Source organism: Stenotrophomonas sp. SY1 (assembly GCF_021202945.1).
Taxonomy (GTDB): Bacteria; Pseudomonadota; Gammaproteobacteria; order Xanthomonadales; family Xanthomonadaceae; genus Stenotrophomonas.
Genome location: NZ_JAJOYR010000002.1, coordinates 360,112 through 475,454, shown reverse-complemented (window position 1 = coordinate 475,454; position 115,343 = coordinate 360,112). Strand labels below are relative to the sequence as shown.

At 63.6% G+C, this 115,343-nt stretch carries 96 protein-coding genes and 3 pseudogenes (1 of these 99 running past the window's edge); 44 read left to right on the top strand and 55 right to left on the bottom strand.

The annotated features are described in order from the left end of the window. Both LR961_RS13580 and hda read left to right on the top strand, forming a co-directional pair. On the top strand, positions 1-1,066 hold the 3' portion of the coding sequence (locus LR961_RS13580; RefSeq protein WP_232150329.1) for an AI-2E family transporter. 107 nt of this gene lie to the left of the window's left edge; only the last 1,066 of its 1,173 coding nucleotides appear in the window; the start codon falls outside the window, past its left edge; it ends in the stop codon at positions 1,064-1,066. Continuing rightward, on the top strand, positions 1,063-1,767 hold the full coding sequence (gene hda, locus LR961_RS13575) for a DnaA regulatory inactivator Hda (RefSeq protein ID WP_232150320.1): 705 nt from the start codon (positions 1,063-1,065) through the stop codon (positions 1,765-1,767). The genes LR961_RS13580 and hda overlap by 4 nt, the downstream gene beginning before the upstream one ends. Positions 1,768-1,977: 210 nt before the next feature. On the opposite strand, the gene murU is transcribed toward hda, so the two are convergent. The 4 genes from murU to LR961_RS13555 all read right to left on the bottom strand — a co-directional run bounded on the left by murU (position 1,978) and on the right by LR961_RS13555 (position 5,638). Further along, positions 1,978-2,691 carry an N-acetylmuramate alpha-1-phosphate uridylyltransferase MurU gene (murU, locus tag LR961_RS13570; RefSeq protein WP_232150318.1) on the bottom strand — a complete coding sequence of 238 codons (714 nt, stop codon included), beginning with the start codon at positions 2,689-2,691 and terminating at the stop codon, positions 1,978-1,980. After that, positions 2,688-3,701, bottom strand: coding sequence for a phosphotransferase (locus LR961_RS13565; protein WP_232150316.1), 1,014 nt, complete (start codon positions 3,699-3,701; stop codon positions 2,688-2,690). Before LR961_RS13565 ends, murU begins: the two co-directional genes overlap by 4 nt. Positions 3,702-3,753: 52 nt before the next feature. Continuing rightward, the gene (locus LR961_RS13560; RefSeq protein ID WP_232150314.1) at positions 3,754-4,026 is read right to left on the bottom strand and encodes a GlsB/YeaQ/YmgE family stress response membrane protein; all 273 of its coding nucleotides are present in this window, start codon (positions 4,024-4,026) and stop codon (positions 3,754-3,756) included. A gap of 118 nt (positions 4,027-4,144) precedes the next feature. Beyond that, on the bottom strand, positions 4,145-5,638 hold the full coding sequence (locus LR961_RS13555; RefSeq protein WP_232150304.1) for a M20 family metallopeptidase: 1,494 nt from the start codon (positions 5,636-5,638) through the stop codon (positions 4,145-4,147). Positions 5,639-5,846: 208 nt separating this feature from the next. Between LR961_RS13555 and LR961_RS13550 the strand changes: the two genes are divergently transcribed. After that, positions 5,847-6,179 (top strand): ComEA family DNA-binding protein, encoded by a 333-nt coding sequence (locus LR961_RS13550; protein ID WP_232150302.1) that lies wholly within the window; start codon positions 5,847-5,849, stop codon positions 6,177-6,179. 302 nt (positions 6,180-6,481) lie between these two features. Here the strand turns inward: LR961_RS13550 and LR961_RS13545 are convergent, their stop codons facing one another. After that, on the bottom strand, positions 6,482-7,888 hold the full coding sequence (locus LR961_RS13545) for a GntP family permease (protein WP_232150300.1): 1,407 nt from the start codon (positions 7,886-7,888) through the stop codon (positions 6,482-6,484). Positions 7,889-8,049: 161 nt separating this feature from the next. Here LR961_RS13545 and LR961_RS13540 point away from each other — a divergent pair, with 161 nt between their 5' ends. Both LR961_RS13540 and LR961_RS13535 read left to right on the top strand, forming a co-directional pair. Beyond that, positions 8,050-10,263 carry a TonB-dependent receptor gene (locus LR961_RS13540; protein WP_232150298.1) on the top strand — a complete coding sequence of 738 codons (2,214 nt, stop codon included), beginning with the start codon at positions 8,050-8,052 and terminating at the stop codon, positions 10,261-10,263. Between the two features lie 577 nt (positions 10,264-10,840). Further along, complete coding sequence (locus tag LR961_RS13535) at positions 10,841-14,182, top strand: PAS-domain containing protein (RefSeq protein ID WP_232150296.1); 3,342 nt, start codon at positions 10,841-10,843, stop codon at positions 14,180-14,182. A gap of 159 nt (positions 14,183-14,341) precedes the next feature. Here LR961_RS13535 and LR961_RS13530 read toward each other — a convergent pair whose 3' ends face one another. Continuing rightward, positions 14,342-14,680 carry a metalloregulator ArsR/SmtB family transcription factor gene (locus LR961_RS13530; RefSeq protein WP_232150294.1) on the bottom strand — a complete coding sequence of 113 codons (339 nt, stop codon included), beginning with the start codon at positions 14,678-14,680 and terminating at the stop codon, positions 14,342-14,344. Between the two features lie 83 nt (positions 14,681-14,763). On the opposite strand from LR961_RS13530, the gene LR961_RS13525 reads away from it, so the two are divergent. The 3 genes from LR961_RS13525 to LR961_RS13515 are packed head-to-tail and all read left to right on the top strand — an operon-like array spanning position 14,764 to position 16,483. Further along, positions 14,764-15,654, top strand: coding sequence for an MBL fold metallo-hydrolase (locus LR961_RS13525; RefSeq protein WP_232150292.1), 891 nt, complete (start codon positions 14,764-14,766; stop codon positions 15,652-15,654). Continuing rightward, entirely contained in the window at positions 15,651-16,064 is a 414-nt protein-coding gene (locus LR961_RS13520; RefSeq protein ID WP_232150290.1) for a YeeE/YedE thiosulfate transporter family protein, read from the top strand. The genes LR961_RS13525 and LR961_RS13520 overlap by 4 nt, the downstream gene beginning before the upstream one ends. Further along, a complete protein-coding gene (locus LR961_RS13515; protein WP_232150288.1) occupies positions 16,061-16,483 on the top strand; it encodes a DUF6691 family protein in 423 nt (140 codons plus the stop codon). Before LR961_RS13520 ends, LR961_RS13515 begins: the two co-directional genes overlap by 4 nt. A gap of 199 nt (positions 16,484-16,682) precedes the next feature. Here LR961_RS13515 and LR961_RS13510 read toward each other — a convergent pair whose 3' ends face one another. Both LR961_RS13510 and LR961_RS13505 read right to left on the bottom strand, forming a co-directional pair. Next, positions 16,683-17,345, bottom strand: coding sequence for a response regulator transcription factor (locus tag LR961_RS13510; RefSeq protein WP_232150286.1), 663 nt, complete (start codon positions 17,343-17,345; stop codon positions 16,683-16,685). Positions 17,346-17,514: 169 nt separating this feature from the next. Next, entirely contained in the window at positions 17,515-18,312 is a 798-nt protein-coding gene (locus LR961_RS13505) for a 3-hydroxybutyrate dehydrogenase (RefSeq protein ID WP_232150284.1), read from the bottom strand. Between the two features lie 115 nt (positions 18,313-18,427). On the opposite strand from LR961_RS13505, the gene LR961_RS13500 reads away from it, so the two are divergent. The 3 genes from LR961_RS13500 (at position 18,428) to LR961_RS13490 (ending at position 21,682) form a co-directional block, all read left to right on the top strand. After that, positions 18,428-20,260: a 3-hydroxybutyrate oligomer hydrolase family protein gene (locus LR961_RS13500; protein ID WP_269670728.1), complete on the top strand. Its 1,833-nt coding sequence runs from the start codon at positions 18,428-18,430 to the stop codon at positions 20,258-20,260. Between the two features lie 323 nt (positions 20,261-20,583). Continuing rightward, positions 20,584-21,180 (top strand): HutD family protein, encoded by a 597-nt coding sequence (locus tag LR961_RS13495; RefSeq protein WP_232150279.1) that lies wholly within the window; start codon positions 20,584-20,586, stop codon positions 21,178-21,180. Between the two features lie 118 nt (positions 21,181-21,298). After that, a complete protein-coding gene (locus LR961_RS13490; RefSeq protein WP_232150277.1) occupies positions 21,299-21,682 on the top strand; it encodes a DUF1801 domain-containing protein in 384 nt (127 codons plus the stop codon). A gap of 31 nt (positions 21,683-21,713) precedes the next feature. Here LR961_RS13490 and LR961_RS13485 read toward each other — a convergent pair whose 3' ends face one another. The 19 genes from LR961_RS13485 to LR961_RS13395 all read right to left on the bottom strand — a co-directional run bounded on the left by LR961_RS13485 (position 21,714) and on the right by LR961_RS13395 (position 43,180). Beyond that, the gene (locus LR961_RS13485; protein ID WP_232150275.1) at positions 21,714-23,324 is read right to left on the bottom strand and encodes a sulfite reductase flavoprotein subunit alpha; all 1,611 of its coding nucleotides are present in this window, start codon (positions 23,322-23,324) and stop codon (positions 21,714-21,716) included. After that, positions 23,321-24,295, bottom strand: coding sequence for an FAD:protein FMN transferase (locus LR961_RS13480; RefSeq protein ID WP_232150273.1), 975 nt, complete (start codon positions 24,293-24,295; stop codon positions 23,321-23,323). The genes LR961_RS13485 and LR961_RS13480 overlap by 4 nt, the downstream gene beginning before the upstream one ends. A gap of 160 nt (positions 24,296-24,455) precedes the next feature. Beyond that, on the bottom strand, positions 24,456-25,262 hold the full coding sequence (locus LR961_RS13475; protein ID WP_232150271.1) for a DUF4198 domain-containing protein: 807 nt from the start codon (positions 25,260-25,262) through the stop codon (positions 24,456-24,458). 27 nt (positions 25,263-25,289) lie between these two features. Further along, complete coding sequence (locus LR961_RS13470; protein ID WP_232150265.1) at positions 25,290-25,811, bottom strand: DUF2271 domain-containing protein; 522 nt, start codon at positions 25,809-25,811, stop codon at positions 25,290-25,292. 25 nt (positions 25,812-25,836) lie between these two features. Further along, positions 25,837-26,451, bottom strand: a complete 615-nt coding sequence (locus LR961_RS13465) for a PepSY-associated TM helix domain-containing protein (protein WP_232151153.1) — start codon at positions 26,449-26,451, stop codon at positions 25,837-25,839. A 384-nt stretch (positions 26,452-26,835) separates the two neighbouring features. Beyond that, the gene (locus LR961_RS13460; protein ID WP_232150262.1) at positions 26,836-29,220 is read right to left on the bottom strand and encodes a TonB-dependent receptor; all 2,385 of its coding nucleotides are present in this window, start codon (positions 29,218-29,220) and stop codon (positions 26,836-26,838) included. 119 nt (positions 29,221-29,339) lie between these two features. Further along, positions 29,340-29,744 (bottom strand): hypothetical protein, encoded by a 405-nt coding sequence (locus tag LR961_RS13455; RefSeq protein ID WP_232150260.1) that lies wholly within the window; start codon positions 29,742-29,744, stop codon positions 29,340-29,342. Between the two features lie 178 nt (positions 29,745-29,922). Continuing rightward, positions 29,923-30,609, bottom strand: a complete 687-nt coding sequence (locus tag LR961_RS13450) for a Fe2+-dependent dioxygenase (RefSeq protein WP_232150250.1) — start codon at positions 30,607-30,609, stop codon at positions 29,923-29,925. 48 nt (positions 30,610-30,657) lie between these two features. Continuing rightward, a complete protein-coding gene (locus LR961_RS13445) occupies positions 30,658-32,964 on the bottom strand; it encodes a catecholate siderophore receptor Fiu (protein WP_232150248.1) in 2,307 nt (768 codons plus the stop codon). Between the two features lie 213 nt (positions 32,965-33,177). Beyond that, positions 33,178-33,609 (bottom strand): hypothetical protein, encoded by a 432-nt coding sequence (locus tag LR961_RS13440; RefSeq protein ID WP_232150238.1) that lies wholly within the window; start codon positions 33,607-33,609, stop codon positions 33,178-33,180. 413 nt (positions 33,610-34,022) lie between these two features. Further along, on the bottom strand, positions 34,023-34,355 hold the full coding sequence (locus LR961_RS13435) for a non-heme iron oxygenase ferredoxin subunit (RefSeq protein WP_232150236.1): 333 nt from the start codon (positions 34,353-34,355) through the stop codon (positions 34,023-34,025). Next, the gene (locus LR961_RS13430; RefSeq protein WP_232151152.1) at positions 34,352-34,888 is read right to left on the bottom strand and encodes a GNAT family N-acetyltransferase; all 537 of its coding nucleotides are present in this window, start codon (positions 34,886-34,888) and stop codon (positions 34,352-34,354) included. Before LR961_RS13430 ends, LR961_RS13435 begins: the two co-directional genes overlap by 4 nt. 5 nt (positions 34,889-34,893) lie before the next feature. Beyond that, positions 34,894-37,437: a prolyl oligopeptidase family serine peptidase gene (locus LR961_RS13425; RefSeq protein ID WP_232150234.1), complete on the bottom strand. Its 2,544-nt coding sequence runs from the start codon at positions 37,435-37,437 to the stop codon at positions 34,894-34,896. Positions 37,438-37,513: 76 nt separating this feature from the next. Then, entirely contained in the window at positions 37,514-38,770 is a 1,257-nt protein-coding gene (locus LR961_RS13420) for a cysteine desulfurase (RefSeq protein ID WP_232150225.1), read from the bottom strand. Next, positions 38,767-40,029: a Fe-S cluster assembly protein SufD gene (gene sufD, locus LR961_RS13415; RefSeq protein WP_232150216.1), complete on the bottom strand. Its 1,263-nt coding sequence runs from the start codon at positions 40,027-40,029 to the stop codon at positions 38,767-38,769. The genes LR961_RS13420 and sufD overlap by 4 nt, the downstream gene beginning before the upstream one ends. Further along, positions 40,029-40,793 (bottom strand): Fe-S cluster assembly ATPase SufC, encoded by a 765-nt coding sequence (sufC, locus tag LR961_RS13410; protein WP_232150206.1) that lies wholly within the window; start codon positions 40,791-40,793, stop codon positions 40,029-40,031. Before sufC ends, sufD begins: the two co-directional genes overlap by 1 nt. A 36-nt stretch (positions 40,794-40,829) precedes the next feature. Next, positions 40,830-41,240 carry a lysozyme inhibitor LprI family protein gene (locus LR961_RS13405; protein WP_232150204.1) on the bottom strand — a complete coding sequence of 137 codons (411 nt, stop codon included), beginning with the start codon at positions 41,238-41,240 and terminating at the stop codon, positions 40,830-40,832. Continuing rightward, positions 41,237-42,712 carry a Fe-S cluster assembly protein SufB gene (gene sufB, locus LR961_RS13400; protein WP_232150202.1) on the bottom strand — a complete coding sequence of 492 codons (1,476 nt, stop codon included), beginning with the start codon at positions 42,710-42,712 and terminating at the stop codon, positions 41,237-41,239. The genes LR961_RS13405 and sufB overlap by 4 nt, the downstream gene beginning before the upstream one ends. An 18-nt stretch (positions 42,713-42,730) precedes the next feature. Continuing rightward, positions 42,731-43,180 carry an SUF system Fe-S cluster assembly regulator gene (locus LR961_RS13395; protein ID WP_232150199.1) on the bottom strand — a complete coding sequence of 150 codons (450 nt, stop codon included), beginning with the start codon at positions 43,178-43,180 and terminating at the stop codon, positions 42,731-42,733. Positions 43,181-43,473: 293 nt separating this feature from the next. Here LR961_RS13395 and LR961_RS13390 point away from each other — a divergent pair, with 293 nt between their 5' ends. Continuing rightward, on the top strand, positions 43,474-43,941 hold the full coding sequence (locus LR961_RS13390) for an SET domain-containing protein-lysine N-methyltransferase (RefSeq protein WP_232150189.1): 468 nt from the start codon (positions 43,474-43,476) through the stop codon (positions 43,939-43,941). Between the two features lie 138 nt (positions 43,942-44,079). Here the strand turns inward: LR961_RS13390 and LR961_RS13385 are convergent, their stop codons facing one another. The 4 genes from LR961_RS13385 to LR961_RS13370 form a co-directional block, all read right to left on the bottom strand. Then, positions 44,080-44,664: a DUF1439 domain-containing protein gene (locus LR961_RS13385; protein WP_232150187.1), complete on the bottom strand. Its 585-nt coding sequence runs from the start codon at positions 44,662-44,664 to the stop codon at positions 44,080-44,082. 84 nt (positions 44,665-44,748) lie between these two features. After that, positions 44,749-45,054: a DUF3861 family protein gene (locus LR961_RS13380; RefSeq protein ID WP_232150178.1), complete on the bottom strand. Its 306-nt coding sequence runs from the start codon at positions 45,052-45,054 to the stop codon at positions 44,749-44,751. Positions 45,055-45,355: 301 nt separating this feature from the next. Then, positions 45,356-45,754, bottom strand: a complete 399-nt coding sequence (locus tag LR961_RS13375; protein WP_232150176.1) for an HU family DNA-binding protein — start codon at positions 45,752-45,754, stop codon at positions 45,356-45,358. Next, the gene (locus LR961_RS13370; protein ID WP_232150174.1) at positions 45,738-46,034 is read right to left on the bottom strand and encodes a hypothetical protein; all 297 of its coding nucleotides are present in this window, start codon (positions 46,032-46,034) and stop codon (positions 45,738-45,740) included. Before LR961_RS13370 ends, LR961_RS13375 begins: the two co-directional genes overlap by 17 nt. Positions 46,035-46,058: 24 nt before the next feature. Between LR961_RS13370 and LR961_RS13365 the strand changes: the two genes are divergently transcribed. The 4 genes from LR961_RS13365 (at position 46,059) to LR961_RS13350 (ending at position 49,590) form a co-directional block, all read left to right on the top strand. Beyond that, positions 46,059-46,493, top strand: a complete 435-nt coding sequence (locus tag LR961_RS13365) for an OsmC family protein (RefSeq protein ID WP_232150172.1) — start codon at positions 46,059-46,061, stop codon at positions 46,491-46,493. Between the two features lie 107 nt (positions 46,494-46,600). Further along, the gene (locus tag LR961_RS13360) at positions 46,601-47,278 is read left to right on the top strand and encodes a glycine zipper 2TM domain-containing protein (protein WP_232150171.1); all 678 of its coding nucleotides are present in this window, start codon (positions 46,601-46,603) and stop codon (positions 47,276-47,278) included. Positions 47,279-47,371: 93 nt separating this feature from the next. Then, positions 47,372-49,057, top strand: a complete 1,686-nt coding sequence (locus LR961_RS13355) for an amidohydrolase (RefSeq protein WP_232150161.1) — start codon at positions 47,372-47,374, stop codon at positions 49,055-49,057. Between the two features lie 47 nt (positions 49,058-49,104). Beyond that, positions 49,105-49,590: a hypothetical protein gene (locus LR961_RS13350; protein ID WP_232150159.1), complete on the top strand. Its 486-nt coding sequence runs from the start codon at positions 49,105-49,107 to the stop codon at positions 49,588-49,590. Between the two features lie 212 nt (positions 49,591-49,802). On the opposite strand, the gene LR961_RS13345 is transcribed toward LR961_RS13350, so the two are convergent. Together LR961_RS13345 and LR961_RS13340 are read right to left on the bottom strand one after the other, a co-directional pair. Then, a complete protein-coding gene (locus LR961_RS13345) occupies positions 49,803-51,485 on the bottom strand; it encodes a fatty acid--CoA ligase (protein ID WP_232150156.1) in 1,683 nt (560 codons plus the stop codon). A gap of 34 nt (positions 51,486-51,519) precedes the next feature. After that, a complete protein-coding gene (locus LR961_RS13340) occupies positions 51,520-53,364 on the bottom strand; it encodes a D-(-)-3-hydroxybutyrate oligomer hydrolase (protein WP_232150154.1) in 1,845 nt (614 codons plus the stop codon). 89 nt (positions 53,365-53,453) lie between these two features. Here LR961_RS13340 and LR961_RS13335 point away from each other — a divergent pair, with 89 nt between their 5' ends. Then, positions 53,454-54,155, top strand: coding sequence for a response regulator transcription factor (locus tag LR961_RS13335; RefSeq protein WP_232150152.1), 702 nt, complete (start codon positions 53,454-53,456; stop codon positions 54,153-54,155). A 46-nt stretch (positions 54,156-54,201) separates the two neighbouring features. On the opposite strand, the gene LR961_RS13330 is transcribed toward LR961_RS13335, so the two are convergent. The 4 genes from LR961_RS13330 to LR961_RS13315 all read right to left on the bottom strand — a co-directional run bounded on the left by LR961_RS13330 (position 54,202) and on the right by LR961_RS13315 (position 61,167). Then, positions 54,202-57,525 carry a PAS-domain containing protein gene (locus LR961_RS13330; RefSeq protein WP_232150150.1) on the bottom strand — a complete coding sequence of 1,108 codons (3,324 nt, stop codon included), beginning with the start codon at positions 57,523-57,525 and terminating at the stop codon, positions 54,202-54,204. Between the two features lie 78 nt (positions 57,526-57,603). Next, positions 57,604-58,083: a MaoC family dehydratase gene (locus LR961_RS13325; protein WP_232150149.1), complete on the bottom strand. Its 480-nt coding sequence runs from the start codon at positions 58,081-58,083 to the stop codon at positions 57,604-57,606. Continuing rightward, positions 58,080-58,958, bottom strand: coding sequence for an alpha/beta hydrolase (locus LR961_RS13320; protein WP_232150140.1), 879 nt, complete (start codon positions 58,956-58,958; stop codon positions 58,080-58,082). The genes LR961_RS13325 and LR961_RS13320 overlap by 4 nt, the downstream gene beginning before the upstream one ends. Positions 58,959-58,968: 10 nt before the next feature. Further along, complete coding sequence (locus LR961_RS13315) at positions 58,969-61,167, bottom strand: TonB-dependent receptor (protein ID WP_232150138.1); 2,199 nt, start codon at positions 61,165-61,167, stop codon at positions 58,969-58,971. Between the two features lie 157 nt (positions 61,168-61,324). Here LR961_RS13315 and LR961_RS13310 point away from each other — a divergent pair, with 157 nt between their 5' ends. The 4 genes from LR961_RS13310 (at position 61,325) to LR961_RS13295 (ending at position 67,904) form a co-directional block, all read left to right on the top strand. After that, positions 61,325-62,728, top strand: a complete 1,404-nt coding sequence (locus tag LR961_RS13310; protein ID WP_232150137.1) for a GntP family permease — start codon at positions 61,325-61,327, stop codon at positions 62,726-62,728. Positions 62,729-62,815: 87 nt separating this feature from the next. Continuing rightward, complete coding sequence (locus LR961_RS13305; protein ID WP_232150135.1) at positions 62,816-63,820, top strand: PHB depolymerase family esterase; 1,005 nt, start codon at positions 62,816-62,818, stop codon at positions 63,818-63,820. A 523-nt stretch (positions 63,821-64,343) separates the two neighbouring features. Beyond that, on the top strand, positions 64,344-66,689 hold the full coding sequence (locus LR961_RS13300; protein ID WP_232150134.1) for a TonB-dependent receptor: 2,346 nt from the start codon (positions 64,344-64,346) through the stop codon (positions 66,687-66,689). Between the two features lie 792 nt (positions 66,690-67,481). Then, positions 67,482-67,904 (top strand): hypothetical protein, encoded by a 423-nt coding sequence (locus tag LR961_RS13295; protein WP_232150126.1) that lies wholly within the window; start codon positions 67,482-67,484, stop codon positions 67,902-67,904. Positions 67,905-68,088: 184 nt separating this feature from the next. Here LR961_RS13295 and LR961_RS13290 read toward each other — a convergent pair whose 3' ends face one another. Next, positions 68,089-68,472, bottom strand: a complete 384-nt coding sequence (locus LR961_RS13290) for a VOC family protein (protein WP_232150124.1) — start codon at positions 68,470-68,472, stop codon at positions 68,089-68,091. A gap of 116 nt (positions 68,473-68,588) precedes the next feature. Between LR961_RS13290 and LR961_RS13285 the strand changes: the two genes are divergently transcribed. Beyond that, positions 68,589-69,149 (top strand): hypothetical protein, encoded by a 561-nt coding sequence (locus LR961_RS13285; protein ID WP_232150122.1) that lies wholly within the window; start codon positions 68,589-68,591, stop codon positions 69,147-69,149. Between the two features lie 23 nt (positions 69,150-69,172). Here the strand turns inward: LR961_RS13285 and LR961_RS13280 are convergent, their stop codons facing one another. From LR961_RS13280 to LR961_RS13255, 6 genes are all read right to left on the bottom strand, one after another. Further along, positions 69,173-69,781: a hypothetical protein gene (locus tag LR961_RS13280; protein WP_232150119.1), complete on the bottom strand. Its 609-nt coding sequence runs from the start codon at positions 69,779-69,781 to the stop codon at positions 69,173-69,175. Positions 69,782-69,821: 40 nt separating this feature from the next. Next, positions 69,822-70,181, bottom strand: coding sequence for a 5-carboxymethyl-2-hydroxymuconate Delta-isomerase (locus tag LR961_RS13275; RefSeq protein WP_232150103.1), 360 nt, complete (start codon positions 70,179-70,181; stop codon positions 69,822-69,824). A 17-nt stretch (positions 70,182-70,198) separates the two neighbouring features. After that, positions 70,199-70,996: a hypothetical protein gene (locus tag LR961_RS13270; RefSeq protein ID WP_232150090.1), complete on the bottom strand. Its 798-nt coding sequence runs from the start codon at positions 70,994-70,996 to the stop codon at positions 70,199-70,201. A gap of 48 nt (positions 70,997-71,044) precedes the next feature. Beyond that, positions 71,045-71,920 carry a PhzF family phenazine biosynthesis protein gene (locus LR961_RS13265; protein ID WP_232150089.1) on the bottom strand — a complete coding sequence of 292 codons (876 nt, stop codon included), beginning with the start codon at positions 71,918-71,920 and terminating at the stop codon, positions 71,045-71,047. Between the two features lie 233 nt (positions 71,921-72,153). Further along, positions 72,154-73,014, bottom strand: coding sequence for a PhzF family phenazine biosynthesis protein (locus LR961_RS13260; RefSeq protein WP_232150080.1), 861 nt, complete (start codon positions 73,012-73,014; stop codon positions 72,154-72,156). A 32-nt stretch (positions 73,015-73,046) separates the two neighbouring features. Then, complete coding sequence (locus tag LR961_RS13255; protein WP_232150078.1) at positions 73,047-73,916, bottom strand: PhzF family phenazine biosynthesis protein; 870 nt, start codon at positions 73,914-73,916, stop codon at positions 73,047-73,049. Between the two features lie 344 nt (positions 73,917-74,260). On the opposite strand from LR961_RS13255, the gene LR961_RS13250 reads away from it, so the two are divergent. From LR961_RS13250 to LR961_RS13235, 4 genes are all read left to right on the top strand, one after another. Continuing rightward, complete coding sequence (locus LR961_RS13250; RefSeq protein WP_232150076.1) at positions 74,261-76,864, top strand: bifunctional aspartate kinase/diaminopimelate decarboxylase; 2,604 nt, start codon at positions 74,261-74,263, stop codon at positions 76,862-76,864. Between the two features lie 81 nt (positions 76,865-76,945). Continuing rightward, positions 76,946-78,364, top strand: a complete 1,419-nt coding sequence (gene murL / locus LR961_RS13245) for a UDP-N-acetyl-alpha-D-muramoyl-L-alanyl-L-glutamate epimerase (RefSeq protein ID WP_232150074.1) — start codon at positions 76,946-76,948, stop codon at positions 78,362-78,364. After that, a complete protein-coding gene (gene murD / locus LR961_RS13240; RefSeq protein WP_232150072.1) occupies positions 78,345-79,751 on the top strand; it encodes a UDP-N-acetylmuramoyl-L-alanine--D-glutamate ligase in 1,407 nt (468 codons plus the stop codon). The genes murL and murD overlap by 20 nt, the downstream gene beginning before the upstream one ends. 271 nt (positions 79,752-80,022) lie before the next feature. Beyond that, positions 80,023-80,820: a dienelactone hydrolase family protein gene (locus LR961_RS13235; protein WP_232150061.1), complete on the top strand. Its 798-nt coding sequence runs from the start codon at positions 80,023-80,025 to the stop codon at positions 80,818-80,820. A 136-nt stretch (positions 80,821-80,956) separates the two neighbouring features. Here LR961_RS13235 and LR961_RS13230 read toward each other — a convergent pair whose 3' ends face one another. Then, complete coding sequence (locus LR961_RS13230) at positions 80,957-81,205, bottom strand: helix-hairpin-helix domain-containing protein (RefSeq protein WP_232150059.1); 249 nt, start codon at positions 81,203-81,205, stop codon at positions 80,957-80,959. A gap of 4 nt (positions 81,206-81,209) precedes the next feature. After that, positions 81,210-82,208, bottom strand: a complete 999-nt coding sequence (locus LR961_RS13225; RefSeq protein WP_232150056.1) for a polyprenyl synthetase family protein — start codon at positions 82,206-82,208, stop codon at positions 81,210-81,212. Between the two features lie 191 nt (positions 82,209-82,399). Between LR961_RS13225 and LR961_RS13220 the strand changes: the two genes are divergently transcribed. After that, on the top strand, positions 82,400-84,013 hold the full coding sequence (locus LR961_RS13220; protein WP_232150054.1) for an alpha-glucosidase: 1,614 nt from the start codon (positions 82,400-82,402) through the stop codon (positions 84,011-84,013). A gap of 725 nt (positions 84,014-84,738) precedes the next feature. Here LR961_RS13220 and LR961_RS13215 read toward each other — a convergent pair. Continuing rightward, positions 84,739-87,507: a TonB-dependent receptor gene (locus LR961_RS13215; RefSeq protein WP_232150052.1), complete on the bottom strand. Its 2,769-nt coding sequence runs from the start codon at positions 87,505-87,507 to the stop codon at positions 84,739-84,741. 525 nt (positions 87,508-88,032) lie between these two features. Next, positions 88,033-90,168 (bottom strand): glycoside hydrolase family 97 protein, encoded by a 2,136-nt coding sequence (locus LR961_RS13210; RefSeq protein ID WP_232150050.1) that lies wholly within the window; start codon positions 90,166-90,168, stop codon positions 88,033-88,035. A gap of 124 nt (positions 90,169-90,292) precedes the next feature. Here LR961_RS13210 and LR961_RS13205 point away from each other — a divergent pair, with 124 nt between their 5' ends. The 3 genes from LR961_RS13205 (at position 90,293) to LR961_RS13195 (ending at position 94,158) form a co-directional block, all read left to right on the top strand. After that, complete coding sequence (locus LR961_RS13205) at positions 90,293-91,774, top strand: MFS transporter (protein ID WP_232150048.1); 1,482 nt, start codon at positions 90,293-90,295, stop codon at positions 91,772-91,774. After that, positions 91,774-93,486, top strand: a complete 1,713-nt coding sequence (locus LR961_RS13200) for an alpha-amylase family glycosyl hydrolase (protein WP_232150046.1) — start codon at positions 91,774-91,776, stop codon at positions 93,484-93,486. The genes LR961_RS13205 and LR961_RS13200 overlap by 1 nt, the downstream gene beginning before the upstream one ends. Positions 93,487-93,777: 291 nt before the next feature. Then, complete coding sequence (locus LR961_RS13195) at positions 93,778-94,158, top strand: SseB family protein (RefSeq protein WP_232150044.1); 381 nt, start codon at positions 93,778-93,780, stop codon at positions 94,156-94,158. Positions 94,159-94,290: 132 nt separating this feature from the next. Here LR961_RS13195 and LR961_RS13190 read toward each other — a convergent pair whose 3' ends face one another. Continuing rightward, entirely contained in the window at positions 94,291-95,328 is a 1,038-nt protein-coding gene (locus LR961_RS13190; RefSeq protein WP_232151151.1) for a LacI family DNA-binding transcriptional regulator, read from the bottom strand. A 231-nt stretch (positions 95,329-95,559) separates the two neighbouring features. Here LR961_RS13190 and LR961_RS13185 point away from each other — a divergent pair, with 231 nt between their 5' ends. From LR961_RS13185 to LR961_RS13170, 4 genes are all read left to right on the top strand, one after another. Next, complete coding sequence (locus tag LR961_RS13185) at positions 95,560-96,123, top strand: single-stranded DNA-binding protein (protein WP_232150041.1); 564 nt, start codon at positions 95,560-95,562, stop codon at positions 96,121-96,123. 127 nt (positions 96,124-96,250) lie between these two features. Further along, a complete protein-coding gene (locus LR961_RS13180) occupies positions 96,251-97,513 on the top strand; it encodes a site-specific integrase (RefSeq protein WP_232150039.1) in 1,263 nt (420 codons plus the stop codon). Continuing rightward, complete coding sequence (locus LR961_RS13175; RefSeq protein WP_232150037.1) at positions 97,506-98,159, top strand: hypothetical protein; 654 nt, start codon at positions 97,506-97,508, stop codon at positions 98,157-98,159. The genes LR961_RS13180 and LR961_RS13175 overlap by 8 nt, the downstream gene beginning before the upstream one ends. A gap of 29 nt (positions 98,160-98,188) precedes the next feature. Further along, complete coding sequence (locus LR961_RS13170) at positions 98,189-98,602, top strand: hypothetical protein (RefSeq protein WP_232150034.1); 414 nt, start codon at positions 98,189-98,191, stop codon at positions 98,600-98,602. Positions 98,603-98,786: 184 nt separating this feature from the next. Here LR961_RS13170 and LR961_RS13165 read toward each other — a convergent pair whose 3' ends face one another. From LR961_RS13165 to LR961_RS13150, 4 genes are all read right to left on the bottom strand, one after another. Next, on the bottom strand, positions 98,787-99,275 hold the full coding sequence (locus LR961_RS13165; RefSeq protein ID WP_232150032.1) for an HAD domain-containing protein: 489 nt from the start codon (positions 99,273-99,275) through the stop codon (positions 98,787-98,789). 222 nt (positions 99,276-99,497) lie between these two features. Then, complete coding sequence (locus LR961_RS13160; RefSeq protein ID WP_232150030.1) at positions 99,498-100,079, bottom strand: HAD family hydrolase; 582 nt, start codon at positions 100,077-100,079, stop codon at positions 99,498-99,500. A gap of 135 nt (positions 100,080-100,214) precedes the next feature. Beyond that, complete coding sequence (locus tag LR961_RS13155; RefSeq protein WP_232150021.1) at positions 100,215-101,024, bottom strand: metallophosphoesterase; 810 nt, start codon at positions 101,022-101,024, stop codon at positions 100,215-100,217. An 84-nt stretch (positions 101,025-101,108) separates the two neighbouring features. After that, positions 101,109-101,483: a hypothetical protein gene (locus LR961_RS13150; protein WP_232150019.1), complete on the bottom strand. Its 375-nt coding sequence runs from the start codon at positions 101,481-101,483 to the stop codon at positions 101,109-101,111. A 655-nt stretch (positions 101,484-102,138) separates the two neighbouring features. Here LR961_RS13150 and LR961_RS13145 point away from each other — a divergent pair. Both LR961_RS13145 and LR961_RS13140 read left to right on the top strand, forming a co-directional pair. Beyond that, positions 102,139-102,723 (top strand): cyclin-dependent kinase inhibitor 3 family protein, encoded by a 585-nt coding sequence (locus LR961_RS13145; RefSeq protein WP_332311041.1) that lies wholly within the window; start codon positions 102,139-102,141, stop codon positions 102,721-102,723. A 193-nt stretch (positions 102,724-102,916) separates the two neighbouring features. Then, entirely contained in the window at positions 102,917-103,156 is a 240-nt protein-coding gene (locus tag LR961_RS13140; RefSeq protein WP_232150017.1) for a helix-turn-helix transcriptional regulator, read from the top strand. 224 nt (positions 103,157-103,380) lie between these two features. Here the strand turns inward: LR961_RS13140 and LR961_RS13135 are convergent, their stop codons facing one another. Further along, positions 103,381-103,734, bottom strand: coding sequence for a hypothetical protein (locus LR961_RS13135; RefSeq protein WP_232150015.1), 354 nt, complete (start codon positions 103,732-103,734; stop codon positions 103,381-103,383). 715 nt (positions 103,735-104,449) lie between these two features. Here LR961_RS13135 and LR961_RS13130 point away from each other — a divergent pair. The 8 genes and pseudogenes from LR961_RS13130 (at position 104,450) to LR961_RS13100 (ending at position 114,737) form a co-directional block, all read left to right on the top strand. After that, a pseudogene (locus LR961_RS13130) lies at positions 104,450-105,550 on the top strand (IS5 family transposase). Between the two features lie 429 nt (positions 105,551-105,979). Continuing rightward, positions 105,980-107,017, top strand: a complete 1,038-nt coding sequence (locus LR961_RS13125; RefSeq protein WP_232150014.1) for a hypothetical protein — start codon at positions 105,980-105,982, stop codon at positions 107,015-107,017. Next, complete coding sequence (locus LR961_RS13120) at positions 107,007-108,026, top strand: hypothetical protein (RefSeq protein ID WP_232150012.1); 1,020 nt, start codon at positions 107,007-107,009, stop codon at positions 108,024-108,026. The genes LR961_RS13125 and LR961_RS13120 overlap by 11 nt, the downstream gene beginning before the upstream one ends. 3 nt (positions 108,027-108,029) lie before the next feature. Then, a complete protein-coding gene (locus LR961_RS13115) occupies positions 108,030-108,545 on the top strand; it encodes a PH domain-containing protein (RefSeq protein WP_232150010.1) in 516 nt (171 codons plus the stop codon). A 206-nt stretch (positions 108,546-108,751) separates the two neighbouring features. Then, positions 108,752-108,904 (top strand): annotated as a pseudogene (locus LR961_RS13110) (transposase); the annotation flags it as partial. A 2,255-nt stretch (positions 108,905-111,159) separates the two neighbouring features. Continuing rightward, positions 111,160-111,333, top strand: a pseudogene (locus tag LR961_RS19275) (hemagglutinin repeat-containing protein); the annotation flags it as partial. 126 nt (positions 111,334-111,459) lie between these two features. Beyond that, entirely contained in the window at positions 111,460-114,288 is a 2,829-nt protein-coding gene (locus tag LR961_RS13105) for a hemagglutinin repeat-containing protein (RefSeq protein ID WP_332311040.1), read from the top strand. Beyond that, positions 114,288-114,737, top strand: coding sequence for a hypothetical protein (locus LR961_RS13100; protein ID WP_232150001.1), 450 nt, complete (start codon positions 114,288-114,290; stop codon positions 114,735-114,737). The genes LR961_RS13105 and LR961_RS13100 overlap by 1 nt, the downstream gene beginning before the upstream one ends. A 67-nt stretch (positions 114,738-114,804) precedes the next feature. On the opposite strand, the gene LR961_RS13095 is transcribed toward LR961_RS13100, so the two are convergent. Continuing rightward, positions 114,805-115,158 carry an integrase core domain-containing protein gene (locus tag LR961_RS13095; RefSeq protein ID WP_232149999.1) on the bottom strand — a complete coding sequence of 118 codons (354 nt, stop codon included), beginning with the start codon at positions 115,156-115,158 and terminating at the stop codon, positions 114,805-114,807. Positions 115,159-115,343: the final 185 nt, after the last annotated feature.

The window sequence follows — 115,343 nt, the reverse complement described above, 5'->3', positions numbered from 1 at the left end:
CCTGACGCCGTTCGTGATCGCGCTGGCCTTGGCATGGCTGGGCGATCCGCTGGTGGACTGGCTCGAAGCACGTGGCCGTTCGCGCAACACCGCAGTGGTGCTGGTGTTCGTGGCGATGGTGCTGCTGCTGACCTTGGCGCTGTTGATCCTGGTGCCGCTGATCCAGCGTCAGATCGTCACCCTGGCCGCAGCGTGGCCGCAGGCGCAGCAATGGCTGCTGGGCACGGCGCTGCCGTGGATCGAGCAGAAATCCGGTTTCGAGCTGATGAGCTGGCTGGAGCCCGAGCGCCTGATCGAATGGGTGCGCAGCCACTGGCAGCAGGCCGGCGGAGCCGCCAGCGCGCTGTTTGGCTACGTGTCGCGTTCGGGTTTTGCGATGGTGGCGCTGGTGGTCAACCTGGCGCTGCTGCCGATCCTGACCTACTACTTCCTGCGTGACTGGGACAAGCTGGTCGAGCGTGTCGCCTCGCTGATCCCGCGCAACCATATCGAGATCGTGTCGCGGCTGGCGCGGGAATCCAACGACGTGCTTGGCGCCTTCATCCGCGGCCAGATCGTGGTGATGATCGCGCTGGGCGTGGTCTATGCGGCCGGCCTGACGATGGCCGGGTTGAACCTGGGCCTGCTGATCGGCCTGGTCGCTGGCCTGATCAGCTTCATCCCGTACCTCGGAGCGACCACCGGCGTGGTGCTGGCGGTGCTGGCTGCATTGGTACAGGCGCAGGGCTTCGACCTGCAGTTGCTGGTGTTGGTTGGCGTGGTGTTTACCGTCGGCCAGCTATTGGAAAGTTACGTGCTGACCCCACGTATCGTGGGCGACAAGATCGGCCTGCACCCGGTGGCGGTGATTTTCGCGGTGATGGCCGGTGGTCAGTTGTTTGGCTTCCTGGGCATGCTGCTGGCGTTGCCGGCGGCGGCGGTGATCAACGTGCTGCTGCGCTATGCGCATGAGCGCTACCGCCAGAGTGAGCTGTATGCCGGCCATGGGTCGGCAATCGTGCTGGATGCGCGCGGAGAACCGTCCGTGGGTCCGGCCATCCTATCCAAGGACGCTGAACCGAAGTGAGTGTGCCGCAGTTGCCGTTGGCCTTGCGTTATCCGCCAGACCAACGATTCGAGACCTTCATCGGCGCGCCGGACGGCGCGCTGGCCCAGTTGCGCGCGCTCGCCGTAGGCAGCAGCCACGACTGGATTTTCCTTGCCGGCGCCGGTGGCACCGGCAAGACGCACCTGTCGCTGGCCACCTGCGCGGCAGCGCTGCAGGCCGGGCGCAGGCCTGCCTATCTGCCCCTGCAGGCCGCCGGCAAACGCCTGGACGAAGCGCTCGAAGCGCTGGAAGGTCATGACATGGTGGCGTTGGACGGGCTGGAGTACGTAGCCGGCCGGCGTGAGCAGGAAGTGACCCTGTTTGAATTCCACAATCGTGCGCGTGCGGCCGACGTGACCCTGCTCTACACGGCGCGTTGTACGCCCGATGCGTTGGGGCTGGTACTGCCGGACCTGCGTTCGCGATTGTCGCAGTGCGGCCGGATCATGCTTGACCCGCTCGACGACGAAGGCCGTGGCGCGGTGCTGCGCGAGCGCGCGGTACGTCGTGGCCTGGTGATGGACGAGGCCACGCTGGAATGGTTGTTGACCCGCACCGGCCGTGACCTGAGCGGCTTGGTGGCATTGCTGGAAAAGCTCGACCGCGAATCACTGGCGGCCAAGCGTCGCATCACCGTGCCGTTCCTCAAGCGCGTGCTTGAAGCGGGGAACGGGGAGTAGCGGATTCGCTGGCGGCGTGTGTTGTCCGTTCGCTGCGAAAAGCACTCCTCCCAAATTCTCCCCTTTGCTGCGCAAAAGAGAGGGGCTGGTCATGCACAATCTGTCGGGCTGCTGCGAAGCCCGCTTCTGCTCCCTCCCTTTGCCGTAGGCAAGGGGAGGGCTGGGGAGGGGTAAGGCTTCTAGCGCTGATCGGCTTCACCGACGCAGCAATCAGCTCCGCATCCCGTGCAACTGCGCATCCAGCTGGTCAAGTCGTTGCGGCGTCCCCACATCGGTCCAGCGGCCATGGTGATGCTGGCCACTCACCGCATCGCGCAACATCGCCGCACGCAGCAACGGCGCAAGTTTGAAACGCGGCGGTGTCTGCGTGCTGCCCTCGGCCTCGCCGATCACCGCCTGCCAGCCTTGCAGCAGCGCTGGTTGATAGACGCCAATGCCGGCGAAGGTCAGGCGCGGCGCATCACCGTCATCGTGCAACCTGCCATCGCGGCCCAGGACGAAGTCGCCACCGGGGTGGTGCTCCGGATTGTCGACCATCACCAGATGCGCCAGCCCGTCCAGGCTGCCTGGCAGAAGGGCGAAATCGAAATCGCTCCAGATGTCGCCATTGACCGCGATGAACGGCGCATCGCCCAGCAATGAAAGTGCATTGAACATGCCGCCGCCGGTTTCCAGCGGCACCGGGCCTTCGTGGACGAAGTGCAGGCGCAGGCCCCAGCGGCTTCCGTCGCCCAGTTGCCGCGGGAACTGCTCGGCCAGCCAGCTGGTGTTGATCACCACATCGGCAACGCCGAGCGCAGCCAGTCGTTGCAGGTGCCATTCGATCAGCGGCTTGCCGGCCACCTGCAGCAGCGGCTTGGGCGTGTGATCGGTCAGCGGGCGCATGCGCTCGCCGAGGCCAGCTGCAAAAATCAGCGCTTTCATGCGGCCGCCTTGGCAGCCATCGCCGGCTTGATGCGCTGTTCAAGCAGATCAAGCAACGGCGCCAGTTCCGGATAACGCGGCAACACTTCGTCCAGATAGCGGATGAAGCGCGGCGCATCCTCGAAGTAATGGCGCTTGCCATCGCGATCACGCAGGCGCACGAACAGGCCGAGAATCTTGAGATGACGCTGCACGCCCATCCAGTCGGCATCGCGCAGGAACTGCGGCCACGGCCGCACCGGCAGCCCGGCTTCCAGCGCACGCGCGTGGTAACGCGCCAGCCAGCCATCGACACGCTGCAACGGCCAGCTCAGGAACGCATCCTTGAACAGGCTCACCGGGTCATAGGCAATCGGGCCACGCACCAGATCCTGGAAATCCAGTACCGCGGGGCCACCGTGTTCGATCGGCATCAGGTTGCGCGGCATGAAGTCGCGGTGGGTGAGTACCTGCGGCTGGTTGAGTGCGTTGTCCATCAGGCGCCGATGCACAAGCTGCAACTGCTCCACTTCACCGCAATCCAGCGACACGCCCAGGTGGTGTTGCAGGAACCACTCATCGAACAAGCCCGCATCACGCTGCAGCAACGCTTCGCCGAAGGCGCCCATGCCGTCGGGCACCGGGATCGACTGCAGCGTGATCAGCTGTGTGAACGCTGCATCGAACCAGGCATCGGCATTGTCATCGTTGATGTGCCGGGCCAGGGTCGGGCCGCCAAGGTCCTCCAGCAGCAGGAAACCGTTATCGACATCGCGAGCCAGTACCTGCGGCACCCGCACGCCGTTGGGTTCGAGCAGGTCGTGCATGCGCAACCACGGCCGGACATCTTCCAGTGCCGGCGGGGAGTCCATCACGATGTGGCTGCCGCGCGCGCTGGTGGCCCGCCAATAGCTGCGGAAACCTGCATCGACCGAGGCGCGGTCGAGTCGGGTGGCCGGGTCGCCAAGTGCGGCGCAGGTCCACTGCTGGCGTTGTTCGGCGCGCAGCGGATCGGAAGCAGGATCATTCATGGACGGGTACGTCGAAACCGCGCCGACCGGCGCACAGGAAAAAGAAAGAGACTCAGCGCTTGCCGCCGCTGACCAGCCGCAACAGCGCGAGGATGACGATCGCACCGACGATGGCGCCGATGAAGCCAGCCGGTTCACCTGCCGAGTACCAGCCCATTTCGCGGCCGAACCAACCGGCAAACACCGCGCCGGCAATACCCAGCACGATGGTCAGCAGGCAGCCCATGCGGTTGTTGCCGGGCATGAAGAAGCGGCCCAGCAGGCCGACGAAGAAGCCGATCAGGATGATGTACAGCCAGCTGTCGCTGCCAAACAGTCCGCTCATGTGCCTGTCCGCCAAATGGAAAGACGCAGCCTAGCAAGGCCAGGCTGCGTCCGTCATCAAACCCTCATCCGCTGGCCGCGACCGGCTGCGCAGGCAGCACGATCGCGGGCCGGCCGGATCAGCAGCAGCCGTGGCCGCCGTGACGGGTGCCGCTGTCGGCAGCCACCGGCGAACCGCTGGTCTCGCCGCGCAGGCTGGCCGCGTGGTGGTCGAACAGCACCTTGGACACGCACGAGGTAACGCGCTTGCCCATCGGGATGTGCAGGAACTCGTTCGGGCCGTGCGCGTTGGAGTGCGGGCCCAGCACGCCGGTGATCATGAACTGCGCACCCGGGAACTTCTCGCCCAGCATGCCCATGAACGGGATCGAGCCGCCTTCGCCCATGTACATCGCCGGCTTGCCGAAGAACGCCTGGCTGGCGTCGTCGATGGACTTTTCCAGCCACGGTGCCATGGCCGGGGCGTTCCAACCGGTGGAGGCCTTTTCCAGATCCAGGCTGACGTGAGCGCCATTCGGCGGATCGCGCAGCAGGGCTTCCTTGAGCAGCTCCCCGCAGACCTTGCCGTTGGCGGTCGGCGGCAGGCGCAGCGACAGCTTCACCGAGGTTTCCGGGCGCAGCACGTTGCCGGCCGATTCCAGCGGCGGCATGCCACCAATGCCAGTAACCGACAGCGCCGGGCGCCAGGTGCGGTTGAGGACCAGTTCGGTCAGCTCATCGCTCATCGGCTTGAGGCCATCAACCAGCGGGAACTTGTCGAAAATGGCGGTATCGACCACGTCGGCAGCGCGCTTGGCCTGCTCCAGACGCTCGGCCGGCACTTCCACGTGCAGACCGTCGAGCAGGATGCGGCCGGTCTTTTCGTCTTCGATGCGCGACAGCAGCTGGCGCAGCAGGCGGAAGCTGGACGGCACCACGCCGGACGCATCACCGGAGTGCACGCCCTCGTTGAGCACCTTCACAGTGAAGTTGCCACCGGTCAGGCCGCGCAGCGAGGTGGTGCACCACAGCTGGTCGTAGTTGGCGCAGCCCGAATCCAGGCACACCACCAGCGATGGCTGGCCGATGCGGTCGGCCAGATGGTCGACATAGGCCGGCAGGTCGTAGGAGCCGGACTCTTCACAGGCTTCGATCAGGATCACGCAGCGGGCGTGCGGCAGGCCCTGCTCCTGCAGCGCAAGCACGGCGGCCAGCGAGCCGAAGATGGCGTAACCGTCATCGGCGCCACCGCGGCCGTACAGCTTCTCGCCACGCAGCACCGGCTTCCACGGGCCCAGGTCATCATCCCAGCCGGTCATTTCCGGCTGCTTGTCCAGGTGGCCATAGAGCAGCACGGTGTCATCACCGGTTTCCGGGCCAGTGGCCGGGATTTCCAGGAAAATCAGCGGAGTACGGCCTTCCAGACGAACCACTTCGACCTGCAGGCCGGGGATGTTCTGCGCCTTGGACCAGTTCTCCATCAGGCTCACTGCCTGGTCCATGTAGCCGTTGGCGACCCAGTTGGCGTCGAACATCGGCGACTTGTTGGGGATACGGATGTAATCGACCAGTTGCGGGACGATGTCCTTGTCCCACTTGTCGCTGAGAAATTGGCCGATCTTGGCGCTGTCCATCTGGATCTCCAGTAGCAATGTCAGGTGTAACCATTCTACGCCGCCTCCCCTGGAATCGGACCTTGTAGGAATTTTCCTACAAGCGCTCGGGGTATTCGCCGGCTGTGTGAGCGACGTGTGACGGATAGTCTGTGTTCATGTGGCGCGGAACACTGGTTCGACCGGCGGGAATGCCGGCAGACCAGCCCAAGTCACAAGGAGTGTAGCGATGCAGCTTTTTGCCGTGATGCTGAAGTCACTGGTTCTGGCGTTGTTGTTGACCGTATCGGCGCAAGCCACGGACAAGGTCGACATCAACACCGCCTCTGCGGCGGAGCTGGGCCGGGTGATGGTGAATGTTGGCCCTTCCAAGGCGCAGGCAATCATCGATCACCGACAGGCGAACGGGCCTTTCAGGAGCGTCGAGGAACTGGCGCTGGTGAAAGGGATCGGATTGAAAACGGTCGAACGGAATCGTGACCTGATCGAAGTGAGGGCCGGAGTTGCCCCCGCCAAGAAGCCCGCCGGGACGGCGGTGCCCAGACCGATAGAAAGGCGTTGAGCGGAAAGGACGCGAAATTGTGGACCACCCGGATGGCGGAACACCAGGAACCCAAACAGGGCAGGAAGCTGGGGAAGGCAGGACGCCAACAAGGATGTGAGATCGTCCGGTGTTGCACAGTGACGTGCAGCCGGGCGATTGTTTCCTGTTATGGAAACTGGAAAGGCCCGAGCTTGCTCGGGCCTTTTTCATTTGGCGGCCGGTGATTGATTTGCCGTTTGCCTGCGTCCGGCGCCGCCGAGCCAAGCCAGCCCAAGCTGAGCTGAGCTGAGTCAAGCTGAGCCAAGCCCCATCCTCAAAACTCAAACCAGCCCGGTGGCGTAGTACACGCCGATGATTGCGAATACCGCCAGGGTCTTGATGATGGTGATGGCGAAGATGTCCTTGTAGGACTGGCGATGGGTCAGGCCGGTGACGGCCAGGACAGTGATCACCGCGCCGTTGTGCGGCAGGGTGTCCATGCCGCCGGAGGCCATCGATGCCACGCGGTGCAGGACTTCCATCGGAATGCCGGCAGCCTGCGCGTTGGCGATGAAGCTGTCGGCCATCGCGGCCAGCGCGATGCTCATGCCGCCGGACGCCGAGCCGGTGATGCCGGCCATGGCGGTGACTGAAACGGCTTCGTTGATCAGCGGGTTGGGGATCGATCCCAGCGCATCGGCCACGACCAGGAAGCCCGGCAGGGCGGCGATGACCGCACCGAAACCGTATTCCGACGCGGTGTTCATCGAGGCCAGCATGGCGCCACCGATGGCGGACTTGGTGCCTTCTGCGAAGGCGCTGACCACTGGCTTCCAGGCGAAGGCGATGACGCTGAGGATGCCCAGCAGCAGGGCACCCTGCACGGCCCAGATGGCGGCCATCTTGGAGACTTCCTGCACCACCGGCGCCGGGTTGCCGATCACCGCCGGCACGAACGACTGGGTTTGCCCGTAGAAGCCGGGAATCCAGCGGGTCAGCAGGAAGTTGGATACGCCGACCAGCAGCAGCGGCAGGATCGCCACCAGCGGATGCGCCAACGTGTCGCCGTGGAAGGGTTCCGGTTCGTTGCGCAGTTCCTCGCCAGTGCCGGCGTAGCCTTCGCCCTTGGCGATGGCCGCGCGCCGGCGCCATTCCAGGTAGCTCATGCCCAGCACCAGGATCACCACGGTGCCGATCACGCCCAGCCACGGGGCGGCCCAGCCGGTGGTGCCGAAGAACGAGGACGGAATGATGTTCTGGATCTGTGGCGTGCCCGGCAGCGCGTCCATGGTGAAGGTGAAAGCGCCAAGCGCGATGGTGCCGGGAATCAAGCGCTTTGGGATATTGCTCTGGCGGAACAACTCGGCCGCGAACGGGTAGACCGCAAACACCACCACGAACAGCGACACGCCGCCGTAGGTGAGCAGCGCGCAGACCAGCACGATGGAGAGCATCGCGCGCTGGGCACCGACCAGCTTGATGGTGGCGCTGACGATGGACTTGGAGAAACCGGAGATCTCGATCAGCTTGCCGAACACCGCGCCCAGTACGAATACCGGGAAGTACAGCTTCAGGAAGCCGACCATCTTGTCCATGAACAAGCCGGTGAACATCGGCTGGACCAGGGTTGGGTCGGTCAGCAGCACCGCGCCCAATGCCGCCACCGGGGCGAACAGGATCACGCTGTAGCCGCGGTAGGCCACGAACATCAGGAAGCACAGGGCCGCCAATACGATCAGAAACGACATCCACGGCTCCCCGGCCAATACGTTGCCGGCGAGTATCAGGATGCGGAGGCGTGCGGCCCACTGTACGAACGGACGATACGCGCCGAGCTAACGCCTCGTTAACGTGCGCAGCATGGCGGCATCCGTGTGCCGTTACGTCATACCCGGGAGGAGGGAGACCAATGAAGCGCAAGTATCTGAGCATGGCCATCGGCGGCATTCTGCTGGCGCCGGCCGCATTCGTGCAGGCCCAGGAGCAGCAGGCGGCAGCGGGGAATCAGGCCGCCACGACGCTGGATTCGATCAAGGTTACCGCACGCAAGCGTGAGGAAACTTTGCAGGATGTGCCGGTAGCGGTGACGGCGTTTACGCCCGAGACGCTGGACAAACTCAACATCAAGGACCTGAGCGACCTGGATGGGCAGGTGCCCAACCTGACCATCTACGCCGCACGTGGTTCCACCAGCACGGCCACCGTGTATATCCGTGGCGTCGGCCAGGCCGATCCGCTGTGGGGCGTGGACCCGGGCGTGGGTATCTATCTGGATGACGTCTACATCGCCCGTCCGCAGGGTGCGCTGCTGGATGTGTTCGACGTGGAGCGCATCGAAGTGCTGCGCGGCCCGCAGGGCACGTTGTATGGCAAGAACACCATTGGCGGTGCCATCAAGTACATCTCGCGCGGGCTGCCGCAGGAAACCAGCGGCTTTGCTTCGGTGACGGTGGGCAACTACAACCAGCTCGACGTGAAGGCCGGGCTGGGTGGTGAGATCGGTGGCAAGGACAGCGGGCTGCGTGCCCGGGTGGCCGTGGCCAGCATGAACCGCGACGGTTTCGGCGAGAACAAGTACACCGGGCAGGATGTCAGCGACAAGGAAATCAATGCGGCGCGTCTGCAGCTTGGCGCGTACTCGCAGGATGATTTCGACGTCCAGTTTGCGTTCGATTACATGGACGACAAGTCCGGCATGCGCGGCTCGCAGATGCTGGCGCCGAACCCGCTGGCACCGGCTTATCCGCCGTTGTCTGACCGCTACGACATCCGCAGCGGCATGAAGAATGTCAACAACACCGAGATGAAGGGGGCTTCGGCAACGGTGAACTGGCGCCCGAGTGAGGACTGGGCGTTCAAGTACATCGTGGCCAAGCGCGAATCCGATACCGAGACCAACATCGATTTCGACACCACGCCGCTGCCGCTGGTGGACGTGCGTGCGTTCTACAGCGACAGCCAGGTCAGCCAGGAACTGCAGGCCAACTTCGACGCAGGTGGCCGCGCACGCGGCGTGATGGGCCTGTACTGGTTCAATGGTGATGCCGGTGGCCAGGTGCTCAACCACTTCTGGAACCCCAAGCTGCCCACGGCCCTGGCCAATCCGCTGTTCGGTGATACGCAGGGTGTAGTCAACACCAAGAGCATCGCCGTGTATGCGGACTGGACGTTCGACCTGACCGATCGCCTGAAGCTGGACGTGGGCGCGCGTTACACCGACGAAGACAAGAATGCGGTGGCGTTGAACCGCTTCTACACCAACAACCAGTACGAAACCTCGTGGGGTACGGCGGCCAATTTCGACAAGACCGTCAACTTCAAGAACACCTCGCCCAAGGTGTCGCTGGATTACGAGTTCACGCCGGACATCATGGCGTACATCTCCGGCTCACGTGGTTTCAAGTCCGGTGGCTTCAACATCCGCGCCAACACCACGTCGATTCCGCGCTCGGGTGAGCCGTTCCAGGATGAAGTGGTGGACAGCTACGAGATCGGCAGCAAGATGTCGTTCCTGGACCAGCGTGCGTTCCTGAACCTTGCGTACTTCCACAACAAGTACAAGGACATCCAGCTGTCGGTGTTCACGTCGTACACGCTGCCCGGCGGCGGGCAGAGCTTCTTCGGCGACTTCACCAATGCCGGCAAGGGCACGGTGCAGGGCGTGGAAGTGGAGTACCAGTTCCTGCCGACCCGCAACTGGATGATCAACGGCAACCTGGCGTGGCTGGATGCCAAGTACGACGAGTTCATGAGTGGCGGCGTCAACATCGCCGACACGCAGTACTTCACCAATGCGCCGGAGTTCTCCGGTGCGCTGAACGTGGAATACCGCACCGATCTGGCCAACGGCGGCAATCTGTCGGCGCGGGTGGGCTATTCGTATCAGTCGGAAGTGTGGCCGACCACCGACCTGAGCCCGGCGATCAAGCAGGACGGTTATGGCCTGCTGGGCGCAGGCGTGATCTGGAAGCTGGACGACGCGTGGACCTTCTCGTTGCAGGGCACCAACCTGTCCGATACCAAGTACCGCACCACCGGTTACAACATCGCTGCCTATGGCGTGTTGACCGGTTTCTACGGTGCGCCGCGCCAGTACACGCTGACCGCGCGTTACGAGTTCTGATGGTTGAATCGGGCGGGGGTTCTTTCCCTGCCTGATTGAAGGAATGAGAGCCCTTCCCGTGTGATGCGGGGAGGGCTTTCTTTTTTCAGCCGCCCTCACCCCAACCCCCGCTCCGCGCCCTGGCCCTTGCGGGCGCGCAAGGGCAGGGGCGCGGGAGAGGGGCTCGGAGCGCTGTGGACTGTCACGCTTCAGTCCCTATCCGACGAGAGGATCTTGGAGCACTGCGGACCGTTGCGCTTCAAGCCGCTCTCCCACGAGCGGGCTCTGGGAGCCGCAGATCGTCACGCTTCAAGTCCCTCTCCCACGCACGGGCTCTGGCAGCTGCGAATCGTCACGCTTCATGCCCCTCTCCCGCCTGCGGGAGAGGGGTTGGGGTGAGGGCAGGCCTTTTGCCGCCGACTTCCTTGGCCGACAGCGCAACGGATTGTCCCGACGATCACTGCGGCTTCCGCCGCGGCCCACGCGGGCGCGTTCTGGAACCCGTTTTCTGCGGGGCAGCGGGGCAGGATGTCCGACCCTTCATCGCCGCCTGCTTACTCCGTATCCTGCAAGGGAGCATTCGGGGGAAGCTGCACACATGTTGAGTCTGGTGACGGTTGCGCTGGCGGGGCTTGCCTGGCTGGCGCTGATGTTCGGCGCGGCGCTGTATGGCGAGCGTCGGCCGACGGCGTTCGCGCGGCACTGGCGGCATGTGTATGCGTTGTCGCTGGCGGTGCATTGCACCTCTTGGACGTTCTACGGCACCGTCACCCAGGCCGCGCGCCATGGCTGGCCGCTGCCGCCGACTTTTGTCGGCGCGATCCTGTTCTACGCGTTGGCGGTGGGTGTGATGGTGCGGCTGGTGCGTCTTGCGCGTGAAACCAACGCAACCTCGCTGGCCGACCTGATCGCCGCACGCCTCGGTCGCGATGCGTGGCTGGCGGCAACGGTCACGCTGGTCGCCGCGCTTGGCCTGATTCCGTACATCGCACTGCAACTCAAGGCGGTGGCGATGAGCTTCGGCATGATCACCTCGCGTGCGGTGGATGCCGGGCAGAGCGGGTCGCCGTGGCATGACAGCGCGTTGTATGTGGCATTGGCGATGGCGCTGTTCGCCATGCTGTTCGGTGCGCGTCGTGCCGACGTGTCCGAACACAACCGCGGGCTGGTGCTCGCGATGGCGGTGGAGTCGGTGTTCAAGCTGTGCGCGATGCTGGCGCTCGGGCTGTTCGTCTGGTTTGGACTGGAAGGGTTGCCGACGGTGCCGGCCGCGCCGATGGAAGCGCCGGCTGGCGGCTTCGTGCCGCTGGTGCTGCTGGGCGGGTTGGCGATGTTCCTGCTGCCGCATCAGTTCCATGTCGGTGTGGTCGAGTGCCGAGATCCTGCCGACGTGCGTACCGCGCGCTGGTTGTTTCCGCTCTATCTGCTGTTGATCGCCTTGCCTATCCTGCCGCTGGCCAAAGCCGGCACCGCATTGCTTGGCAACAGCGTGCCTTCGGACATGTACACGTTGGCGTTGCCGTTCTCGGCAGGGCATGAGGGCATTGCGTTGTTTGCCTTCCTCGGTGGCCTGAGTGCGGCCACCGGCATGGTGGTGGTCAGCACGCTGACGCTGAGCCTGATGATCGGCAACCACTGGTTCGCGCCGGGCCTGCTGCGCGGTGCCTGGGCACGTGCCGGTGGTGGCGATCATCGGCGTGAACTGGTGTGGCTGCGGCGTGTTGGCATCTGCGTGATCATGCTGCTGGCCTGGGGCTACAGCCGCCTGATCGGCGGCGGCAATGTGCTGGCCGATATCGGCGCGGTGTCGTTCTCGGCGCTGGCCACGCTGGTGCCGGTGCTGGCCTTCGCCATCTGGCGCCCGCAGACGCCTCCGCGTGCGGCGATCGCCGGTGTGCTTGCCGGCTTTCTCACCTGGGCCTGGGTGCTGTTGCTGCCCTCGCTGCTGGAAAGCGGCGGACACATGCCGGCGTGGGTGGCCGAGGGGCCGTTTGGCTGGCGCTGGTTGGCGCCGCAGGCATTGTTCGGGCTGACCGGCTGGACGCCGCTGGGGCGTGCGGTGGGTGCAAGCCTGTTCGCAGGCACGGCGGTGACGCTGCTGGCGATGGCATGGCGACGCGATGCGCCCGATCGCGCGCGGCGCAATCTGGACGCTGATGCGCTGCGTGATGCCGGCCGCCGCTTCCTGCCGTTCGAGCAGGTGCAGCGTCTGCTGGCCGATGCGCCGCGCAATGGCCCGGTGCCGGCGTTGATCGAAGCGCAGGTGGAACGTGAACTCTCCGCCGTGCTCGGTGCGGCGTCGGCGCGCCTGCTGCTGGATGCGGCGCGGCGCGAAAGCAGCGAGCTGGCGACGGTGGCCGCCATCGTCAGTGAAGCCTCGCAGGATCTGCGCTTCAGCCAGCAGGTGTTGCAGGCGGCGTTGCAGAACATGAGCCAGGGCATCAGCGTGATCGACCGTGAGCAGCGGCTGGTGGCATGGAACCGGCCGTATGCACGGATGTTCGGCTTCCCCGACGAGTTGCTGCAGGTGGGACGGCCCATCGTTGATCTCACCCGCTGGGCGTTGCAGGCGATGCCGCAGCGTGGTGGCGATGAGCGCGCAGTGGACCGGCGGTTGGCCTTCATGCGCGCCGGTACGCCGCATCTGACCGAGCGCGTGTTCCCGGATGGAAAGATCGTGGAGATTCGCGGCAACCCCATGCCCGGCGGCGGCTTCGTTGCCACCTTCACCGATGTCACCGAATTCCGGCGCAGCGAGCGCGCGCTCAAGCGCAGCAACGAGACGCTGGAGCAGCGCGTCAGTGAGCGGACCGCATTGCTGGAATCGGCCAAACGCGAGGCTGAGCGTGCCAACGATGCCAAGAGTCGCTTCCTGGCGGCAGTGGGGCATGACCTGCTGCAGCCGCTGCACGCCGCGCACCTGTTCACCGACACGCTGGTCGAGCAGGTGGGAGCCGAGCAGCAGCGGGTGGTGGTGCAGATACGCGGCGCGCTGGATTCGACTACCGATCTTCTGACCGGCCTGTTCGACATGTCACGGTTGGAGGCGGGCGGGCTGGTGCCGCAACCACGCGACATGCCACTTGCCGAAGTGCTGGACCCGCTTGCCTCGGAGTTCCGGGCGCTGGCCGCCGCGCGTGGCCTGGCGTTCCACTACGTGCCGTCTGCGGTCTGGGTGAACAGCGATCCGCAACTGCTGCGGCGCGTACTGCAGAATTTCCTTGCCAACGCGGTGCGCTACACCGTTCAGGGCGGCGTGCTGCTGGGCATCCGCCGCGAAGGCACGCAGGTGCGCATCGAAGTGCACGACACCGGTCCGGGTATCGCCAAGAGCGAGCAGCGCAGGATCTTCGAGGAGTTCCGTCGTGGCGAAGACAGCAGCGGCCAGGGGCTCGGGCTGGGCCTGGCCATCGCCGATCGCATTGCCGGCTTGTTGCACGCACCGTTGCGGCTGCGCAGCCAGAAGGGGCGTGGGACCGTGTTCTCCGTGTCGGTGGCTGCCGCGCTGGTGCCATCGCTTGCGGCGGTGCCGGCGACAGAACGCGCCGAGTCCGCCGGCGATGCAATCGGCGTGCTGGTGGTGGACAACGACCCGGCCGCGTTGCACGCGCTGGCGGGCCTGCTGCGCGGCTGGGGATACACCGTGGCCGAGGCGTCGGGCCGCGCGCAGGCAATCGCGGTGATGGAGGCACAGCCCATCGCGCTGTGGTTGTTTGACTACAACCTGGACGATGGCGATACCGGCACCGCCTTGCAGTGGAGCCTCGCCGAGCGGTTTGGTGCGCGGCCAACGCTGATTCTCAGTGCCGACGACAGCCTGGCCACGCGCCGCGAGGTGCTGGAGCAGGGGCTGACCCTGTTGCAGAAGCCGGTGCGGCCGCTGGCACTGAAATCGATATTGGACCGATTGTTGGCCGCGCGGACTGTCGCGCAGGTTTAGGGACAGCTGTAGGAACAATGCAAATGTAGGAGTGGCGTAAGCCGCGAAGCCAGACGCGCCGCCGCAACCTGGATTGATGCAAATGCAGCAATCACAGTAGGTGAAATCATCACCAGCTTCGCGGCTTACGCCGTTCCTACAGCTCGGGCTGTTCGTGCGCTATGCAATCCGCCTGCGTTTGTCTTTTTCTTTCCCGCAATACGCTTCATGCAGTGCATGCATCACGCCCAGCGCCGGGCTGTCGGCCAGTGCGTAGTAGATGCTTTGCGCTTCGCGTCGGGTGGTGACCAGCTCGGCATCGCGCAGCACCGCCAGGTGTTGTGACAGTGCCGACATCGACAGCCCAGATTTGGCCTGCAGTTCACTGACCGAAGCTTCACCTTCAACCAACTGGCACAGCACCCGCAGCCGCGCCGGATGGGCGAGCGACTTGAGCAGCTGCGCGGCCTGTTCGGCGTGTGCCTGCATCTGTTCGAGGTCGAGGTTGGACGCATTCATATGCGGGTGGGAACCGGTGCTTGTACTTTTGTCGCGACGAGCTTAGTTTAGAAACATCTAAATTACAAAACCGAGGCTTCCCCATGGGCCAGACCCCGTACCCGCAACCCTTGGTTGAAGCCTTCTTCGACCGGGACACCGGCACCTTCAGCTACGTCGTTTACGACGAAGTGGAGGGCGCGGCGGCGATCATCGATCCGGTGCTGGACTACGAGCCGAACGGTGCACGTATCGGCACGACATCGGCCGATGCGATGCTGGACTTCGTGCGTGAGCGACGCTTGAAGGTTGAATGGATCCTGGAAACCCACGCGCATGCTGACCACCTGAGCGCCGCCGGCTACCTGGCCGACATCCTGCATGCGCGCATCGCCATCGGTCGCGGCATCGTGCAGGTGCAACAGCGCTTCAAGACGATGTTCGGGCTGGGCGAGGAATTTGTCGCCGATGGCCACCAGTTCGACCGCCTGTTCGTCGATGGCGACCGCTTCAACATTGGCAGCGTGCAGGCGCAGGTGATCGCAACGCCGGGGCATACCGACGACAGCCTGACGTATGTGATTGGGGATGCGGCCTTCATCGGCGACACCGTGTTTGCTGCCGACACCGGCACCGCGCGTGCCGACTTCCCTGGAGGGGATGCGCATCGCCTGTACGCTTCGATCCAGAAGATTCTTGCGCTGCCGGAAGACACGCGCATCTTCCTGTGCCACGACTATCCGGGCAACAAGCGCGATGCACAGCCGCAGACCAGCATTGCCGAACAGCGTGAACAGAACGTCCATCTGAAGGACGGCACCGATGAGGCCGCCTTCGTGGCGCTGCGGCACAAGCGTGATGCAACGTTGCCGGTGCCGCGGCTGATCCTGCCGGCGTTGCAGGTCAATATCCGCGGCGGGCGCCTGCCCGAGCCGGATGCAAACGGCATCCGTTACTTCCGTTTGCCGCTGGATCAGATGGGAATTGCGTCATGAGCAGCTGGATGAGCGCGCTTGCCGGTGGTGTGCTGATCGGATTGGCCGCAACGCTGTTGTTGTGGCTGACCGGACGCATTGCCGGCATCAGCGGCATCCTGGGTGGCGTAATCATGCCGAGCAAGGGCGAGTGGGGTTGGCGTGTTGCCTTTCTTGTCGGTTTGATCGGCGCCGGCGCGGCGTGGTTGTGGTGGGTGCCCGGCGCGTTCGTGCCGAGGCAGGGATTCCCGCCGCTGTTGCTGGTCGTTGCTGGCCTGCTGGTCGGCTTTGGCACGCGGATGAGCAATGGCTGCACCAGCGGTCACGGGGTGTGCGGATTGGGGCGGCTGTCGCCGCGTTCGATGGTCGCGGTGATGGTGTTCATGGCCACGGCGATCGCAACCACCTACATCGTGAGGCACGTGGCATGAGCAGCCTGCGGATCACCCTGGCGGCATTGTTGTCCGGTGCGTTGTTCGGTCTGGGCCTGGCGTTGTCGGGCATGACCGACCCGTTGCGCATCCTCGGTTTTCTGGACGTGTTCGGGGACTTCGACCCGGCGCTCCTGTTCGTGTTGGGCGGCGCAGTAGGTACGACGATGCTGCTGTTTCGCTTCGTGCTGCGCCGACCGGCACCGTTGTGGGACGAGCGCTTCCGGATATCGGATCTGCGCGGCGTTGATCGCCCGCTGCTGATCGGCGCAGCGTTGTTCGGCATCGGCTGGGGGCTGGCGGGTTACTGCCCGGGCCCGGCGTTGGTCGGGCTGGGCGTGCTGTCGCCGGAGACGCTGTGGTTCGTGCCGGCGATGATCGCGGGCATGGTGCTGCACCGGCTCGTTCGCGGGAAATGAATCCGTTGTAGGAGCGGCGTAAGCCGCGAAGCTCGTAGCGCCTGGAGTGAAGATATTCGTGCAATTGCATGACGTTCCGGCGATGACGTGATGCGAGCTTCGCGGCTTACGCCGCTCCTGTAGTGGCTTGGCGCACGGCTTCCCGCCGCTGATCGGGCCTTGTCAGCATCGCGGCCGAGGCCGCTCCTGGGTTGGTGGTTCAGAGCACCTGACGCGCGGGGTCGCTCAGTTCCAGTTCGCGCAGCACCACGCTGGCCTGGGTGCGGTTGCGCACGCCCAGCCGCTCGAAGATGGCCGAAAGATGTGCCTTGACCGTGCGTTCCTGTACGTCCAGGCGGTCGGCGATCTGCTTGTTGAGCAGGCCCTCGGCCACCAGTGCCAGGACGCGGAACTGCTGCGGCGAGAGGCTGGCCAGGCGTGCAGCCAGTTCGCTGTCGTGGCTGGAGGACTGGGCGCGTGTCACTGCCGAGCGCAGCGAGGCAGGCAGCCATTGCTCGCAGGCCATCACGCTGTGGATGGCCTCGCGCAGTTCGTTCAAGCCCGAACTCTTGGGCAGGTAGCCGGCGGCGCCGTGGTCCAACGCGCGTCGCACCACGCGTGGGTCGTCATTGGCCGACACCACGATCACTGCGACGCCCGGATGTTGCGCGCGGATGGCGGCCAACCCGGCCAGGCCGTGATTGCCCGGCATATGCAGGTCGAGCAGGATCAGGTCGGTATCCGGCGCGGCGTCCAGCATTGCCAGCACACCGTCCAGCGATTCGGCCTCGCGCACCTGCAGGTCGCCGATGGCCTCGCTGGCGGCCTGGCGCAACGCGGCGCGGAACAGAGGATGGTCGTCGGCGATCAGCAGGCTTGGCATGGGAAGCCGGTGGTGAATGACAGGTGGGTGCAAGGTAGCAGAGCGGGGAGTGAGGGGGAGGGGGCGAGACGCGAGGAGTGAGGAAGGAGAAGTGAGAAACGAGAGAGCCCGGTGTTGGCTTTGGCGTTTGCCCTTACTCACTCCTCACTTCTCCTCACTCACTTCCTGCTCATTGCGCCGTCCACGCGCCGTCCATCGGCATGGCCGCGCCGGTGATGTTGTGGGCCTCGCGACGGCATAGCCACACCACCATCGCCGCGATGTCCTCCGGCAGCGACATGCGCAGGCTTGGCTGCTTTTCCTCGAGCAGGGCGCGTACGCCGTCGTCGCGGCGGCCGCCGTTGCGGTGCGCCTGGATCTGCGGCTCGATCAGCGGGGTTTCCACCCAGCCGGGGCAGATGCAGTTGACGGTGACGCCACCGCTGTCACGGCTGCCTGCCGCAGCGTATTCCAACGCGGCGACCTTGCTCAGGCCGACGATGCCGAACTTGCTGGCCACGTACGGCGCCTTGTTCTTGGAGGCGACCAGCCCATGCACCGAGGCGATGTTGAGCACGCGCCCGTAGCCGCGTTCGGCCATGCCCGGCAGCGCGTGCTGCATGGTGTGGAAGGCGGCGCTGAGGTTGATGGCGATGATGTCGTCCCACTTCTGCGCGGGTTGTTCGGCCAGCGGCGCGGCGTGCTGGATGCCGGCGCAGTTCACCAGGATGTCGATCTGGCCCCAGGCCTGCACCGCTTCGAGCAGCGTGGTGATTTCGGCGGGCTTGCGCAGGTCGGCAGCGAAATGACGCGTCTCGCTGCCGGCATTGGTCACGCTTTGAAGTGCGTCGCCAATCTGCTCCGGCGTACCCAGGCCGTTGATGGCCACGCGAGCGCCGGCGGCGGAAAGCGCCTGGGCGATGGCCAGGCCGATGCCGGAAGTGCTGCCGGTTACCAGCGCGGTGCGGCCTTGCAGAAAGCGGTCCATGTGGGGGACTCCATAAAACGTGGGAAAGTGCGGGAAACGTAGCAGCCGCCGCGCTAAAAGCGTGTGGTACCAAAGTACGATGAGCCGGGCTGGGGGGCTCTGCTAGGGTGCGCCCATGAGCCAATCCCTATTGCGTGCCGCCTGCGGCCTATTCGTCGGACTGAGCCTGGCGTCCTGTGCCAGTGGCCCAGCTTCCAAGTCCGTGGAGCCTTCCATGTTTAGCAACGAACTGCGCAGCGAACACCGCGGCACGGATGACCTGCTCACCGCCGGCCTGGGCCTGGCGGGCCTGCGCAGCATGGCGCCGCCGGCCTTTGCCGACGCCAACGCACCGACAGTCGAAGAGCTGCGCCGCCGAGCGTTGTGGGGCAGCTGGCGTGGCATCGCCGATCTTGCACCGGGTGGTGGTTATGGCGAACTGTTCGGCAGCTTGGCCGGTGTGCCGGGACGTGAGTACTCGGCCTACGCGCGCCTGCCCGATGCCAAACAGCCGCACCGCGTACTGGCGCAGGTGCCGGACAGTTTCGATCTTGCCAAGCGCTGCGTGCTGGTGGCCCCGGCGTCGGGATCGCGTGGCATCTACGGTGCGGTATCGGTGGCCGCGGCGTGGGGCCTGCCCAAGGGCTGCGCGGTGGTCTACACCGACAAGGGCGCCGGCAGCGATTACTACGACCTCGATGCGCAGATGGGCGTACGTGCCAATGGCACGGTAGGGACGCTGGGCGAGGTTGCCGATCTGGCCTTCGTGCCCGATGCACCGATCAATGCATCGGGCGTGGCGTTCAAGCACGCCCATTCCAAGGACAACCCGGAGGCGGATTGGGGCCGCCATGTGAAGCAGGCGGCCGAGTTCGCGCTGCTGGCGCTGGATCAGGCGTATCCGCAGGCGGCGCCGTTTACCTTCGACAACACCCGCATCATCGCCGTCGGCATTTCCAACGGCGGCGGCGCGGTGCTGCGCGCGGCGGAACTGGAAGGCGATTGGTTGGATGCGGTGGTTGCGGGCGAACCGAGCGTGTTGTCCGACGGCCCGGGCGCACGCGCGCTTTACGACTACGGCACCGAAGCCGCGCTGCTGATGCCGTGCGCGCAGCTGCACATGAGCAACCTGCCGCAGCCGCCGTTGACCGCAGCATTGCAGGCGGGCGCGGCGGTGCGCTGCGGCACGCTGGCGGCGGAAGGTGTGATCAGCGGTAGCACGCCGGCCGCGCAGGCCAAGTCGGCGTACGAATTGATGTTGAGCAAGGGCTGGACCGACGAAGCGCTGCGTGCAGGTGCCTTGTCCACAGGGTTTGATCTGTGGCGAGCGGTCGCTGCAACGTACGCATCGGCGTACGGCCGCTATGGCGTGGGTGAGCATCCGTGCGGCTTCAGCTTTGCCGCGCAGAACCCGGATTTCTCGCCACGTCCGGTGACGGTTGCCGAGCGCGCTGCCTGGATCTCCGATGGCAGTGGCATCCCGCCGGGCGCCGGCGTCGGCCTGCTGGACAGCAAAGTGCAGTTGCCTGACCTGACCTACGCCGGCCTGAAATGCCTGCGTGGCCTTTGGGACGGGCAGGGCGAGGATGCAAGGCGCGTGCGGGCCGGTATCGAGGCTACCCGCGCCGGGCTGCCACGCGAGGGCCTGCCGGTGATGGTGGTGCACGGCACTGACGACGGCCTCATCCCGCCGGCGTTCAGCAGCAGGCCGTATGCCGCTGCGGCCAAGGCAGCAGGCCGTGAGGTGAGCTACTGGCAGGTCAAGCACGTGCAGCACTTCGACGGCTTCCTCGGCCTGCCTGACTACGCCGCGCGCTACCTGCCGTTGCTGCCTTACGTGTATGCCGCGCTGGATCGCGTGCAGGCGCGTCTGGACAACGGCACGGCGCTGCCGGCCGATGCGGTGATCACCACCACGCCGCGAGCGGGCAAGCCGCTGACCGCCGAGCATCTGGCGGTGCCGAGGTAATCGGAGTTTCCCGTAGGAGCGGCTTCAGCCGCGAAGCACGTGTAGTTGCGGCTCTCATGCTGCTGGCCATCCGGTGATGCGTGGGTGCGGTCGTTCCGGCGGTAGGGGTGTTTCCAGTTTCGCGGCTGAAGCCGCTCCTATAGGAATGGCGGGGCGTCGTAGGAGCGGCTTCAGCCGCGAAGCACATGAAGTTGCGGCTCTCATGTTGCTCGCCATCCGGGAATGCGTGGGTGCGGTTGTTCCGGTGGTGGAGATGTTTCCAGCTTCGCGGCTGAAGCCGCTCCTGCATGGGCGTTGTCTCGCGGCAATGGCATCATGCGCCGATGGAACTCTTGAACTCTCCTTCCCGCGTCATCCCTTCAGCCGACTACCACCGCGAGCGCTGGCGCAACGGTCTGGGTTGGACCCGCGAAATCCTGCGCCTGCCCGAACAGAGCGACTGGCAGCTGCGGCTCTCGATTGCCGAGATAGAACAGGATGCGGCCTTCTCCGCTTTCCCCGGCGTCGAACGTGAACTGGTACTACTGCAGGGCGAAGGCCTGCGCCTGCGCTTCGCCGATGGCCGCTGCGAAACCCTGTTGCCGCCGTACCAGCGCCTGCGTTTTGCCGGTGAAGCCGAAATCACCGGCGAACTGGTCGATGGCTACACCCAGGACTTCAACCTGATGTGGCGGCGCGATGCCTTGCAGGCAGAACTGCTGCACCGGCCGCTGGTCGGCAACATGCTGTTCTTCACCGAGCCGCAGGCGGCCTGGGCGATTCATTTGCTGGCCGGGCAGGCCGTGTTTGAAGGTGATGTGCTGCCAGCAATGGCTGCGGGCGATACGGCGTGGCTGGCGGCGGGCGAGCGCACGCGGTTTGCGTTGAACGGCGGCGGTGAGCTGCTGGCGATCCGGGTAACGCCGGTCGCTGCCGCATAAGGCGGAGCGGCATGCCATCGCAGGTCTCACCGAGCGGTGCTGGCGCCTTGCCAAGGGCGGCAGAATGGCAGTATGCACGGCAACCTGCCAATGGCTGGCAGCACACAGGGGCGTGAGCATGGCGCGGACAGACGCGGTATCCGTGGAGACGTTCATCGCGGCACTGGATCATCCGCTGAAGCAGGAGATACTGGCCCTGCGCAGGTTGTTGCTGGCGGTTGATCCGTCCATCGGCGAGCAGGTCAAGTGGAATGCCCCCAGCTTTCACACGGGCGAGCACTTCGCCACGATGCAGCTACGCAAACCCGATGCAGTGCGGTTGATCCTGCATCTGGGCGCAAAGGCGCGAAAGCAGCCCGCCCTGGTGATCGTTGATCCGGAAGGGCTGCTGACCTGGCTGGGCCCGGACCGCGCGTTGCTTGAGTTCCATGACGCAGCGGAGCTGGCCGGTGGCAGTGAGGCGCTGACGGCCATCGTGAGGCAATGGATCGCCCACGTTTGAGGTCTGTCTGGATTGGCCGGACCTGCCGGGTTCAGTAAACGTCGCGCCGATAGCGCCCGGCGATGCGCAGGGCTTCGTGGGCTTCGCTGCCCAGGGCGCCGATGATCACCGCATCCACTGCGGGAGCCATTCCCTGCAGGCTGCCGCAGACCAGGATGGTGGCGCCTTGTTCCACCCATTCGCGCAACCGCAGCGCATGCACGGCGAGCGCGTCCTGCACGTAATGGAACGGACCATCGTCACGGCTGAACACCGTATCCAGATGCTCGATCCAACCTTCGCGCTGCCACTTCTGCAACTCGTCGCCGAAGTGGAAATCGTGGGCGGCGTTGCGCTCGCCGAACAACAGCCAGTTGCGACGTGCGCCGATATCGATGCGCGCGCGCAGATGGGCGCGCAGGCCGGCGATGCCGGTGCCGTTGCCGATCAGGATCAGCGGGGCATCGCCCGCCGGCGGATGGAAGTTGCGGTTGCTGCGCAGGCGCAGGTCGATCATGTCGCCGCTTGCGGTGTAGTCGCACAGCCAACCGCTGGCCAGGCCCGGGCTACCGTCCGGGCGCAGTTGTCGGCGCAGCATCAGCTGCAAGCTGCCTTCCGATGGCATCGAAGCGATGGAGTATTCGCGATGCGGCAACGGCTTGAGCGTGTTGACCAACCCAGCCACGTCAACGCTGTTGGTCTGTTCGGGCAACTGCGAGGCGGCAAGCAGGTCACGCAGCGGGCGACCATCGGGCAAGGCGGTGGCCGCATCAATGCCATGTGCCTGCATCCAGTCCAGCACCGCGTCCGGCGACTGGCGCGGACCAATCTCGGCGATGTCGCCGGCCTGCCAGGACGGCAGGGCGCCAATGGCGGGTTGCAAGGCGAGGTGGAACACCTTGCCGCCGACGCTGCCCGGGTTGAGCACCTGCCGTGCCTGCAACCGCCACGGCTGGTAGTCGGGCGTGCTCCAGTCCGGCACGTTGGCCACATTGCCTCCCAGCTGGCCCAGCAGCTGCTGCCAATGGCGCAGCGCGTCCGGATCGGCGTTGTCGACTTCGACGATATCGAACAGCGCCTGCGCAGCGTGTTCGCGCAGCCAGTCATCGAGCTGGTGGCCGAAGGCGCAGTAATGGTCGTAGGTGCGGTCGCCCAGCGCGAGCACGGCGTATTGCAGCTGCGGCAGAGCTGCCGGTTGCGGCATCACCCGGCTGAGGAAGGCAAGGGCGTGGTCGGGCGGGTCGCCTTCGCCGGTGGTGCTGACGATGAACAGGGCTTTGCGCGTGTTCTGCAGCAGGGCCGTGTCCACCTGGTCCAGCGCACGCAGGCGGGTGCTGTGGCCGGCGGCACGCAGGCTTTCCGCGCTGCGTTCGGCCAGCTGCTGAGCAAAGCCGGTCTGGCTGGCCCAGACCACCAGCAACGGTGGTTCACCATCCTTGGTGGCCTCTTCCTTGCGCGGGCGCACGCGCCACCACAAGGCAAAGCAGGCAGCGGCGTAAATGGCGAATGCGACCAATGCGCTCCACCATTGCGCCGGCAGCGGCGAGGCCAGCCACCAGCTCTCGCCCAGATGCAGGCGCAGCAACAGGAAAGCGATGAGCGCCAGTGCGGCGATCATGCCGAGATTGCCGAGCAGGGCACGTGTGGAGCGGTTGGAGCTCATTGCGGGTTTGCGTCCAGGTACTGCTGGAAGGTGGGTGTCATCATTTCCTGCAGGCCGTCCGGGCCGCGTGAGACGAAGCGTGCGGCCAGCCCATGTCGCGTGGCGAATGCCAGGCCCTGTTCGGCGCCCATCACGGTCAGTGCGGTGGCCCAGGCATCGGCGCGCATCGCTTGGCGATCAATCACCGTGACTGCGGCGGCGGCGCGCGTTACCGGCGCCTGCGTGCGTGGGTCCAGGGTGTGGCTGTAGGAAACACCATCATGTTCGTAGTGATGCCAGCGGTCGCCGGAGGTGGCCACCGCGAGGTCATCCAGTGCAAGCACACGCGGCGGGTACTCGGCGCCGGCATCTTCTTCCGGTGCGGATTCAACCAGCACGCGCCACGGCTGGCCATCGGGCTTGAGCCCGTAGCCGTGCAGTTCGCCGCCGACTTCGACCAGCGCGGCCTCGATGCCGCTGCGGCGCAGCCAGCGGCTGACCAGGTCGACGCCATAACCCTTGGCGATGGCCGACAGATCCAGCTGCAAATCGCCGGGTTGCAAAGCCGACTGTGCCTGTTGATCCAACTGCAGCTTCTGCCAGCCGCAGTGGCTGGCGACCTCTGTTCTTTCTGCAGAATCGGGTACGCGCTGCGCGCCGGCCTGCGCACCGAAGCCCCACAACGCGACCAACGGGCCGATGCTGGGATCGAATGCACCGTCGCTGCGCTCGGCGATGTCATGCGCGGCGGTGAGCACGTTCCAGAAGTCATCGGGAAGCGTCTGCCAGTGGCCGGCAACGGCACGGTTGTAGCGACTGATGTCCGAGTCCGATTCCCAGGTGCTCATCTGCGCGACCACGCGATCGAGTTCACCCTGGATGCCCGCGTGCAGCGCATGCAGGTCACGGCTGCGCGGCGCGACCAGCTTGACGCTCCAGGTGGTGCCCATGGTGTGGCCGCCAAGGGCGGCGATGTCGGAGTTGGGGGACATCAGTGTCGGGAATCGGGCAGGAGCCTTTTGTCCTTCTCCCGTGTGCGGGGGAAGGTGCCCCGAAGGGGCGGATGGGGGAAGCGTTTGCTGAAGTTGGTCAACAACAGGGTGCCCTCACCCCAACCCCTCACCCGCGTGCGGGAGAGGGGCTTTCGGCACATTACTGCGGCAGCACTTCCAGCGTGGCGACGTAGGTCAGGCGACGCACGTTGGCCTGCGGTACCGAGGTCTTGTTGTCCTCGGTGCCGGTTTCCAGCCAGTACATGCCAGCTTCCGGCCAGGTCACAGAGAACTCGCCCTTGGCGTCGCTGGTGACCTTGATCTCTTCCTGCGCGTTGCGGTAACGGGTGCCACCGCGGGTGATTTCCACTTCCAGGCCTGCGTGCGGCTTGCCGTCCACCAGCAGGCGGAAGGTGGCCTGCTCACCGGCGACCAGATCGTTCGGGTGCGCCAGCGCAACCATTTCCAGGCCCTTGCCGGTCGGCTTGAGCGCGGTGTCGTTCGGAGCACCGTTGGTGACGAAGGTTTCGATGCGGCCGGCGGTCTCGGAGACCTTCAGTTCCGGCGCGTTCTTCGGCACTTCGGTGGCGAAGCTCGCAGCGTTGCCGCGCCAGCGCTTGGGCTTGCCGTCTTCCTGCCAGTTGGCCGACAGGCCGGCATTGACGTTGGCCAGGCGGTAGGTGCCCTGCTGGGTGAGTTCGACGTCGAACACGCTGCGGTACTTGCCGGTGGCCACGTTCTGCGGCTGCACGGTGCTGCCGTCAGGCGCGGTGATGACCAGGTTGTCGATGCGCAGCGGCACATGGTTGAAGTAGAACAGGTCGTTGGAAACGGCCGCGTCCACCGTGATCCACGGGTTGGTACCGGAAATGACAGTCTGCGACGGCTGCAGCCAGGCCTTGTGGGCGGAGGCGGCGAACGGGAGTGCCGCGGCAATGGCGGCGGCAATCAGGAGGGAACGCTTCATTCGGTGAGCTCCAGTGCGTGGTGCGGATCAGGGCTTGACGGACAGGGTGACGGCGCCGAGTTCGGACGTGCCCTGGGCACTGCCGTTCTGGACGCTGCGCGCCGGCCAGGTGAAGGGAATCTTGACCAGTTCGCGGCCACCGACTTCGCGTGCGGCTTCCACCACCAGCGTGTACTGGCCGGCGGCCAGGCCGCGCAGCTGCGGCTGGCGGTCGCTGAAGCTGAGCTGGTGCTTGCCGACCGGACGGGTCGGCCCGGTGACGCCGTCAACCGGTACCTGCAGGGTGCGGCCGCTCTTGCGCCACCACTGACGCAGGTCCGGCAGCCACTTGGTGCCATGGCCTTCGGCGGTGTCCTTGAGCTGATACCAGACCGACAGGTTGGCGGCGACCTTCTGGTCAGCGCCTTCGATCCACACCGCGACATACGGGCGGTGGTATTCGGCCACGTTGAGCTTGGGCACTTCGACGTTGACGTCGAGGCTGGCGGCGTAGGCGGCCGGGGCGGTGGCGATCAGGCCGCTCAGGGCGATGGTCAGGGTGACGCGCATGGTGCGACTCCGGAAGGAATGACGATCAATGGATGAGAAGCAGGGCGATCAGCAGCGGGATAAGCAGGCCCAGGCCGACCAGCGGCCAGGTCATGCGCCGCTGCCGCGCATGCAGATGCAGCAGGAACAGGCCGGTGATGCAGAACACCAGGCAGGCCACGGCGAACAGGTCCAGGAACCAGCCCCAACCCGGTCCGGCATTGCGGCCCTTGTGCAGATCGTTGAAGTAGGAGACCCAACCGCGGCGGGTCTTCTCGAACTCCACCGCGCCGGTTTCACGGTCGATGCTCAGCCACGCATCGCTGCCGGGGCCAGGCATGGACAGATAGATTTCCTCCGGTGACCACTCGGCCGGGCGCTTGCCGATGGAGACATCCAGCTCGCGCGAGAGCCAGTCCGACACCCTGGTCGGCAGCGGTGCGTTGCCGTCTTCCCGATCACCCAGTGCCTTGAGCACGGGAGCGGGCAGTTCGATCTGCTGGTTCTGCACCTGCGGCGTGGCTTCGATCTTGGATGCGTGGTTGAGCGTGATGCCGGTGATGGAGAACAGCAGCATGCCGATCAGACAGACCGCCGAGCTGATCCAGTGCCATTGATGCAGCGTGCGCAGCCAAAAGCCGCGGCTGGCCTGTTGCTGCACGAGATTGGCGGAAGTGCGGTCTGCTGACACGGGGAAGGGGGAAATGGGAGGCCCGAAATTAGACCATTAATGAGAATGATTCGCAATTTGTAACGTTTTGTATCGTTTGGATCCATACGAAGGCGGGTGGAGCAGCCACAACAGCCACAGCAGCCGTAGGAGCGGCGTCAGCCGCGAAGCTGGCGATGCAGCAGCGGCGGAGAGACGCGCAATTGCAGGCTTCTGCGTATTCGGAGCCGTTGTCAGCTTCGCGGCTGACGCCGCTCCTACGGCCTGCTGCCTGCCTTCATGCAGCTTCCGCAAAAAAGCTCCCCCGCAACGCCGATACAACAACGCCCCGACCTGACCGCCGAAGCGGCCCGGCCGGGGCGTTTCCCCGAACCGTCAGAAGCGGGCGTTGAGGCTCAGCCAGAAGCTGCGTGCCTTGTCCTTGTTGTTGTAGTCGTCGAAGTACAGGACTTCATTGGTGTTGTCGGCATAGGCGCCGTCACCGTTGAGATCGGTGAAGGTGGTCTGGTAGGTGGTGAAGTCACGATCGAACAGGTTGTTGATGCGTGCGTTGACGGTCAACCATTGCGTGGCCTCGAACGAAGCACCCAGGTGGAACACGGTGTAGTTCTTGTAGTACAGCGGCTCACCGGTGACGGCGCTGATGTCGTTGAAACGCTTGGAGCGCGCTTCGCCGGTCAGGAACAGGCTGAAGCGATCATTGGCCTGCCAGTTGAAGGTGGCATTGGCCATGTGCTTGGCGCTGTTGCCCAGCGGCAAGCCCTTGCGGGCACCGCTCTTCTGCTCGCTGTCGGTGTAGGTGTAGTTGGCGCGGAGGCTGAAGGCGTCGTTGATTTCCCAGCGGCCGGCGACTTCGGCGCCCTGGATCACCACCTCATCGATGTTCACCGTCTTGCTGCTGCTGGCGTAGCCGAGGTCGGCATACTCGCCGGTGCTGCTGCAGGCCAGGGTCAGGCCGGCGCCGCACGGCTGGGAGGAGATCTTGTCGTCGAACTTGTTGTGGAAGAGGGTGGCGTTGAAGTTGTGGCCATCCGGGTGCTGCCAGTAGACCGCCAGCTCGGTGCTGGTGCTGGTTTCCGGCTTCAGGTCCGGGTTGCCGAACATCGGCGAGGTGCCCTGGCCACCGAAGCCGGTGACGCCGTCATACAACTGCGTGGTCTTGGGGGTCTTGAAGCCGGTGCTGACACCGCCCTTGACCGTCCACTGCTCGTTGACGGTGTACACGCCGTACAGGCGCGGGCTCAGGTGGTCACCAAACACTTCGTGATCATCGAAACGCAGGCCGTAGGTGATGGCCAGCGGTGCGATGACGGTCCAGGTGTCCTCGGCGAACAGCGAGTACATGTTGTGCTCCTGCTTGCGGCCCGGGTTGCCGACTTCCATGCCGAACACGCCGTCGGTCAGTTCGCCGCGGATCACCTGCGTACCAAACACCGCGACGTGGTCACCGGCGGCCTGGAACGGGACGTCGAGCTTGGCATCCAGCGTGTACTGCGCGCTTTCCAGCGTGCGCTGCGGGCGCGGCAGGAAGGTCTGCTCGGCGGCAGCGCGGCGCTGCGCTTCGCTCAGGCCGGCGTACGCACCGGTGGCGTTGAGCATCTGCAGCAGCTCACGGCGCTCGGCCACGGTGAACGGCATGGTGCGGCCGTCGTTGTTGGTGGCCACGTGCGAGAGCGAGACAAAGCTGTTGCCGAAGTCCCACTTGCCGTCATGGGTCAGTGCCCAGGCGTCACGGGTGAACTCCTGCGTCGGACCATAGCCCACGCGGGGATCGGCACGCGTGCAGTTGCGGCGGGCGATGCAGCTGGTGGAGTTGCCACGCCAGATCGAGGCGATGCCGTCGACCGTGCCGACCGGGTATTCCTCGACGCCCTGGTCGTTGATCTTGATCGAGTTGTCGTATTCCTGACGCGAGGTGTCGTAGTCCAGGGTGACGGTCTGCGACTCGGTCGGCGTCCAGGCCAGGCTGATGCCACCGGCCTTGTTGGTGTTGTCCACGGTCTTGCCGCCGCCGCCGAAGCCAAGTGCGCGGTTGTGCTCGACCCCGGCCGGGTCGGTGACCGAGGAGTACACCGGGTTGGAAGCCTTGCGGTCGTACCAGCTGGCGCGCGCGCTCACGTTCAGCACGCCCGGCACGAGCGGGCCGGTGACGAACAGGTCGGCGGTGCTGTCATCGCCGAACTCGTCGTTGGTTTCGAAGGTACGCGCGACGGTGACCGAGCCGTGCCAGCTGTCCAGCGTGCGCTTGGTGATGATGTTGATGACGCCGCCCATCGCATCGGCACCGTACAGGGTGGACGCAGGACCGCGGATCACTTCGATGCGTTCGATCGCATCCAGCGGCGGGATGTGGTTGAACTGGTTGCCGCCGAAGTTGTTCGGGTAGATGTCGCCGTGATTGTTCTGGCGACGGCCGTCGACCAGGATCAGCGTGTAGTCCGAACCCATGCCGCGCATGGAGATGGTGCCCTGGCCGGTCTTGTCGCGGGTTTCGCCCACGTCCACGCCTTCCAGGTCACGCACCGCATCGAGCAGCGTCATGTAGGGGCGCTTGGTCAGCTCTTCCTGGGTGATGACCGAGATGCTGGCTGGTGCATCGGCGATCTTCTGCTCGAAGCCGCTGGCGGTGACGACCACCTTGTCCAGCGTGGTGGGTGCGCCACTGCCGCTCGCGTGGGCGGTGGTGGACAGCACGCCGAGTACAGCGGCGGCAAGCAGGTGGCGGGAAACGGACGCACGACGACGATGGCGCAGGGCCATGGGGTTACCTCGGATAGGCATAGAAAAGAAGGGGGTGCGCCAGTGCTGCCGGCGAAGGCGCCGGTGCGGTGGCGGTTGTACGGAGAGCTGACGCCGTGGGGGCGTCGGAGACGGCTGGATCAGACCAGCGGTGGCGCTTGCCCGCGCTGTTGGCGCAGGCCGGGTGCTGTGTGGCGCACCTTGTGTGGGCTGTCGACCATCAGCGGGCCGGCCGTGATCACGCCGTGCGCCAGATGACGGGTGTCCAGCGCCGGTTGCGGCTGTGCAACGCGCGGTGCGTTCAGGCTGGCTACCCGGCGCAGCTTGGCCGGAGATTCTTCTTCAAGATGCCGTTCGCCGCCGCGTTCTTCCGCAGGAACGGAGTTGCCGGCGTGCGTGAGGCCATGGCGGAGTGAAGCTGGCCCGGCGTGGGCCAGGGACGCCAGCAATGACAACAGCAGCACAAAACACATGGCCAGCGAACGAACGGCATGGACGCCGCGCGCTGCGTTGGTCAGGTGTTGCGCTTGCCGTGGTTGCTGCACGTGATGCCCCTGGATGCGCACGCGGCGGTTGGCCGGGTGCCTGCGGGGCGGAATTGTAGATGGGATTCGTTAGCCTGTGCAAATGAGAATTGATATCGATTGACATAAATCAGTCGATATTGGCAGGCGCGGATGCCGACGGTCGCTGTGCGGCATCGGTGCGCCACGCTTTCCTGGCTCAGGTTTCAGCCCATTGGCGCAGCAGGTTGTGATAAACGCCAGTGAGGCTGACCAAGGAAGCATGCTGCGGCACGTCGCCGGTCAGTTGCTGGATGGACAGGTCCAGCTCCCACAACAGGCGCCGCCGGGCGTCGTCACGGACCATGCTCTGCACCCAGAAGAACGAGGCGAGCCGCGCACCGCGGGTCACCGGTTCGACCTTGTGCAGGCTGCTGGACGGATACACCACCATGTCGCCGGCCGGCAATTTCACTTCGTGCTCGCCGTAGGTGTCGCTGATCACCAGTTCGCCGCCGTCGTAGTCCTCCGGCTCGCACAGGAACAGTGTGCAGGACACGTCCGAGCGGATGTGGCTGCGTTGTTCGCCATGGCCGACGGTCATCACCGAGCCGTCGACATGGAAGCCGTATTCGCCACCGCCCTGGTAGCGGTTGAAGCGCGGGGGCAGGATCCGCAGCGGCAATGCAGCGGCGAAGAACTGGGGGTTGCGCTCCAGCGCGGCCAGTACCGCAGTGCCCAGCGAGGCTTTGAGTGGGGAGCTGTCGGGCAGCTGCTGGTTGCGTTTGACCTGTGCGCCGCGATGGCCGACGGTCTCGCGACCGTCGGTCCAGTCGGCACCATCCAGTGCCTGGCGGATGGCCGCCAGCTCCTGGGCCGTCAATACATTCGGGATGTGCAGCAACATGGGCGTTTCCGATGGTGGCGCGGGGAGGATATCCCCGCGCCGCCCGGCTCAGAAGCGGAAGTCCGCGCTGAACACGAAGGTACGCGGGGTACCCGGGGTGTAACGGTAGCCGCTCTTGTTGATCGCCGCGACATACTGCTTGTCGAACAGGTTGTAGGCGTTCAAGCGCAGCACCAGGTGGTCGTTGATCGCATAGGACGCCACGGCGTCATAGACGGTGTAGGACTTGGTGAAGGCCGGAGTGCCACGGGCACCGTCGGTGCCGCGGTGCATTTCACCCGAGTAACGGGCACCGCCGCCGATGGTCAGGCCAAACGGGAAGTCGTAGCTGGTCCAGGCGGTGAATGCCTCGTCCGGGGTGTAGGTCAGGTTGTTGGTACCGTCGGCGGTGACCAGGCTGCCGGTGTCGACCTGGGTGTTCATGTGGGTGTAGCCGGCCGAGACCGACCAGCTGTCGGTGATGCGGCCAACCGCGGAGACTTCCACGCCTTCCACGGTCTTCTGGCCGTTCTGGAAGTAACCCTCGGCAGCGCTGCCGGTGATCTCGTTGGTCACTTCGGTGCGGAACAGGGCGACGTTCAGTGCCAGCGCGTCATCCATGAAGTTCCACTTGGTGCCCACTTCGATGGTGGCCGCTTCCTGCGGGTCCATGTTGATGTTGTTGACGTTGCCGGCGGTTTCGTTCAACTGGAAGTTGCTGCCGCCGGGAGGCTGCTGCGACACGGCGTAGTTGGCGTACACGCTGACCGCGTCGCTGGGCTTGTAGAGCGCGCCCAGCTTCCAGCTGACCAGGGTGTCCGAATCTTCCTGCGAAGGCAGGTTGATCAGCGTGCCCAGCGGCTTGCCGGCGCAGTTGGCGGCCGTACACAGGGCAGCGGCGTCGTACTCGGTCTTGTAGTGGTCGGCACGCACGCCTGCGGTGACCATGAAGCTCTCGGTGAACTTCAGGGTGTCAAACACGTACAGCGAGGAGGTGGTGGTCTTGCCCTCGGTGTTGGCGCCGGTGCGGCGGGTGGTCAGGCCGCTGACATTCCAGTTGGGGTCGTACAGATTGGCCGGGCCCCAGCCTGCGCCGACGGTGCCGGCCTTGCCCCAGCTCTTCTGTTCTTCCCGGGTGAATTCCAGGCCGGCGTTCAAGTTGTGCTGCACGGCACCGGTGGCGAAGTCCACGCGCAGGTTCAGCTGGTCGGTCAGGATGGAGTTTTCCTGATCCTTGTAGGTGAGGTTGCTGCGATTCATCGTGTAGGTGGACAGATCGTTGATGTCCGTCCACTTGATGTTGCCGCCCTGCGGGTTGGCAGCGGTACCGCCGGTGGACATGAACGCGGTCAGCAGATAGTCCTGCTCGGTCTTGCCCCAGCGTGCGGTGTTGGTGAGCTTGAAGGTGTCCGAGAAATCATGCTCGAAACGGAACGTGGCCTGCTGCGTGGTCACATCGTCGTGGTCATAGACGGTGCCGTAGAAGTTCTCCGGATTCACCGGATGGCCGGCCAGATGCTCCAGACCCGGCTGCGGGGTCCAGCCCGGCAGGCCGATGGTCGGCACGAAACCGTCCGGGATGTTGTCCTGCTTGAGGTACTGCAGGTTCAGGAAGTAACGCGTCGCGGTGCCCAGGCCGAAGGCGAACGACGGTGCGAGGCCCCAGCGCTTGTTGTTGACGTGGTCGCGGCCGGCGACATCGCTGTCCTGCCACATCGCGTTCAGGCGCAGCGCAGAGGTGGCGCCCAGGGTCTGGTTCCAGTCGGCGGTGGCGCGCTGCTGGCCGTCCACGCCGGCGGAGAGGCTGCCGGAGACCGCATCACGCAGGTTGGCCTGCTTGGTGATCATGTTGATCGCGCCGGTCGGCGCGGTGCGGCCGATGTCGGTGCCGGCCGGGCCCTTGAGCACTTCCACCTGCTCGGTGTTGAACACGTCGCGGGAGATCGAACCCAGGTCGCGGATGCCGTCCACGAGGATGCTGCTGGAGCTGTCGAAGCCGCGCATGTACACCGTGTCACCGGTGCTGGTGTTGCCGTTCTCGCCCGCGTAGAAGGTGCCGACGCCAGCGCTGTTGCGCAGGGCTTCGGTCAGGGTGGTGGCGCCCTGCTGGTTGAACAGGTCACCGGTGATGACCTGGATGGTCTGCGGGGTGTTCTGCAGCGACTGGCTGTACTTGTTGTTGGCCGACTTCTCACTCTTGAAGCCGGTGGTGGCATGCACCTCGACCTGGTCCAGGGTGCGGGCGTCGCGCTCGGCGGACTGCGCCAGGGCCAATGAAGGGAATGCGACCAGGCCGGTGATCAGGCCGGCGGTCGAGGCCAGGGTGCCGACGCTGCGGGTCGGGGAAGCATGCTTGCGGCTCTTGATATGCGTCATGGGTAATCGGCAGGTAGGGAAAGGGGATGGAGGCAACGCGCCCGATGGCGTTGAAACGACGCTGGGGGCGGACGCGCAGCAGAGGACGGATCGATATCGACGGCTGGCGGGCAACGACAGGGCAGGAACAGCCCGGTTTCGGTGGCTTGCAGGCGTCTTGAAGGGAACTGGATTGCGGTTGAAGCGCTGGCGCGAGGCCAGGGACGAACGCGATCAGGCCAGCGGCGGGGCGTGGCCGGGGTTCAACAGCAGATAAGGTGCCGCCGGATAGTGGTGCGAGCGCTCAAGCGCATGCCGCAGCCGGGTGTCGGTTGCGGCAGCCAGGAACATGCGGCTCGGTACGACGCCGATCATCAATGAAGTGAGCAGGTCGGCCGGGGTCGGGCGCGGACGTGCAGTGCGTGAGGATTCGGCGCCGGATTCGGAAATGGCAACCATGTCCGGCAGGTCTGCCGGATGACCGCCGCCAGGAACGGCACTGACCTGGTCGAAGCCCGTGCTCGGCAACGCATCTGGTGCCGCGCTGGGGTGTCCTGCCAGCATCGTCCAGGCCAACAGCAACCCGAATGCCAGCATCAACCACGGCAGGCGCTGCAGCACGAAGGCGGCAGGTCGCTGAAGAGCCGTGGAGGGAGGGTGGGGCATGGGTTCGTTGTGTTAAAAAATCATTGCAAAGTGCAATGGATGCGCATCTTATTGAGAATTGTTTGCGTTATCAATATTGGGTGGCCGGCTGAAGGTGTTCCCGGGACAGTGGGCTGGCATGTTGGGCCGCTTGTTTCCCAAGCGCCGCCAGCTCTGAAACCGTTGCCGACCGGGCTGTGGCGACGGCGACCTGGACCGAAGTGGGACAGCCGGTATTGCGGGGCCGCCGGCGCTGTCGTGCCTGCCGAGCCCATGACGGCGAGATGGGCGTAACGTCTGTCGAAGCCGGTTTTGCGCGGGGCAAGGGGCACGGCTGACGCCCGCCATGGGCCGGAAGCCGGAGGCGGGCATTGCGGGAGGATCAGGAGAGGGGCGCGGCGCGGGTTTCGCGCCCGGGTGGTGCCGTGGGGTGGTCAGTCGCGGTCGTCGCGCGACCAGATGCCGCCGTGCTCGCGCTTGACCGGGAACTTGGGCACCGGCGTATAGGCCGGTGCGCACAGGGCGTTGCCACTGCGGATATCGAAGCGGGCGCTGTGCAGGATGCACTCGATGCTGCCTTCGGCCGGGTCGATCACACCCGAGGACAGTTCGAATTCCTCATGGCTGCACTGGTCTTCCAATGCATACAGTTCGCCATCGAGGTTGAACACGACCAACGGGGTGCCGGTTACCTCGTCGAAGGCGGTCTTCATTTCGCCGGGCAGCAGTTCCTCGCTGGCACAGATGAAGGTCCAGGTCTCGCTCATGCGGTGGCTCCCAGCGGCTTCTCCAATACCTCGAACTGCAGGTCATCGCGCTTGGGAATGCCGAAGCGCTCATCGCCGTACGGGAATGGCTTCTTGATGCCGGTGCGGACATAGCCACGACGTTCGTAGAAAGCGATGAGCTCGTCGCGGCAGTCGATCACCGTCATCTGGATCAGCGGCAGTTGCCACTGCTCCAGCACATGGCGTTCGGCCTGCAACATCATCTGCTTGCCGACACCGCCGCCCTGTGCCTTGGGGTTGACCGCGAACATGCCGAAATAGCCATGGCCATTTTCGTCAGCGACATGGCAGCAGGCCATCAGTTGGCCGGCCTGTTCGGCCAGCAGAATCACGCTGCGCGGACGCTCCAGGTCAGCCTGGATGCCTTCGGCATCAATGCGCTGCCCATCAAGGATGTCTGCTTCGGTGGTCCAGCCCACGCGCGAGGCGTCGCCACGGTAGGCGGAGGTGACCAGTTCGATCAGGGCCGGGATGTCGGCGGTGGTAGCGGTGCGGTAGGTGATGGCGTCCATGGTGCTCATTCTAGCCCGGCTGTTTCCTGCGGGCCTTTGCCGGCGCCGGTTTGTGCAGAGCCGGTTGCGGCCGCGGCTTGCTGCTTGTGCATTGCCCTGTCGAGAAAGCTGGCGATCTGCTCCCATGCCCTGGTCTTGTTGGCCGGCGAGTCGAAGCCATGCCCTTCATCATCAAAGTAGAGTTCGCTGGCCGGCCTGCCCGCCAGTGACAGCATCCGCGCCATGCGTCGGCTGTGTTCAAAATCCACGCGTGCGTCCTGTTTGCCATGTACCAGCATGACCGGGGTGGTCAGCACCTGGTACTGGTACAACGGCGAGGTGCTGCGCATGGCGGCCAGATCCTCATTGGGGTTGCCCATCAGCTTCTCGGCCAGTTGGCGGCCTTTCTCACTTCGCGCGGTGTCGCTGGCGGTAAAGAAAAGCAGACGATCACTGACCCCGGAAATGGAGACGGCACAGCGAAACCGCTCAGGCCAGCGCACCGCCGATACCAGCGCAGAGTAGCCGCCGTAACTGGTACCCACCACGCACATGCGTTGTTCATCGATCGGATACCGGGCGAGTGCGAATTTGATCGCGGCATCAATGTCATTCTCGATGCCGCTGCCGTAATTGCGGTGCCCGGCCTCGCGGAACGCTCGGCCGTAGCCTTCAGAGCCACGGAAATTCACCCGCAATACCGCGTAGCCGCGCGAGGCGAAGAACTGCACTTCGGGATCGAAGTGCAGGCTGTCGGCCACGCCGATCGGGCCGCCATGCGGAAACACCACAAGCGGCCTGGGCGCGGCGCCCGCCGGAAGGGTCAGGAATGCATCGACCTTGAGGTCATCTGCGGCGGTGAACTGCAGGGTATGCGTGGGAGCGAACGTGCGTTCGGCCAGCCACGGAAACGACTCGCCCACCTGTGCTGCCACGCCTTTTGTCACGTCCAGGTGGTAGAGCTGCGGCGGCATGTCGGCCGCGTCCACGCGCAGGATCAGGCTGTGAGCGTCACGGCTTCGTTCCACCAGCTCGACCGTGCGACCGGGAAAGGCCGCAGCGACCTGCGCGGCGACCTTCGCATCGGCCTCCTGGAAGTAATGCGTCAGCAACTGCCCGCTGCGGTAATACTCCACGCCGATGACATTGCGTTGTTCGTCGAACAGTGCCGTGTGCACATCGGTACCGGGTTGCGTATACAGGGTTCGGGTGATGGTTCGGGTCGCGACGTCGAACTCCACGAGATCGCGCTGGGCGCGATCCTTGTCGGTCAACGCGTAGATCCTGGAGGCGTCCGGAGAAATGCCGATGGGATCGAAATCGTTCTCTTCGGACAGGTTCATCACGTCCTCATGAAGCCCCAGGTTGCGGCGGACCAGGAAGTGGTCCTCGCCGCGACGGACAATGCCCATGCGCAGGGCACCATCACCGTCGGCCAACCACCAGACGTCATCGGACAGCCCGCTGTTCAAGCGCTCGCGAAACTGAGGGCGGAAGGCTTCAACCGCCGCCTTGTTGCCCACCTCCAGCGTATGCACCATCAGCTCGCCTTTGCGGCTGTAGCTGGCAAACAGGATGTGGTCCGGCTGCTTGGGCAGCAGGTCCAGCACCGAGCCGTTGATCGGAATCTGATACGTTGAAAAGGAGCGCTTGCCCTGCGCATCGCTTTGCATGCGCACCACCGAAACGCGATGGGTGCCGTCGGACAAGCGGGTTGAAACCAGCAGCGTCTGGTCACTGGCCCAGCGCAAGCTCGCCAATGGCATGTCGGCCGAGGCCAGGCGGATGACGGTGCTGTTGCGCAGGTCGATCAGGTCCAGGTCCCATTTTCCGGGTGCCTGGCGGACCTGTTGCACCAACAGCGTGCCGGCCGGATTGAGGCTGGTAGCGATGATCCTGGAATGGCGCCACCACGGATCGGCTGCGGCTTCCTGCTTGGCCAGCTCCTCATCCTTCTGCGTATCGGCGCCACCGGTCCCGGCAGGAGTCGGATCCGGCGGCGGTGGCGTCTGCGACGCGGCAATGTCCTTGTAGAACGCAGGGAACGGATCCGGGTAATGGCCCGAGTAGTTCAGGGCGTACTGGCTGTAGATCGCCGGATGGTTGCGCTGCAGCCAGTTGATCGCTGCAAGGCCCCGGTTCGAGCGACGGATATCGGCACGCCAGAACGAGGTGGGGCGAAAAACCAGATCGCCGGGGTAGGCAATGGCGCCGGCGGCAACGTCGAACTCAAATTCCTTGTCGTTGCCCAGTTGGTAGCGGAACCCGTAGGCCAGCGACAGTTCACGCCATTTGTAGCGGCCCACCGGGGCGACGTACAGGCGGTAGCTCTGGCCGCTTTTCAGGTCGGTCATGGTGCCGCTGCCCCAGACCTTGCCGTCGCGATTGACGCGCACCTGGTACAGGTCGACGTTGCTGTCCACGGCGACCAGCACAAAGCCTTCGTCCGGCTTGAGCGCCGGGAGCTGTCCCGGCTTCACCACATCCATCGCGGCCCATGCCAGGCAGGGCCAGAGCACCGTTGTCATCAACCATGCCAGCGCCCAGTACCGTTCCTTGTTTACGCTCATGCGCTTCCCCCGAGGCTCGGTCGGGAGGCTGGCACAGTTGCGAAGGGGCGACAAGATGGTCGCCCGGTACCGCCGTTCAACCCAGCAGGGCGCGGACCTTCTTCAATGCTGCCATGAACGATTCGATCTCTTCATGCGTGTTGTAGAACGCGAGCGAGGCGCGGCAGGTGGCGGCGACGCCGTAGTACTGCAGCAGCGGGTGCGCGCAGTGCTGGCCGGAGCGGACTGCCACGCCCTGCAGGTCGAGCAGGGTGGCCAGGTCGTGCGAGTGCGCGCCTTCGACCAGGAACGACACCACCGCGGCCTTGTGCGGCGTGGTGCCGAAGATGCGCACGCCATCGACGCGCTGCAGTTCCTCGGTGAAGTGGGCCAGCAGTTCCTGCTCGCGTGTTTCGATGTGGCTGCGTCCCAGTTCTTCCAGGTAGTCCACCGCCACGCCCAGGCCGATGAAGCCGGCGATGTTCGGGGTGCCGGCTTCGAACTTGTGCGGGGCATCGTTGAACACGGTGCCGTCGAAGCTGACTTCCTTGATCATCTCGCCGCCACCGATGAACGGCGGCATTTCCTGCAGCAGCTCGCGGCGTGCCCACAGTGCGCCGGTGCCGGTCGGGCCGCACATCTTGTGGCCGGTGATCGCATAGAAATCACAACCGATGGCCGCCACGTCCACGCTCAGGTGCGGGGCGGCCTGCGAACCGTCGATGACGGTGACGATGCCGCGCTTGTGCGCTTCACGGCAGATTTCGCGCACCGGGTTGATGGTGCCCAGCACGTTGGAAACGTGGGTCAGCGCCAGCAGTTTCACTTCCGGGGTCATTGCCGCGTGCAGCGCGTCCATGTCCAGGCTGCCATCGGGGCTGATCTCGGCCACACGGATGGTCGCGCCGGTACGCTGTGCCACCAGCTGCCACGGCACGATGTTGGCGTGGTGCTCCATGCGCGAGACCAGGATCACGTCACCGGCCTTCAGCCGCGGCAACGCCCACGAGTACGCCACCAGGTTGATGGCGAAAGTGGTGCCGCTGCACAGCACCAGCTCATCGCTGCGTACGTTGAGGAAGCGCGCCAGCTTGGTGCGTGCGCCTTCGTAGGCGTCGGTGGCCTCGGTGCCCAGCGCATGCACCGCGCGGCTGACGTTGGCGTTGTAGCGGCGGTAGAACTCGTCCACCGCGCCGATCACCTGCAGCGGCTTCTGCGCGGTGTTGGCGTTGTCGAAATACACCAGCGGCTTGCCGTTGACCTCACGCATCAACAGCGGGAAATCGGCGCGCACGCGCTCCCAGTCGGGGGCGGTGGCCGGGGGATGGATCGGACGCGGGGAGGAGAGGTTCATGCCATGCCAGCCTGTTGCAGTGCCTGGTCCAGGTGACGGGCCAGCTTCTCGGTGAGGACCCCGTCCACGGCTGCCAGCGGCTCATGGCAGAACGCGGCGCTGAGCATGGCGCGGGCCTGTTCGGCCGGCACGCCGCGCGAGCGCAGGTAGAACAGCGCATTGGCGTCGAGCTGGCCCACGGTCGCGCCATGCGCGGCCTTGACCTCGTCGGCGTCGATGACCAGCGTCGGCTGGGTATCGATCTCGGCGTCGGCGGACAGCAGCAGGTTCTTGTTGGACAGGTTGGCGTCGGTACCGTCGGCGCCTTCGCGGATGTTGATGCCGCCATGGAACACCACGCGGCTGCGGTTGGCCGCAACGCCACGCCACAGCAGCTCGGCGCTGGTGTCGCGGGCGATATGCTCGATGCCCAGGCGGGTATCGATGTGGCGGCGGCCGGTGCCCAGCAGCACGCCGTTGGCGACCAGCTTTGCGTTGTCGCCTTCCAGCCGCACGTTCAGCTCATGGCGGCTCAAGCCCGCGCCCAGTTCCAGATCGATGCGGCGGTACTGCGCATCGCGCGCCAGCACAGCGTCGGTGCGCAGCAGCGAGGTGACGCGGGCGCTGTCGGCCTGCACGCGGGCATGCGAGAGCACCGCGTCCTGCGCCAGGTGGACGTGCACCAGGGTGTTGTCCAGGTGCGCGCTGTCGCCGGCCTGCAGGTGGTGCTCGACCAGGCCCAGCGTGGCGCCGCGGCGCAGCTCGATGAAATGACGGTGGTGCCAGGCGCGGTCGCTTTCGTCCGGGGCGCTGACGAACACCAGGTGCAGCGGCGTGGTGCTGCCGGTGCCGGCCTCCACCTGCACCAGCACGCCCTCGTCGGCGAGTGCGGCGTTGAGCTGGGCGAAGACTTCCTCGGCACGGTTGAAACGGCGGCCGAGGAAACGGGTGGCTTCCGGCTCGCTTTCCTTCACCGCCGACAGCGTGCGTACCTGCACGCCGGCATCCAGCCCGGACAGGTCGCTGTGGGCGTCGCTGGGGCGGCCATTGACGAACACCAGGCGCGGGGCCGGAATGTCGGCCAGCAGCGCGGCGTCGATGGACGGTGCCTGCAGCGGCGCGGCGGTGAAGCGGCGGCGTTCGAGCTGACGCAGCGAGGTGTACTTCCACGCTTCGTTGCGCGCGGCGGGCAGGCCGGTCTTCAGCGCGGCCTCGAGCAGCTCGGCGCGCTCGTTGCTGCCGCAGAAGCCGGCGGCCAGTGAGTCGAGCAGGGCATTCATTACTTGGCCGCCTCGCGCACCACGCGGTCCTTCAGGAAGTCATAGCCGTGCGCTTCCAGTTCCAGGGCCAGCTCCGGGCCGCCGCTCTTGACGATGCGGCCCTCGGCCAGCACGTGCACCACGTCCGGCTTGATGTAGTCGAGCAGGCGCTGGTAGTGGGTGATGACCAGGAACGAGCGCTCCGGCGAGCGCAGTGCGTTGACGCCGTCGGCCACGCTCTTGAGCGCGTCGATGTCCAGACCCGAGTCGGTTTCGTCCAGGATCGCCAGCTTCGGCTCCAGCACGGCCAGCTGGAAGATCTCGTTGCGCTTCTTCTCACCGCCGGAGAAGCCTTCGTTGACACCACGGTGCAGCAGCTCGTCCTTCAGGTGCAGCACGGCCAGCTTCTGCCGGACCAGCTTGAGGAACTGCATCGAATCCAGTTCTTCCTGGCCACGTGCCTTGCGCTGTGCGTTGAGCGCGGCGCGCAGGAAGTAGGTGTTGTTCACGCCGGGGATTTCCACCGGGTACTGGAAGGCCAGGAACAGGCCGGCAGCAGCGCGTTCTTCCGGCGCCAGCTCCAGCAGGTCGCCGTCTTCAAACTGCACGCTGCCTTCGGTGACGTCATAGCCTTCGCGACCGGCGAGCACGTTGCCCAGCGTGGACTTGCCGGCGCCGTTGGGGCCCATGATGGCGTGTACTTCACCGGGCTTCACTTGCAGCGACAGGCCCTTGAGGATTTCCTTGTCGCCGATGCTTGCGTGGAGGTTTTCGATCTTCAGCATGAGGGTGCGGTCTTCAATAAGTAGGGAGCGGGGCGATCAGAGGTCGCCTTCGGCGCGATCGATGAAGGTGGCGCGTAGCCACTGGGTGCGCTGCCGGGTGAGGTCGGCCTTGGCGGCGGAGTACAGCATCGGGTACATCGAGCCGTACAACACACGCGGGTTCTCATCCTTGCCAACCGGGTAGCGCGCGGCGATATCGGCATCGCGCAGTGGAATCCACAGGCGCTGGGCGGCGCGCAGCTTTTCCACGGCCACCGGCTGGCCCTGCAGCTGCTGCATCACCTGCCGGTACACCGCGTTGAGCTCGGCATCGGCGGCGCTGGCTTCCTGGGCGGCGCACTCGTTGATTTCCAGCTGGGTGCGGGCGTTGTCGCAGGCCTTGCCGGGTGAGGCGGCGGAGGCCGCAAGCGGCAGCAGCGCCAGCAGGAGCAGGGGCAGGCGGCTCATCCGACCGACCCTTCCAGCGAGACTTCCAGCAGCTTCTTGGCTTCTACCGCAAATTCCATCGGCAGTTCCTTGAACACCTGCTTGCAGAAGCCGTCCACGATCATCGACACCGCGTTTTCCTGGTCGATGCCGCGCGAGCGGCAATAGAACATCTGGTCGTCGGAAATCTTGGAGGTGGTGGCCTCGTGCTCGACGGTGGCGCTGGGGTTCTTCACCTCGATGTAGGGGAAGGTGTGGGCGCCGCACTTCTTGCCGATCAGCAGCGAGTCGCACTGGGTGTAGTTGCGCGCGCCATCGGCACCGGCGGCCACCTTGACCAGACCGCGGTAGGTGTTCTGGCCACGGCCGGCGCTGATGCCCTTGGAAATGATCTTGCTCTTGGTGCGCTTGCCGACGTGGATCATCTTGGTGCCGGTGTCGGCCTGCTGGCGGTGGTGGGTCAGCGCCACCGAGTGGAACTCGCCCACCGAGTCATCGCCCAGCAGCACGCAGGACGGGTACTTCCAGGTGATGGCCGAACCTGTTTCCACCTGGGTCCAGGTCACCTTGGAGCGTGCACCACGGCATTCGGCACGCTTGGTGACGAAGTTGTAGATGCCACCGACGCCGTTCTCGTCGCCCGGGTACCAGTTCTGCACGGTGGAGTACTTGATCTCGGCATCTTCCAGCGCCACCAGCTCGACCACCGCGGCGTGCAGCTGGTTCTCATCGCGCATCGGCGCGGTGCAGCCTTCCAGATAGGAGACGTGGCCACGGTCCTCGCAGATGATCAGGGTGCGCTCGAACTGGCCGGTGTTGTTGGCGTTGATGCGGAAGTAGGTGCTCAGCTCCATCGGGCAGCGCACGCCGGCCGGGATGAACACGAAGCTGCCGTCGGAGAACACCGCCGAGTTGAGCGCGGCGAAGTAGTTGTCGCCGACCGGCACTACCGTACCCAGGTACTTCTGGACCAGCTCCGGATATTCGCGGATGGCTTCGGAGATCGAGCAGAAGATCACGCCCTTCTCGGCCAGCTCCTTGCGGAAGGTGGTACCGACGGACACCGAGTCGAACACGGCATCCACCGCCACGCCGGCCAGCTTGGCCCGTTCATGCAGCGGCACGCCGAGCTTGTCGTAGGTGTCCAGCAGTTCCTTGGGCACCTCATCCAGCGACTTGTATTTCGGGCCCTTCGGCGCGGAGTAGTAGCTCAGCGCCTGCAGGTCGATCGGGGCGATCTCCAGCTTGGCCCAGTCCGGCTGGTGCATGGTCAGGAAGTGACGGTAGGCATCCAGGCGCCACTGGGTCATCCATTCGGGCTCTTCCTTCTTGGCCGAGAGCGCACGGATGACGTCCTCGTTCAGGCCCGGCAGGAACGAATCGGATTCGATATCCGTGACGAAGCCGGCGTCGTACTTGCGACCCAGCTGTTCGTGGATCTCACGGTTCGGGGTGTCGGTGGTGCCGACGTTCTCAATGATTTCGGTGGCCATCGGGCTGCCTACGTTTGTTCAGGACACGACGTCGACGCTGATGCGCCGGCGTTCGCTTGCAAGGGGAAGGGGGTGCAGCATCTGGGCAAGGGTGACGCCGCGCAGGGCATCGGCGACCACGTCGTTGATCAGCCGCCAGTTCGCGCGCACGCCGCATTGGCTGGCGATGCCGCAATGGCTCTGGCCCTGGCTGCATTCGGTGATCGCCAGCGGGCCTTCCATTGCCTCGACGATCTCGATCAGGGTGATCTCGTTGGCCGGGCGGGTCAGGCGGTAGCCGCCGCGCACGCCGCGCAGGCCTTCCACCAGTCCGGCCTGTGCCAGCGGCTTGAGCAGCTTGCTGACGGTGGGCGGCTCGAGCCCGGCGGCCTCGGCCAGCTCGGTCGCGCTCAGCACTTCGGCTGGCCGTGCGGCAAGCACGGTCATGACGACGGTGGCGTAATCGGTGAGCTTGGTGACGCGGAGCATCTCGGCGGCTGGCGATCAAAGGGGACCAAAATTGTACGCTTTGATCGCCTCCGGTCCAAGTTTTGCTGTTCAGGAAACGGCGGGATCGGGCGTGAACGAATGACGGGCGAGGAGGAGCGGGCTACCACGAAGCGCATCGGAGGCGGCCTGCGTCGTTGTCCTTGCGCATTTCTCATACCAATTAATTGGAGCCTGCCGGCCCCGCGGGGGATCTTCCAATCCTCATGTCCTGTTCCATGTTTCCCGCGCTATGGGCGAGAATCACTGACTTCCCTCAAGTTCCGGCCAGATACATGCCCAAGAAGATCCAGGCGCGCAAATCCAGCATCCACGGCAACGGCGTCTTTGCCGTGGCAGACATCAAGAAAGGTGCGCGCGTCATCGAGTACAAGGGCAAGCGTCGTACCCACGCCGAAGTGGATGCCGACGACACCGGCGATGTGGAAAGCGGGCATACCTTCCTGTTCACCCTGAATGACGATTACGTCATCGATGCCAACCACAAGGGCAATGACGCGCGCTGGATCAACCACAGCTGCGACCCGAACTGCGAGGCGGTGATCGCCGAGGCCGAAGGCGATGATCGCGCTGCCGACAAGGTGCTCATCGAAGCCCTGCGTGACATCAAGCCGGGCGAGGAACTGACCTACAACTACGGCATCACCCTGGCCGAGCGCCACACCGCGCGCCTGAAGAAGATCTGGGAATGCCGCTGCGGCTCGCCCAAGTGCACCGGCACAATGCTCCAGCCCAAGCGCTGAGCCTGGGCGGGGATCGGGGAACTGTGGTCTCCGCCGCTCGCTGATGGGCGCGCCATCGGCAGGGATTCCATCCCGGCCTGCACATACAACGAAGGCCGCTTGCGCGGCCTTCGCTCCGTTTACGGTGGGCCGATTGCTTCAGTTGCCGAGCAGGCCCTGGGGCACGAAGCTGCCCAGGTTCTTGTTGAAGTTGACTGCGATGCGGCCGTTCTCGATGCCCACCGACTCCACCTGCAACGCGCCCATCACCTGGGCGATGGCCGGGTCGATCTTGTAGATCGGCTCGCGTCGGGCGTAGTCGGCCAGCCAGCTGTTGAGCAGGCTGCGGGTGCTGGAATCCAGCTCGCCGCCGGCCATCGCCGGCTGGAACTCGTCCACGGTGGGCTGCTCCAGGTGGAAGCCCTGCGTCTGCGGGTTGTAGCGCAGGCCGCTGCTGATCTGGACGTTGCCCACCGGCATCGACGAACCACCGGCGGCCATGGCCAGGCTGAAAGCCAGGTCCAGGCGGCTGCCCTGCGGAAGGGTCAGCCGTGGTTGGCTGACGGTCAGTGCCAACAAGCCGCCCAGGGCTTTCTGCGTGCGCGGGAAGCTGCCATCCAGATACTGCTGCACGTCGGCAGCACCGACCGTGAGCTGCTGCCCTTTGACCTGTGGCGCGGCGTGGGCGGTGGTAGCCATCGCCACGCAGGCGATGACGGGCAGGAGCAGGTGGCGCAGGTTCATCGGAGGGCTCGCGGCAGTTGCATCAAGGATGGAGTACGCACGATAACCGCACCGGGTGAACGGTCAATTAGCGCCGCACCGGTATCAGTCAGTGACCTGCAGTTGCTGCAGCTTGTGCAGGAGCTGGTCCAGTTCCGGCTGCAGCGTGGCCAGCGGGCTGTCCGGCCTGGCGGTGGATTCAGCCAGGGTTTCCAGCAGCCCGGTGACGACGACCACGCTGGCGTCATCGTTGCAGGAAAGCCGGCGTTGGCTCTGCGCGGACTCGAGTTGACGCATCCAGTTGTACTGGCTGCGCTGTTCAAATTCGATGGTGCAACGACCGCTGCACTGTTTGCCGTCGGTTTCGATGGGCGTAACGGTGATGCGGTAGCGATGCTTGCTGTATGACATGTTGGCGGCATCGGTAGGGAGGGGGATGGGTGCCACCATAGGCCGGGTCCCGCCCCGGGACGAGGCGTTGAGCCAACACGCTGTGTTCCAGTGCAAAACTGGCTTCGCACATGGAACGCTGAGGCCCATGCAGCGCTTTCTGCCTGATGGCAGTGGCTGTCGGGTTCCGGCCGGCGATGTGTTCCAGCGCGGGCCCATCCGGAAAAGTGACGACCAAGTTGAGCGCTGCCGCACATCGCACGGGCAAAAAAAACGGGACGGCAGCGCCGTCCCGTTCTGGTCCGTCAAAGGCGGGCGCTGATTACAGCGCGGCGTCCTTGAGCTTCTTGAGCGGACGAACCTTCAGCTTGGTGGTAGCCGGCTTGGCGGCGAACCACTGCTCTTCCTTGGTGAACGGGTTGATGCCCTTGCGCTTCGGCTTGGCAGGCACGCTCACGGTGGTGATCTTGAGCAGGCCCGGCAGGGTGAAGCTGCCAGCGCCCTTCTTGTTGACCGAAGCGGCCACGGCGCCTTCCAGGGCGGCGAACACGGCGCGCACGTCCTTGGCAGCAACGCTGGTGGCTTCGGCGATGTGAGCAACCAGACCCGACTTGGTCAGAGCTTCCTTGATCGGCTTGGGAGCGGCCGGCTTGGCTGCAGCCTTGGTGGCGACTTTCTTCACTGCCTTCTTCGGGGCAGCCTTTTTAGCGGTCTTTGCCATGATTTCCTGTTCCATTGAACGGTTGGTTGTTGGTCGTGCCGACCCCGTCGGCAAGCGAAATGTAGGGCATCAATTGCACGCCGCCAATAGGCAATCGACAAAAAAGCCCATAAAAATTGCTTCTGAGCACCTTTGAGCCGCTCATCGATGGCAGAAGTGGCTGGAAAACAGCGCTCGACTGCATGCGTTGCGCGGCCTGCCATGGTTCGCCGGTCGGCAGCGCAGGTCCTGGTCGCCGCGCCGCACAATGCGCTAACAGTTCCTGTTCTACGCTGGCCACGCATCCACCAACAGGAGTCGCTCCATGGGTATCTCGCGCCATGCAACCGCACATTGGGAAGGTGATCTGAAGACCGGACAGGGCCGGCTGAGTACGCCACAAAGTGGCTTGATGGAGAACACCCGCTACGCCTTCAACAGCCGCTTCGGCGATGAGAAGGGCACCAATCCGGAGGAGCTGGTCGCCGCCGCGCATGCCGGCTGCTTCACCATGGCACTGTCGGCCAAGCTCAGCGAAGCCGGCTTCCCGCCCAAATCGTTGGACACCCGCGCCGATGTCGATCTGTCGATGGAAGGCGGGCCGCAGTTCTCGCAGATCCGGCTGAAGGTCAAGGCGGTGGTGCCGGGCCTGGATGAGGTGAAGTTCCGCGCGATTGCCGATGACGCCAAGCAGAACTGCCCGGTTTCCAAGGCGCTCAGCGCAGTGCCGATTACGCTGGAAACCGAGTTTTCCGCCTGATCGCGAAGCGGACGGGCAGGGCCATCGAGGCCTTGCCCGTCCGGTTCAGGGGCGTTTCACCCTGCGCGGCTGAGCATCGCGCTATTCCACCCGGGTGCGCCTTCGCCATGCTTCGTTCGCTGTCTCTTGCCGGTGTTCTGACCCTGGGCGGCCTGGCCGCCTTCACTGCATCGGCCCAGCGTTACGACGACGGCCAATATCGTCCTGATCCGCGTTACGACGATGGCCAGTACCGGCCTGCGGGCTACCCGAATGACAACAGCCCCGCCTACGACTACGCGCGCGTGGTGCGGGTGGACCCGATCATCGTTGGTCACAGCCAGGGCCAGAGCGAGCGTTGCTACCAGCGCAGCGAGGGCGACTACGTCTACGGCGGCGATGACGGCGCATACCGCAACGATGGCCGCTACGACGGTGGCTATGACAAAGGCGCTTACCGCCAGGGCACTGACTCGGGACGGCAGGTCGCCATGGTGATCGGTGGCCTGGCCGGCGCTGTGCTTGGCAGCCGCGTTGGTGGCGGTGATGGCCGTTACCTGGGCACCGCCGTCGGTACGATTGCCGGTGGCGCCGCAGGCCGGGCCATCTATGACGCCAACAGCCGCAGCCAGGACTATCGCCGTGGCGACGTGCGCGTGTGTGAGCCAAGCGGATACGGCAGTGAGCAAGAGCGTGTCGATGGCTACGACGTCACCTACGAATATGCCGGCAGGCAGTACCACACGCGGCGCGACTATCACCCCGGTGAGCGCATCCGGGTGCGCGTGGACGTGAGCGCCGACTGATTGCAGGCCCGCCAGGCGGCCCTGGACAAGTCCGGTTTGTAAGCCCAACAGGATGTCGGCATAGTCGCCGGGTCCTGTTCGGGAGTGTCCGCAATGCGCCGTGCTGCCTGTCTTGCCCTGTTGCTTCCCTGTCTGCAGTTGAGCCCGGCCCACGCCGAAGTGCGGGTGCTTGTCGCCGATACCATCCGCACCGGTGATCCGGCCCAGCCGTCGGCCGGCGCCTTGGCATGGGATACCGAAAGCGGTCGTCTGCTGGACGTGGGCAGCGCCGAGGCCATGTTGCAGTTGTATCCGCAGGCGCCGCGCATCGATGCCGGCGATGCGGTGGTGGTGCCGGGTTTGATCGATGCGCATGCGCACCTGGTCTACCTGGGCAACACGCTGGCGCAGGCCGACCTCACCGGTGCGCGCAGCCGCGCTGAAGTGGTGGAGCGGCTGAAGGCGTTCGAGAAAACGTTGGCCCCGGGCGAATGGCTGCTGGGCGCGGGTTGGGACCAGAACCGCTGGGACAACACCGCATTCCCGACCGTGGCCGACCTGGATGCGGCGTTCCCTGAGCGGCCGTTGTACTTGGATCGCGTCGATGGCCATGCCGGTTGGGTCAACAGCGCGGCGCTGCGCATCGCCGAAAAGGCGGGCAAACCATTTGCGGGTGACTGGCAGCCGGAAGGCGGGCGCATCCTGCGTGATGCCGCTGGCAAGCCGACCGGCGTTTTGATCGATGGGGCTGCGGCGCTGGTCAGCGCACACATTCCTGCACCGGATGACGCGGTACGCGAGAAGCGCCTGCTGGCCGCGTTGCAGGCGGCTGTGCGCAACGGCCTGACCGGTGTGCACGACATGGGCGTGTCGCGCGAAGACCTGGCCCTGATGAAGCGCCTGGCCGACCAGGGCAAGCTGCCGCTGCGCATCGACGCGTACGCCGACGGCAACCAGGGTGCGTTGGACGACCTGTGCCGCAACGGGCTTTACGCGCATCCGGGCGGTCGCCTGCAGATGTGGGGCGTCAAGTTGTTCATGGACGGCGCACTGGGCAGCCGTGGTGCCGCGTTGCTGGCCGACTACAGCGACGATCCGCACAACCGTGGCCTGCTGATGACCTCGCCGGTGGACTACGAAGTGGCCGTGCGCAAGGCCGACGGCTGCAAGGTGCAGGTCGCCACGCATGCCATTGGTGATCGCGGCAACCGCATCGTGCTGGACACCTACGAGAAGGTGCTGGGCACGCACAAGGACAATGACCATCGCTGGCGCGTGGAGCACGCACAGGTGGTGTCGCTGGAGGACATTCCGCGCTTCGCCAAGCTCGGCGTGATCGCCTCGATGCAGCCGACGCACGCGACCTCGGACATGGGCTGGGCCGAGCAGCGGGTGGGGCCGGAGCGGGTCAAGGGCGCCTACGCGTGGCAGCGCTATCTGCACAGCGGCGCGCGACTGGCGTTGGGTTCGGACTTCCCGGTCGAGCAGGTGGACCCGCGGCTGGGCCTGTATGCAGCGGTGACCCGCCAGGATCGCGAAGGTCAGCCGCCCGGCGGTTGGCAGCCGGAGCAACGCCTGAGTGCGGCCGAGGCACTACGCGGTTTTACCAGTGACGCGGCGTGGGCCGGCCATGACCAGAGCGAAGTCGGCACGCTGGCGCGTGGACTGCGCGCCGATTTCGTGGTGCTGGACCGCGACCCGTTGACGATGCCCGCCGAACAACTGGATGAGTTGAAGGTGCTGTCGACCTGGGTGGATGGCGAGCTGGTTTACAAGATGGTCGCTACGCCTGAGGGCTGAAAGCTGCCGCACCTGCAGGAGCCCAACCAGAGTGGTGAGGATCGCCCATGGCCAGCGCCAGATTGCCAACCGCGTTGACAGCTAACTTCGACAAACTCATCGATTCCGATGATTTTCCCGCTGCGCGTGCGCTGATACAGCCTCTGCTTTCCTCCGGTGATGCTGAAGCACTGTTCTTGTCTTCAACAATCTCTCTTTCAGGTGAAGATCAAGATGGTTTTGAGATTCGCAGTTTGATGGACTTGAGACGTGCAGCAGCCAAGGGCTATGCGCCTGCTGTTTACAGACTTGGTTGCTATTACAGGTTCGGGGATTTTGTTCAACGCGATGACGGCGTTGCAGCGGGCTATTTCAGGGAGGCTGCGGATGCTGGCCTTCCTGCCGCGCAGTATGAATATGGTCTTTGCCTCCTTCGGGGGAAAGGGGTGGCAAGCGATCAGGAAGCAGCATTGCGTTTGGTGCGAATGGCCGCGTTTGGTGGTGATGAGCTCGCCTTGCACTTCCTGCTGAACGAGAGCAGTGATACCGGCTAGTTTCGAATGTCGTTCGGGAAATTCCAGGAATGCTGCTGTGCCGCTTTCGCCTTTGGAGCGCGTTGCCGAAACTGGAGAGTTCGAATTTGGGGCCAAGTCATAAGAGATGCGGCTTGCCCCTTATCCCGAGACGATCGCCCGAGGTCAGATGTAAGCGCTCAGCGCCTGCAGGACGGAACGCCCGTCCTGCAGCGAGGGGTTCCCCTGCTGGCCTACTGTTTTCCAGCGCTGACGACGGCACCTTGATCTGCCGGAAGGTCGTGCAGATCACGTAGCTTGCGCTTGTTGATCTTGCCCACGCTGGTGCGTGCTATCGCATCGACAAACCGGATCCGTTCCGGGATCGCGTAGCGGGAGATGTCGCCGGAGCGGCTGCGCGCGGCGACCAGTTCGATGATTTCGGCTTCGGTCAGTACGCTGCCTTCGCGCTTGACCACCAGCGGCAGTGGGCGCTCGCCCCATTTGGGGTCGGCGATGCCGATGACCGCGACCTCGCTGACCTCAGGGTGCATCGCGATGATGTCTTCCAGCGCGAGCGAGGAGATCCATTCGCCGCCGGTCTTGATGACGTCCTTGATGCGATCGGTCACGCGCAGGTAGCCGCCGGCATCGATGTTGCCGATGTCGCCGGTGTGCAGGTAGCCGCCGGCCCATAGCGTGGCCGATGCCGCCGGGTCGTGCAGATAGCCTTGCGTCAGCCACGGCGTGCGCACGACCACTTCACCGGTTGCATGGCCATCGTGGGCGACGTCGTTCATGTCCTCATCGACGATGCGCAGGTCCACCAGTGGCACCGGGATGCCCGCCTTGGTCCGCAGCGACAGTTGCTCGTCCTCGGAACCGGCCAGTGCCTCGGTATCGAGCTGGGCGAGGGTCAGCAGCGGGCAGGTCTCGGACATGCCGTAACCGCCGAAGATGTCGATGCCGCGCGCCAGTGCCTGCTGCGCCAGTGCGCGTGGCAGCGCCGCGCCGCCGATGACGACTTTCCAGTTGCGCAGGTCGGTCTGTGCGGAGGCGGGATCGGCGAGCAGCATGTGCAGGATGGTCGGCACGCAGTGCGAGAAGGTCACCTTCTCCCGGCGGATCAGTTCCAGCAGGCGACCCGGCAGGTAGCGGCCCGGATAGACCTGTTTGATGCCCATCAGTGTGGCCACGTAGGGCAGCCCCCAGGCATGGACATGGAACATGGGCGTGATCGGCATGTAGACGTCGTCGCGATGCAGGCGACCTTGCTGGTGCGCGCTGCCCAGTGCCGCCATCGCCGCCAACGAGTGCAGCACGAGCTGGCGGTGGCTGAAGTAAACGCCCTTCGGCAGGCCGGTAGTGCCGGTGGTGTAGAACGTGGTGGCGCGGGTGTTCTCGTCGAAGTCGGGGAAGCTGATGACCGGTTCGGCCTGGCGCAGGCCCGCTTCGTATTCCGTCGCAAAGCCGTCGGGCAGCGGGCCGCCTTCGTCGTCCAGCAGGACGCGTGTGCGCAGGTCCGGCAGTTGCTCGGCGATGCCGTCGAGCACCGGCAGGAACTCGCGGTTGGCCAGGATCACCCGGGCGCCGCTGTGGTTGAGCGTGTAGGCGATCTGTTCCGGCGCCAGGCGAATGTTCACCATCATCAGCACCGCGCCGATCATCGGTACGGCGAAATAGCTTTCCAGATAGCGATGGCTGTCCCAGTCCATCACCGCCACCGTATCGCCGGGTTTCACCCCCAACGATTGCAGCAGGCCGGCCAACTGGCCGATGCGCGCATGCAGGGTGCGGTAGTCATGGCGCACGTTGTCGCCATAGACGATTTCCTGCCCGGGGCAGGTCGCCAGGGGCGTGTGCAGCAATTGCTTGATCAGCAGCGGATAGGCGTAAGCACCCGCATCGGACGGGTTTGACGGCGGTGTGGAGGGCATCGGGAGTTCCTGGGGGAGCAACGCGGTGGCCGTGTCAGCGGCCGGATGCGGAGGGAATCGAAAGCTGCGCGGGCTGCAACGGGGCTTCCGCGCGCGGTGTGGTCTGGATCAGCGCATCCTGCGGAAGGCCGCGTGCCGGGTCCTCAAGGTGATTCCACACCTGGTCCATCGCCGCGAACAGGTAGGGCAGCAGCGGCACATAGCGCTTGCGGTAATCCGGGAAGGCCAGCAGCGAGTCGAAATGCTGTGCATTGGTCAGGCGCCAGTAGGCGATCTGCGCGCCGGCCGCACGCGCCAGCGGTACGTAGCGGTCGCTGGTCAGGCTGATCGGCACCAGCCCATCATCGATGCCGTGGATGACCACGATGGGAAGCCCGGTGCGGGGCGCCTTGGCGGCGGCGCGGGCGATGCCGGCGCGTACCCGCTTGGCATCGGCGCTGTCGCCGGTGGAGAGCGAACGCAGGCAGCTGAGCCCGCGCAGCGGATCATTCGGTGCCTGCGCCGCATTGCCGTCCACCAGCATCACGCCGCTGCCCGGCGGGATGCCACCGGCTTCGCCCCACCAGCTCGCGCGCAGTTCGGCGCTCGCAGTGCCCGGTTTGCCATCGGCAGCGGTGGCCGAGAACGTGTAGCCGCAGGGATGTTGGCCAGCGGCGTAACCGCCGTAGGCCGATGCGTAGGTGACTGCGATGGCGCGCCACAGGTCGAAGCCGGTGGAGAATGCACCGGCGCGCAAGGCGCCTTCGCTCAGGCCTGCCTTGGCAAGTTGCTCACGGGCCGAGTGCGCTTGTGCCTGGGTGTCCTCGCCCTGCACCAGCCCGGCCGTGCGCAGTGCCGCGCATTGCTGTGTCCATACCGGCCGTGCCTGTGCCTGCACCGGCGGCTGCGGCAGATCATCGACCGCCAGCAGGGCGCAGGGCATCAGCAGCGCGGCCTGGGTCACGAAGTCGTAGAGCGGCGCTGCGCCGGCGACCGACACATTGGGTTCGCCGGCCACCATCGCGTCAAACCAGTTGCCTTCGATCTCGGCAGCGCGCAGCACCGCACCACCGCCGTTGGATACGCCCACGCCCAGCGTGCGTGTGTTGGCCGGAGTGAAGGGCGCCGACTGCGGATAGGCGCGATCGAGGGCCTGCAGGCCGAACTGCACGGCTTGTACCAGGTGCTGGCCCCAATCGGCTTCCGGGTTGTCGCCCGAATGTGCGTGTTTGAACGCGACGCCGTGCGCGGCCGTTCCCTTGGCGGGGGCGAACGCCAGCGCGCCATCGGCAGCCGGGGTGCCATCGGCCTGGAAGCCAGTACCCGCGTCCAGATCGTAGTAATCGCTGCCGGCGCCCTTGTCCGTGTAGGCAACGGCGCAACCGTGGGCCAGGCCCCAGCTGCCGGCCACGGAAATCGCGCCGTAGATGCCGCGCGAACCGGAGGACGCCGTCGCTACCAGGCAGCGGCGTGCGGGATCGAAGTTGTCCGGTATCTGCACCAGGACACGATGCGGCTGGCTGGCGCCAGGGATGCGGCCGTAGGCGGAGAACTCGCGGCCCGGTGCGGACTGGAGCGTGCCGTAGATTTCGCCGAAGCCGCCACCCGGGGTCAGGTCGGCGATGCCCCGCCAGCTGCTCCAGATCGCACGCCGCCTGGCCTCCCCGGCCGTAGGCGAGGCGGGGTTGGCGAATGCGGGAGCTACGCTGGCGCGCAGCCCTGCAAGCCCAAGCCCGGCCGTCATCAGGTCATCGCCGCCGCGATGTGGCGTCTCGCGCCATTGTTCGAACACCGGCGCGGCGGCCGGCGCGCGGGGATCGGCGGCATCCGCGACGGAGATGCTGCCCGCGAAGATCGGCAACATGGCGCAAAGCAGGGAAGCACGGCGGGAAGTATTCATCGCTGCACACTATCAATCCGGTCTGGAGATACCAGCGTACCTAGGTACCCGTGCTCAGCCGCGATGGGATTTGCTAACCTCGGCCCGAGATGCCAACCCTGCTCATCGCCGATGACCACCCCTTGTTCAGAGCCGCGCTGCATCGCGCGGCCGACGAGGCGGTGGTCGATCTGCAGATCAGCGAAGCCGATTCGCTCGATGGCGTGCTTGAGGCACTGGAGAACCAGCAGATCGACCTGATGCTGCTGGACCTGCACATGCCGGGCAATCACGGCCTTGCCGGCCTGGCGACGATCCGCGCATTGCAGCCGGGGCTGGCGATCATCATCGTTTCGGCCAACGAAGAGCCGCAGGTGATCCGCCGCGCCATCGACCTGGGTGCGGCTGGCTACCTGCCCAAGAGTTCAGGGCTGGTGGATCTGCAACAGGCGTTGCAGACCGTTCTCGATGGCGAGCGCTGGATACCGGCGATGCTGCGCGAAACCGTCGCGCGGGTGGCGCCCTTCAGCAAGGACGCCGACCTGGCCGCACGCCTGTCCAGCCTGTCGGCGCACCAGTACAAGGTGCTGAGCCTGGTGGCCGAGGGGCTGCTCAACAAGCAGATCGCCGACCGCCTGGGCGTGCAGTTGCGGACGGTCAAGGCGCATATGACGCGCATCATGGGCCGGCTCGGTGTGCGCAACCGCGCACAGGCCATCCGCGTCCTGCACGAGCTGGGCCTGACCGATGCCTCGCGGCAGATCGACGATGTCCAGGAACTGCGGCTGCGCGAACAACCCGAAGACGCCTGAGTTGACTGCCTGCCGTTGTTGATCAACGGCAGGCAGCTGCGCCTGCCTACGTGCCTGCCGTGGCCGCGCCACGTGTGGCGAGCAGGTGGTTGATCGCCCAGCGCAGCGCCAGTGGTTTGAACGGCTTGTTCAACAACGACAGGCCGGCCTCACGCACCGCTTCACGGGTCTGGCTGCCGGTATCGGCGCTGAGGATCACGGTAGGGCGCTGCCCATGCGCGGCAGCCAGCCGGGTCCACAGCTGGACGCCGGTATCGCCATCGTCCAGGTGGTAGTCGAACAACCACAGGTCCGCGTCGCGGGCCGACGCCTCGACGGCATCGCCGTTGGGCACCGCGGTCACCTCGCAGCCCCAGGCCAACAGCATCTGGCGCATGGCTTCCAGCGCGTCGGGATCATTGTCGATCACCAGCACCCGCGTCCCCTTGATGGTGCTGGTGGTGGCCTGCGGTTCGCTGCGCGAAGGCTGGACCGGATAGGCGCGCGATACCGCGATGGCGAATGCCGAGCCATGGCCGATCACGCTGTGCAGGGACAGCGGTGCGTGCAGCAGGCCGGCGATCCGGTGGGCGATGGCCAGCCCCAGGCCCAGCCCCTGGCCGTTGCTGCGATCGCCGCGCTGGAACTCCTCGAACACGACCGTCTGCTGTTCGGGCGCGATGCCCGGGCCGCTGTCGTGTACGCCGATGGACAGCGTGTCGCCTTGGCGACGGACGCCCAGCAGCACGCCGCCGCTGCGGGTGTAGCGGATGGCATTGGCCAGGAAGTTCTGCAGTACGCGGCGCAGCAGCAGCGGGTCGCTGTGCACCCAGGCGCGCGTAGGGACGTAGCGGAACTGCAGGCCGCGTGCGGCGGCCAGCACGGAGAACTCCTGTGCCAGCGGGTCGAGCACGTTCGACAACGCGAACGGACGCGGATCGGCGACCAGACCGCCGGCCTCCAGTCGTGAGATGTCGAGCAGGCCCGAGAGCAGGTCATCGGTGGAGTCCAGTGCGCCACGGATCTGGCGCAGGAAGCTGTCGAGGAACTCGGACTCGATGTGCTGTGACATCGCATCGGTGAGCAACTGCGCGGCGTGCAGGGGCTGGATCAGGTCGTGGCCAACGGCGGTCAGGAACCGGGTCTTGGCCACGTTGGCGCGCTCGGCCTCGTGTACGGCCAGCTCCAGGCGCGCGGTGCGATCCTGCACGCGGCGCTCCAGGGTTTCATTGCTGCGCTTGAGGGCGTCCTCGGCGCGCCGGAACGCGGTGACGTCGGTGAAGGTGGCGACATAACCGCCGCCGGGCATCGGGTTGCCGCGGATCTCGACGATGGTGTCGTCGGGGAATATGCGCTCGGAAAGATGCGGTGTACCGCGGCGCATGTGTGTTACCCGCCGGTTCAGTGCCTTGGCCGGTGTGTCGCCCGGTGTGCTGCCGATCTTCAGCTGCCCCAACGCCCATGCGGTGAGATTGGCCACCGGCTGACCGACCTGCAGCAGTTCGGGTGGAAATTTGAACAAGGCCGCGTAGCGGCTGTTCCACGCAACAAGCTGGAGCTGGGCATCGACTACGCTGATGCCCTGGCTCATGTTTTCCAGTGCTGCTTCCAGCAGCCGCTGGTTGAAGCGTAGTACCTGGGTGGCCTCGCCGACGGCGCGGGTGACCGCTTCCAACGGCGCCGCGCCGCCATCGCGTGCGGCCTCGACCAGCAGCCGTGCCATGCCCGCGCCCACCACGGCGGTCAGTTCGCGCTCGATGGCGGTGACGCGTTGGTCATCGAGCATCTGCCCGGCATGCCCGGCCATCAGTTGCCGTGCGCGTTCCTGGCCGAGGAAACGTCCGGCGGTCTTGCGCATCGACGCTGCAGCCACGCCTTCGCGCCGCTGCGGCAGCGAGGGCCGCACCGCGCGTGCCGTGACCGCGATGGTGAGCAGGTTCACCAGCAGGCTGGTGCCCATGCCGATGGCGATGTGCCCGGTCTGTATCCGCAACGGGAAGAACAGCATCCAGTGCAGTCCGTCCGAGGCCGGCGGCGGCGACATGATCATCGGCAGCAGCACCAGCCACAGCCATACCAGCGAACCGGTCACGATGCCGGCGATGATCGCCGGCGACGGCGTACGCGGGCGATACACCGCCAGCAGCACGGCCGGCGCCAACTGGGCCAACGCCGTGAACGACATCAGGCCGAAGTCGCTGAGCGCTTCTGTTCCGCTCATCGCGCGGCTGTACAGCCACGACATCAGGAACACGGCAAGGATGCCGCCACGTCGGAATGCCAGCACGCGGGGCCGCAGGTCGGCGCCGGCATCGCCATGCATGCCGCCCAGCAGGCGCGAGCCAAAGCCGTGGTTGCCGAGCATGATCGACAGGGTCAGCCCCGACAGGATCATCATGCCGGTGGCGGCGCTCAGACTGCCGAGGTAGGCAAGCAGGGCCAGTACATGGTGGCCGGCGGCCTGCGGCAGCATCAGCACGTACACGTCGGGCGAAACCGACTGGCCCAGCTGGGCGGCTCCGGAGAGCGCCATCGGCACCGAGGGCAGGCCGATCAGCAGCAGGTAGAGAGGAAACAGCCAGCGGGCGGTCTTCAGGTCGGAGGATTGGCGCAGTTCCACCACACCGACGTGGAACTGGTGGGGCAGGGTGAAGGCAGCCATCGCCCCCAGCGCGACCATCGTGATGAAGTCCGGCACCACCGCAGGCGGCGCCAGCTGCAGCATCTTGTCCAGCAGCGGAGCGTCCGCGCGTATCGACAGCGCCGCATACAGGCCGATGGCGAGTAGCGCCGCCAGTTTGAGCAGCGACTCCAGGCCCAGCGCCACCACGATGCCGCGATTGTGCTCGGTTGCCGACGCCTTGCGCGCCCCGAACAACATGGTGAACGCCGCCATCGTCAACGCGAACCAGAACGATACGTCCGGCTGGCTGCCGCCGGCCGTGACCTGGTCGCCGAGCAGCGCGCCCAGGCCCTGGCTGATCGCTGTCAACTGAAGTGCGATGTAGGGAATGATGCCGAACAGGGCGACCAGGGTGATGGTCATGCCCAGTCCCTGGTCAGTGCGCAGCCGTGCCACCACCAGGTCGGCGATGGTTGCACTGTTGTGTTGCTTGGCCAGCCGTCCCAGTTGTGCCAGGAACGGCAGGCCGAAGGCGAAGATCAGGGCCATGCCGATCAGCGTCGGCGGGATCGCAAAGCCCCATTGCGCGCCTTGCGAGGCGGCCCCGTAGTAGGTCCATGCGGTGCAATGCACGGCCAGCGACAGCGAGTAGATGACCGGCCAGGCACGCGAAAGACGGTGACCCTGGCGCTCGCCCCACAGCGCGACACCGAACAGCAGCACGGTCCAGGCAAGGCAGGCCAACAGCACGATGGAGGGCGTCAACATCGCTCCAGTGTAGAGAGAACAGCCATGCTCATGCGCGGGGTCCGGCGCGGGAACCCGTCGTGCAGCCGGCGATGGACGTCAGGGCTCGACCACGATCAGCGACAGGTGTTCGGCGACCAGGGCCACCTCGCCAGCGGGCAGCAGTTCAACCGTCTTGTGCTGGGTCAGCAGCCATTGCCCAGGTTGCCGGCATTCCAGCGAGGCCAGCCGCGAGCGCACCCGGATAGCCGAACCGCTGGGCACCGGGGCAAGGAAGCGCACCTTGTTCAGACCGTAGTTGAGCACGCGGGCGATGCCGGGGAAGCCGACCAGCGCCGCCACGTCTTCCTCCACGGTGAGTGAAAGCAGCAGGAAACCATGGGCGATGGTCTGCCCACCCGGCAGTTCGGTAGCTGCGCGCTCCGGATCGACGTGGATCCAGTTGTGGTCACCGGTGGCGTCGGCGAAGGCATCGATGCGCGACTGCGCCACCTGCACGCTCGCGCCCAGCCGTTCGGTCGCAGCCCATTGTCGCAGTGCTTCCAGTGCGGGTGGGATGTCGGTGTTGGTGGTGCTCATTTCACGCGCTCCAGAAGGGCGAGGATCGCGTCCTTGGCCACAGGCTCGGACAGCGTCGGGGCGTGGCCCACATCGGGTACTTCGACCAGGCTCGCGTTCGGCGAGGTTGCGGCCATCTGCCGTGCGACCTCCGCCGGCAGTATGTCCGACAGCGCACCGCGCACGACCAGTACTGGCGCACGGCTGGTCAGCGAGCGTACCGCGCGCCACAGCACCGGCCGCAGCAACCACAGCACCCAGGGCCGGGTGGTGCGGATGATGGCCGGGTCGTAGTCCAGCTCCAGCAGGCCGTCGTCGCGCTTGCGGAACATGCGCGAGGCCATTGCCCGCCAGTCGTCACTGGTGAAGCGCGGGAAGGAGGCCTTGCCGATCGATTCGGCGTAGGCAGCTGCCTGCTCCAGATCCATCGGTGGCAGGGTCTTGCCGGCGTACTTGCCGATCCGCGTCAGGGCTTGGCGCGGCACCTTGGGCCCGGCATCGTTGAGCACCGCCGCGGCGATCAGCCCGGGCGTGCGCGAGGCAACGGTGATGGTGACCAGCACGCCGAGCGAGGTGCCGATGAACACAGCCTTGTCCACGCCCTGGGAGTGCAGCAGCGCGGCCATGTCGTCGGCGTAGACCCGCGCGTTGTAGCTGGTCGGGTCGGTCGCGCGGGCCGAGCCGGCCCGTCCACGCAGGTCAACGGCAAGCACGCGCCAGCCGCCAGCCGACAACAGCTGCGCGAGCGCATCGAAGTCGGCGGCGTTGCGGGTCAAGCCCGGGATGCAGACCACCGTGCCGCGCGGGGATGTCCCCGCGTCGGCCGGATAGTCGCGCGCATGCAGACGCAATCCATCGTTGCTGTTCCAGTACAGATCATCGTAAGGCTGCGTCATGCGGTGGTTCCTAGAAGTCGTAACGAGCGCTGAGGCTGTACTGGCGTGGCGGGCCGTAGAAGCCGATCAGCGTGCCGACCGCCGGGATGTTGTAACCGGTGGTCCGGTACTCCTTGTCGGCCAGGTTGCTGCCTTGCAGGGAGAACGTCCAGGCGTCGTTGAGCTTCCAGATCACGCCGGCATTGACCAGGCCGTAACCATCCTGCTTGATCACCGGGCTGAGGTCGGTGGTCGGCCAGACTTCGCTCTGGTAGCTGTAGCCGACCCGGGCCGAGAGATTGCTGCCGTTGGACAGCTCGGTACGGTACTCCACGTTCAGGGCGCCCGAGAATTCCGGCGCATTGGTGAACTTCATCTGGTCGGCGACGTTGACGCCGCGATCCATGTACTCGTCGTACTTGGTATCCAGCCAGGCAAGGTTGCCGGAGAAGAGCCAGTTGCGCGTCGGCAGGAACTGATACTCGACTTCCACGCCGTTGACCGTACCGGCACCGGCGTTGGTGAAGTCACCGAAGAAGGCGTCGTTCACGCCATCGCCATTGGTATCGATGCCGGTGAACACCGACAGCTGGATGTCCTCGTACTTGTTGTGGAAGGCCGACAGGTTCAGGAACAGGCGCTGGTCGAGAAAGCCCATCTTGCTGCCGATCTCGAAGCTGTCCACGGTCTCGTCATCGAACGGCTCGGCCGAGCGGGGTACCGCCACGGCATTGGCGCGGATGTTGTAGCCACCGGACTTGAAGCCGCGTGTTGCCAGGCCGTAGATCATGATCTCCGGGGTGATCTCGTAATCCAACGACACCTTCGGCGAGACGTTCTTGAAGTTGGTGGTCTTGTCGAAATCGGCCGCGACCGCGATCGGCCGGGTGAAGCTGGCATCGGAATAGAAGCGGTTCAGCACGATCGCGCGCTTGTCCTCGTCCGTGTAGCGGGCGCCGACGTCGAGCTTGAGCTTGTCGGTCAGGTCGAAGGTCCAGTCCGCATACAGCGCGATGCTGTCGGTCAGAACCTTGCCACGCGTGTCGCCGAACTGCAGGTTGAAGAAGTTGTTGCGGATCTGCCCGCCTGCTTCACCGCTGAACTGGTACAAGCCCACCACGCCGCGCGCGCGTCCGCCGGCATCGTAGTTGACCTGCACTTCATTGCTGACCTGGCTGTCCTCGTAGAAGCCGCCGACGTCGGCCAGCTTGACCGGCGTGGTATCGAAGTCGATGTTGGAATGGCTGTCCGATTCGCGCTTGGCGACCACGTACTTCAGTGCCCAGTCTTCGTTGGGCCGCCAGTTCACCGTGGCCGAGGCACCCTTGGTCTCGACGCTGTTGAGGTTGCGCATGCCCGAGCGGATGTCATAGCGGTCATCCATCGGCGGATAGGCCGGCGTGAACCGGTTGGGTTCCAGCATCTTCGAGCCGCGCATGCCGGATTGGTCATCGGCCCAATCCAGTGCGAACTGCACGTCGAAATCATCACCGGCGTAAGCGCCCAGATTCAGTCGCGCCGAGTTGACCTGCTTGTCGCTGACAGGCTGGTTGGTGAAGGTGTTTTCGCCAAAACCGTCGTGGTTCATGCTGGCCACCGCGATGCGTGCGCGCAGGCCGCTGTCGGGTCCGCCGAGCGGGCCGCCGATGGCCGCCTTGGCGTCGAGCTGGCTGTAGTTGCCCACGGTGATCTGGGCGAAGCCCTCGGTCGTGGTCGGCAGGCCGCGCGAGATGTACTTGATCGCGCCACCAATGGTGTTCTTGCCGTACAGCGTGCCCTGCGGGCCGCGCAGTACTTCGATGCGCGAGACGTCGAACACATCCAGCAGGGCGCCCTGCGGACGTGCGATGTAGACGTCGTCCAGGTAGATGCCAACGCCCGGGTCCGCGCCCCAGGTGGGATCGGACTGGCCGATGCCGCGGATGTAGGCGGTGACGGTGCTGCTGGCGCCGCGCGCTGCGTAGATGGTCAGGTTCGGGACCTGTCCATCCAGGTCGCTCAGATCCTGCACATTCAACTTGTCCAGGGCCTCGGCAGTGAACGCCGTGACCGCCACGGGAACTTCCTGCAGGGTTTCCTCGCGCTTGCGCGCGGTCACCACGATGGTGTCCAGGTTGGTAGCCGAAGCGCCCCTGTCCGCCGATGGCGCCGGTTGCGGCGCCTCCTGTGCCAGTGCCGGCCCGGAGGCCAGCAGTGTGCCAATCATCAGGCTCAAACAGTTCCGCTTCATTCGGTCCTCCCCCAGGCAATGTGCGTTGCAGATGGCCCATTGCCACCCGTGGAGCCTAGGCTAGCGGCGTGCCTGCACTCCAGCGAGTGGACCTAGGTCCAGTCGGCATCGGCCACCAGATCCGGATACTTGGCGCCTTCTCAACTGGAAGCGCCGTATGTCGTTACTGATCGTACTTGCAGCGCTGGGCTTCCTCATGTTGGTGGCCTACCGTGGCTACAGCGTGATCCTGTTCGCGCCCATCGCAGCGCTCGGGGCGGTGCTGCTGACCGACCCGTCGCTGGTGGCGCCGATGTTCACCGGCCTGTTCATGGACAAGATGGTCGGCTTCCTGAAGCTGTATTTCCCGGTGTTCCTGCTGGGTGCGGTGTTCGGCAAGCTGATCGAGCTCTCCGGTTTCTCCAAGTCGATCGTCGGTGCGGCGATCCGGCTGTTTGGTCCGCAACGGGCGATGTTGTCGATCGTGCTGGTGTCGGGCCTGCTGACCTACGGTGGCGTCTCGCTGTTCGTGGTGGTGTTCGCGGTGTATCCGTTCGCTGCCGAGATGTTCCGTCAGAGCGATATTCCCAAGCGTCTGATTCCGGCCACGCTGGCGGTGGGTGGTTTCAGCTTCACCATGGATGCGCTGCCCGGTACGCCGCAGATCCAGAACATCATTCCAACCACGTTCTTCGGCACCGATACCTGGGCCGCACCGGTGCTGGGCATTCTTGGCAGTGTGTTCGTGCTCGCGGTGGGCATGGGCTACCTGGAATGGCGCCGTCGCTCGGCCGTGGCCAACGGCGAGGGCTATGGCGACCCGGCGACGCTGGTCAACGAGCCTGCACCGTTCGGCGGCACAACGCTGGCCAATGCCGGTGTGGCGATCCTGCCGTTGGTGCTGGTGTTTGTATCCAACAAGCTGCTGACGCTGGGCATCCCGCACTGGTACGGCGCCGAGCACAGTTTTGTTCCGGCGGTGCTGGGCAAGGCCGCGCCGGTCGTGCAGGAAGTGCCGAAGATCGCGGCGATCTGGGCGGTGGAAGGCGCGCTGCTGGTCGGCATCGCCTCGGTGCTGGTGCTGGCCTGGCGCCCGGTGGTCAGCCAGTTTGCCGAAGGCACCAAGACCGCCATCAGTGGCGCATTGCTGGCGGCCATGAACACCGCTTCGGAGTACGGCTTCGGTGCCGTGATCGCGGCTTTGCCGGGTTTCATGGTGGTGGCTGACGCGTTGGGTTCGATCAAGGACCCGCTGCTGCATGAGGCGGTCACTGTCACTGGCCTGGCCGGTGTTACCGGCTCGGCATCGGGCGGAATGAGCATCGCCCTGGCGGCGATGTCGGAAACCTTCATCGCCAACGCGCAGGCGGCGGGCATCCCGATGGAAGTACTGCACCGCGTCGCGTCGATGGCCTCCGGCGGCATGGACAGCCTGCCGCACAACGGCGCGGTGATCACCCTGTTGATGGTGACCGGGCTGACCCACCGGCAGGCCTACAAGGACATTTTTGCCGTGACGATCATCAAGACCCTCGCGGTGTTTGTGGTGATCGGCATCTATTACGCCACCGGTTGGGTTTGACCACAGCGTTTCAACACCTGCTGGACGCTTCGTCCAACGGGCACTTCGGTACGACTTCATCCACGACTCACGCATGAGGATATGGTTATGAAATCTGGCATCGATACGATCAAGGCGGGCATTGCGTTTCTTTTCGCATGGATTGCGCTGGCCGGTAGCGCGCATGCACAAACGGCGGCCGGGCACTGGGATATTGGCCTGTACGGGAATCTCTACGGCAGTCGCGAGTACCAGGTATGGGTGCCTGCCGGCTACGACCAGACGCGGCCGCTGCCGTTGTTGCTGGTGCTGCACGGTTGCGTCAACGGGCCGAACCTGATGGGAGAAGCCTCGGGCTTCAATGACGTTGCCGACACCGAGGGCTTCATCGTGGTTTACCCAAGGCAGAACGTTACCGCCAACCCGGCGCGTTGCTGGAACTGGCAACTGCCAATCAACCAGGCGCGTGGCAGCGGTGAGGCATCGATCCTGGCCGGCATCGTGGATGCGGTGAAGGCCGGTTACGCGATCGATCCGCGCCGGGTCTATGTCACCGGCATTTCGGCAGGTGGTGCGATGACCTCGATCATGCTGGCCTGCTATTCGGATGTGTTTGCAGCCGGTGCGGTGCATTCCGGCGGCATGTACAAGGGGGCGACCACGGTATCGGGCAGCGCCTACGCACTGCTGGCCGGCAGCATCTACTCGCCCGACAGCAACGGGCGGCTGGCCTGGCAGTGCTCGGGTTCGCCATCGCCGCGCCCGCTGCCGGTGCTGGTGTTCCATGGCAGCGTCGATGCCACGGTCAATCCGGTGAATGGGCAGCAGGCCGTGCGGCAGTTCCTGCAGACCAACGATCTGGCCGATGACGGCGTCGACAACGACTCGGTCAAGTACGTACCGACCAGCACCATCAATGCCCAGGTGCCGGGCGGACGCGCCTACACCATCGACAACTACAACTACGGCGGGAAACTGCTGGCCCAGCACTACGTCGTACACGGCATGGGCCACGCCTGGAGCGGCAGTGATTCCGGCCTGCCTTTCACCGATCCGCAAGGGCCGGATGCGACGTTGATCACCTGGTTGTTCGTGAAGGGCTATACGCGGTGATTGGCTGAAGCGGGTTGCTTTCCGAGCGACGTTGGTTCCCGGCCATGCTGCCGGGATAGCCGGGAACGCACATCGCAGTACCTTCTCCCGCGAGCGGGAGAAGGTGCCCCGCAGGGGCGGATGAGGGCGCTGTTTTTTTTTGGAGATCACTCGCACCGGGCTGTTCCCACTTCGGACGCTGTCCGCAACTTGGTTACTTCATCTGTTCCCCATGCGCGCTCACGCCAACCCCCGCTCCGCGCCCCGGCCCTTGCGCTGACGCAAGGGCGTTCGATGGACCGCGAACCGATGGTTCGCAAGCGGCCCCTCTCACCCCGCCAGCGGGAGAGGGGCTTTGGTCAGTCGGGTAGCGGGCATGCATGTGGTGAGCATTGGGCATCGGTCGCAACGATCGTGGCCCGCCCGCGATGGAAGTGCCATCGAAATGCAACCTTGTGCAGTGATGATCTGCGCGCTTTCGTGCCGCGCCATCGGTGCTGTCTGGGCCGAACGGACTCATTACCTGCCAACCAAGGCCAACTCCATGCAGCTTCACCCTGTTTCACGTGTTTTCAATCGTTCCATCCGCACGCTGCCGCGCCGTTCGCTGCTGGCGCAGGCCTGCGCACTGCTGGTCCTGCCGCTGGCCGCACAGTCCGCGCTGGCCCAGGACGCCGTGCCGGCCACCGAGCGCAGCGCCGCCACCGCGCTGGACACCATCACCGTCACCGCCGAGCGCCGCGAGCAGAACCTGCAGGACGTGCCGGTCTCGGTGGGCGTGGTGCAGGGCGAGGCGCTGCGCAGCTACACCGAAGGTGCGGACGACACCTTGCTGGCCTTGTCCGGCCGCGTGCCCAGCTTCTACGCCGAAACCACCACCGGACGCATCTTCCCGCGCTTCTATATCCGCGGGCTGGGCAACATCGACTTCTATCTGGGCGCCTCGCAACCGGTGTCGATCATCCAGGACGACGTAGTCCTGGAGCACGTGGTGCTCAAGTCCAACCCGGTCTATGACGTGGACCAGGTGGAAGTGCTGCGCGGCCCGCAGGGCTCGCTGTTTGGCCGCAACACCACCGCCGGCATCGTCAAGTTCGACACCGTCAAGCCGAGCCAGGAAGGCAGCGGCCGGGTGAATGTCAGTTACGGCAGCTACAACACCGTCTCCATCGACGGCGGCATGGGCGGGGCGATCAACGATGTGCTGTCCTACCGCATCTCCACCCTGTACCAGCACCGCGACGATTGGGTGGACAACACCTACAGCGGGCCCAGTGCCGACGGCACGGTGACGCCGAAGAAGGACACGATGGGCGGTTACGACGACCGCAACCTGCGCCTGCAGCTGCTGTTGCAGCCCAACGAGCAGTTCTCGCTGCTGGCATCGGCCCACACCCGCGACTACGACGGCACTTCCACGCTGTTCCTGCGCAATGCGCTGAGCAAGGGCAGCAACCGCGTGGATGTGGCGCGCGACAAGGTCGCCTACGACGAAGCCGAGAACAACCCGCAGGCGTACAGGACCCACGGTGGTTCGATCAAGGCGACCTACGATTTCGGCAACACCACGCTGACCTCGATCAGCGCCTACGAGACCACCTCCGGCTACAGCCGTGGCGATACCGACGGCGGCGCCGCGGCGGACTTCCCGGTAAACGGCATGCCGAATGGTTACGGCCAGTCGATGGGCCAGGTGCGTGACCTGGACCAGTTCACCCAGGAAGTGCGTCTGGCCTCCAACACCGTTGACCCGTGGTCGTGGCAGGTGGGCGCGTTCTACTTCGATGGCCGTGACACCACCGATTTCTACCAGCGTGCCTGGTTCCTCAATACGGCCGCGCACAACCCGAACAACTGGGTGCGCCTGCGCAACATCAATACTTCGTGGGCGGGCTTCGGCCAGGTGAGCTGGAAGGCGACCGACGCGCTGACCCTGACCGCCGGCATCCGCGGCACCAAGGACGAGAAGAGCACGCGCCTGCTCAAGACCGCCGACACCGCCGCTGGCGCGGTGACCTACAAGGGCCGCCACAACGTCGAGATGTCCGATACCCAGCCCAGCTGGGACCTGAGCGCGATGTATGAAGTCAGCCCCGAGTTGAGCGTGTACGCACGTGTGGCAAGCGGCTTCCGTGGCCCGACCATACAGGGCCGCTCGGCGGTGTTCAACGCCGACTTCACCACCGCCGACTCGGAGACCATCCTGTCCTGGGAAGCAGGCATCAAGAGCAGCCTGTTCGACAACCGCCTGCGCCTGAATGTCAGTGGCTTCACCTACGTGGTGGACGACATCCAGCTCAACGGCAACGACTCCAACGGCAACGGCGTGCTGTTCAATGCCGACAAGGCGCGTGCCTATGGCCTGGAAGCCGATCTGGACTGGCGCCCGATCCCGAACCTGTCGCTGACCGCCGGCCTGAGCCTGTTGCACAGCGAGATCGAGGACAAGCGCGTGTACGCGCAGGTCTGCGCGCTCAATGGCGTGGTGGTGTGCACGGTCAACGACCCGACCATCAAGATCGGCAGCAACGTCTACGCGCAGATCGACGGCAACCCGTTGCCGAACGCACCCAAGTACAACCTCAGTCTGGCCGCCCGCTACGACATCCCGATGGGCGACGACGGCGCACTGTTCTTCGCCACCGACTGGAACAAGCAGGGCGAGACCCAGTTCGTGCTGTACAGCAGCGACGAGTTCTATTCCAAGGGCAACTTCGAAGGCGGCCTGCGCGTGGGTTACACGGGCGGCTACGGTGCCTGGGAAGTGGCGGCGTTCGCGCGCAACATCACCAACGAGAAGAACCTCAAGGGCGTGATCGAGAACTACATGGCGGCGGTGTACAACGAACCGCGCATCATCGGTGTGTCGTTCAACTACAACTGGCACTGAGCGCGTCGGAGCCCACTTGAGCCCGCTTGAGCCCCTCTCCCGCGTGCGGGAGAGGGGTTGGGGTGAGGGCGCTCTGGCTTGTGCCGGATTGAACTGAGCACGGAAACATGTGGTTGCTTCGCACCGGCCCTCATCCGCCCTGCGGGCACCTTCTCCCGCTCGCGGGAGAAGGGAGCGGCATCGCCACATCAGCGGGCCAAACCTGAGCCCCTTCTATCGCCAGCGGGAAGGGCCGCATCGCCGCATCAGCGGGTCAAGCTTGAGCCCCTCTCCCGCGTGCGGGAGAGGGGTTGGGGTGAGGGTGCTCTGGCTTGTGCCGGATTGAACTGAGCACGGAAACATGTGGATGCTTCGCACCGGCCCTCATCCGCCCTGCGGGCACCTTCTCCCGCTCGCGGGAGAAGGGAGCGGCATCGCCACATCAGCGGGCCAAACCTGAGCCCCTTCTATCGCCAGCGGGAAGGGCCGCATCGCCGCATCAGCGGGCCAAACCCGAGCCCCTTCTCTCGTCAGCGGGAGGGGCCGCGTCACCGCATCAGCGGGTCAAGCTTGAGCCCCTCTCCCGCGCGCGGGAGAGGGGTTGGGGTGAGGGTGTTCTGGTTTGTGCAGGATCGCTACGGGCATGGGGACGCCTCGTCCTCGCCCCATCCACCCTTCGGCCATGTTCGCGACGACAGCTCAGCAAGGAAAAGGGCACGCAAGGGGCCTTGCAGATCATGTTGCGCACGGACGTGCCCGGCGCCGGGGACCGGATCATACTGGCCCCTCATCGGGCGTAACGGGAGCGGGGCGATGCGCGCATTTCTGAAAGGGCTGCTGGCGGTGGTGCTTGGTTTCATCGCGGGCAGCGCGGTGAACATGGGGCTGATCCTGCTCGGTGCCCGCATGGTGCCGGCACCGCCGGGCATGGACACGACCACCACCGAAGGGCTGACGGCAGCCATGCCGTTGCTGGGGCCGGTGCATTTTGTGTTTCCGTTCCTGGCGCACGGGCTGGGGACGTTGGCCGGCGCGTTTGTCGCTACGTGGGTGGTCGGGCGCAAGGGCTGGATACCGGCCGCAGTGATCGGGCTGCTGTTCCTGGCCGGTGGCGTGGCCAGCTGCTTCATGCTGCCGGCGCCGCGTTGGTTCGAGGTGCTGGACGTGCTGGTGGCCTACCTGCCGTTTGCCTGGCTGGGCTACATGCTGGCACGCAGGCACGAAGTCAGCCGATGACAGTTGCGGCCGTAGCTGCGACGTGGGCAGCGGGCTGACGAACCATGGCCGTTGCGGCCCTGCATGCACGTGCCGGCATTCCTGCGGCGATTGCTTTGCCGGCTTCGTGGCTCAGGCCACTGTTGCGACAGCACGTTGTTTCAACAGGATCGGGCCGGGACTTCCTTCCGGCCTTTCTCGTGTTTCAGCAGCACGGTTGCGGCTGCGGTAGCGGCTGGCCGAAGGTCAGCACGTTGCCGTCCGGATCGGCAAGGCTGAAATCACGCATGCCATAGGGACGGTCGCCGATGGCGACGCTGATCGGCACGCCGGTGCGTTGCAGGTGTGCGTGGTAATCATCAATCGCATCGATGCCGATGTAGATCCGGCTGATGCCGCCGGGCCTGGCATCGCTGCGGCAGGTGAGGGTGATCTCCACCTGGTCACGGCACACCGCTGCCACTTCCAGCGGGCTGCCCCATTCCCAGGCAAGGTCGAACCCGAGTTTTCCCTGGTAGAACGCCAGCGCGGCAGGCAGATCGTCGGTGCCGAGAAACGGGGAAATCGACTGGAAGCGGGACGGGATCACGGTCTTCTCCGGGGTGCGATGACGGCCGGATAGTGGCACGATGCCAGCCGCAAGGACACATCGCCTGGGCGAGCAGCTCGTTGCAGGCATCACCCAAGGATCATGGAGGTGCCCTGGTGCGATCTTCTGTGGCTTTTTTGCGGTTGCTTGCCGTTGCCTGTCTGCTTGTTCTGTCTGCCTGCGCCTCCATCCCCCTGTCCACTGCGCTGCGGCTGTCCTCGTTGGATGAGAAGGCGGTGCATCAACTGGATCCAGCCGGAATAGGTGTCCGGGTATCGGTCCCGCGCGGCAATGAAGTGGACGTGGCCGGCACCCGCCTGAAGCTGGAGTTGCAACCCGAGGGAGCGCCGGCGCTGGTGGCAGACATGCAGTTGAGACTGTTGGGGACGACCGAAGAAGAACGCAGCGTCGGGCTGTTCAGTGCCAACGTTCCCGTTACTACCTACGAACTTGCGCTGACGCAGGAGGGCGTACGACAACTGCGGCAAGTGCAGGCGCAGATGCTCAAGGGAACAGGGCCGGTCAAGTTCGGCTTCAGTGTCAACACTCCGTTTTCGAAGATGGTGCCGGGCATCCAGGAGATAACGTTCTGGAGTGACCTCAAGCTTCGGTCAAACGATGCATACATGCCGTTGATCGACGGGGCGAAACTGAAGTTCACGTTCAAGGACAGCTGACCCTGCCCATGGGCAGGAAGCGCCTACTCGTATGTCCGCGCGACATTGCCGCGGTTGTCGTGCAATTCGCGTATCCACCATTGATGCGGCGTGGTGTTGCTGATGAAACGCAGATGGGTGGCGATCACCAGCAGCGCGCTGTCATCCAGATCCAGTTGTTTCCACGCGTAGCTGATGATGTCCGGGGCCTGTTCGATGAAGTCGAAGCCATCGTGGTCGAACAGGAACACGTGCCCGGCCTGCTCGCCGGTGGTGGGTATCAGCAGGTAGTTGCCGGTCCCGGGTTCTTCGCCGATGACCAGCGCCGCATCGACCCATTCGGGCAGATATTCCTCGCGCTCGGCTGGGCCCATGGCTTCCGTCCAACCATCGAAATGCCGGCGTAGATGCGTCCAGTCCGAAGGCGAAGCCAGCAGGACGGCAGCCTCGCCACTGTCGTCATCGACGTAGAACAGCACGCTGCCGAATTGGCTGTAGAAGGCACGCAGCCCGGGGAGCTCGGGGACGTCTGCAGTGTCGTGTGCCGGCGTGATGCGGTGGGAAAAGCCGATGCTGCGGGTGATGGCGGCATCGGACAGCGCTTCGCAATGGAAGGTGCCGGAGTGGTTGGCGATTGCGTGTTGCAGTTCCATCGGTAGTCCGGGCTTCCAGTGGCGAGGGGCAGATGGCGTATCAGCCGTGGCGATGGGATTTTGCGTAACTGTCACGGTCGATGTCGAGGATCTCGACACTGGTCTGCAGCTCCAGTCCGTCGGCGGCGATGGCGGCCTCCAGCGCGACCAGCAGCGCCTGCGCGATCTCGCGTTTGGTCTGGGCCGTGCGCCCGCTGAGGATGGACAGCTTTGCCGCGACAAAGGCACGCGCGGTATCGGTGCTGCCGATGGCGAAGTCGTCAAAGGCAATCGCGCGACTCTTGATGTCGGCCTCCTGGAACTGGCCGGTGCGCATCAGCGCCCCATTGGCTGCATGGAGCAATGCAGGTGCAAGGGCGTTGCCCAGGTTGCTGCTGTATTCGATGGTGAGATGGGGCATGGCGATGGGGTTCCCGGTTATCGCGGTGTGGCTTGCAGCATTGCGGTGATGCGCTGGACCTCGGCATCGGAATACGTGATGCGGGTCGGCGTGTCGCTCAGCGGCGCGGGTGCATTGGCGTCCCGCAGGGTGGCGTCCAGGCCACTTTTTGTGCCGTAGATGGGGGCGTCAACGGTGAAGCCACGTTCCGGATAGCGGCCGTGGACGGCCCGGTGAAGTTGGACTGCATCCAGCAGCGTAAGCGCGGGGCCGGGATGCATGCCGTCGGTGGCAAACCACGGTAGCTCCGGGGCAGCGGTCGATGCGCTGCGCAGCACTTCGGATATTTCCACGTAAGGGATGCCTGCCTGCGCTGCCGCCGCTGCCTCCTGCTTGACCAGCTCGGCCGATGCGCGTGGATGACTCTGGTAGCTGCCGAGCAGGAATACCCGGGTGCCGCTGTCACGACCGGCTTGGGCCAAGGCTTTCAATGCTGCCTGTGATTGCACGCAGGCTTGCTTGTCGGGCCAGCACAGCAGCGCGCCGCCTTGTTCCTGCAATACCAGTATCGCCGGACGCTCGGTGTTCAGCGCACCATGCACGGCGCCATCGGCCAGGCGTTCGTTCAACCTGGCACCACCTTTGACGATCATCTGGCTGTGAACCGGCTGGCCATTGGCCTGACTCATCGCTGCAAAGGTGGCGGGCAGGTTGCCGACGTAGACCAGGCTGTTGCCGACGAACAACGCCCGCTCCGGTTCCTGCGTGACATTGCTGGCGGCTGCGCTGGTTGCCAGCGCGAACAACATCGCCACCTGCACTATCCATCTGCGCATTGCCTGCTTCCTTCAACCGGGCGGGTAAGAGACGGCCTGTGACCCGGCTTACCAGTCGATGGTTCCCTGGATGACCGTCTGCACCTGTCCGCCCGACCAGACATCGCCATGCTCATCAATGCTCAGTTGCAGCAGTGCGTCGTGACCGACCTCGCGGCCCTGGCTGGCGGTGTAGCGCTTGCCGGTGCCGGGTAGTGCATCGCGTTCGTCCAGCCATGCGGCAAGCACGGCATTGGCAGCACCGGACGCGGCATCTTCGAAGCGCCGGCCGTTGCCGACGAAGGCGCGTACCACCAGTTGATAGTCATCGCCTTCACTGCGCGCATAGGCAAACACGCCCATCGCTCCGGTGGCTTCGGCCAGCGTGGCGATGGCGTCCCAGTCCGGGCTGAGCGCGCGCAAAGAGGCTTCGCTGGTGACTTCAACCACCCACCAACGGCGGCCGCCGTCCATCAGTGCCGGTGGCAGTTCGCCCAGCGGCCAACCGTTGATGGCCGGCTGCAGGCGCGCGTCATCGGCAGCGACCACTTCGGCCACGGAAGCGCGCGGTGTACGAATGGCGATGGTGCGCACGCCGTTGTGCTCGCTGATGCGTAGCGGCAACTGGCCGGCGATACCGTCCTGGATGAACTGGCCATCGACCGGTGCGGCGACGCCGGCCTCAAGCACGGCATGTGCGCTGCCAACGCTGGGGTGGCCGGCGAACGGCACTTCCTTCTGCGGCGCGAACATGCGGATGCGGTAGCTGGCGCCCGGCGCGGTGGGCGCGCTGATGAAGGTGGTTTCGGGCAGGCGCGTCCAGCGGGCGATGGCCTGCATGGCGGCATCGTCCAGGCCCTCGGCATCGAGCACCACGGCAAGCGGATTGCCGGTGCCGGGGCGGGGGGCGAAGACGTCGAGTTGCATGAAGCGGCGGGTGGTCATGGGCAATCCGTGGAAAGCTGATTTTCATGGCCCCTCTCACGCGCGCGGGAGAAGGGGTGGTATGAGGGAGGTCGAAGTTCAATAGCCGAAAAGTGGATGGGGTCTTCCCTGGGTCAAAGACGATGGGGTGTGCCTTGCACAGCGCCCCTCATCCGCCCCTTTGGGGCACCTTCTCCCGCAGGCGGGAGAAGGAAATGTCCCGCTATCTGATCGACCCGCTCCAAGAGCGTGCCTCACCACTCGATCTGCCCGGAAATCACCTGCTGCACTTCGCCACCGATCCAGATCTGCGCGTCCGCATCGACCTGCACGCGCACTTCGCCATTGCGGCCCAGCTCGCGGCCCTGGCTGGCGAGGTACTGCTCGCCCGGCTTCAAGCGGCCTTCGAGAAGCAGGTGCGCGGCGACCAGTGCATTGGCGCTGCCGGTCACCGGGTCTTCGTTGACACCGACACCCGGGGCGAAGGCGCGCACCGCGTACTGGTAGCCCACATCCGGGCGGTCGGCCGGGGCGAACACGGCCAGCTTGCCGCGGCCGGGCAGGGCGCCGATGGCGGTAAGTTCCGGCTTGTAGCGACGCAGGGCGGCTTCACTGCCGGCCTCCAGCAACCACCAGTCCGGGCCGTTGTTCCATAGCGCCGGGGATTGGCCGGGGCGAGCCAGTGCGGCCAGGCCTTCGGGCAGCTCGACCGGCGCCATTTCGCGGCGTTCGGCCTTGGGGCTGCGCACGCGGATCTGGCGGAACCAACGCCCGCCCTGGACATGCACCGGCAACAGGCCGGCAGCGCACTGCTGGACCAGCCGACCCTCGTCGTCCGGCGTGGCAAGGCCCAACTCAACGGCGGCCCATGCCGCGCCGACGCTGGGATGGCCGGCAAACGGCAGCTCACCCTTCGGGGTGAAGATGCGGATGTGGTAACTGGCGCCTTCATCGGCTGGCAGGAAGAAGATCGTTTCGGAGAGATTCAACCAGGCGGCAATGGCCTGCATGCCCTGGCTGTCGAGGCCATCGCTGTCGACGATGACACCCAGCGCGTTGCCGGCGCCGGCGCGGGCGGAAAACACATCCAACTGCAGGTAACGACGTGTGGGCATTGCAAGCGTGTTCCAGACGGGGGTTGGGCAGCTTACCAGCGCACCTGTCCGTCGATTACCCGTTGCACCTGACCGCCGATCCACACCGTGCCCTGCGCATCCACCGACACCTGCACGCGGCCGTCCCGGCCGACTTCACGCCCCTGGCTGACCACATAGCGGCCCCCGGTGCCGGGCAATTGCCCGTGCCGATGCAGCCAGGCGCCGATCAAGGCGTTGGCGCTGCCGGTTACCGGGTCCTCGGGCACGCTCCCGGCATCAGCGGGGCAGAAGGCGCGCACCACCAGGTTGTGGTCGGTACCGGCTTCCGGTGCGAACACTGCCACACCCGTTGCGTGGGTGGCATTGGTCCAATCAGCCAGGGCGTTCATGTCCGGCAGCAGGGCGCGCACGCTGCTGGCATCACGCGCCGGCACCAGCCACCAACGTGGTCCGTTGTCCCACAGTTCCGGGACGTGCCCGCTGGCGGCCAGTGCCTGGATCTGCGCTGGCACAGCGCCGGGCAGGGTTGGTAACCGCCCGGCAGCGGGGCTGGCCAACTGGATGGTGGGAGCGTCGGCCGGTCCGGTGACACGCACCGACAGCCTGCCCGCAGCGCATTGCTGCACCAATGCGCCTGCGTGGGGCTCGGCAATACCGCAGGTCACCGCTGCCCAGGCCGCGCCGACGCTGGGATGGCCGGCGAAGGGCAACTCGCTGCTGGGCGTGAAGATGCGGATGCGGTAGCTGGCGCCCTCATCGGGGGGAAGGAAGAAGACGGTTTCGGACAGGTCCAACCAGGCCGCGATGGCCTGCATGGCCGATGTGTCCAGACCTTGGCTGTCGAGAATGACGCCCAGTGGATTGCCGGCACCGGCATGGGCGGCAAAGACATCCAGTTGCAGGTAGCGGCGCGCGGTCATGGCGGTGATGTGGAGCGGGGTGTGCCAGCTTAGGCATGCTCGGCGCGGATGTCGTGCCGCCGGCGTGGGAGCGGCCTCGGCCGCGAAGCTGGTGGTCGTTGAGGAGCACCGGATTACAGGGGCCGGCATGCCGCCGAGCTCACGGTCTGGGTCCCGCCCGCCGGCAGGAGGTTCAGGTGGATGACCCGAATCGTTGCAGGTGTTACTTTCTTTGCCCCCGGAAGGGGCCGGATGAGGATGCTTTCGCCCGAAATCAGCCGTCCGGCCAAAGCGGCCTTGGCATAGAATCGGCGGTTCCGCCCGGGTTGCCGGGTCTTTCTTCCATCAGTGAACCCCCAAAGCCAATGTCCGCTTCCCCAATCGTCGATCGCTGGATCGTTCTCAAGTTCGGTGGCACCTCGGTGTCGCGTCGTCATCGTTGGAACACGATCGGGGAACTGGCGAAAAAACGTGCGGACGAAACCGGAGGCCGGGTGCTGGTGGTGGTGTCGGCGCTGTCCGGCGTCACCAATGAACTGACCGCCATCGCCGATGGCGCCGCGGACAGCCGCGAGCGCGTTGCCGCGCTGGTCAGCCGCCACAACGAATTCCTCGCCGAGCTGGAACTGGGCAGTGACGTGCTGGCCGAGCGGTTGGCTGCGCTTTCTGCACTGCTGGACGACCCGCGCGCAGCCAGCCGTCCGCTCGACTGGCAGGCCGAAGTGCTGGGCCAGGGCGAACTGTTGTCTTCGAGCATCGGCGCGGCCTACCTGCGCAGCAACGGCCTGGATTTCGGCTGGATGGATGCCCGCGAGTGGTTGCACGCGCAGCCGCCTGCACCCAACCAGACCGCCTGGTCGCAGCGCCTGTCGGTGAACTGCAAGTGGCAGGGCGAGGCCGACTTCAAGCCGCGCTTCTCGGCGCAGCCGGCACGCATGCTGATCAGCCAGGGCTTCATCGCCCGCCACGGCGATGGCGGCACCGCCATCCTCGGCCGTGGTGGCTCGGACACCTCGGCCGCTTACTTCGGCGCGCTGCTCGGCGCCAGCCGCGTGGAAATCTGGACCGACGTGCCGGGCATGTTCAGCGCCAACCCGAAGGACGTGCCGGACGCGCGCCTGCTGACCCGTCTGGACTATTACGAAGCACAGGAAATCGCCACCACCGGCGCCAAGGTGCTGCACCCGCGCTCGATCAAGCCGTGCCGCGATGCCGGCGTGCCGATGGCCATCCTCGATACCGAGCGGCCGCACATGCCGGGCACCAGCATCGACGGCAGCGCCGAGCCGGTGCCGGGCGTGAAGGCGATCAGCCGTCGCAACGGCATCGTGCTGGTGTCGATGGAAGGCATCGGCATGTGGCAGCAGGTGGGCTTCCTGTCGGATGTGTTCAACCTGTTCAAGAAGCATGGTTTGTCGGTGGACCTGATCGGTTCGGCCGAGACCAACGTGACCGTGTCGCTGGACCCGTCCGAAAACCTGGTCAACACCGACGTGCTGGCCGCGCTGTCGGCCGACCTGTCGGAAATCTGCAAGGTCAAGGTGATCGTGCCGTGCGCGGCCATCACCCTGGTCGGTCGCGGCATGCGCTCGCTGCTGTACAAGCTCTCGGACGTGTGGGCCACGTTCGGCAAGGAGCGCGTGCACATGATTTCGCAGTCGTCCAACGACCTGAACCTCACCTTCGTCATCGACGAAGCCGACGCCGACGGCCTGCTGCCGATCCTGCACAGCGAGCTGATCGACAGCGGCGCCATGCCGGTTTACGAAGAGCAGGTGTTCGGCCCGCGCTGGCGCGAGATCATCGGCACCATCCGCCCGCGACAGACGCCGTGGTGGCAGGCCCCGGGCAAGCGCCAGCAGCTGCTGGAACTGGCTGCCGAAGGTACGCCTGCCTACATCTACAACCTGGACACCGTGCGCGAGCGCGCCCGCCAGCTGAAGGCGATCAGCGCCATCGACCGCCGCTTCTACGCGATCAAGGCCAACTCGCATCCGGAAGTGCTGCGCACGCTCGCTGCCGAAGGTTTCGGCCTGGAATGTGTGTCGCAGGGCGAAGTGGAACTGGTGTTCGCCTCGGTGCCGGGCATCACCCCGGAACGCGTGCTGTTCACCCCGAGCTTCGCGCCGATCAGCGAGTACGAAGCGGTGCTGGCGCGTGGCGTCAACGTCACCGTCGACAACGTCGAGCTGCTGCAGAACTGGCCGGAGGTGTTCCGTGGCCGCAAGCTGTGGCTGCGCATCGACCTGGGCCACGGCGACGGCCATCACAAGAAGGTCAACACCGGCGGCAAGGACGCGAAGTTCGGCCTGTCGGCGTTGCGCGTGGACGAGTTCATCGCCGCCGCGCGCGCGTTGGACATCCGCATCACCGGCGTCCACGCCCATCTGGGCAGCGGCATCGAGAACGCCGGCCACTGGAAGCAGATGGTCGATGAGATGGCCGGCTTCGCGCGCCGCATCGGCAGCGTGGAAATCCTGGACATCGGCGGTGGCCTGCCGGTGCCGTACAGCGACGACGATGAGCCGTTCGATCTGGATGCCTGGGCCGTTGGCCTGGCCGAGATCAAGGCGGTGCACCCGGCGTTCCAGCTGGCGATCGAACCGGGCCGCTTCATGGTGGCCGAGTCCGGCGTGCTGCTGACCCACGCCACCCAGGTGGTGGAGAAGGATGGCGTGCGTCGTGTTGGCCTGGATGCCGGCATGAACGCGTTGCTGCGCCCGGCGCTGTACGACGCCTGGCACGACATTGCCAACCTGTCGCGCCTGGACGACGCACGCGACGTTGATTTCAGCGTGGTCGGCCCGATCTGCGAATCCAGTGACGTGTTCGCACAGCGGGTGAAGCTGCCCGCCACGACCGCATCCGGCGATGTGATGTTGATTGCCGATGCCGGTGCCTATGGCTTCAGCATGGCCAGTACCTACAACCAGCGTGCTCTGCCGCGCGAGGACGTCATCGATGCCTGATGACGTTCGCACCACGCACCTCTTTTTGTCGTCCCGCCGCGCGCCCGCGCGAAAACGGTTCGTTTGATTTCCGGATACGCCATGACAGCTTTTGATAAAAACCAGGTTTCCCGTTTCCGCTTTGTCCGCTGCGATTTTGCTGCCGACACCGGTGTGGCGCGGCTGGTCTACGCCTTCGACGACGGCCCGGAACTGACCGAGACCGTCACCGTGCCGGGTGCGCCGTTCCAGTTGGACGGAGAACGCGCTGCGGCGGTGCAACGCGCACTGCAGCTGCTGCACCTGATCGCGGGCGTGAGTTATTACAAGGCTGCCGTGCCGGAGCAGGTGAGCATCGACAGCTACGCGATCGATGCCGACACCGCCGCATTGGTGGAAGAGGTGTATCTCAACGGCCTGGGCGAGTTTGCCTACCGCAACGGCCTGAACCTGCGCGGCAGGTTCCGACTCCCCTCTCCCCTCGGGAGAGGGGCTGGGGGAGAGGGCGAGGCGCCCGTACCCTCACCCCAACCCCTCTCCCGAGGGGAGAGGGGCTCGGAAGCGCCGGTGCTCGGTCTGCGCCACCACGCCCTCGTCGCCATCGGCGGCGGCAAGGATTCGCTGGTCAGCATCGAGGCGCTGCGCAATGCCGGGGTGGCCGAAACCGTCACCTGGATCGGCGGTTCGCAGCTGATTCGTGCCTGCGCCGAGCGCACCGGCCTGCCGACGCTCAACATCGGCCGCACCTTGGCGCCGGAGCTGTTCGAGCTCAATCGCCAGGGTGCATGGAACGGGCATATCCCGGTCACCGCGGTGAACTCGGCCATCATGGTGCTGGCCGCGCTGGTGCAGGGCGTGGACCAGGTGGTGTTCTCCAACGAGCGTTCGGCCAGCTACGGCAGCCAGATCCCCGGCACCGGCGAGGTCAACCACCAGTGGTCCAAGGGCTGGGCGTTCGAGAAGGCGTTTGGCGAGTACGTGCAGCAGCACGTGGCCGCCGACCTGCATTACTACTCGCTGCTGCGACCGCTGTCGGAGCTGGCGGTCGCACGCCAGTTCGCCAGGACCGACTTCTACGACGCGCATTTCTCCAGCTGCAACCGCAACTTCCACATCCTCGGCGAGCGCCCGGTGAACCGCTGGTGCGGCGTCTGCCCGAAGTGCCATTTCGTGTTCCTGGCGCTGGCGCCGTTCATGCCGAAGATGCGTCTGGTGCGTATCTTCGGCCGCAACCTGCTGGACGACATGGAGCAGGCCGGCGGCTACGACGCGCTGCTGGAGTTCCAGGATCACAAGCCGTTCGAGTGCGTGGGCGAGGGCAAGGAGTCGCGTGCGGCCATGGCCACGTTGGCAGCGCGCCCGGAGTGGAAGGAGGACGCACTGGTGAAGCGTTTCGCCAGCCTGATCCAGCCGACGCTCTCTGACGATGAACTGAAGATCGAACCGCTGCTGGTCATCGACGGTGAACACCGCATCCCGGCAGCATTGTGGGAGCGTCTGCGTGCGAATTTCGCAGCTTGAAGGCAAGCGCGTCGCACTGTGGGGCTGGGGGCGGGAGGGCCGTGCCGCGTACGCGGTACTGCGCGAGCGCCTGCCACAACTGCCACTGACGCTGTTCTGCCCGCCGGCTGAAGCCGACGGCGCGCGTGCCGAAACCGGTGGCGCGCTGCAGGTGGAAACCGAAGTGACCGGGCAGGCGCTGTCGCGCTTCGAGGTGGTCATCAAGTCGCCCGGCATCAGCCCGTACAAGCCCGAAGCGCAGCAGGCCAGCGCGCAGGGCACGCAGTTCATCGGCGGCACCTCGCTGTGGTTCAGCGAACACGCCGATGCCGACGGCAACCTGCCCAACACGGTGTGCGTGACCGGCACCAAGGGCAAGAGCACCACGACCTCGCTGCTGGCGCACCTGCTGCGCGCGGCCGGGCACCGCACCGGCCTGGTTGGCAATATCGGCCTGCCGCTGCTGGAAGTGCTGGACCCGCAGCCGGCGCCGGATTACTGGGCGGTGGAACTGTCCAGTTACCAGACCGGCGAAGTGGCACGCAGCGGCGCGCGCCCGGATGTGGCGATCGTGCTGAACATCTTTCCCGAGCATCTGGATTGGCACGGCAGCGAACAGCGCTACATCGACGACAAACTGTCGCTGGTGACCGGCGGGCATCCGCGCGTTGCGGTGCTCAATGCCGCCGACGAACACCTGCACGCGCTGCACCTGCCGCACAGCCAGATCGTGTGGTTCAACCAGCCCGAAGGCTGGCACATGGTCGGCGAGGTGGTGCATCGCGGTACGCAGGCGGTGTTCGATACGTCGAACACACCGCTGCCGGGGCGTCATAACCGCGGCAATCTGTGTGCGGTGCTGGCCGCGCTGGAAGCGATGGGCCTGGATGCGATGGCCTTGGCCCCGGCGGTGCAGGGCTTCCGTCCGCTGCCCAACCGTCTGCAGATGCTGGGCGAGCGCGACGGCCTGCGTTGGGTCAACGATTCGATCAGCACCACGCCGCATGCCTCGCTGGCTGCCTTGGATTGCTTTGCCGGGCAGCGCATCGCGCTGCTGGTCGGTGGCCATGACCGTGGTGTGGATTGGCATGACTTCGCCGAGCACATGCGTGACAACGCGCCGGTGGAGATCGTGACCATGGGCAGCAACGGCCCACGGATTCACGCCTTGCTGCAACCCTTGGCCGATGAAGGCCGGTTCGGCCTGCATGCAGCGGGTGATCTGCCGCATGCGCTGGAATTGGCGCGTGCGGCATTGGGTGCGCAGGGCGGCGTGGTGTTGTTGTCACCCGGCGCGCCGAGCTTTGGTGCATACAAGGACTACGTGGCGCGCGGTCGCCATTTCGCCGAGCTGGCCGGGTTCGATCCGGACAGCATCAGTGCGATTCCGGGGTTGGGAGTGAGCTGAGCGGGTTGCTGGCTTTTGTGGCCAGAAGCTTCCCCTCACCCCAACCCCCGCTCCGCGCCCCGGCCCTTGCACCGGTGTAAGGGCGCTCCGCGGGCTGCGAACCAGTGGTTCGCAAGCAAGCCCGCATCGCCCCGCAAGGGGAGAGGGGCTCGGATAGCGTGGGCTCGGAGTGCTTTAGCCCCTCTCCCCTTGCGGGAGAGGGGTTGGGGAGAGGGGTGAGGGCAGCTTTTAGCCGTAGACTCCGCCAGACAACCCAACCCGGAGCACCCGCATGAAAGCAGCACGAAAGTGGCAGTTGGCAGCGTTGGCTTTGAGTCTTTCGGCAGCGATGCCGGCCTTGGCGAAAATGCAGCAACGCCCGGTCGAATGGCAGCATGACGGTGCGACCTACAGCGGCGTGCTGGTCTATGACGACGAAGGCGATGCGCGCCGTCCGGGCGTGGTGATGGTGCCCAACTGGAGTGGCGTCAACGCATCGGCTGTCACCAAGGCCGAACAGATTGCCGGCGACGATTACGTAGTGCTGGTCGCCGATGTCTACGGCAAGAACGTGCGCCCCAAGGACAACGCCGAAGCCGCGGCGGCGTCAAAGCCCCTGCGTGACGACCGTGCGCTGCTGCGGGCCCGCGCCAATGCCGCATTGGACGCGTTGAAGGCGCAGGCCGGAAAGGCGCCGTTGGATGCTGCACATATCGCAGCGGTCGGCTTCTGCTTCGGTGGCACCACAGTGCTGGAAATGGCCCGCGCCGGCATGCCGCTGGCGGGTGTGGTGAGCTTGCATGGCGGGCTTTCCACGCCGGCTCCGGCGGCAGCGGGCACCGGCAAGGTGCCGATCCTGGTGCTCAACGGCGCTGCTGATCAGGGCATCACGGCCGAAGACATCAACGCCTTTGGCAAGGAGATGGACGGTGCCGGTGCGGATTGGCAGTTCGTCAATTTCAGCGGCGCGGTGCATTGCTTTGCCGAATCCGACGCCAACAGCCCGCCGGGCTGCCTGTACGACCCGCGTGCGTCCAAGCGTGCATGGAAGATGATGGACAACTTCCTGGAAGAACGCCTGGGCGATTGAGGTGCGGGCCGGGCAATGGGTTTCACGGTAATGCCCGAGCGCAGCATCGCTGCGCTCTACAGCAATCACCGTTAGTGCCGAGCCATGCTCGGCATGGGGCCTTCCCGGTAGTGCCTCAGCGCAGCATGGCTGCGCTCTACCGGGCTGCTTTGGCCGCTTCGATCGCGCCGCTGATGGCGGCGCGGGCTTGCGGGCTGTTGCGCCAGCAGCTGCTGCCGAGCATGGCCGAGGCCTGGGTGACGATGTCCATCGTCTCGGCGTCGGCCAGCTGCGCCAGTGATTGAAAGCCCAATTGCTCCAGCCGCGCCACCACAGTGGCGCCTACGCCCTTCACTCCCAGCAGCAGCGCACGCTCTTCATCGCTGAAACCGTGGCCCACTGCCATCGACTCAGTGACTGCGTTCGACCGCATAGCGGGCCAGGCCGCGCAGTGCAGCAACGGCGTCGCATTCTGCCAGGCCGGCCAGCGCCTGTTCGGCGGCGTCGGCGTATTCCACGGCACGGCTGCGGCTGTACTCCAGGCCGCCGGTGGCATGGATGGCAGCCAGCACTTCGGGCATCGCGCTGGCGTCGCCGTCCTGCACGATCTCGCGCAGGCGCTGGCGGGTGGCCGCGTCGGAGTGGGCCATCGCGTGGATCAGCGGCAACGTGGCCTTGCCTTCGGCCAGGTCGTCGCCCAGGTTCTTGCCCAGCTCGTCGGCATTGGCCGAGTAATCCAGCACGTCGTCGGCGATCTGGAAGGCATAACCCAGGTTCATGCCGTAGTCGTACAGCTTCTGCTGCACGAGCTCGTCGGCGCCGGTGGCCAGCGCACCGAGGCGGGTGCCGGCGGCAAACAGCACGGCGGTCTTGCGCTCGATCACACGCAGGTAAGCGGCTTCGTCGGTGTCCGGGTTGTGGACGTGCAGCAGCTGCAATACCTCGCCCTCGGCGATGCGGTTTGTGGTGTCGGCCAGGATCTGCATGACCGGCATGCGCTCCAGCTCGACCATCAGCTGGAAGCTGCGCGAGTACAGGAAATCGCCCACCAGTACGCTCGGCGCGTTGCCCCAAAGGGCGTTGGCGGTGCTGCGGCCACGGCGCAGGTCCGATTCGTCGACCACGTCGTCGTGCAGCAGGGTGGAGGTGTGGATGAACTCGATGATCGCCGCCAGCTGGTGGTGCTCCGGGCCGGCGCCACCGACCGCATGGCCGGCCAGCATCACCAGCATCGGCCGCAGGCGCTTGCCGCCGGCCGAGACGATGTGGTCGGCGATCTGGTTGATCAGCACCACGTCCGAGGACAGGCGGCGGCGGATCAGGGCATCGACGGCGGCCATGTCCGGTGCGGCAAGGGTCTGGATGGCGGGCAGGCCCAGCGCGGGGCGGAGGTCTTCGACGAGGCTCATACAGTTGCTTCTGGGGGTACCGGGCGATTATAGGCGGTGCGGGCGAAAGACTGTCGTGGAGGGCTGGCAATGGGCCCCGTGGCAGTGAATACGTATGCAAGCACCTCCACCGGCAAAGCGCCGCCGCTAAGCTGACCGGCATACGTTTTGTGGCCCTTTCGGGGGCACTGAAGCCCGGGAGGGGGCGGCCAATGTTGAAGACTCCATGGTGGCGTGGTGCCGTCATCTACCAGATTTACCCGCGCAGCTACCTGGACACCGATGGTGACGGCGTGGGCGACCTGCCGGGCATCATCGAGCGGCTGGATTACATCGCCTCGCTTGGCGTGGACGCGATCTGGGTGTCGCCGTTCTTCAAGTCGCCGATGGCCGATTTCGGCTATGACATCGCCGACCAGCGCGATGTGGACCCGCTGTTCGGCAACCTGGACGACTTCGACCGCCTGCTGGCCAAGGCGCATGCGCTGGGCCTGAAGGTGATGATCGACCAGGTGTTCAGCCACACCTCGGTGGATCACGCCTGGTTCAAGGAAAGCCGGCAGAGCCGCGACAACCCCAAGGCCGACTGGTACGTGTGGGCCGATGCGCGCGAGGACGGCACGCCGCCCAACAACTGGCTGTCGATCTTCGGTGGCGTGGCCTGGCGCTGGGAACCGCGCCGCCGCCAGTACTACCTGCACAACTTCCTGTCCTCGCAGCCTGACCTGGATTTCCACAATCCGGCCGTGCAGCAGGCCACGCTGGACTATGTGAAATTCTGGCTGGACCGGGGCGTGGATGGCTTCCGCCTGGATTCGATCAACTTCTGCTTCCACGACGCGCAGCTGCGCGACAACCCGCCCAAGCCGGAAGACAAGCGCGTGGGCCGTGGCTTCAGCCCGGACAATCCCTACGCATTCCAGTATCACTACTTCAACAACACCCGGCCGGAGAACATCGGCTTCCTGGAGCGTCTGCGCGCCTTGCTGGACCAGTATCCGGGCGCGGTGACGCTGGGCGAAATCTCTTCGGAGGATTCGCTGGCTACCACCGCCGAGTACACCGCGCCGGGCCGCCTGCACATGGGCTACAGCTTCGAGCTGCTGGTGGACGACTACAGCGTGGCCTACATCCGCAGCACGGTTGAAAAGCTGGAAGCCACGATGCTGGACGGCTGGCCGTGCTGGGCGGTGTCCAACCACGACGTGCAGCGCGCAGTGACGCGCTGGGGCGGCCATCCGGCCAACCCGCAGCTGGCCAAAATGCTGGTCGCACTGGTGTGCTCGCTGCGTGGTTCGGTGTGCATCTACCAGGGTGAGGAGCTGGGCCTGGGCGAGGCCGATGTGCCGTTCGAGGCATTGCAGGACCCTTACGGCATCACCTTCTGGCCGAACTTCAAGGGCCGCGACGGCTGCCGCACGCCGATGCCGTGGACTGGCGCGACGCTGGCCGGTTTCAGCAGTGGCAAGCCGTGGTTGCCGATTCCGGAAGAGCATCGCGCGCTGTCGGTGCAGGCGCAGGAAGCAGCGAGCGATTCGGTGCTGCAGGCATTCCGCGCATTCCTGGCCTGGAGAAAGACGCAGCCGGCGTTGGTGGAAGGCGCGATTCGTTTCATCGACAGCGCCGAGCCGGTGTTGATGTTCGAGCGCAGCCTGGGTGATGAGGTGTTGCTGCTGGCGTTCAACCTGTCTGGCGAGCCGGTGCGGCATGCGTTGCCGGCCGGGCAGTGGCAGCACATTGAACTGCCGGGCCCGGTTGCCGGACACGTGGACGGCGAGGTGCTGGTGCTGCCGGGGCATGCGGTGTACTGCGCACGTCGCAGCTGAGCGGACAAACAAGGACTTCTGTGAGGGACGGAGATGACATCTCCGTCCTTTTTTTGTGCGCCGGTCTTGTAGGTGCGGCGTGAGCCGCGAAGCATGCAGAGGTTCGGCGGGCTGTAAGTCTGCGATCCGGTCATGCGTGCGTGGAGGCTCTTCCAATGTCTGAAACGCTGCCAGCTTCGCGGCCAAGGCCGCTCCTACGAATGAGCTGACGATGTGGGACAGCAGAACTCACGCCGGGAGCTGTTGGGCGACGGGGAAGGGGAACGTGCCGTATTTGCCGCCCCAGTAGGAGCGGCCTTGGCCGCGAAGCCCTTCGACGTTCGGCGTGCTGTCGGCGAGGAATCAGGTGATGTGCGATGGCCGCCTCTGTCGTTGCCTGATGTGCCACCAGCTTCGCGGCCGAGGCCGCTCCTACGAGATTGTGGCTGTGTCGAGGTTGCAGCGATGTAGCGGCGATGTAGCGGCGATTGTGCTTGAACGTTGCCCGCTCTCAGCCTGCGGCGTGTGCGCTGTTGTAGGAGCGGCGTGAGCCGCGAAGCATGTAGACGTTCGGCGGCTGCAGGTCCGCAATCCGGTGATGCGTGCTGGCGGGCTCTTCCGATTTCTGAAGCGTTGCCTGCTTCGCGGCCTACGCCGCCCCTGCAGATGCGCATCGTGCTTGGCCCACAACGCACAACGCCCGCTGCATCGGCAGCGGGCGTTGTGTTGGCTACAACCCGTTGGAATCAGAACTTGTAGTTCACGCCCACCTGGTAGGTACGGCCCCATTCCACCGTTTCCAGCGGACGATCCTTGGATTCGGCATAGGTTTCGTACTTGGAGTTGGTGAGGTTGCTGGCCTGCAGGAACAGCCCCAGGCCCTTGAACATCGTGCCATCGCCGAAGTTGTAGCTGATCTGCGCGTCCAGCACGTTCTCGCCCTTCACATAACGAAGCGTGCGGTTGCCGTTGAAGTTGCCGATCTCGCCGATGAAGTCCGAACGCTTGCGCTGGTTCAAGCGCGCCTCAAAGCCGCTGTTCTCGTAGTAGGCGGTGAAGTTGTACACGCGCTTGGACAGGCCCGGCAGCATGATCGGGTCCGAGCCTACGCTGGAGATCGTGGCCGGGTCCGGCGGGATGGTGATGTCGCTGTCGTTGAAGCTGGCGCTGGCCACCAGGCCGAAGCCACGCAGGCCTTCGAAGAACAGGTCCAGCGGCAGCGAGGCGGTCAGTTCCGCACCGCGCAGGGTGCCACCACTGCCGTTGAACGGCGCGGTGTAGGTGCCGGTCTTGTCGACCACGACGCCTGGTGGCAGCGAGATGGCATTGGCCTGCAGCCAGGCATCAACCTGCTGGGTGAAGTCGTAGCCGTCGCGCTTCTCGGTGTAGATGTAGGTCTGCAGATCCTTGTAGAACACCGCAGCAGCCACGTAGGCGCGGTTGCCGAAGTACTTTTCCCAGGACAGGTCAACCGCGTTGGCGACCCACGGGTCCAGGTTCGGGTTGCCGCCGCTGGCGCCCGGCGTACCGTTGTTGGTGTCCACGCCGAACTCCATCGAGGCGCGCAGCTCGTCCACGCGCGGACGTGCGACCTGGCGGGCGATGGCGAAGCGGATGGTGTTCTCGGCCGGCAGCTCGAAGGCCAGGTTCAGGCTGGGCAGGAAGTCGATGTAGCTCTTGCCATCCTTGATCGGGATGACCTGGCTGCCGACCGGCTGCCCGCCGTCCCAGTAGTTCGAGTTGGACGACTGACGCACGTGCTGGGCCTGGATGCCGACGTTGCCGCGCACCGGCACCGAGCCGATCTGCGTGCTGATGTTGGCGCGCAGGAAGGTGGTGGTGATCTCCTCGTCCACCGTCCACTGCTTGGGAATCAGGTAGCTCTCGGTGGTGGTCGGGTTGAACAGCATGTAGCGGCCTACCGCGGCAGGCACGTTCCAGGCGGGGATGTAGCCGGCGCCAGCGAAGCCCAGGTTGACCGGCTTGTACTGCAGGTCGGCGGCGATGGTGGTTTCACCCTGCGCGCCGAGGTTGATGTTGCCTTCAGCCTGGGTCTTGTCCTTCTGGCGATCGGCGTAATTGATGCCGAAGTCCACGTCGGAGAACCAGGTCATGCCATCGGGTGCGGGGAAGTTGGCAGCCAGCTTGAAGCCTTTCAGCTCATCATCCACATGCGGGGTCTTGCCGTAGCCGGAACCGTAGATGGTGTTGGTCAGGTAAAGCTTGTTGTAGTCGGAGTAGTCCAGGCCCGGAGTGAACTGCGGGAAGTTGCCACCGGCGTAGTTGATCTTCACCGAGTCCAACTGCGGCGCGGGCAGCAGCTGCAGGTTGTTCTCCAGGTTGGTCTCGTCGCGTACGGCCTTGGACCAGCTGACATCGGCAACCAGGCGCACATCGCCGAAGGTGAATTCGTTGTTCCAGCCCAGCGCCTTGATGCTGTCTTCGCGGTTGTTGTACATGCCGCGCACCAGCGGGTAGACGTTCTTGGCGGTGCCGCTGACGATGGTGCCGTTGTCGTTGACCACCACGTCGCTGACTTCCAGCCGGCCATAGCCGCCGTTGTAGTCACCCAGGTGGATTTCCATCTGGTTGGCGGTGTCGTACTCCTTGGCCTTGGTGTAGAAGGCGTCCAGCGTGCTGTTCCAGGTGCTGTTGGGGCGGAACTGCAGGGTGGCCATCACCGCATCGCGCTTGGAGCTGCCGGTACGACGCAGCGCCTTGATGCCATCGGAGTACCACGTACCCGCGTCCACGCCCGGGCGCCAGTTGTCGCCCACCTGCTGCCATGGCTCGTACAGGCCGACCTGGTTCTCCTGCTTGGACATCTCCATGTGCGAATAACCGATGGCCAGGCCAACGGTGCCGTCGGCGAACTTGTCGACGAAGCTGGCGTTGATGCGGCTGCCATAGGGATCTTCGCCAGCAGCTTCGCCCAGCGAATTCTTCTGGTAGCGGCCACTGATGGCGATGACGCGCTCGTTGTAGCTGAGCGGGCGCACGGTCTGCATGTCGATCGTGCCGGACAGGCCCTGGCCGATCAGCCCCGAGTCCGGGGTCTTGTAGACGGTGACGCCGCTGATCAGTTCCGACGGGTACTGGTCGAACTCGACGCTGCGGTTGTCGCCGGTGCTGACCACTTCGCGGCCATTGAGCAGGGTGGTGGCGAAGTCGGGCGACAGGCCACGCACGCTGATGACCTGGGCACGGCCGGCCACACGTTGGGCGGCCAGGCCGGGCAGGCGGGCGATGGATTCGGCGATGCTCACGTCCGGCAGCTTGCCGATGTCCTCGGCCGAGATGGCTTCGACGATCGAGGTGGAGTCACGCTTGACCGAGATTGCGCTCTCGATGCCGCGACGGATGCCGGTGACGGTGACCGCATCCAGGTTGGTGGCTTCGGGCTGGGCCTTCTTCTTGGCCGTTTCTTCAGCGGTTTGGGCCTGGACGCCAGTGGCGGTCAGCATGATTGCCGACGCGAGTGCCACGCTCAGCAGATTGCGCTTGGTGTTCAACATTCTCCCCTCCCAGGTAATGTCGTCGGATAATTTTTTTCATGCCGGAGTGTTCTCCGTGCATGTGTCGTCGATGCGATACCGCCACTTGCGACATGCCTCGCATGGTAATCAGCGGGCAACGTCGCGGAACCGGCCTGCATACGTATTCAATGGGTTTTGCGGTAGCGGGCGGGGCGTGGAAACGCTTTCGCGGGTGGAGCAGGCAAGGAGCGCGGTGGGTGACAAGGCATCCGGACCACCTTTCTTTCCGACCGTCATTCCCGCCTTCGTGGGAATCGCGGTCTGACATATGACTGAGGGACCGCGCGGCATTGGGCATGTAGGAGCGGCATAAGCCGCGAAGCCACTGCTCCCGCCGTTGCCGGCCTTTCCGCAATTGCAGGTTTTCCGGCGGTTGAACTCTCGTCAGCTTCGCGGCTTATGCCGCTCCTACAGGCTTGCGCTGGTCCTGCAATGACGGGCTGAACGACGACGAAGGCCGGGATTCGCTCCCCGGCCTCCGCGTCGCCCGAAGCGGGCCTTGCCTCAATCCAGCGGCACCAGCCGCACCGCCGCGCCACCGCCGGCACCCAATGGCAGCGTCAATACGTCGCTGCTACGTACTTCGCGGGTTTCGCGGACGAAGGCGAAGGGCTGGGTCTCCCAGTTGGCGCCATCCCCATCGCGATAGATCTCGGCGCGGTAGCGGCGCTTGGGATCAAGGAAGGACAGCGGCGCCTTGACCGTGTGCGGCTGCTCGTCACCGACGCTGCCTACAAACCATTCATCACCACCGCGCGCCTTGCGGGCGAGGGTGACGTACTGGCCGACTTCGCCGTTGAGCACGTGGCTTTCCTCCCAATCCACCGCCACGTCCTTGATGAACTGGAACGCGTCCGGGTGCTGGGCGTAGTGCTCGGGCAGGTCGGCCACCATCTGGATCGGGCTGTACAACACCACGTACAGCGCCAGCTGCTTGGCCAGGGTGCTGCGCAGCGGCAGGCCGTTGCGGCCCTTCAGGCTGACGATGCCGGGTGTGTAGTCCATCGGCCCGCCGAGCATGCGGGTGAACACCAGCGTGGCTTCGTGGCCTGGCGGGTTCGGCGGGTTGCCCCAGGCGTTGAACTCCATGCCGCGGGCCCCTTCACGCGAGACCCAGTTCGGCCAGGTGCGGCGCAATCCAGTGTCCTTGATCGGTTCGTGCGAATTGATTGCGATGTGTTTCGCCGCCGCCTGTTGCAGCACGCGCAGGTTGTGATTGCTCATCCACTGGCCTTCGTGCCACTCGCGCGTCACCGGGCCGTTTACCGTGTCCTGGCGTTGGATGTCACCGGCATCGCAGACGTAGCCCGTCTTGATCACATCCACCCCGTTGCGCGCGTACAGATCCAGCGCGGTCGGCAACTGGCGCTCGTAGTGGCTGACCGCGCAGGCGGTTTCGTGATGGCCGATCAGGTGCACGCCCTTGCCGGCGCCGTAGCGGGCCAGCGCCGGCAGGTCGAAATCAGCGGTGGCGCGGGTGAAGTCGAAGCCCCAGCCGTTGGCGAACCAGTCTCCGTCCCAGCCGGGATTCCAGCCTTCGACCAGCACGCCACGGAAGCCGTTGGCGGCAGCGAAATCGATGTAACGACGGGTGTTGGCGGTGGTGGCACCGTGCTTCGGGCCGGTTGCCCAGGTCTCGGTTTCCAGATGCAGCGACCACCAGACACCGACGTACTTGGCCGGCTTGAACCAGCTCACATCGCCGATGGCATTGGGTTCGTTGAGGTTGAGGATCAGGCTGGATTCGACCAGGTCACCGGCCTTTTCCCCGACCTGGATGGTGCGCCATGGCGTAGTGAACGGCAGCGTGCGCACCACCGGGGCGCCGTTGCCGGACGGGGTGAGCGCAGCGCGCAGCACATCGCCGTCGCCACGGGCCAGGTTCATGCCGGCGTAGTCCACCAGCGCGGCCTCGTGGATGGACAGGTGCAGGCCGTTGTCACTGCGCAACGTCAGCGGCGTCTGCGCGGTGCCGATCTGGTTGAGCGGGGTGCGGTGGTACAGGTATTCCTCGCGGTTCCACTCGAAGGCGGGAATCCACCAGACTGTGGCCGGGCGGGCCGGGGTGAATTCGGTCAGCTCGGCGTTGATCCGTGCCTGCTGCATGGCCGTCTGCTGCGGGAAGTCATAGCGGAAGCCGACGCCGTCGTCGTAGACACGGAACACGACATCGAAGCGGCGGCGGTCCTTGCCCGGGGCTTGGGCTTTCTCGGCGAAGCTGGCGCGCAGTTCGTTGTAGTGGTTGCGGGTGAGGCGACGTTCGCCCCAGGGCTGCTCCCAGGTTTCATCGAAGCTGCGGCGCGACTGGCCGGTCAGGGTGAGGTTGCGTTCCAGCCTGCCGCTGTCCAGCAGGAGGCCCAGCCGGGACGGCGCGATCACCGCTTCGCCCTTGCGTTCCACCCGGTAGGACAGGCGGCCTTCGTGCCCGGATTCAACGGTGACGGTCAACACGTTGCCGGGCGAACTGATGCGCGCAAGATCGGCGGCATGGGCGGCGGGCAGCCCGGCCAGCAGCAGGGCCAGGGCGAGTTGCGTGCGGAACCGGCGGGAAGTGGGGTGTGGCTGGGCCATGTCGGGTATCAACTCCGGGAACAGGTACGGAATGCAGCCATCACTATCTGCGTTGGTGCAGAGCGTCATTGCCGGTTGCAGCACTGAATACGTATGCACCGGCGATGCGGATGCGGCAGCGCGCCTCTACCATGGCCCGGCGCAACCGCGCCCTTACATTGCATCCGTGATTCCCGGAGGGGGGAAGCGCTTGATGAAAAGCAAACCGCAACTGTCGTTCTGGCAGATCTGGAACATGTGCTTTGGCTTTCTGGGCATCCAGTTCGGCTTTGCGCTGCAGAACGCCAATGCAAGCCGCATCTTCGAGACGCTGGGCGCCTCGATGGAGGCCGTGCCCGGTCTGTGGATCGCCGCACCGCTGACCGGCCTGCTGGTGCAGCCGGTGGTCGGTTACCTGTCCGACCGCACCTGGACCCGCTGGGGTCGTCGCCGCCCGTTCTTCATGATCGGTGCGGTGCTGACAACGCTGGCACTGCTGGTGATGCCCAATTCGCCGACGCTGTGGATCGCTGCCGGCACGCTGTGGGTGCTGGATGCCTCGATCAACGTGTCGATGGAGCCGTTCCGTGCCTTCGTCGGTGACCAGCTTTCGCCCCGGCAGCGGCCCAGCGGTTACGCGATGCAGAGTTTCTTCATTGGCGTGGGCGCCATTGTCGCCAGCTTCCTGCCGTACCTGCTGGCCCACTTCGGCGTCGCCAACACCGCCGCGCCGGGGCAGGTGCCGGACACGGTGCGTTACGCCTTCTACTTTGGCGCGGTAGTGCTGCTGGCGGCGATTACCTGGACCGTGGTCAGCACCCGCGAATACTCCCCGGCCGAGCTGGCCAGCTTCGATGACGCCGAGCCTTCGGCGGTACATGCCGCAGCGCCGGTGATCGGACCGCCGCAATGGAGCCGCATCCTCGGCTGGCTGGGCCTGGGTGCGGTGGTCGCCGCGCTGATCGCCTGGCAGCAGGGCGACCGCATGCTGTACGTGCTTGCCGGCCTGTGTGCGGCCTATGGTCTGCTGCTGGGCGTGGCGCGGTTGTTGCCCGGTACGCACATGCTGGCAACCATCGTCGGTGACCTGCGCACCATGCCAACCACCATGCGCCGCCTTGCGTGGGTGCAGTTCTTCTCGTGGTTTGCCCTGTTCGCGATGTGGATCTACACCACCGCCGCCGTGGCCGGCACGCACTTTGGGTCCACCGACCCGCAGTCGGCGGCCTACAACGAAGGCGCGAACTGGGTGGGCGTTCTGTTCGGTGCCTACAACGGCTTTGCCGCGCTTGCCGCGCTGGTGATCCCGCTGATGGTGCGGGCAATGGGCCTGCGCTGGAGCCACCTGGTCAACCTGTGGCTGGGCGGGCTGGGCCTGATCTCGCTGATGTTCATCAGCGACCCGAAATGGCTGCTGCTGTCGATGGTCGGCGTGGGTTTTGCCTGGGCATCGATCCTGTCGCTGCCTTATGCGCTGCTGTCCGACAGCGTGCCGTCCACCAAGATGGGCGTGTACATGGGCATCTTCAATTTCTTCATCGTGATCCCGCAGCTGGTCGCGGCCAGTGCCTTGGGCCTTGCCCTGCGCACCTGGCTGGGTGGCGTGCCGATGCACGTGCTGGTGCTGGGTGGCTGCAGCCTGTTCGTGGCCGGCCTGTGCGTGCTGCGGGTTCCGTCGCAACCGGAGGTGGTGTGATGCGTGTGCGTTTGTGTGTGGCGGTTTCGTTGGCGCTGGTTGCCGGTTCCGCAGTGGCCGCACGGCCGGATTACGTGGGCACCACCGAGCCCTTCGCCAGTGATGCGGTGTACTTCGTGGTCACCGACCGCTTCGTCAACGGCGACACCGGCAACGATCACCGTGACCAGGGCGGCAAGCACCGCACCTTCGACATCCCGGTGCCGTGCCCGGACAAGATCGACGGCAACATCGGCTACCTCGGCGGTGACTTCAAGGGCGTGCTGGACAACGCCGGCTACATCCGCGACCTCGGTTTCGGTGCGGTATGGATCACGCCGATCATCGACAACCCGGATCAAGCCTTCACCGGCAGCAGGCCGATCAACTGCACCAGCACGCTGACCGATCGTGGCAAGACCGGTTACCACGGCTACTGGGGCATCAATTTCTACAAAGTGGACGAGCACCTGCCCAGCGCTGATCTGGATTTCGGCGGGCTGACCCGGGGCCTGCACGATGCCGGGCTGAAAGTGGTGCTGGATATCGTCGGTAACCACGGTTCGCCAGCGTGGACCATGCCGGTCAAGCAGCCGCAGTTCGGGCAGATCTTCGACAAGGACGGCACGCTCATCGCCGACCACCAGAACCTGGCGCCGGACAAGCTCGATCCGAAGCACAACCCGCTGCACGCCTTCTACAACAACATCGGCCCGGTCGATGGCAGCACCGGTTCGATCTTCGACGGCAACCTGGCCGAGTTGTCGGATTTCAACGAACACAATCCAGCGGTGATGGATTACTTGGTCGGCGCCTACCTGCAATGGGCCGGGCAGGGCGTGGACGCGCTGCGCATCGACACCATCGGCTGGCTGCCGCATCCGTGGTGGCATGAATTCGTGCAGCGGATCCGTGCGCAGCATCCGGACATGTTCATGTTTGGCGAAGCCTTCGATTACGACGCCAGCAAGATCGCCGAGCACACCTGGCCGGCCAATGCCAACGTCAGCGTGCTGGATTTCCCGCTGCGCGGTGCGCTGTCCTCGGTGTTCGGCAAGGAGCAGAAGGGCTTTGAAGCCCTGGCCGAACCGCTTTATCTGACCGGTGGCCCGTACGCCAATCCGTACGCGTTGATGAGCTTCTACGACAACCACGACATGGCGCGTCTGGACGCGACCGACGCGGGTTTCATCGACGCGCACAACTGGTTGTTTACCGCGCGCGGCATCCCGGTGTTGTACTACGGCTCGGAAACCGGCTTCATGCGCAGCCGCGCCGAACATGCTGGAAACCGCGCCTATTTCGGCCAGGAACGCATCGCCGCCGCACCGCAGAGCCCGATCTTCGCGCCGTTGCAACGGGTAGCGAAACTGCGCCAGGGCACACCGGCCTTGCAGCGTGGTTTGCAGGTCAACGAACGGTTGCAGGGCAATGAAGCGGTGTTCTATCGCGTGCTGCAGCAGGGCGACACCGCGCAGACCGTGTTGGTGCTGCTCAACAAAGGCGATGCCGCGCAGACGTTTGAGGTGAGTCGTTACCTTCAATCGGGCCAATGGCGCGACGCGCTGGACGGCGGCACGGTGACGGTAAAACGCACGCTCAAGACCGAGGTGCCGGCGCATGGCGTCAAGGTGTTCGTACTGGATGGTGAAGTGAAGCAGGCTGAACTACGGAAGCAGTTGGACACCGCTGTGGCTGACCAGCAGGCGCGCACGCGGCGGTTGGCCCACTGAGATATGAAAGCCCCTCTCCCTTTACGGGAGAGGGGTTGGGGAGAGGGTGCTTTCCTGCTTAGCGCAAAAAAGCGAACCCCTCCCCAACCCTCCCCTTGCCTTCGGCAAAGGGAGGGGGGCGGCCGCATGATCTTTCAGGTCAAGAGAAACACGCTTCTACCCCCTCCCTTGCGCCGAAGGCGGAGGGGAGGGCGGGGGAGGGGTTGGCTGTTGTTTTCGCTTCTTCGCTGCACAACTCGCCCAAAAACCGAACCGCTACAATCAGCACCCCACAGCAGTCCCCCCGCGCCCATGAACGACCTCGCCCCGCAAACCCCCATCGAAACGCTGTTGCAGACCGCGATGGACGGCAAGTTGCCGATCAAGGCTTTCATGCAGGCCTTTGTGGCGTCCGAGGTGGTGCTGTTGACCGGCAGCCTGGTTACCCCCGATGGCAGTGGCTTCGACCCGCTGTTGTTCGACAAGCAGGGCGTGCTGCACGTGGCCGTGTTCACCGACATGGCGCGGGTGGGTTTCAATTCCGAGCAGGCGCCGCACAACATCCGCATGCTGATGTTCGAAGTACTGCGCCGCGTGCCCGGTGGTTATGGCGTGGTGGTCAACCCCGGCACCTCGCTGGGCTTTGAGATATCGCCTTCAGGCGTGCAGGAAATCCTCAAGGACTTCAGCTGACCGGAACTACCGAATTCCGGCGTAGGAGCGGCTTGAGCCGCGAGGCCGGCGTTCCATAGGTTGTAGCGACCCGTAGCAATTGCAGATATCCGGGCAGCTCACACAATCCCGGCTTCGCGGCTCAAGCCGCTCCTACGGAGCATTGCGCCGCGAAGACTCCCGCACCACCAGCTTCACCGGGATGTTGATGCCTTCCACCTGCTCGCGTGCGATCAGGCCAACCAGCTTGTCCACCAGCAATTGACCTGCCTGCTTGGTGTCCTGCTGCACCGTGGTCAGCGACGGCGATACCGATGCGGCCAAGGGAATGTCGTCAAAGCCGGTCACCGCCACATCCTCCGGCACCCGCAGCCCACGTTCGCGCAGTGCCCGCAGCGCACCGATGGCGATCAGGTCACTGGCCGCGCATACCGCATCGAATCGCTCGCCGCGTTCCAGCAGCGCCAGACAGGCGGCATGGCCAGACTCCTCGGTGGTGATGGCGTCGTGCTGCAACGAGACGTCCGTGGTCAGGCCACGCGCATGCAGCGCCGCGACGTGGCCGCGATAGCGCTCCTCGAACTCCGGGTAATGGCTGGAGGCATGGCCGAGGAAGGCAATGCGCCGGCAGCCCTGGTCGAGCAGGTGCGCGGTGATGTCAAACCCGCCCTGGAAGTTGTCGCTGCCCACCGAGACGCCCGGCTGGCCCGGCAATGCCGCGCCCCAACGGACGAAATGCGTGCCCTGTTCAACCAGCCGCTGCAGCCGCTCCACCGACTCGTGGTAGTCGCCATAGCCCAGCAGGATGATGCCGTCGGCCTTGTTGCTGTCCTCGAAATCGGCGTGCCAGTCGCTGGACAGCTGCTGGAAGGACACCAGCAGGTCGTGCCCATGCAGCGCGCAGGCGCGGGTGATCGAGCCCAGCATCGAGTGGAAGAACGGGTTGATCAGCGAGTCGTCCGGGGTCGGGTCCTCGAAGAACAGCAGGGCCAGGGTGCCTGATTGCTGGCAGCGCAGGCTGGAGGCGTTCTTGTCCACCTTGTAGTTCAGCTGCCGGGCGATCTCCAGGATGCGCTTGCGGGTCTCGGCGTTGACCATCGGGCTGCCGCGCAGGGCACGCGACACCGTCGGCTGCGAAACGCCGGCCATGTGCGCGATATCCAGGGACGTGGCTTTGCCTTTGATGGTCATCATGAACGGGCTGGCGGATAGCTGCGGCATGATGCCATGGGCGGTCCCGGCCGGGGCGGCGCCGGCCCGGGCCGGCCGGCCTCGATCCGTCCGGCTTGGCCCCAGACGCGGCCAAGCCCTTGTCGCACAAGGCTCGCAACGATTGCCCGATATCTGTTGACGGGGGCGATATAATCTCTTGGCTATTGCCCGCATCCGGCGGGTGGACCCCAACGGAAGAGTAGGAACCCTATGGCCCGCGGCATCAATAAAGTCATCCTGGTCGGCAACCTCGGCAACGACCCGGACACCAAGTACACCCAGGCCGGCATGGCGATCACCCGCATCAGCCTTGCCACCACCAGCGTCCGCAAGGACAAGGACGGCAACCAGCAGGAGCGCACCGAATGGCACCGCGTGGTGTTCTTCGGCAAGCTCGGCGAGATTGCTGGTGAATACCTGCGCAAGGGCAGCTCGGTCTATGTCGAAGGCGAACTGCGCTACGACAAGTACACCGGCCAGGACGGCGTGGAGAAGTACACCACCGATATCGTCGCCAACGAGATGCAGATGCTGGGCGGTCGTGGTGAAGGCGGCGGTGGTGGCGGTGGCGGCAATTTCGGCGGTGATCGTCCGCAGCGCCAGTCGGCTCCGCGTCAGCAGGGCGGCGGCCAGGGTGGTCAGGGCGGCTACGGCAACCAGGACCAGGGCGGCGGCTACGGCGGCGGCCAACAGCGCCAGCAGCGCCCGGCACCGGCCCAGCAGCAGTCGGCTCCGCCGATGGACGATTTCGCTGACGACGATATTCCGTTCTAGAACACTATGTAGTCTCGGTTGTACATTTACTAAGATGGCAGGGAACTCCGGTTTCCTGTCATTTTTTTTTGCCAGGATTTACTGATAGATTTCTATGTAAGCCATCTTGTTCATAAAGGAACCGGCTGTGCAGTTGACTGGCGCAACAGCACCACGTTTCCGAATCGTCAACGTGACCTTGCCGGCAGCACCCCAGCAAGAGCACGAGCTTGTGCCCATACTGCTGGATGATCGAACCGGGCTACCTGCACGCTTGGCCTTGCGATGGGTGATGCGTTCGCGCCGGAATGCGGTCAGTGAAAAGACGTTGGCAGATGACCTGCGTGCAGCGGCCCTTCTCTACTCGTTCTGTGAGGACAGATTGGATGCCTCCCTGGACGAGCTTTTCGCTGACGGACACCGATTGACGGCAAATGACCTTGACCGGCTGATCGAGTACTTGAGAACAGGACAAGGAGGGGGGCGCGGTACGCGAGCACTCACCACGATCGGACAATCCGTGCCCAACATCGAACGCTTTTTGCGGTGGCTCGCAAAGCCGATGGATCGAGGGGGAACCGGGTTTGTGCCACCGTCGGAACTCACCCTCTACTACGAACAGCTCCGGCTGACATTCTCGGACCTACGTGCCTTTAGGTCGCGTGGAAAGCGGATCGAGCCTTTCACTGCAGGCGAGGACGCTGCCCTATGTGAGCTGATTGGCCCGATCAAGCGCGAGGACGGGCGTTACGAAACGCCGTTGCGCTTCCCCGATCATAATCCTTGGCACCCGAAAACACGCTTAAGAAACTGGATTGGGTTTCTGCTTGCTCGATACTCAGGGCTTCGGCGTGGTGAAGTCGGGAAGCTTCGTACCGATGACATCCGCAATGTGGAGGGACCGTGCATCGCGGTGGTTCGGCGATCACAAGATGCATTGGATACGCGTACCAGTAGCAACCGTCCGAAAGTAAAAACAGTTGAGCGTGAGCTCCCCATCTCTAATGTGTTGGCGCTGGCTCTTCGCCAGTACAGCCATACCCTGCTCCGTGATGGTGGCCGGCGTGGAGCGCGAACTCCATATCTGCTGGTGACTGAGAAAGGTACACCTATCTCCGGTTCGAGCCTGGACGCCATCTGGAAGGCCGTCAATAGAAAGCTCTCGCGAGGAATGAGCTGGCATGTACTGCGACACACCTGGGCAGAAGAAGTTGCAGACGATCTGCTGGAACAGTACCAGGGGACTGCGGATGCCTCCGAGATCGTGCTGGGAATAATTCGCGAGATGGGCGGTTGGGCGCCTACTTCGAACACGCCTTTCATCTATATCAAAAACACGCTTAAGAAGCGTGGTAATGCCTACTTGCGAAAGCGCAACGCAAGGTTTGATAAGGAGCTGGGGAATGAATAAGGCTCGTGATAGTGGGGCTGCAGGGCAGTTGAGTGACCTGCCCGCACTGCCCGCGACTGTGTTGACTAAGGATCGACAGGAGCTGGGTACGGGAGGTGATGTTTGGTGGTTGCGTGCCAACAACGACGGCGGAGGAGTAGTTGAGGTTGACTATCGACCACTTTGGGGGGCGTGTAGCGATCGATTCATTTCAATCGTCAAGTTGTTCATTGTTAAGAAGGCGGCCACTTCGGCTGCATGGAGTCTCAGAAACATTGTCCAAGCGGTTGTTAGAGCTGTTAGATACTGGCGTGCGGGATTGAAAAATACCCATATCGATTGGTCGGAGCTGACAGTGGCGGACTTCCAAGCGATCCTTTCGCATGGTCTGGATTCACCCAAGCGCTGCGGTTCATACCTGTTTGATACGGGCGATGCCTTGCAGCGGCAACGATTGATTGACCTTCAACGTAGGAACGAAAGAGCATTGGAAGATGCTGTGGCTGCTCAGGCGGCAGGAACTGGATTGCTCGTCACTGAGTGGGTGAAAGAGTTTGAAGCAACGAACGAGGGGTTGCGCATCATCCTGGCGACAGAGCCAAGTAGCGATTCTGCGATCGTGGCGCCGTTCGAGGGAAACCTTTCCAAATATCAGTCCTTGGATTGACCATGGCTAGGCCATCGATAGAAGCCAGAGTGACCGAGAAAGTTGCCAAGTACGTCGAGGATTCTGCGCTGCTCCCCTATGGGAAATTGCCTCTGTCGACGCTGGCGGTTGCGAAGGCGATTGGCCATGATCGCCGGGTCCTAAAGAAGTATGGACTGGATATTGTCATCGCCGCTGCTGAGAAGAAGGCTGGGCGAGATGCAAAGCTCGGTCGGGACACCAAACGGAGATCTCTCGAGGAACGTGTCGACGCAGCAAAGCTGGAAGCGGATAAGCTGGGAGAACAGGTGAACTCCCTTCTGGCGCAGCTCGCGTTGATGGAAGCCAACGCTAAACGAATCGGTATTGATCCTGAGGAACTCTATAGGCCATTGACGCCTCCGGACCGGCGAGTAGCCAATATCTTCGGGAGCAAGAAGAGCTCTTCTCGTGGTCATCGCTAGAGGGTTAAGTTTTGGGGGTGGGAAACCCGCTTATCTGCCAATGCCAGTGAAGCCAGTCCTTAGCCATCCCGCGCCCGCTCGTCATCCGATTAGGAATGCGATGTCCGCCTTCAGTATGGCGTAGACCAACGGCAGTGCCTGCTGTCTGGCGGGGTGCAATGAATGAACAGCCAGATGACCACATCTAGTGATCTGGCGAGCCCAGCCTTTCTGACAAACATCTGATCAATGTGGCTTGGACTTCAGCGCTAGAAAGCGTCCCCTGCGCATGAACAAGATGGTGACATAGCTCCGATGGCCATCCGCGATCATCGTCGTCCAGTGCAATCCAGTCATCTGTTAAGACGACGCTATGATGATCCAGCCAGAGTTGGATGCTGCGGTAGCGTGACATTGATTCATCGCGATACCGGGGAAGTTGCTCGGGCAGCCAGATGGAGCCAATGATGCGGCTTGCTATGCCTTGAGGGAGGAGTTTTGCGATTTCCGAGATCGGGCGTGTGTACGCCCACCAACTGGCGATCACGATGTCGATACGGCCGGAGTAGGGTTCGATGATTGAAGCAAGGATGGGGGCTTCGACAAACCACGGGCCCGAGTAGGGGACTGCGACCTGCCGGTCGCCCCGCTGGTGAAGCGTCCAGTTGGGATGGAGAGTGCCGTCAAAGTCCAAGAATAGAATCAAGTCTCACCCCTGTAGCGGGCCGTCCGGTCTGCGTCCCATCTTCCAACGACGAGTCCGGACCTACGACGAGCGACCGCCATCCATCTCTTGTTGGTCCGGCACGTCCGAACACAGCAAGCCTCGGGTGATTTGCCGTCTGTTGTGGATTGAGGCACGAGCTCTCTTCAACGAAGGGGTACCCGGGTCTATGTGAATGACACTTCACCGCTGTCACGCCTTGAACGAACTTAACGGCTCATCACGTTGGTGGTGTAATCGATCGCGCCATCCACGCTTCTCCACTGCGCGAATGTTTGGTTCCGCTTCGAGCATGTCCAAATACGGGATTAGATGTAGCAACTCATCGTCTGACAAATCGCCGGTGAACTCCCGAACCAGAACCAAGTTGCCGTAGTTCCGAGCGTACTTGCTGGCCGTGTCATCAATTCCGATGATCTGCTCCAGCTTGAACCCACGTTTCTTCAGCTTCGCGAACCGCTTCTGGGTTGAGTAGCCGCCTTCTTCCCAATCTCTCACCAGGCTGCACCTGCTAGATGACCAGACGAACTCCACGGAGCGGTTCGGCATCAGCTGTGCAACCAATGGCTCAGCGTAGAGCCGCCCAGATGACGTCCAAACACCGACATTGAACCTTGAGAAGGCGAAGTCCAAAAATGCGTCGAGATGGGGGCGTTTGTAGACGTGATACCCAACGACACTCAGATCCGCAGGACGATCCAAGGATCGTTCAGTCGAATAGACGAGCGTTTCATCAAGGTCAAGTACCAGAAGCTTCCTACCTGTGAGTGCCATGAGCGTTCTTGTCGGTTCTGATGCAGGTGTTTGGCGGTGGTCTAATCTCATTCCGCACGACAAGTGGATATGAGCACCTTGGGAGAGCCGTCATTCGCCCTACGGGTGGGGTGGATGGCAGCGAACAATTTGAAGCTAAACCTCAATGATCAAGTTCGGATCGAAACTCGGATTCTCTGGTCTGAAGTCTTGTCCCTCTTGTCGCACTGGATAGCCTCGGGGATTGCAGACAACCCGTCCGCGTCCTATCCGGTAATCGACAGAGTCATGAACATGACCGTGAATCCAGAGGTCTGGTTGCGTCACCAGGGATTCCAAGCTCGAAGCGAACGCTGCTGACAGAAGGTCCCCACGATATCTATCTGGGATCGATTGAGCGGATGGGGCCATGTGCGAGATGACTACCGTCTTGCCGGCAAACGGCTCAGCTAGACGCGCCCCCAGCCAGTTGCGATCCTGGTGATGGAAGCGCTGGGTGTATAGGGGGTGAAGCCGCCGGAAGCTATCTGCTTCAATTCGGATGCGACGATAGTCATTGAGCTCCGCCGCAGCGCTGTAAAGGGCCATCGGGTATTGCTCGTCCCCGAGCAGCCTGAAATCAGTCCATAGCGTCACGCCCAGAAATCGAACATCTTCAAGAATGACTTGGGTCCGATTGAGGTAGTGCATCTTCCTCGTTGCCGTACAGGCAGTAGCGATCTTTCTTTGCACGCTGTCCAGGCAGTGCCCGTAGCCCTCATGGTTGCCACTGACATACATGACGGGGACGTCAGGAAACGTCTGGTCGGCCCATGCCACAGCGCGATCACCCTCATCGATGTCGCCAGCCAGGACCACGACGTCCGGCTGAGACACTTCCACGACAGGGTCGTGGTGCGTTGCGAGGTTTTTCCCGCCTCTATGCCACATCTCGCGATGAAGGTCTGATAGGACAAGAAGGCGCATGGCCTGATTCCCTTTAGATGAATCGGAACAGTTGGGGGTGAGAGCGATGACGGACGAACCTGTATGTTGCTATTGGGTTGATCGCTAGATAAGCAGCTTCTTGCGAATCCTCTGCCCGGCAACTGCCAGCTCTCCGTCGCTTTCGTCATAGGGGGAGCCAAAGAGGGGCATCTCAATCCACCACTGCCCCTGGCCGGGATGAACGTAGGCACGGTGATCATCCATCAGTAGTGCATCTCCTAACCTTGGGGAAACGAAACGCAGATCCTTCGTCTTTCCTGACCACTTGGTGTAGTCAATCTCGGCGAACCAAAGTGGCGCGCCCCCTTCTCGGACCAGAAGCTCGGCGATACGTCGCAGCAGGGATTCTGGAACTGTCGCAAACGTCACCAGTTGATCAAACTGTACATACAGGTCCTCATGAAAGGGCGGCAGCCCCGGTCGAGCGATCTGACTCACCAGATCAGAGTTCCTTCCAGATCCAGGGCTAGGATTTTCGGGCGAATGAGATCGTTCATCAGATCAAGGACAGCGTTGATAGCAATTCGTCGACATCAGGGTGGCCAAGAAGATGCGCTCTTCGCAGAAGGAGTCGGGAAGGCAATCACTGAGAGCGTCGACCAACTAGCCACCACGAGATTCCTTCGGCGTATCCGGACCTCCCTGCGGAGAACGACAGGAGAGGGAGATGCGTCTGACTCGAAACGCAACAATCCGATGCGGGCAGTGACATCTCATCAAGGCTGCTTACGCTGATTATCAGCGAGAGGATGCAGCGGAAATTTGCAAAGTAACCGGCGTTGCAAACGTCGTGTGTACGCTCATCAGTGTTGTCACAAGCACCTCAATGGTGACTTCAGCAAGTTGTGTCGGGTGCTGACATTGCTCCCAAAAATACCTCGTGTCTACATCGTGACCCTACTGGTACGCTCACCTGTATGTGTGGGTGTGAGCCTACTGGTACGCAAGCGACATCGCGGATCCTGACTTCAGCGAAGTAGGCCGCATGCACTCTATGCTGAGATCCTTCGCAGAAACACGGCCATAGTTTTTTGCTCAGAGAACATCTTCGAGATTGGAGACCGCGTTCGAACTAGAATTACCTCTCCCCTGGATGCAGGAAACGCATATGGTCAGGACAAGTCTGTCGCACCCGATCCGCATTGCGGAGTTAGCCGTGGGCACACAGGGCGGTGCTATCGGAATAACGTTCGCACCGGGAAAAGTTCAGGAAGTTGCGCTAACCGGCAGCTGGGCCAGGGATATCGACACAGACCTTGCTGCGATTCGTGCATGGGGCGCAGACTACCTCATCACGCTGATCGAACCGTGGGAGTTTGAGGAGCTCCGAGTCCAATCGCTGCCAGAGCGTGCCGCAGCCCACGGACTGGTTTGGCACGGCTTACCGATCGTAGATGGTGCCGCCCCCGATGCTCGCTTACTTGACCGGTGGGAAACGCTTGGACCTTTAATGTCGCGGGAGCTAGTTGCAGGGCAGAAGGTCGTCGTCCATTGCAAGGGCGGGCTAGGTCGCGCAGGAACCGTCGCCTCAATACTTCTTCTAGACACTGGAACCGCGCAGGATGGTGACGAAGCGATAGGGATGGTTCGTCAAGTGCGCCCAGGGGCGATCGAGACGCTGGTGCAGGAGGTCTTTGTTCGTGGGTGGATGACCTCCAACCAGGACCACAGGAAGTGATCACACCAGTTGAAGGTACCGTCCTGGTGAGCGACGCTGGTCCTGACGCGTGCTGCCCGGCCGCAGGGACAAGGCGGGGATTAGTCGAGTTTGACTCGCCGTTAGCCGAGTTCGCCAGGCAGAACGTATATCTGTTTTTTAGATATCGGAAAGCTGGATATAGCTTCGGAGGCCGCTCAAAGAAGACGCGTCCGTGGCAAAGTCGATACATCGCAAGGAATACACAGTCCTGATCGAGGTCGTTCGTGATGCCAGAATTGCCGCTGGCCTGACACAGGCGCAGGTCTCAGAGAAGCTAGGTCGAAGTCAATCTTTCATCAGCGATGTAGAGCTAGGAAAGCGCCGGCTGGACATTGTCGAACTTAGGGACATTGCGAATATCTGTGGTCTTTCCTTGACCAAATTGATTACCGTTTTCGAGCGCAGACTGTAGTTGTGGCCTGCCGAACTGGGTGTGATCTGTGAACCAAGTCCTTCCGCCACTGGGGAGGCTGACGAAACTTCATTCTCGGGGATCTAAGTCGACATCGGACTCGGCTGCATTTCGAAGCTTCAGCTTCGCTGGCTTCATGGTAGCCGCCCAGTGCCAAGTCCTGCTTTTGCAAGCTTTACCAATCGCACCCGCGGAGCACGCCATTCCCGCGATGCCGTGCTGAATCAGAACTTCCAGCGATATGCTGGCTCAAGCCAGTAGGCCTGACCGACCGGCAAGAACGTGGCCAGAGCGACTTCCACGATCAAAGGTTTACGCCATTGCGCATCTGGGATGAAGCAAAAATCAGTTGCAATGATCGAGCCCGCTTGCTCACGCTGGATTAGCCATTTGGTTTTGGTTCTGATTTCACGATCCAAAACGTGGCCGGCGCTCGTTTCACACATTCCACTGCGCAAAAATTCAGAGGCAGCGGCGCGCATCCCGGACCACATCACGTATCGTTTCCGCCCTAAGCTTAGCTGGGCCCACTCATCGACTTCAGTCGAAGGAAGTTGACGGGCAAGCGATTCGTTCATGCGGTGCTTGCGCAAGAGATTCCCCAGGTATGCGGTAACTTCGCTATCGCCCAGGGATGTCCAGAGTCGCAGTCTAGACTTGGCGGGGCAATCGGCAGCCCAACTCGCTAACATAGTTGTTAGCGCCTGGTCCAGAGTTCCGGAAAGGTCGCGCCAAGGGGGCTGATATGTCCAAGCGAAAGGTTCATATAGTGATCGTGCTGCCCCTTTTTGGTTGAGCGGGACTAGCTGCAAGATGTTCAGGTTAGAAAGCGTTTCAAGGGCTTGAATAGCCAGCCCCTGGGGGGCTACGGGTGCGCTTACGGTTCTAGATCTCTCTAAGGCGCACCAAGCACAGGCAAGGAAAGGCCCAGTCGAACGAACAAAACTGTCCAATTCAGGCCAAAGCGTATTGAGAGTCGGTTGGTTGACGACATAGGCCACGTAGCCCTCGAATCGCTCATCCTAGCCGAAGGATACCAATCAGCTCGGTGAGTGTCTATCTGATTTTCAGATATTGTCGGGCGCCGCAGCTATTGCGGCGAGGCCGGGAGGCTAAAGCAAGCATGGAGTGGACTTGTCTCGCCGCTACGGTTTCCAGTCGACCGCAATACTTGCCACGCAGCAAAGTACGGGGCATGAGTGTGTCGGAGACCGGGCACCTAACAGGACGCTGAAATACCTCCCGTCCGCATAGACTTGCTGCCTTCCCGTCTTACTTGGTCCGATACCTTCGATGCGTGGTTCTGACGTACTGCAAGAAAGCCTGTTCACTGTCCGCAAGCTGGATGATTTTGTTCCGGCTTCGCATCCGCTACGACCGATCCGCGAGCGGGTGAACCAGGCGCTGGTGCGGCTGGAGGGACTGTTGGCGCGGATGTATGCCGAGAACGCAAAGGAGGTCGGTCCAGCATCGCGCCTGAGGAACTGCTGCGGGCAATGTTGCTGCAGGTGTTCTACAGCGTCCGTTCCGAGCGGCAGTTGATGGAGCAGACCCAGTACAACCTGTTGTTCCGCTGGTTCATCGGACTGGCGATGGACGATGCGGTATGGGTGTCAACGGTGTTCAGCAAGAACCGCGACCGGCTGATCGAACACGGCGCCGTGGTGGCCTTGTTCAATGAAGTTCTGGCGCAGGCCGATCAGGAAGGCTGGCTGTCGGGCGAGCACTTCAGCGTCGACGGGACGCTGATCCAGGCCTGGGCGAGCCACAAGAGCTTCGTGCGCAAGGATGACGATGAAGAGGGCGATGGTAGCGACTTCCGTGGCCAGTCCCGCAGCAACGACACACACGCTTCCACGAGCGATCCGGATGCCCGGCTGTATCGCAAGGGCAACACGGCCAGCGAGTTGCGTTACATGGGCCGCACGCTCAGCGACAACCGACACGGGTTGATCGCCAACGCGCAGGTGACACGTGCTGATGGCTTTGCCGAACGCGAAGCGGCCAAGGCGATGATCGCCGATGCGGTGCAGGCAGCGGCGGACGATGCACAGGTCACGCTGGGTGCAGACAAGGGATATGACGCGGCCGAATTCGTGGAGGCGCTGCAAGGAATGAAAGTGATCCCGCATGTGGCGCAGAACACAACCAACCGGCGCTCAGCCGTACCTGATGACATTGTTTCCAGCGATGGTTATGCAATCTCCCAGCGCAAGAGCAAGCTGATCGAACAGGGCTTTGGCTGGGCCAAATCCATTGGCCCGATCCGGCAGGTGATGGCGCGTGGACTGGCGAAGGTGGATCAGGTGTTCGTGCTGGCGATGACCGGCTACAAACCTGGTACGGATGCGAACGTTGGGACAGTTGCGCCTGCAGTGCGGGAAAACGGCATGAAATGGCCGCTGAAAGCGGAAAAAAAGCTGCAAAATATTCATACACCGAGGGGCGCCGAACCGATTTGAATGCAGGCCCTCTCATGTCATCAAAGCTGCGACGGGTCGCGCTCAGAACGGGCAGTATTTCAGCAGCCTGTTAGAGCAAAGGTTGGCCAAAAGGCCCGATTAACCGCAGTACTTGCCGTCTGCCTACACTGTCGGAGCTAGTTAAAAAAAGGCACTACCCCGCAATCCGTCATGACTTTTTTACGGACGCCGAACTGTGCGCCACGCATTGTGTGATTACTTGCGCCCCTCTCCTTGCCTGTGCTATACGGCTTAGTAAGCAGTGCGCTATCAGGATGGGGGTTTGGCGCATTCCAGCCGGATGGTGTGTGCCGGAAAGAGTTGTTTCAATGGACGAACTGACTTTTGGAGCATTATTCTCATGAAAGAGACTATCAGGCCCAGCACTGTAACTGTCCTCTGTACATACCAGTGCACGGCTGCCTGCCAGCAATGTTGTTTTGAATCCAGTCCACGGGTTAAGGGTGCGCTAGACAGCGCTTTTATTTGTTCCCGCCTGTCTGAAATCAAAGAATCATTCCCGTCGATCAGTATCGTAGTTTTCACGGGCGGTGAAGCGCTTCTTTTGAAAGACGAGCTATTGAAGAGCATCTCACACGCGAGTTCGCTTGGACTCAAGGTCCGCGTTGTCTCAAACGGATTTTGGGCAAAGCGAATGGATGGAGCTTTGAGAACTGCGCGCGCGCTTTCGGAATCCGGTCTTACCGAACTAAACATCAGCACAGGACGAGATCATCAGCAATTCGTCCCAGAAGAGAGCATCATCAATGCATGCATCGCTGCTGTTGAAAAGGGAATCACAACAGCCGTCTCTATTGAGACCGATACTGAGGAGAGCGACTGTCTGCACTCATTGCGCAGGGACCCCAGAATCGAGGCTTTACTGAAGCGCGAGAACTTCAAGATCTTCAACAACTTCTGGATGCCGTTTCACACCGATGCTCAGCGGCGTCAACAGTCCCCAGACCTAGATCTCCTCCGGAAAGGGTGCTCACAGGTTTTCGACAACGTGGTCATAACGCCACATGGGAATATTTCCGCTTGCTGCGGTCTGACGCTGGAGCACATCCCTGAGATGCGACTAGGGAAAAGCAATGGTACCAATATTGCGGAGCTCTACCTATCCCAAGCAGATGACTTTATGAAGTACTGGCTGCGGGTCGAAGGCCCTTATCGAATAATCGAGACTGTGATGGGTGACGATGCTGGGAAATATGTGGAGGATGTCGTTCACGGTTGTCAAGCATGCGCCATCCTCCACAAAACACCTGAGATCCGAGAGAGATTGCTAGAAAATTACGAAGTTCATGTGGCATCGGTAATGACACGTTACGCGCTCGAGAATGCAACGAAAGGTATCGAGATTTCAAAGACCAAGGAGATGGCCCGTGAAGCGTAGGACCCTGATTCAATCGGCTTTAGTTGCAGCTCCCCTGGCCGCAAGCACTGCATTGGCATCCGGAGGCTCGCGGCTTTTCGGAAAACCGGGGAGCGTGGTGGAGAGTGCTAACGTTACGGGAGGCCTCAGAATTCCGCTATCAAATACGGGTATTCCAGAACAATATTGGGGCAAGATTCGCGGTCTTACTGAACTCGTGACCGGCGTGTTGAATTCTGCCTCGGAAGCCGCAGAGTTTTCCACCTCACCTGCTGCATATTTAAACAAGCATGGTATAGATTCATCTGACCCCGTTCTGCAAGATGAAAACGTCCGACTACTTGCGGTGATCTCGAATCCGAGCGCCCAAGCTGCGATAAATAATAGAGACTACTCTCGCTTATTTAAGTTCCTCACTGCATCCGGCGCGCTTTCATTCAATTCCACTCGCCTTCAGGATGAAATTTCTAAATCTTTAAGTAAGAATGCCGCGGAGGTTTCGGCACTAATTGGCCGAGGGGGATCAAGTCTGTCATCCGCAGATCGGGAAGCCCTTCTGCAGTTTATCGAGGCATCTGGTGGCGCGGTGTCAGAGGATGACCTGGCGCTCACGTACACATTGATCAACTCTGAGTTGCCTGACGCAGCGCCAATGGCGATCTCGGTTGTAGCAATAGCCCTGGCATTGGTCACTGCGGTCGCGGTTGGCTTTGTCGCCGTGTATGTCGCAGTCTGGGTTATCGGCGGTCCTGTGGCTGGGGCCCAAAGATCATTTTCCAATACCAATTTCGCCAAGCTTCTTGAGGCAGACCCGACATTGTCTAGCAGCTATGAACGAGTTGCTCGCATTGCGGCACTTACCGGTGATCCTGAAATTTTTAACGAGGGCACCAGGAGCCTTATTACCGCTGAGTGTGGGGCTATCATAGGGGCCATGCGTCAGCAAAATATAATTAGGCTCAACAATGACGGCGCTGATCGCCTCATTGAAGCACTGTCCACGTACTCCTATAGAGTTGTTGGGGTGTGATTTATGCCAGTTAACACCAATAAGAATTTTTCCATAGGTGGCTTAAACGGCCGATCACTCCTCACGCTGGCTGTCCTTGTGGCCGCCATCGTAGGTGCACTTTTATTATTCAAACCGAATGTGCCTTTGCCTGCGGCCGCCGCTGTTTCGGCACTGGTCGTTTTCATTGTTGCTTTCCTCTTGGCCTCGGCTCGCGTTACCGTTCTCGGTGATCATCTGGTTGTTGGTGCCGGTTTCTATAAGGTGAAGGTCCCGCTGACGGACTTGCTTATTGAGGATGTCAAAGAGTTACCGAGCGATAGTTCATTCAAGCTCCGCTGGAGGACGAACGGACTTGGTTGGCCAGGCCTCAGCTTAGGGTGGTTCTCCACAAATGGCGAAAAGTCGGTGTTCGCGGCGATATCGAGTAAGCAGCGTCGAATCTATATCCCGCTCCGTGGATCGTACGATCTGGTGGTTACGCCTGAATCGACGGATGAATTCCTGTCGACGCTTAGATCGCTAGGCCGGCCAGGGTAGTCGGGTGGGGTCTTATCCGATCAGGTCCGCCGCGCTCGAATGAAGGTCCTGTTTAATATGCCAATGCCCCGAAACCCGGGGCATTGGCGGTTATATGGTCTCCGCCCTTCTATTTGCACGCCTAGTGACCACCTCCCAGCTCTTTGAGCCATCCAAAAGTAGAGAAATTCGGCGAAACTAACCCCAAGCAACGAGGTGGTTTTGCCATGAAGAAGTCGAAGTTCACCGAAGAGCAGATTGCGTTTGCCCTGCGTCAGGTCGAAGGCGGTACATCGGTCGGCGAGACGTGCCGGAAGATGGGAATTTCCGAAGCGACGTTCTACAACTGGAAGAAGAAGTACGGGGGGGGGCTGGGCGTAGATATGTCTGATATCGAAGGGACGGAACGCGCATTTCAGCGTCTCATTGGCTACTTGGGTTCGCGGCGAAAACGCCTTCGTCTGTTCCTCCAGATATTGGCGACGCTACTTGCTGCGCTAGGCCTGGCGGCCGTGTTTGTGTCCGGTCCGTATTTGCAGCTGGCAGTCGTATTTCTGGTTGGTGGAGATAGTTCCTCGCTGGTCACCAGCCTTAGCTCGGACGGCATCGATCGATTTCCTACTTTGGCTGGATATGCTGAGGCTGCTGTTTGGCCTCCATACCTTATCTCGGGATTGTTCTGTGCGACGGCTATGTCCATCGCTAAGACCAAGAGAGCATTTCTGTTTAATGCATGCCTCTCCGTTGCGATTGCATGGACCGTGGTAGACGCCAGCAACGGGCTTAGCGCACAAGACCTCGTGGTTTCTGTGGTCTGCAACATTCTTGGGGGATTGCTGTTAGCGCTGTTCTCTTATGTCGCAATAGTCAACTTTGACGTCATCCGTTCACTCGGCGAACACCATAAGATTATTGAGCGTGCGATTTGGATAATTTGGCCCTTTGTGTCGTACCTAGCTCTCGCGTGCTGTCTCTTCTTTGCTTTAAGTTTTGTCATCAATACGCCGGACTCATCGTTCAGCGCCAGACTAGAACCACCGATCAACGGCTACTACGCAAGTAACGTGCAAGACGACTGCTATTCCATGGGGGTGAAGGAATCCCATGTCGCTGGTGATAGCGAACGAGGTGTTCCGGATGTCTGCACGGGAGCTGCTAAGAAGCCAGCGCCAAAAGATGAGAAGGAGTACTTCGGTGCAATGGAGAAGATCCAGCCAGAGGAAGGCAATACAGTTGAATGGACCGGGATGGGAAAGGGCTTATCCCTATTTTGGCGCAATGATTCAAAGGCGCGAGCCCTGGTAAGCCTGAGGCTTCTCGAGAACTGCATGACGCCTGATGAAATTACAAAGGAATTGAGCTCCAAGGCGATAGGGGAGTTCAAGGCAAACAGCGTGGAAATCAAGGTCGATGATGCTTTGAGCCATTTTTCCGTTGTGAATCCGGACCAGCTTCGAGGAGTCGAAGTCTCTGAAGACTCGGCCATCAATCAGTTTTGGATAATTCCCTCCCGAGACGATGCTGCCAAGCTCGAAGTTCAACGATTCGTCATGGATGGAAAGCTGTTGGCGGAAGAGGGGATGAAGCAAGTTCATTACAGAATTGATCTTTTACCCTTCAAGCATGAGGGGGATAAGTTGGCCGTTCGCTCTCGTACGCTGCGGATCCGTCGCGATGGCGATGGAGAACTTAGACCAATTGAACTCAGCATTTCTCAAGAGAGGCCCGTTACGTCACAGAATGGCCTTTGTCGGAGCCTGGGGGTTCTTGACGAAGAGGGCGCCGGGAGAGCCGAAGCCATTGGTCCCGTGATCAACGTTGTTTTTTCTGTTTCTCCGGCACGTACTCCGCTATTGGATGATCTGAACGACACAAGTTCCATGACCGTGACTGGTCTCAATGGCTGGATAGCTACCGACGGCTGGCCGAAATCATCACTAAATAGCTTCATCACTTACGGAGAGGTGAAGTATCTCTCATTGTTCGGAGCAGTTAAGGATGTCCAGATAGGAGATCGAAGCATTAACACCGGTGCTACAAGTACGCTTCAAGCAGCAGGCAGCTTCCGTGGTAGAACCGACGGCTCAGCAATTCTCATCTCAGGGGATGCGCGATGGTTGTCGCTGAACGAGCACCGCTTAACCCAAACGCGTTGGGAGCAACTTGATGCCGGGGTAAGGATTCCTATCATTTTAGGGTTGCCCACAGCAGTTTACTTCATGCTGCGGCTTGTGCTTTCTACGTTGAGACGGCCCCGGTGCCGAGTTTGGCACATACCCTAACGCGGTCTGGACATCGCTTGCGCTGCGAATGACTGGTTTTGGCCGATAAAGAGCGTGAGGATCGGTGATCTCGCCTCGGCGGTGCTGATGTCCGCTTCCTACCCATAATGGGATAGGCGGGCCGATGAAGGGGCAATGCCTCGGTCCACCGGCCCACTAATCTAACGATCCAGCGTGCCGGCCGCAGTTCTCCGAATTCGTCCAATTCTTGATACGCTCGTCACACATCCTAGGGGGCTGGGATCAGGGTTTTAACGCTGCATGCTCGGGCGCCCATGTGTTGAAGCGGGCATAGCAACAGGGCATCAGAATCCTCTGTCCGCTCGCGGACAAACCTTACGGTTACCGAAGCCGACATCACGGGCGTTACCCACACGGGCAGTACGGTCGGCAGCTTGACGGGAGACGTGACGCTTGTTGCGGGCAATGCACTGAAGATTGAAGGTAGCGACGTCATTGCCCTGCAGGGCGATATCACCGCTAAGGCCAAGTCCATTTCGATCACCGAAGTGCAGGACACAAGCACCGCTGAGCAGCAAACGCGGTTCAAGCAGGCCGATCTGACAGTGGCGGTAAGCGCACCGGCACTGAGTTTGTTGCAGACGGCCGACGACTTGAACAAGGCGGCCAAGCAATCCGGCGGTGATGGGCGGATGCAGGCGTTGGCGGCTGGCACGGCGGCACTCAACGCCTACAACTCGGCAGGTGCGATGGGGCAATTGGCCGATGGCCTGGCCAGCGGCAACCCTGCAGATATGGCAAAGGGAGCCAACGTCAGCATTTCGGCGACCATTGGTGGCAGCAAGAGCGAAAGCAAGACCATCCAGAGCAGCAGCCAAGCCAAAGGCTCCAGTCTTCAGGCAGGTGGCGACGTCACCCTGATTGCCACCGGGGGCGGCGAGGACAGCAACATTCTGGTGCGTGGTAGTGACATTACCGCAGGCAACAACGTGCTGTTGGCGGCCGATAACAACGTGACGCTGGAAGCTGCCCGGAATACGGCCGAGCAGCACAGCACCAGCAAGAGCAGCAGTGGCGCGATCGGTGTGGCAGCCAGCTATGGCAGTGATGGTGCCGCCTTCGGCGTTACCGCCAGCGCAAGCAGCTCGCGAGGCAAGGCCGACGGTGAAGATGTCACGCACCGCAATACGCACGTCAGTGCAGGCAACACGGCAACGGTTATCAGTGGCGGTGACACCACCCTCAAGGGCGCTCAGTTGTCTGCTGAGAGAGTGGTAGCCAATGTAGGCGGAGATCTGAGTATCGAAAGCCTGCAGGACACCAGTACCTATGACAGCAAGAACAAGAGCATGGGCGGTAGTGTCACCGTAGGTGCCGGCTTCAGTGGCAGCGCCAGCTACAGCAGCAGCAAGGTCAAGGGCGACTACGCCAGCGTCACCGAACAGAGCGGCATCCAGGCCGGCGCCGGCGGTTTTGATATCACGGTGGCCGGCAATACCGACCTGAAGGGGGCGGTGATCGCCAGCACCCTGGGAGCCGTGGATGCGGGTGTCAATCGGCTGCAGACCGGGACGCTGAGTACTTCGGATATCGAAAATCACAGTCAGTACGACGCCAAGAGCGTCAGCCTGTCGGGCGGTTACAGCGTGGGGGGCGAAGGAAGTAGCGGTGGAAATGAAGGCTCACCAAGCACGACCAACAATGGCACCAATTGGTCCTGGCAGAACTTCAATACCGGAGCGCAAGGTGCAGCTGCAGGCTATGGCAGCGAGAAGGGCAAGGACAGCTCTACCACCACCAGTGGTATCAGTGGTGGCGTGGTGGCTATCACCGATCAGGCCGGGCAACAGGCACTGACCGGAAAGACCGCGGAAGAAGCGTTGGCCGGATTGAACCGCGAGGTGCTCACCGGTGATGACGCCAACGGTCTAGCCAAGGCCTGGGACGGACAGAAGCTGCAGCAGCATGTGGAAGCGCAGGCGCAGATCACCGCGATGTTCGGTCAGCAGGCCAGTAAGGCGGTTGGGGACTACGCTGACAAAAAGGCTTGGGATCTATGGGCACAAGGGAACGATGAGGAGGCCGCCAAATGGGAAGAGGGTGGTGCATATCGGGTTGCTGCGCATGCGGTCATGGGGCTGCTCGGGGGCGGTATGGAGGGCGCACTGGGAGCGGGCGCGGCCGCTGCGGCAGCGAAACAGTTGAACGAACTTACTGCGGGCCTGCCAGATGGAGTCAAGGAATTGGTTGGTGCAGGACTGGCAGCTGGAATTGGCTCCATCGGTGGTGGAGCGGGCGCTGCAAGTGCATTCAATGAGGATACGAACAACCGCATGCTTCACCCAGGCGAGGTGGCATGGATTCGTGAGCATGCCGGTGAGTTTGCTTCGGAGCAAGGAATCAGCCGGGAAGAGGCACTTAGGATACTGCTTGTAGAAGCTTCCGCTTATGTGGATAAGGGGGTGCAAGACAAGCTTTCTCAGTTGGGCAACGATCAGGACAATGTTGAAGCTCTTAAATTCTTGAATAGGAATAGCGAGGTCTACGGGGGGCTGGAGGCCTTCAGTAGTAGGCAGCGCGAAGACTCAAGTATTTTCGCGGAAGAGTTGGGGAGGGATAAGGCTGCATTTTTGGCGGTGTTTAACGCCCTGGCTGGAACTGCGGGCGATAAATATGACTGGCACGGGGAACTGGCTGCTGCAAACAAATACTTTGCAGATGCTTCTGCGTCGCAATGGGCAGCAGCCAAAACGCAGGCAATTGGTCCCGTAGTTGGGATATCGGCGGCTTTGGCAGTGACGGCTTTTTCTGCGTGTCGACTAGCACCTGCAACCTGCCAGCAAGTACTGATCGACGCTGCTGAGGGTTTAATGAGTGAATACACGGGAGGGCATGCGCTTAGCACGGCGGTTGGTGCTGCTGGAGTAGCTGGTGCGGCATCCAAGGCGGATGATGCATTGCGGGCCGCGACTGCGGCGGAGAAAGAAGTGGCAGCTTTGAAGGCTGCCGCTGCAGCGGCAGAGAGGGAGGCTGCTGCAGCGGCAGCAGCCGCTGCAGAGCGTAATTCCATGAATGAGCTTCGCCAGCAATTGCTTGCGGCTGAGGCGAGGGATCCAAGGATTGGTACAGTGCTTCCTGGTGCTAGGGAGCCGGTGGCAGTTACTGCCGAAAGTTCCTTAGGCGGGCGAACGTTACTTGATACTAATCAAACAGCTCGGCCAGCTGTGCTGGCCGATGCGAACAAACCAACCCTTGTTGCTGATTTGGTTCCGCCAGGAAAGCCTAATTCCAATATGGCTAATGCTCATGCGGAGATTGCGCTAATTCAGCAAGCTTTTGATGCAGGGCTAACCAAGGGGCAGTCCATGACAATTGTTGTGCGGGGGGAAGAAGTATGCTCGTACTGTAGTAGTGTGTTGACTGCTGCAGCTGAGCGTTCGGGTTTACAACGGCTGCAGGTCGTTGATACGGTAAAGGGTGAGGTGCTTTTGTGGGTTCGAGGGATAGGGTGGAGGGAATGATGTCAGGATCTAAGCGTGATGCCGTCGTTCTGGAGATGCGCAGTCTCGATAGAACTATGGATCCACCTGCGCGGTTCGTGTCACAGCCGGATTGGTCGTGCGTTCTTACGGCAATTCGGGATGTTTTTGAGAAGGATGGTTTTGTTTATCTGAAGGTCTTGGCTCCGGTGGGGTCATTTGTAAAAGAAGTTTCCATGAAGGCGATTGATGGTCGTTATAGGGTAGTAGTTCTTACGAGGTCTGATGATCCAAAGATGGCGGTGTTGGAATGGCGGCAGGAAAATGATTCAGACGTAATGAAGCAAGTTAGGTTTGGTGGTGATGAGTGGGATGTGCGTACGATATGTACCGACATATCAGTTGCTGAGAGAGTATTCAAGGAGGTGCATGATTCTGGCGACATTGTGGATGGGTTGAGTTGCATGAAATCTCAGTGGGATTTGGGATAGCGTTCTCAGAGAAACAGGAGAGAGACAGAGGTCGAGTGAACTGCCCCGGATTTCATGGACAAGGTGGTCAGGGGACACCTCTGGTCTGTTGATGTTGTTTTTCGATCTGTAAAGGTGTGGTGTAGCCGAGGGCTGAATGGAGCCGGTTTCGGCTATAGAAAAGCTCGATGTACTCAAAGATAGCCGTCCTTGCTGCTTCTCGACGGGGAAACGGACGGCCATCATTGATTTCGAGCTTCAGATTGGCGTAGAAACTCTCAATCATTGCGTTGTCGTAGGGCGTGCCTGGCCGGCTCATGCTCAGTGCTATTTTAGCTTTCGCCGCTTTCGCCGCTTTCGCCGCTTTCGCGCGGTATTGCAGACTCCGGTACTGGCTGCCTTGATCGTGATGAAGAGTCAATCCGGGCGCAGGCGACACCATGACTAACTCCTGTTGAAGGGGCTAATCAGGCTTCGCCCAAGCGAAGAAACAAGACGTGATGCGACCCAGGGCAGACACCCGGAGCGCTATCGGCTTGTTGGCTGGTGAAAACAGGGGTCAGAGTCAGGTTTCCAAGAAACTCGACTCTGCCCCTGTTTTTACGTTCAGCCCCTCGTTTTGCAAAT

Coding starts and splice junctions, on each gene's coding strand:
- LR961_RS13270 (WP_232150090.1), bottom strand. CDS start 70,996: ATGCGCAGATGGATAGTGCAGGTGGCGATGTTGTTCGCGCTGGCAACC.
- LR961_RS13340 (WP_232150154.1), bottom strand. CDS start 53,364: ATGAATACTTCCCGCCGTGCTTCCCTGCTTTGCGCCATGTTGCCGATC.
- LR961_RS13225 (WP_232150056.1), bottom strand. CDS start 82,208: ATGAGCCTCGTCGAAGACCTCCGCCCCGCGCTGGGCCTGCCCGCCATC.
- LR961_RS13530 (WP_232150294.1), bottom strand. CDS start 14,680: ATGAATGCGTCCAACCTCGACCTCGAACAGATGCAGGCACACGCCGAA.
- LR961_RS13275 (WP_232150103.1), bottom strand. CDS start 70,181: ATGCCCCATCTCACCATCGAATACAGCAGCAACCTGGGCAACGCCCTT.
- LR961_RS13440 (WP_232150238.1), bottom strand. CDS start 33,609: ATGCCCCACCCTCCCTCCACGGCTCTTCAGCGACCTGCCGCCTTCGTG.
- LR961_RS13405 (WP_232150204.1), bottom strand. CDS start 41,240: ATGAGCCGCCTGCCCCTGCTCCTGCTGGCGCTGCTGCCGCTTGCGGCC.
- LR961_RS13515 (WP_232150288.1), top strand. CDS start 16,061: ATGAGCAGCCTGCGGATCACCCTGGCGGCATTGTTGTCCGGTGCGTTG.
- LR961_RS13460 (WP_232150262.1), bottom strand. CDS start 29,220: ATGGCCCTGCGCCATCGTCGTCGTGCGTCCGTTTCCCGCCACCTGCTT.
- LR961_RS13375 (WP_232150176.1), bottom strand. CDS start 45,754: ATGGCAAAGACCGCTAAAAAGGCTGCCCCGAAGAAGGCAGTGAAGAAA.
- LR961_RS13125 (WP_232150014.1), top strand. CDS start 105,980: ATGAAAGAGACTATCAGGCCCAGCACTGTAACTGTCCTCTGTACATAC.
- LR961_RS13320 (WP_232150140.1), bottom strand. CDS start 58,958: ATGACGCAGCCTTACGATGATCTGTACTGGAACAGCAACGATGGATTG.
- LR961_RS13545 (WP_232150300.1), bottom strand. CDS start 7,888: ATGTCGTTTCTGATCGTATTGGCGGCCCTGTGCTTCCTGATGTTCGTG.
- LR961_RS13155 (WP_232150021.1), bottom strand. CDS start 101,024: ATGCGCCTTCTTGTCCTATCAGACCTTCATCGCGAGATGTGGCATAGA.
- LR961_RS13220 (WP_232150054.1), top strand. CDS start 82,400: ATGTTGAAGACTCCATGGTGGCGTGGTGCCGTCATCTACCAGATTTAC.
- LR961_RS13535 (WP_232150296.1), top strand. CDS start 10,841: ATGTTGAGTCTGGTGACGGTTGCGCTGGCGGGGCTTGCCTGGCTGGCG.
- LR961_RS13105 (WP_332311040.1), top strand. CDS start 111,460: ATGCAGGCGTTGGCGGCTGGCACGGCGGCACTCAACGCCTACAACTCG.
- LR961_RS13235 (WP_232150061.1), top strand. CDS start 80,023: ATGAAAGCAGCACGAAAGTGGCAGTTGGCAGCGTTGGCTTTGAGTCTT.
- LR961_RS13145 (WP_332311041.1), top strand. CDS start 102,139: ATGCAGGAAACGCATATGGTCAGGACAAGTCTGTCGCACCCGATCCGC.
- sufC (WP_232150206.1), bottom strand. CDS start 40,793: ATGCTGAAGATCGAAAACCTCCACGCAAGCATCGGCGACAAGGAAATC.
- LR961_RS13500 (WP_269670728.1), top strand. CDS start 18,428: ATGAGCCAATCCCTATTGCGTGCCGCCTGCGGCCTATTCGTCGGACTG.
- LR961_RS13345 (WP_232150156.1), bottom strand. CDS start 51,485: ATGCCCTCCACACCGCCGTCAAACCCGTCCGATGCGGGTGCTTACGCC.
- LR961_RS13475 (WP_232150271.1), bottom strand. CDS start 25,262: ATGAAGCGTTCCCTCCTGATTGCCGCCGCCATTGCCGCGGCACTCCCG.
- LR961_RS13260 (WP_232150080.1), bottom strand. CDS start 73,014: ATGCCCACACGTCGTTACCTGCAGTTGGATGTGTTTTCCGCCCGCGCC.
- LR961_RS13360 (WP_232150171.1), top strand. CDS start 46,601: ATGCTTCGTTCGCTGTCTCTTGCCGGTGTTCTGACCCTGGGCGGCCTG.
- LR961_RS13255 (WP_232150078.1), bottom strand. CDS start 73,916: ATGACCGCGCGCCGCTACCTGCAACTGGATGTCTTTGCCGCCCATGCC.
- LR961_RS13205 (WP_232150048.1), top strand. CDS start 90,293: ATGAAAAGCAAACCGCAACTGTCGTTCTGGCAGATCTGGAACATGTGC.
- LR961_RS13100 (WP_232150001.1), top strand. CDS start 114,288: ATGTCAGGATCTAAGCGTGATGCCGTCGTTCTGGAGATGCGCAGTCTC.
- LR961_RS13215 (WP_232150052.1), bottom strand. CDS start 87,507: ATGTTGAACACCAAGCGCAATCTGCTGAGCGTGGCACTCGCGTCGGCA.
- LR961_RS13305 (WP_232150135.1), top strand. CDS start 62,816: ATGAAATCTGGCATCGATACGATCAAGGCGGGCATTGCGTTTCTTTTC.
- LR961_RS13480 (WP_232150273.1), bottom strand. CDS start 24,295: ATGTCCCCCAACTCCGACATCGCCGCCCTTGGCGGCCACACCATGGGC.
- LR961_RS13430 (WP_232151152.1), bottom strand. CDS start 34,888: ATGGACGCCATCACCTACCGCACCGCTACCACCGCCGACATCCCGGCC.
- LR961_RS13315 (WP_232150138.1), bottom strand. CDS start 61,167: ATGAAGCGGAACTGTTTGAGCCTGATGATTGGCACACTGCTGGCCTCC.
- LR961_RS13420 (WP_232150225.1), bottom strand. CDS start 38,770: ATGAACCTCTCCTCCCCGCGTCCGATCCATCCCCCGGCCACCGCCCCC.
- LR961_RS13175 (WP_232150037.1), top strand. CDS start 97,506: ATGAATAAGGCTCGTGATAGTGGGGCTGCAGGGCAGTTGAGTGACCTG.
- LR961_RS13295 (WP_232150126.1), top strand. CDS start 67,482: ATGCGCGCATTTCTGAAAGGGCTGCTGGCGGTGGTGCTTGGTTTCATC.
- LR961_RS13250 (WP_232150076.1), top strand. CDS start 74,261: ATGTCCGCTTCCCCAATCGTCGATCGCTGGATCGTTCTCAAGTTCGGT.
- LR961_RS13310 (WP_232150137.1), top strand. CDS start 61,325: ATGTCGTTACTGATCGTACTTGCAGCGCTGGGCTTCCTCATGTTGGTG.
- LR961_RS13185 (WP_232150041.1), top strand. CDS start 95,560: ATGGCCCGCGGCATCAATAAAGTCATCCTGGTCGGCAACCTCGGCAAC.
- sufB (WP_232150202.1), bottom strand. CDS start 42,712: ATGGCCACCGAAATCATTGAGAACGTCGGCACCACCGACACCCCGAAC.
- LR961_RS13095 (WP_232149999.1), bottom strand. CDS start 115,158: ATGGTGTCGCCTGCGCCCGGATTGACTCTTCATCACGATCAAGGCAGC.
- LR961_RS13115 (WP_232150010.1), top strand. CDS start 108,030: ATGCCAGTTAACACCAATAAGAATTTTTCCATAGGTGGCTTAAACGGC.
- LR961_RS13200 (WP_232150046.1), top strand. CDS start 91,774: ATGCGTGTGCGTTTGTGTGTGGCGGTTTCGTTGGCGCTGGTTGCCGGT.
- LR961_RS13160 (WP_232150030.1), bottom strand. CDS start 100,079: ATGGCACTCACAGGTAGGAAGCTTCTGGTACTTGACCTTGATGAAACG.
- murL (WP_232150074.1), top strand. CDS start 76,946: ATGACAGCTTTTGATAAAAACCAGGTTTCCCGTTTCCGCTTTGTCCGC.
- LR961_RS13280 (WP_232150119.1), bottom strand. CDS start 69,781: ATGGAACTGCAACACGCAATCGCCAACCACTCCGGCACCTTCCATTGC.
- LR961_RS13435 (WP_232150236.1), bottom strand. CDS start 34,355: ATGAGCGAGACCTGGACCTTCATCTGTGCCAGCGAGGAACTGCTGCCC.
- LR961_RS13525 (WP_232150292.1), top strand. CDS start 14,764: ATGGGCCAGACCCCGTACCCGCAACCCTTGGTTGAAGCCTTCTTCGAC.
- sufD (WP_232150216.1), bottom strand. CDS start 40,029: ATGAATGCCCTGCTCGACTCACTGGCCGCCGGCTTCTGCGGCAGCAAC.
- LR961_RS13505 (WP_232150284.1), bottom strand. CDS start 18,312: ATGGACCGCTTTCTGCAAGGCCGCACCGCGCTGGTAACCGGCAGCACT.
- LR961_RS13380 (WP_232150178.1), bottom strand. CDS start 45,054: ATGTCATACAGCAAGCATCGCTACCGCATCACCGTTACGCCCATCGAA.
- LR961_RS13330 (WP_232150150.1), bottom strand. CDS start 57,525: ATGTTGACGCCCTCCATCGTGCTGTTGGCCTGCCTTGCCTGGACCGTG.
- LR961_RS13510 (WP_232150286.1), bottom strand. CDS start 17,345: ATGCCAAGCCTGCTGATCGCCGACGACCATCCTCTGTTCCGCGCCGCG.
- LR961_RS13350 (WP_232150159.1), top strand. CDS start 49,105: ATGGCCAGCGCCAGATTGCCAACCGCGTTGACAGCTAACTTCGACAAA.
- LR961_RS13190 (WP_232151151.1), bottom strand. CDS start 95,328: ATGACCATCAAAGGCAAAGCCACGTCCCTGGATATCGCGCACATGGCC.
- LR961_RS13425 (WP_232150234.1), bottom strand. CDS start 37,437: ATGAGCGTAAACAAGGAACGGTACTGGGCGCTGGCATGGTTGATGACA.
- LR961_RS13325 (WP_232150149.1), bottom strand. CDS start 58,083: ATGAGCACCACCAACACCGACATCCCACCCGCACTGGAAGCACTGCGA.
- LR961_RS13540 (WP_232150298.1), top strand. CDS start 8,050: ATGAAGCGCAAGTATCTGAGCATGGCCATCGGCGGCATTCTGCTGGCG.
- murU (WP_232150318.1), bottom strand. CDS start 2,691: ATGAAAGCGCTGATTTTTGCAGCTGGCCTCGGCGAGCGCATGCGCCCG.
- LR961_RS13550 (WP_232150302.1), top strand. CDS start 5,847: ATGCAGCTTTTTGCCGTGATGCTGAAGTCACTGGTTCTGGCGTTGTTG.
- LR961_RS13195 (WP_232150044.1), top strand. CDS start 93,778: ATGAACGACCTCGCCCCGCAAACCCCCATCGAAACGCTGTTGCAGACC.
- LR961_RS13265 (WP_232150089.1), bottom strand. CDS start 71,920: ATGACCACCCGCCGCTTCATGCAACTCGACGTCTTCGCCCCCCGCCCC.
- LR961_RS13335 (WP_232150152.1), top strand. CDS start 53,454: ATGCCAACCCTGCTCATCGCCGATGACCACCCCTTGTTCAGAGCCGCG.
- LR961_RS13560 (WP_232150314.1), bottom strand. CDS start 4,026: ATGAGCGGACTGTTTGGCAGCGACAGCTGGCTGTACATCATCCTGATC.
- LR961_RS13395 (WP_232150199.1), bottom strand. CDS start 43,180: ATGCTCCGCGTCACCAAGCTCACCGATTACGCCACCGTCGTCATGACC.
- LR961_RS13210 (WP_232150050.1), bottom strand. CDS start 90,168: ATGACGCTCTGCACCAACGCAGATAGTGATGGCTGCATTCCGTACCTG.
- LR961_RS13445 (WP_232150248.1), bottom strand. CDS start 32,964: ATGACGCATATCAAGAGCCGCAAGCATGCTTCCCCGACCCGCAGCGTC.
- LR961_RS13230 (WP_232150059.1), bottom strand. CDS start 81,205: ATGGCAGTGGGCCACGGTTTCAGCGATGAAGAGCGTGCGCTGCTGCTG.
- LR961_RS13565 (WP_232150316.1), bottom strand. CDS start 3,701: ATGAATGATCCTGCTTCCGATCCGCTGCGCGCCGAACAACGCCAGCAG.
- LR961_RS13365 (WP_232150172.1), top strand. CDS start 46,059: ATGGGTATCTCGCGCCATGCAACCGCACATTGGGAAGGTGATCTGAAG.
- LR961_RS13450 (WP_232150250.1), bottom strand. CDS start 30,609: ATGTTGCTGCACATCCCGAATGTATTGACGGCCCAGGAGCTGGCGGCC.
- LR961_RS13555 (WP_232150304.1), bottom strand. CDS start 5,638: ATGGACAGCGCCAAGATCGGCCAATTTCTCAGCGACAAGTGGGACAAG.
- LR961_RS13390 (WP_232150189.1), top strand. CDS start 43,474: ATGCCCAAGAAGATCCAGGCGCGCAAATCCAGCATCCACGGCAACGGC.
- LR961_RS13300 (WP_232150134.1), top strand. CDS start 64,344: ATGCAGCTTCACCCTGTTTCACGTGTTTTCAATCGTTCCATCCGCACG.
- LR961_RS13520 (WP_232150290.1), top strand. CDS start 15,651: ATGAGCAGCTGGATGAGCGCGCTTGCCGGTGGTGTGCTGATCGGATTG.
- LR961_RS13355 (WP_232150161.1), top strand. CDS start 47,372: ATGCGCCGTGCTGCCTGTCTTGCCCTGTTGCTTCCCTGTCTGCAGTTG.
- LR961_RS13495 (WP_232150279.1), top strand. CDS start 20,584: ATGGAACTCTTGAACTCTCCTTCCCGCGTCATCCCTTCAGCCGACTAC.
- LR961_RS13385 (WP_232150187.1), bottom strand. CDS start 44,664: ATGAACCTGCGCCACCTGCTCCTGCCCGTCATCGCCTGCGTGGCGATG.
- LR961_RS13470 (WP_232150265.1), bottom strand. CDS start 25,811: ATGCGCGTCACCCTGACCATCGCCCTGAGCGGCCTGATCGCCACCGCC.
- LR961_RS13485 (WP_232150275.1), bottom strand. CDS start 23,324: ATGAGCTCCAACCGCTCCACACGTGCCCTGCTCGGCAATCTCGGCATG.
- LR961_RS13135 (WP_232150015.1), bottom strand. CDS start 103,734: ATGAACGAATCGCTTGCCCGTCAACTTCCTTCGACTGAAGTCGATGAG.
- LR961_RS13490 (WP_232150277.1), top strand. CDS start 21,299: ATGGCGCGGACAGACGCGGTATCCGTGGAGACGTTCATCGCGGCACTG.